This is a genomic window from Allobranchiibius sp. CTAmp26 (assembly GCF_017565405.1).
Classification (GTDB): domain Bacteria; phylum Actinomycetota; class Actinomycetes; order Actinomycetales; family Dermatophilaceae; genus Allobranchiibius.
This window is the reverse complement of record NZ_JAGEKR010000018.1, coordinates 1-92,838: the sequence shown is the minus strand read 5'-3', so window position 1 is coordinate 92,838 and position 92,838 is coordinate 1. Positions and strand designations below refer to the sequence as shown.

General features: G+C 69.3%; 86 protein-coding genes and 2 tRNA genes. 51 read left to right on the top strand and 37 right to left on the bottom strand.

The window, feature by feature from the left end:
- Positions 1 to 322: 322 nt before the first annotated feature.
- From rplI to J4030_RS14295, 5 genes are all read right to left on the bottom strand, one after another.
- Complete coding sequence (gene rplI / locus J4030_RS14315) at positions 323 to 772, bottom strand: 50S ribosomal protein L9 (RefSeq protein ID WP_208049905.1); 450 nt, start codon at positions 770 to 772, stop codon at positions 323 to 325.
- 17 nt (positions 773 to 789) lie between these two features.
- Positions 790 to 1,026 carry a 30S ribosomal protein S18 gene (gene rpsR / locus J4030_RS14310; protein WP_013494395.1) on the bottom strand — a complete coding sequence of 79 codons (237 nt, stop codon included), beginning with the start codon at positions 1,024 to 1,026 and terminating at the stop codon, positions 790 to 792.
- Between the two features lie 149 nt (positions 1,027 to 1,175).
- A complete protein-coding gene (locus J4030_RS14305) occupies positions 1,176 to 1,778 on the bottom strand; it encodes a single-stranded DNA-binding protein (protein WP_208049904.1) in 603 nt (200 codons plus the stop codon).
- Between the two features lie 50 nt (positions 1,779 to 1,828).
- Positions 1,829 to 2,116, bottom strand: a complete 288-nt coding sequence (gene rpsF, locus J4030_RS14300) for a 30S ribosomal protein S6 (RefSeq protein ID WP_179483352.1) — start codon at positions 2,114 to 2,116, stop codon at positions 1,829 to 1,831.
- 219 nt (positions 2,117 to 2,335) lie between these two features.
- A complete protein-coding gene (locus J4030_RS14295) occupies positions 2,336 to 3,679 on the bottom strand; it encodes a hypothetical protein (RefSeq protein ID WP_208049903.1) in 1,344 nt (447 codons plus the stop codon).
- A gap of 154 nt (positions 3,680 to 3,833) precedes the next feature.
- Here J4030_RS14295 and J4030_RS14290 point away from each other — a divergent pair, with 154 nt between their 5' ends.
- Genes J4030_RS14290 through J4030_RS14280 form a run of 3 tightly spaced genes read left to right on the top strand, consistent with a single transcriptional unit; the run spans position 3,834 to position 5,700 of the window.
- The gene (locus J4030_RS14290; RefSeq protein ID WP_208049902.1) at positions 3,834 to 4,250 is read left to right on the top strand and encodes a hypothetical protein; all 417 of its coding nucleotides are present in this window, start codon (positions 3,834 to 3,836) and stop codon (positions 4,248 to 4,250) included.
- A gap of 56 nt (positions 4,251 to 4,306) precedes the next feature.
- Positions 4,307 to 5,035 carry a guanitoxin biosynthesis heme-dependent pre-guanitoxin N-hydroxylase GntA gene (gntA, locus tag J4030_RS14285; RefSeq protein WP_208049901.1) on the top strand — a complete coding sequence of 243 codons (729 nt, stop codon included), beginning with the start codon at positions 4,307 to 4,309 and terminating at the stop codon, positions 5,033 to 5,035.
- The gene (locus tag J4030_RS14280) at positions 5,032 to 5,700 is read left to right on the top strand and encodes a DUF1989 domain-containing protein (RefSeq protein ID WP_208049900.1); all 669 of its coding nucleotides are present in this window, start codon (positions 5,032 to 5,034) and stop codon (positions 5,698 to 5,700) included. The genes gntA and J4030_RS14280 overlap by 4 nt, the downstream gene beginning before the upstream one ends.
- A 30-nt stretch (positions 5,701 to 5,730) precedes the next feature.
- Here the strand turns inward: J4030_RS14280 and J4030_RS14275 are convergent, their stop codons facing one another.
- Positions 5,731 to 8,070 carry a transglycosylase domain-containing protein gene (locus J4030_RS14275; RefSeq protein ID WP_208049899.1) on the bottom strand — a complete coding sequence of 780 codons (2,340 nt, stop codon included), beginning with the start codon at positions 8,068 to 8,070 and terminating at the stop codon, positions 5,731 to 5,733.
- 153 nt (positions 8,071 to 8,223) lie between these two features.
- On the opposite strand from J4030_RS14275, the gene J4030_RS14270 reads away from it, so the two are divergent.
- Genes J4030_RS14270 through J4030_RS14260 form a run of 3 tightly spaced genes read left to right on the top strand, consistent with a single transcriptional unit; the run spans position 8,224 to position 13,379 of the window.
- Positions 8,224 to 9,198, top strand: a complete 975-nt coding sequence (locus J4030_RS14270; RefSeq protein WP_208049898.1) for an ABC transporter ATP-binding protein — start codon at positions 8,224 to 8,226, stop codon at positions 9,196 to 9,198.
- Positions 9,195 to 10,565 carry an ABC transporter permease gene (locus J4030_RS14265; protein WP_208049897.1) on the top strand — a complete coding sequence of 457 codons (1,371 nt, stop codon included), beginning with the start codon at positions 9,195 to 9,197 and terminating at the stop codon, positions 10,563 to 10,565. Before J4030_RS14270 ends, J4030_RS14265 begins: the two co-directional genes overlap by 4 nt.
- Positions 10,566 to 10,568: 3 nt before the next feature.
- Positions 10,569 to 13,379, top strand: a complete 2,811-nt coding sequence (locus tag J4030_RS14260; RefSeq protein ID WP_208049896.1) for a bifunctional YncE family protein/alkaline phosphatase family protein — start codon at positions 10,569 to 10,571, stop codon at positions 13,377 to 13,379.
- An 81-nt stretch (positions 13,380 to 13,460) separates the two neighbouring features.
- Here the strand turns inward: J4030_RS14260 and J4030_RS14255 are convergent, their stop codons facing one another.
- On the bottom strand, positions 13,461 to 13,901 hold the full coding sequence (locus J4030_RS14255) for an OsmC family peroxiredoxin (protein WP_208049895.1): 441 nt from the start codon (positions 13,899 to 13,901) through the stop codon (positions 13,461 to 13,463).
- 327 nt (positions 13,902 to 14,228) lie between these two features.
- On the opposite strand from J4030_RS14255, the gene J4030_RS14250 reads away from it, so the two are divergent.
- A complete protein-coding gene (locus J4030_RS14250) occupies positions 14,229 to 14,891 on the top strand; it encodes a PadR family transcriptional regulator (RefSeq protein ID WP_208049894.1) in 663 nt (220 codons plus the stop codon).
- 2 nt (positions 14,892 to 14,893) lie between these two features.
- A complete protein-coding gene (locus tag J4030_RS14245) occupies positions 14,894 to 15,973 on the top strand; it encodes an inositol-3-phosphate synthase (protein WP_208049893.1) in 1,080 nt (359 codons plus the stop codon).
- 92 nt (positions 15,974 to 16,065) lie between these two features.
- Here J4030_RS14245 and J4030_RS14240 read toward each other — a convergent pair whose 3' ends face one another.
- Entirely contained in the window at positions 16,066 to 16,707 is a 642-nt protein-coding gene (locus J4030_RS14240) for a TetR/AcrR family transcriptional regulator (protein WP_208049892.1), read from the bottom strand.
- 59 nt (positions 16,708 to 16,766) lie between these two features.
- A complete protein-coding gene (locus J4030_RS14235) occupies positions 16,767 to 17,630 on the bottom strand; it encodes a hypothetical protein (RefSeq protein ID WP_208049891.1) in 864 nt (287 codons plus the stop codon).
- Between the two features lie 170 nt (positions 17,631 to 17,800).
- On the opposite strand from J4030_RS14235, the gene J4030_RS14230 reads away from it, so the two are divergent.
- Positions 17,801 to 18,019, top strand: coding sequence for a biotin/lipoyl-binding carrier protein (locus J4030_RS14230; RefSeq protein ID WP_179483365.1), 219 nt, complete (start codon positions 17,801 to 17,803; stop codon positions 18,017 to 18,019).
- Positions 18,020 to 18,144: 125 nt separating this feature from the next.
- Positions 18,145 to 19,038 (top strand): patatin-like phospholipase family protein, encoded by an 894-nt coding sequence (locus J4030_RS14225; protein ID WP_243763373.1) that lies wholly within the window; start codon positions 18,145 to 18,147, stop codon positions 19,036 to 19,038.
- 89 nt (positions 19,039 to 19,127) lie between these two features.
- Here the strand turns inward: J4030_RS14225 and J4030_RS14220 are convergent, their stop codons facing one another.
- Positions 19,128 to 19,652: a DUF2867 domain-containing protein gene (locus J4030_RS14220; RefSeq protein ID WP_208049889.1), complete on the bottom strand. Its 525-nt coding sequence runs from the start codon at positions 19,650 to 19,652 to the stop codon at positions 19,128 to 19,130.
- Positions 19,653 to 19,682: 30 nt separating this feature from the next.
- Here J4030_RS14220 and J4030_RS14215 point away from each other — a divergent pair, with 30 nt between their 5' ends.
- Complete coding sequence (locus tag J4030_RS14215) at positions 19,683 to 20,192, top strand: hemerythrin domain-containing protein (RefSeq protein ID WP_208049888.1); 510 nt, start codon at positions 19,683 to 19,685, stop codon at positions 20,190 to 20,192.
- A gap of 99 nt (positions 20,193 to 20,291) precedes the next feature.
- On the opposite strand, the gene J4030_RS14210 is transcribed toward J4030_RS14215, so the two are convergent.
- The 4 genes from J4030_RS14210 to J4030_RS14195 form a co-directional block, all read right to left on the bottom strand.
- Positions 20,292 to 20,843 carry a GNAT family N-acetyltransferase gene (locus J4030_RS14210; protein WP_208049887.1) on the bottom strand — a complete coding sequence of 184 codons (552 nt, stop codon included), beginning with the start codon at positions 20,841 to 20,843 and terminating at the stop codon, positions 20,292 to 20,294.
- Between the two features lie 20 nt (positions 20,844 to 20,863).
- A complete protein-coding gene (locus J4030_RS18575) occupies positions 20,864 to 22,018 on the bottom strand; it encodes a glycosyltransferase family 4 protein (protein ID WP_208049886.1) in 1,155 nt (384 codons plus the stop codon).
- The gene (locus J4030_RS14200) at positions 22,015 to 23,229 is read right to left on the bottom strand and encodes a cytochrome P450 (protein WP_208049885.1); all 1,215 of its coding nucleotides are present in this window, start codon (positions 23,227 to 23,229) and stop codon (positions 22,015 to 22,017) included. Before J4030_RS14200 ends, J4030_RS18575 begins: the two co-directional genes overlap by 4 nt.
- 268 nt (positions 23,230 to 23,497) lie before the next feature.
- On the bottom strand, positions 23,498 to 25,000 hold the full coding sequence (locus J4030_RS14195) for a CCA tRNA nucleotidyltransferase (RefSeq protein WP_307864707.1): 1,503 nt from the start codon (positions 24,998 to 25,000) through the stop codon (positions 23,498 to 23,500).
- Positions 25,001 to 25,066: 66 nt separating this feature from the next.
- Between J4030_RS14195 and J4030_RS14190 the strand changes: the two genes are divergently transcribed.
- The 8 genes from J4030_RS14190 (at position 25,067) to trxA (ending at position 34,600) form a co-directional block, all read left to right on the top strand.
- Positions 25,067 to 25,552, top strand: a complete 486-nt coding sequence (locus J4030_RS14190; protein WP_179483375.1) for an NUDIX hydrolase — start codon at positions 25,067 to 25,069, stop codon at positions 25,550 to 25,552.
- A gap of 4 nt (positions 25,553 to 25,556) precedes the next feature.
- A complete protein-coding gene (locus J4030_RS14185) occupies positions 25,557 to 27,950 on the top strand; it encodes a DUF6049 family protein (RefSeq protein WP_208049883.1) in 2,394 nt (797 codons plus the stop codon).
- On the top strand, positions 27,943 to 29,901 hold the full coding sequence (murJ, locus tag J4030_RS14180; protein ID WP_208049882.1) for a murein biosynthesis integral membrane protein MurJ: 1,959 nt from the start codon (positions 27,943 to 27,945) through the stop codon (positions 29,899 to 29,901). The genes J4030_RS14185 and murJ overlap by 8 nt, the downstream gene beginning before the upstream one ends.
- A 56-nt stretch (positions 29,902 to 29,957) precedes the next feature.
- The gene (locus tag J4030_RS14175) at positions 29,958 to 31,619 is read left to right on the top strand and encodes a protein kinase family protein (RefSeq protein WP_208049881.1); all 1,662 of its coding nucleotides are present in this window, start codon (positions 29,958 to 29,960) and stop codon (positions 31,617 to 31,619) included.
- Entirely contained in the window at positions 31,616 to 32,179 is a 564-nt protein-coding gene (gene sigM / locus J4030_RS14170) for an RNA polymerase sigma factor SigM (protein WP_208049880.1), read from the top strand. Before J4030_RS14175 ends, sigM begins: the two co-directional genes overlap by 4 nt.
- A gap of 91 nt (positions 32,180 to 32,270) precedes the next feature.
- Positions 32,271 to 33,047 (top strand): hypothetical protein, encoded by a 777-nt coding sequence (locus J4030_RS14165; RefSeq protein ID WP_208049879.1) that lies wholly within the window; start codon positions 32,271 to 32,273, stop codon positions 33,045 to 33,047.
- Positions 33,048 to 33,153: 106 nt separating this feature from the next.
- Entirely contained in the window at positions 33,154 to 34,170 is a 1,017-nt protein-coding gene (gene trxB, locus J4030_RS14160; protein WP_208049878.1) for a thioredoxin-disulfide reductase, read from the top strand.
- Positions 34,171 to 34,276: 106 nt separating this feature from the next.
- Positions 34,277 to 34,600: a thioredoxin gene (trxA, locus tag J4030_RS14155; protein WP_179483383.1), complete on the top strand. Its 324-nt coding sequence runs from the start codon at positions 34,277 to 34,279 to the stop codon at positions 34,598 to 34,600.
- 83 nt (positions 34,601 to 34,683) lie between these two features.
- Here trxA and J4030_RS14150 read toward each other — a convergent pair whose 3' ends face one another.
- From J4030_RS14150 to J4030_RS14120, 7 genes are all read right to left on the bottom strand, one after another.
- Positions 34,684 to 35,733, bottom strand: a complete 1,050-nt coding sequence (locus J4030_RS14150; RefSeq protein WP_208049877.1) for a ParB/RepB/Spo0J family partition protein — start codon at positions 35,731 to 35,733, stop codon at positions 34,684 to 34,686.
- 4 nt (positions 35,734 to 35,737) lie between these two features.
- Positions 35,738 to 36,730, bottom strand: coding sequence for an AAA family ATPase (locus J4030_RS14145; RefSeq protein WP_307864706.1), 993 nt, complete (start codon positions 36,728 to 36,730; stop codon positions 35,738 to 35,740).
- Between the two features lie 212 nt (positions 36,731 to 36,942).
- Positions 36,943 to 37,644, bottom strand: a complete 702-nt coding sequence (rsmG, locus tag J4030_RS14140) for a 16S rRNA (guanine(527)-N(7))-methyltransferase RsmG (protein WP_208049876.1) — start codon at positions 37,642 to 37,644, stop codon at positions 36,943 to 36,945.
- Positions 37,645 to 37,658: 14 nt separating this feature from the next.
- A complete protein-coding gene (locus J4030_RS14135; RefSeq protein WP_208049875.1) occupies positions 37,659 to 38,225 on the bottom strand; it encodes a R3H domain-containing nucleic acid-binding protein in 567 nt (188 codons plus the stop codon).
- 46 nt (positions 38,226 to 38,271) lie between these two features.
- Positions 38,272 to 39,402 carry a membrane protein insertase YidC gene (yidC, locus tag J4030_RS14130; protein ID WP_208049874.1) on the bottom strand — a complete coding sequence of 377 codons (1,131 nt, stop codon included), beginning with the start codon at positions 39,400 to 39,402 and terminating at the stop codon, positions 38,272 to 38,274.
- 47 nt (positions 39,403 to 39,449) lie between these two features.
- The gene (gene yidD / locus J4030_RS14125) at positions 39,450 to 39,716 is read right to left on the bottom strand and encodes a membrane protein insertion efficiency factor YidD (protein WP_208049873.1); all 267 of its coding nucleotides are present in this window, start codon (positions 39,714 to 39,716) and stop codon (positions 39,450 to 39,452) included.
- On the bottom strand, positions 39,713 to 40,027 hold the full coding sequence (locus J4030_RS14120; RefSeq protein WP_307864708.1) for a ribonuclease P protein component: 315 nt from the start codon (positions 40,025 to 40,027) through the stop codon (positions 39,713 to 39,715). The genes yidD and J4030_RS14120 overlap by 4 nt, the downstream gene beginning before the upstream one ends.
- On the opposite strand from J4030_RS14120, the gene J4030_RS18305 reads away from it, so the two are divergent.
- Positions 39,974 to 40,096: a hypothetical protein gene (locus J4030_RS18305; RefSeq protein ID WP_279538179.1), complete on the top strand. Its 123-nt coding sequence runs from the start codon at positions 39,974 to 39,976 to the stop codon at positions 40,094 to 40,096. The two genes, J4030_RS14120 and J4030_RS18305, sit on opposite strands and share 54 nt — an antisense overlap.
- A 6-nt stretch (positions 40,097 to 40,102) precedes the next feature.
- Here J4030_RS18305 and rpmH read toward each other — a convergent pair whose 3' ends face one another.
- Positions 40,103 to 40,240: a 50S ribosomal protein L34 gene (gene rpmH / locus J4030_RS14115; RefSeq protein ID WP_208049871.1), complete on the bottom strand. Its 138-nt coding sequence runs from the start codon at positions 40,238 to 40,240 to the stop codon at positions 40,103 to 40,105.
- 509 nt (positions 40,241 to 40,749) lie between these two features.
- Here rpmH and dnaA point away from each other — a divergent pair.
- The 12 genes from dnaA (at position 40,750) to J4030_RS14055 (ending at position 54,157) form a co-directional block, all read left to right on the top strand.
- Positions 40,750 to 42,195, top strand: coding sequence for a chromosomal replication initiator protein DnaA (gene dnaA, locus J4030_RS14110; RefSeq protein WP_208049870.1), 1,446 nt, complete (start codon positions 40,750 to 40,752; stop codon positions 42,193 to 42,195).
- Positions 42,196 to 42,826: 631 nt separating this feature from the next.
- On the top strand, positions 42,827 to 43,957 hold the full coding sequence (dnaN, locus tag J4030_RS14105) for a DNA polymerase III subunit beta (protein WP_208049869.1): 1,131 nt from the start codon (positions 42,827 to 42,829) through the stop codon (positions 43,955 to 43,957).
- A gap of 348 nt (positions 43,958 to 44,305) precedes the next feature.
- Positions 44,306 to 45,214 (top strand): phosphogluconate dehydrogenase (NAD(+)-dependent, decarboxylating), encoded by a 909-nt coding sequence (gnd, locus tag J4030_RS14100; RefSeq protein ID WP_208049868.1) that lies wholly within the window; start codon positions 44,306 to 44,308, stop codon positions 45,212 to 45,214.
- A gap of 136 nt (positions 45,215 to 45,350) precedes the next feature.
- Positions 45,351 to 46,586, top strand: coding sequence for a DNA replication/repair protein RecF (recF, locus tag J4030_RS14095; protein WP_208049867.1), 1,236 nt, complete (start codon positions 45,351 to 45,353; stop codon positions 46,584 to 46,586).
- Positions 46,583 to 47,143 (top strand): DciA family protein, encoded by a 561-nt coding sequence (locus J4030_RS14090; protein ID WP_307864705.1) that lies wholly within the window; start codon positions 46,583 to 46,585, stop codon positions 47,141 to 47,143. Before recF ends, J4030_RS14090 begins: the two co-directional genes overlap by 4 nt.
- Positions 47,144 to 47,210: 67 nt before the next feature.
- The gene (locus tag J4030_RS14085) at positions 47,211 to 47,963 is read left to right on the top strand and encodes a hypothetical protein (protein ID WP_208049866.1); all 753 of its coding nucleotides are present in this window, start codon (positions 47,211 to 47,213) and stop codon (positions 47,961 to 47,963) included.
- Positions 47,964 to 48,283: 320 nt separating this feature from the next.
- Positions 48,284 to 50,365, top strand: a complete 2,082-nt coding sequence (gyrB, locus tag J4030_RS14080; RefSeq protein WP_374221999.1) for a DNA topoisomerase (ATP-hydrolyzing) subunit B — start codon at positions 48,284 to 48,286, stop codon at positions 50,363 to 50,365.
- A 106-nt stretch (positions 50,366 to 50,471) separates the two neighbouring features.
- Positions 50,472 to 53,051, top strand: a complete 2,580-nt coding sequence (gyrA, locus tag J4030_RS14075) for a DNA gyrase subunit A (RefSeq protein WP_208049865.1) — start codon at positions 50,472 to 50,474, stop codon at positions 53,049 to 53,051.
- Positions 53,048 to 53,590, top strand: coding sequence for a DUF3566 domain-containing protein (locus J4030_RS18570; protein WP_208049864.1), 543 nt, complete (start codon positions 53,048 to 53,050; stop codon positions 53,588 to 53,590). The genes gyrA and J4030_RS18570 overlap by 4 nt, the downstream gene beginning before the upstream one ends.
- A gap of 149 nt (positions 53,591 to 53,739) precedes the next feature.
- A tRNA-Ile gene (locus tag J4030_RS14065) sits at positions 53,740 to 53,816 on the top strand.
- A 56-nt stretch (positions 53,817 to 53,872) separates the two neighbouring features.
- Positions 53,873 to 54,016, top strand: a complete 144-nt coding sequence (locus tag J4030_RS14060) for a DLW-39 family protein (protein ID WP_179483397.1) — start codon at positions 53,873 to 53,875, stop codon at positions 54,014 to 54,016.
- Positions 54,017 to 54,084: 68 nt separating this feature from the next.
- Positions 54,085 to 54,157 (top strand) — tRNA-Ala (locus J4030_RS14055).
- Positions 54,158 to 54,346: 189 nt separating this feature from the next.
- On the opposite strand, the gene J4030_RS14050 is transcribed toward J4030_RS14055, so the two are convergent.
- The 3 genes from J4030_RS14050 to J4030_RS14040 form a co-directional block, all read right to left on the bottom strand.
- A complete protein-coding gene (locus J4030_RS14050; RefSeq protein WP_208049863.1) occupies positions 54,347 to 55,822 on the bottom strand; it encodes an FAD-dependent oxidoreductase in 1,476 nt (491 codons plus the stop codon).
- A 258-nt stretch (positions 55,823 to 56,080) separates the two neighbouring features.
- On the bottom strand, positions 56,081 to 56,782 hold the full coding sequence (locus J4030_RS14045) for an alpha/beta hydrolase (RefSeq protein ID WP_208049862.1): 702 nt from the start codon (positions 56,780 to 56,782) through the stop codon (positions 56,081 to 56,083).
- Between the two features lie 671 nt (positions 56,783 to 57,453).
- Positions 57,454 to 57,663, bottom strand: coding sequence for a hypothetical protein (locus J4030_RS14040; protein ID WP_208049861.1), 210 nt, complete (start codon positions 57,661 to 57,663; stop codon positions 57,454 to 57,456).
- Positions 57,664 to 57,745: 82 nt separating this feature from the next.
- On the opposite strand from J4030_RS14040, the gene J4030_RS14035 reads away from it, so the two are divergent.
- From J4030_RS14035 to J4030_RS14025, 3 genes are all read left to right on the top strand, one after another.
- Positions 57,746 to 58,090 (top strand): hypothetical protein, encoded by a 345-nt coding sequence (locus J4030_RS14035; RefSeq protein ID WP_208049860.1) that lies wholly within the window; start codon positions 57,746 to 57,748, stop codon positions 58,088 to 58,090.
- 302 nt (positions 58,091 to 58,392) lie between these two features.
- Positions 58,393 to 59,622 (top strand): AAA family ATPase, encoded by a 1,230-nt coding sequence (locus tag J4030_RS14030; protein WP_208049859.1) that lies wholly within the window; start codon positions 58,393 to 58,395, stop codon positions 59,620 to 59,622.
- Positions 59,619 to 60,680, top strand: coding sequence for a tetratricopeptide repeat protein (locus J4030_RS14025; RefSeq protein WP_208049858.1), 1,062 nt, complete (start codon positions 59,619 to 59,621; stop codon positions 60,678 to 60,680). The genes J4030_RS14030 and J4030_RS14025 overlap by 4 nt, the downstream gene beginning before the upstream one ends.
- A gap of 320 nt (positions 60,681 to 61,000) precedes the next feature.
- On the opposite strand, the gene J4030_RS14020 is transcribed toward J4030_RS14025, so the two are convergent.
- The 7 genes from J4030_RS14020 to J4030_RS13990 form a co-directional block, all read right to left on the bottom strand.
- Positions 61,001 to 61,666: a response regulator transcription factor gene (locus J4030_RS14020; RefSeq protein ID WP_208049857.1), complete on the bottom strand. Its 666-nt coding sequence runs from the start codon at positions 61,664 to 61,666 to the stop codon at positions 61,001 to 61,003.
- On the bottom strand, positions 61,663 to 62,922 hold the full coding sequence (locus J4030_RS14015; protein WP_208049856.1) for a sensor histidine kinase: 1,260 nt from the start codon (positions 62,920 to 62,922) through the stop codon (positions 61,663 to 61,665). Before J4030_RS14015 ends, J4030_RS14020 begins: the two co-directional genes overlap by 4 nt.
- Entirely contained in the window at positions 62,919 to 63,758 is an 840-nt protein-coding gene (locus J4030_RS14010) for an ABC transporter permease (RefSeq protein ID WP_208049855.1), read from the bottom strand. Before J4030_RS14010 ends, J4030_RS14015 begins: the two co-directional genes overlap by 4 nt.
- Positions 63,755 to 64,672: an ABC transporter ATP-binding protein gene (locus tag J4030_RS14005; protein ID WP_208049854.1), complete on the bottom strand. Its 918-nt coding sequence runs from the start codon at positions 64,670 to 64,672 to the stop codon at positions 63,755 to 63,757. Before J4030_RS14005 ends, J4030_RS14010 begins: the two co-directional genes overlap by 4 nt.
- A 92-nt stretch (positions 64,673 to 64,764) precedes the next feature.
- Positions 64,765 to 66,036, bottom strand: a complete 1,272-nt coding sequence (locus J4030_RS14000; RefSeq protein ID WP_307864703.1) for a sigma-70 family RNA polymerase sigma factor — start codon at positions 66,034 to 66,036, stop codon at positions 64,765 to 64,767.
- 25 nt (positions 66,037 to 66,061) lie between these two features.
- A complete protein-coding gene (locus J4030_RS13995; protein WP_208049853.1) occupies positions 66,062 to 66,436 on the bottom strand; it encodes a YciI family protein in 375 nt (124 codons plus the stop codon).
- Positions 66,437 to 66,582: 146 nt separating this feature from the next.
- On the bottom strand, positions 66,583 to 69,531 hold the full coding sequence (locus tag J4030_RS13990; RefSeq protein WP_208049852.1) for an IPT/TIG domain-containing protein: 2,949 nt from the start codon (positions 69,529 to 69,531) through the stop codon (positions 66,583 to 66,585).
- A gap of 266 nt (positions 69,532 to 69,797) precedes the next feature.
- Between J4030_RS13990 and J4030_RS13985 the strand changes: the two genes are divergently transcribed.
- On the top strand, positions 69,798 to 70,793 hold the full coding sequence (locus J4030_RS13985) for a D-cysteine desulfhydrase (RefSeq protein ID WP_307864702.1): 996 nt from the start codon (positions 69,798 to 69,800) through the stop codon (positions 70,791 to 70,793).
- 104 nt (positions 70,794 to 70,897) lie between these two features.
- On the opposite strand, the gene J4030_RS13980 is transcribed toward J4030_RS13985, so the two are convergent.
- A complete protein-coding gene (locus J4030_RS13980; RefSeq protein ID WP_208049850.1) occupies positions 70,898 to 71,761 on the bottom strand; it encodes a glycosyltransferase in 864 nt (287 codons plus the stop codon).
- 167 nt (positions 71,762 to 71,928) lie between these two features.
- Here J4030_RS13980 and J4030_RS13975 point away from each other — a divergent pair, with 167 nt between their 5' ends.
- Entirely contained in the window at positions 71,929 to 73,161 is a 1,233-nt protein-coding gene (locus tag J4030_RS13975; protein WP_208049849.1) for a mechanosensitive ion channel, read from the top strand.
- Between the two features lie 201 nt (positions 73,162 to 73,362).
- Positions 73,363 to 74,472 (top strand): acyltransferase, encoded by a 1,110-nt coding sequence (locus J4030_RS13970; protein ID WP_208049848.1) that lies wholly within the window; start codon positions 73,363 to 73,365, stop codon positions 74,470 to 74,472.
- Here J4030_RS13970 and J4030_RS18565 read toward each other — a convergent pair.
- Positions 74,399 to 75,505, bottom strand: coding sequence for a glycosyltransferase family 4 protein (locus J4030_RS18565; RefSeq protein WP_208049847.1), 1,107 nt, complete (start codon positions 75,503 to 75,505; stop codon positions 74,399 to 74,401). The genes J4030_RS13970 and J4030_RS18565 overlap by 74 nt on opposite strands.
- 49 nt (positions 75,506 to 75,554) lie before the next feature.
- On the opposite strand from J4030_RS18565, the gene J4030_RS13960 reads away from it, so the two are divergent.
- Complete coding sequence (locus J4030_RS13960; protein ID WP_208049846.1) at positions 75,555 to 76,697, top strand: acyltransferase; 1,143 nt, start codon at positions 75,555 to 75,557, stop codon at positions 76,695 to 76,697.
- Here the strand turns inward: J4030_RS13960 and J4030_RS13955 are convergent.
- Positions 76,621 to 77,739, bottom strand: a complete 1,119-nt coding sequence (locus J4030_RS13955; protein ID WP_208049845.1) for a glycosyltransferase — start codon at positions 77,737 to 77,739, stop codon at positions 76,621 to 76,623. The genes J4030_RS13960 and J4030_RS13955 overlap by 77 nt on opposite strands.
- Positions 77,740 to 77,839: 100 nt before the next feature.
- Here J4030_RS13955 and J4030_RS13950 point away from each other — a divergent pair, with 100 nt between their 5' ends.
- The 7 genes from J4030_RS13950 to J4030_RS18300 are packed head-to-tail and all read left to right on the top strand — an operon-like array spanning position 77,840 to position 85,327.
- Positions 77,840 to 78,931 (top strand): acyltransferase, encoded by a 1,092-nt coding sequence (locus tag J4030_RS13950; RefSeq protein ID WP_208049844.1) that lies wholly within the window; start codon positions 77,840 to 77,842, stop codon positions 78,929 to 78,931.
- Complete coding sequence (locus J4030_RS13945) at positions 78,928 to 80,610, top strand: hypothetical protein (RefSeq protein WP_208049843.1); 1,683 nt, start codon at positions 78,928 to 78,930, stop codon at positions 80,608 to 80,610. Before J4030_RS13950 ends, J4030_RS13945 begins: the two co-directional genes overlap by 4 nt.
- Positions 80,607 to 81,653: a GDP-mannose 4,6-dehydratase gene (gmd, locus tag J4030_RS13940; RefSeq protein ID WP_208049842.1), complete on the top strand. Its 1,047-nt coding sequence runs from the start codon at positions 80,607 to 80,609 to the stop codon at positions 81,651 to 81,653. The genes J4030_RS13945 and gmd overlap by 4 nt, the downstream gene beginning before the upstream one ends.
- A gap of 13 nt (positions 81,654 to 81,666) precedes the next feature.
- Positions 81,667 to 82,629, top strand: a complete 963-nt coding sequence (locus J4030_RS13935) for an NAD-dependent epimerase/dehydratase family protein (protein WP_208049841.1) — start codon at positions 81,667 to 81,669, stop codon at positions 82,627 to 82,629.
- A 1-nt stretch (position 82,630) separates the two neighbouring features.
- Positions 82,631 to 83,506 carry an alpha-1,2-fucosyltransferase gene (locus J4030_RS13930; protein WP_208049840.1) on the top strand — a complete coding sequence of 292 codons (876 nt, stop codon included), beginning with the start codon at positions 82,631 to 82,633 and terminating at the stop codon, positions 83,504 to 83,506.
- Complete coding sequence (locus J4030_RS13925) at positions 83,503 to 84,249, top strand: hypothetical protein (protein WP_208049839.1); 747 nt, start codon at positions 83,503 to 83,505, stop codon at positions 84,247 to 84,249. Before J4030_RS13930 ends, J4030_RS13925 begins: the two co-directional genes overlap by 4 nt.
- A gap of 1 nt (position 84,250) precedes the next feature.
- Entirely contained in the window at positions 84,251 to 85,327 is a 1,077-nt protein-coding gene (locus J4030_RS18300) for a glycosyltransferase family 4 protein (protein WP_208049838.1), read from the top strand.
- Between the two features lie 94 nt (positions 85,328 to 85,421).
- On the opposite strand, the gene J4030_RS13915 is transcribed toward J4030_RS18300, so the two are convergent.
- A complete protein-coding gene (locus J4030_RS13915; protein ID WP_208049837.1) occupies positions 85,422 to 86,249 on the bottom strand; it encodes a glycosyltransferase family A protein in 828 nt (275 codons plus the stop codon).
- A 270-nt stretch (positions 86,250 to 86,519) separates the two neighbouring features.
- Here J4030_RS13915 and J4030_RS13910 point away from each other — a divergent pair, with 270 nt between their 5' ends.
- On the top strand, positions 86,520 to 87,248 hold the full coding sequence (locus tag J4030_RS13910; protein WP_208049836.1) for an alpha-1,2-fucosyltransferase: 729 nt from the start codon (positions 86,520 to 86,522) through the stop codon (positions 87,246 to 87,248).
- 1 nt (position 87,249) lies between these two features.
- Here the strand turns inward: J4030_RS13910 and J4030_RS18560 are convergent, their stop codons facing one another.
- Complete coding sequence (locus tag J4030_RS18560) at positions 87,250 to 89,070, bottom strand: ABC transporter ATP-binding protein (RefSeq protein WP_208049835.1); 1,821 nt, start codon at positions 89,068 to 89,070, stop codon at positions 87,250 to 87,252.
- 143 nt (positions 89,071 to 89,213) lie between these two features.
- On the opposite strand from J4030_RS18560, the gene J4030_RS13900 reads away from it, so the two are divergent.
- The 4 genes from J4030_RS13900 (at position 89,214) to J4030_RS13885 (ending at position 92,810) form a co-directional block, all read left to right on the top strand.
- Positions 89,214 to 90,032: a class I SAM-dependent methyltransferase gene (locus J4030_RS13900; RefSeq protein ID WP_208049834.1), complete on the top strand. Its 819-nt coding sequence runs from the start codon at positions 89,214 to 89,216 to the stop codon at positions 90,030 to 90,032.
- Between the two features lie 9 nt (positions 90,033 to 90,041).
- A complete protein-coding gene (locus J4030_RS13895; RefSeq protein WP_208049833.1) occupies positions 90,042 to 90,914 on the top strand; it encodes a hypothetical protein in 873 nt (290 codons plus the stop codon).
- A gap of 111 nt (positions 90,915 to 91,025) precedes the next feature.
- Positions 91,026 to 91,943: a glycosyltransferase family 2 protein gene (locus J4030_RS13890; RefSeq protein WP_208049832.1), complete on the top strand. Its 918-nt coding sequence runs from the start codon at positions 91,026 to 91,028 to the stop codon at positions 91,941 to 91,943.
- Positions 91,944 to 91,967: 24 nt separating this feature from the next.
- Entirely contained in the window at positions 91,968 to 92,810 is an 843-nt protein-coding gene (locus J4030_RS13885; protein WP_208049831.1) for an aldo/keto reductase, read from the top strand.
- The last annotated feature ends 28 nt before the right edge of the window (positions 92,811 to 92,838 follow it).

Here is a 92,838-nt window from a genome sequence, read left to right as displayed (position 1 = left end):
TGGGGACCGAGTGGGCCCAAACGAGCTGTCAGGACGGTGTCCAGGCGCCGTTCGGGGCCGAGCGGGCCCAAACGAGTTGTCAGGACGGTGTCCAGGCGCCGTTGGGGGCCGAGCGGGCCCAAACGAGTGGTTGGGGCAGGCGGGCGCACCGACGGCGGGACCCCGTTGAGGCACCGCGCGGGCCCTGACAAGCGTCCCCACCGGCTGCGGGAGCCGTTCGAGTACTGCGCGGGCCATTGCGAGCAGGTGAGGTGGGCACGTACACAACGGAGAAGGCCCCGGGACCGAGTCCCGGGGCCTTCCCTCCAAGCTGCGTGCGGTGTCACGCCGAGGCGACGACGTCCAACTTCAGGTCGGCCTGCACCTCGGGGTGCAGGCGGACCTGCACAGCGTGGGCACCGAGCGACCGGATCGGCGTCGTGACCTGGATGGTGCGACGGTCGACAGAGCCGGCACCGGCGGCCTTCACCGCGTCGGCGATGTCACCACTGGTGACGGCGCCGTACAGCCGACCGGAGCCGCCCGCGCGGACCGGCAGGGTGACAGTCGAGGACTCCAGGCGAACCTTGAGCGCCTGAGCGTCCTCGAGGTTCTTGACCGCGCGGCTGGCGCGGGCCCGAGTGATCGACTCGACCTGCTTCTGGCCGCCCTTGGTCCACTGGGTGGCGAAGCCACGCGGGAGGAGGTAGTTGCGGCCGTAGCCGTCCTTGACCTCCACCACGTCGCCTGCGGCGCCGAGCTGGGGTACTTCGTGGGTGAGGATGAGCTTCATGTCTGGTCCCTTTCCGCTCAGCGTGCCGAGCTGGAGTAGGGCAGCAACGCCATCTCACGGGCGTTCTTGACGGCCGTGGCGATGAGGCGCTGCTCCTGGACGGACACTCCGGTCACCCGGCGGGCGCGGATCTTGCCGCGGTCGCTGATGAACTTGCGCAGGAGCGCAGTGTCCTTGTAGTCGATGTTCTCGACCTTCGCCGCCTTGAGCGGGTTGGCCTTCTTCTTGGGCTTGCGAACTACGGGCTTAGCCACCGTGGTGCTCTCCTTCGTGAGAGCCCGAAACGCGTCTGCGCTCGGGATGGATGGTGATGAATGAACTGGTCACGACGAAGCGTCGAGACCGGAGACCTCGTGGGTGCCTCACTCGAGGCGCCAGCGAAGGTCGAAGCAGGGAAGGTGACCTAGAAAGGAGGCTCGTCGTACGACGGGCCGGTGTTCCAGCCGCCGCCCTGACCGCCCTGGCCGCCTGCCGGCGCGGAGTTGCCCGAGCCGGCGTTGCCGCCCGAGCCGCCACCGGTGGCCCACGGGTCGTTGGCCGGGGCGCCGCCACCTGAGGCACCGCCCTGTCCACCGAACCCGCCACCGGCGTTACCGCCCTGGCCGCCACCGGCGTTACCGCCGAAGCCACCACCGCCGCCACGCTGGGTCTTGTTGACCTTCGCCGTGGCGTACCGCAGCGACGGACCGACCTCTTCGACGTCCAACTCCACCACGGTGCGCTTCTCGCCCTCCTTGGTGTCGAAGGAGCGCGACTTCAGCCGCCCCGAGACCAGCACCCGCGAACCGCGGGTGAGGGACTCGGCGACGTTCTCCGCCGCGTCACGCCAGACCGAGCAGCGCATGAACAGCGTTTCGCCGTCCTTCCACTCGTTGCTCTGCCGGTCGAACTGCCGCGGCGTGGAGGCCACGGTGAAGTTCGCGACGGCAGCACCCGAGGGGGTGAAGCGCAGCTCGGGATCCTGGGTGAGGTTCCCGATGATTGTGATGACGGTGTCGCCAGCCATGGTGTGGTTCCCTGCTTCCTGTCGTCTAGCTTCTCGAGTGCGAAGAGTCGTCAGGCGTCGACGCGCAGGAGCTTGGTGCGCAGGATCGACTCGTTCAGGCCGAGCTGGCGGTCCAGCTCCTTGGCCGTCGCGGACTCGGCCGTCATGGTGACGACGGCGTAGATGCCTTCGGACTTCTTCGTGATGTCGTAGGCCAGGCGGCGACGACCCCAGATGTCGAGGTTGTCGACCTTGCCGCCGTCCTTGGTGACGACGGTGAGGAACTTCTCCAGCGAGGGCTGGACAGTGCGCTCGTCGAGTTCGGGATCGAGGATGATCATCAATTCGTACTGACGCATGAGTGAACCCACCTCCTTCGGTCTCAAGCGGTCACGGTCTCTCCGTGACAGGAGGGTTGCAGCGTCGTCGTCACCCCACCGGTCGGTCGCGCCCGACAAGAGCGAAACCGGTCGATGTCACCCACCAAGGACCTACCTGGCACGCCACTGTGCCCGAAGGCACCGACAGGCGCGTGAGTTTGTCCACAGGGGATGCGAGGTGACGAACAGCAGCCGAGTCTAGGCGGGACTGCTGCTCGCGCGGAAATCCGCGTCGCTGCGGGCCGCGGGGCGGCGTACGACGGGGCGCATCCGTTCGTCCACATCCTCGGCCGATTCCCACGCCGCGACCGCCAGACCGGCGTACGCGACCAGCCGGATCACGCAGAACACCGCGTACCCCGCGGGCGCGAGCGCCTTGCCGGGGTTGGAGGACACACCGGCGTACATCCACACCATCACGAAGTAGACGACCTCGACCATCGCCCAGACCAGGTGCTCGCGCCAGCGCAGCGCGCAGATCGCGATCAACGGCAGCACCCACAGCGACGCCTGCAGGGGGAAGGAACGGCCGGTCACCATCACGATGACCAGCATCATCAACGTCAACGGGCCGAGCCGGACGGGCGCGCGCATGCTCACCCGCAGCATTCCCGCCAGGAGCGCCGCCAGCCAGCCGAGCAGCGCGATCACCGTCAGGGCGGTCGGGGGGATCGTCACGCGCAGGATCGCCGAGACCAGCCACGGCGAGCCGTACGACGCCGTCGCGGAGCCCCACGCGCGGTACGGCGCCAGCGGGTCACCGCCGACCGCGACCGCGGCGAGCAGGAAGAAGACCACGACCCCCGCGGCGGCGACCAGCATGCGGATCGCCTCGGAGGTACGCCGTTCGCGGGTGGCGAGCAGGACGATCGCCGCGATGATGATCAGCGGATAGGTGCGCGCCATCACCGCGGCTCCGAGGAACGCTCCCGCTGCCAGGGGCATCCGACGCATCCACAGCGCCATCCCGATGGTCGCGAGCGCCACTCCGAGCACGTCCAGCGACAACAGGGACGCGGTGATCAGCACCGGGCTCAGGGCGACGTGCGCGGCCTGCCACGGCGAGTCGCGCAGCATCGACGCGGTGGCGATGGTGGTCGCGGCGACGAGCGCGGTGATGACGACGGCGCAGATCGCGTAGAAGATCTGCTGCTGATGCAGCGCGGTGCCACCGCCGGGCACCAGGTGCTGCAGTCCCCAGGTGAGGAACGCGGTGAGCACCGGCTGGGTGTGACCGGGGCCGCCGGCGCTCCAGGGGGTGGCGCCTGCCTGCCCGCCGACGCCGACCGGTAGATCGGAGTAGCACCCGCGCCAGAACGCGCCCGGCGCGCCCCAGCCGACCCGCTCGCAGTGGTTCTTCTGCAGCACTCCGACCGCTATCAGCACGCTGGCCAGCGACGAGAGCACGCCGCCGACGTACAGCCAGCTGCGGGCACCGGCCCGGGCGAACCGGCCGACCGGGCCGCCGATGACCTCGGTGGCGGCCGCTGCGACGCCGTCGCCCCGGCTCGGCGTGACGAGTCGTCGCGCATCGTCGGGCATGGCGGGAACAGTACGCGCGCCATCCGCACGAGCGTGTGAGATGTCGGTTCCGGACCGTCGATGGGTCGGTCTACCCTCCTGCGCCGACGTCCCGCGCGCATCAGCGACGGCTGATCCCTCTGCGGCCACCGACCATTCGGGCAGACTCGGGAGCGTGACCATCACCGCACCAGCGGCCTGCTTCCTCGCGGCCACCGCGCTGCACGCCGGCTTCCAGGCGACGGTCACGGCCCTGGTCTACCCGGCCCTGGCGCGGGTCCCGGCCGACCGGTGGACCGTCGAGCACGACCGCCACAGCCGGAGCATCACACCCCTGGTGGGAGTGGTCTACCTCGCCCTCGCCGGCGCCACCGTCTGGATCCTTGCCGCCGACCGGGGGCCATGGTCGTACGCCGGCGCGGTGCTCGCGCTGGGGGTGGCCCTGGTCACGGGCCTGGGCGCCGCGCCGCTGCACGGCCGGCTGGCCTCCCCCGACCCCGTCCTGACCCGGCGCCTCCTGCGCGTGGACCGGGTCCGCGCCGGCCTGGCAGTGCTGCTGCTGATCTGTGCGTGCGGGGTGGCATTCGGTTGACCCTCACCCGAGGCGGGGTGTGCGAAACCGAACATCCGTACGGCAGAGTGGAGCACATGCCATCGCGTCCGCCCGTGCGCAAGCTGGACACCTTGCTCGGCAGCGCCGCCGCGCGCGATCTCGAGAACGGCCCGGACGGCAGCGTCGTACGCGCCCTGACCGAGATGGTCACCCACCCTGAGTACCCATGTCTCGGCGCGCGATCGGTCTTCCGTCGCGACACCGCCTCGATCGTCGTGCTGGACGAGATGGACCACCCCGACGACCTCGCGGCGCTCGCCGACCACCTGCGCACCTTCGCCGCGGAGACCGAGGGCAGCGAGGACTTCGTGTCGTTGATCGCGGCGTTCCGCTCGCCGGCCACGACCACCGAGGCGCGGTTCGAGAAGCTGCTGTGGGGAGTGCTGCAGACCCTGCACGACGGCGACGACCAGCCGTGGGCGCACGGGGTGTCTCAGGACCCGGCCCAGCCGCACTTCGCGTTCAGCCACGCCGGCACCGCGTTCTTCATCGTCGGCCTGCATCCCGGCGCGTCCCGCATCGCCCGCCGGGCGCCCCTGCCGATGCTGGTCTTCAACCTGCACGCACAGTTCGAGCGCCTGCGCGCGGACGGCGGATTCGACCGGATGCGCACCGCCATCCGCACCCGTGACACCCGCCTGCAGGGGGACGTCAACCCGATGGCCGAGGACCACGGCGACAGTTCCGAGGCACGCCAGTACTCCGGGCGGGCCGTCGACGACACCTGGGAGCCTCCGTTCGAAGCCCGGAAGGACCACTCATGACCGACCCCCGCCGCCCTCGCACCCCCCGGGCGCCCACGGCGTTCCACCCGTACGACGGTGACGCGTCGGCTCCCGCACCCGGCTGGACGCGCCTGCCTCCCCAGACCGGCCTGCTGGTGCCGGTCGCGGCCGGGCAGACGCTGGAGATCGTCGACCCGTGCGGCGAACAGGTCGCCGACCTCTACCTGGTGACGGCCGCCGACCCGGAGGAGTGCCTCTCGGCCGGGCGCACCGTCGACTACAACAACACGCTGTACGTCAGCACCGGCGACCGGTTGTGGAGCAACCGCAGCACGGTGCTCGCCACGATCGTGGCCGACTCGGTCGGCATCCACGACCTCACGCTCACGCCCTGCAGCCAGCAGACCTTCGACGTGCTCTACCCGGAGTTCGGCGGCGCACCGCACCCCAGCTGCTTCCAGAATCTATGTGACGCCCTCGGGCCGGCCGGGGTGCCGCCGGACCGGATCGGCACCACGATGAACGTCTTCATGGACGTGTGGACCAGCGAGGACGGCGAGTTGCACATCGACCCGCCACCCACCAGGGCCGGCGATCGTTTCGCCATCCGCGCCGAGGTCGACCTGTTGGCCGGCGTGACCGCGTGCTCGGCGGAGAAGTCGAACAACGGCCACTGCACGCCGATCGACGTACGCGTCAGCTGAGCACGTCCCGCCGGTGCGCGCTGGTGGTGACTATCGGCTCGACGGCGTCGCGGGCGAGCTCGACGCGGGCGGTGCCACCCGAGTGGTCGGCGCCCCCTGCGTCGGCACTCCCGGGGTCGGTGGTCCCGTGGGCGCCTTCGTCGGGGTCGGGACCACGATCCGGGTGCTTGTCGGCGGTGCCGTGGTGGTGGCCGTGGTGGTCGGAGCCGTCGAGGTGGGCGTCGGCGTGGTGGTCGTCGACGTGGGCGTCGGGGTCGTCGACGTCGAGGTGCTCGTGGGCGGCTGACTCGTCGTGGTCGACGTGCTGGTCGGCGTCGTGGTGGTCGGTGTCGAGGTGGTCGACGTCGTCGGGATGTTGTTGCCCGATCCCGCGTTGGTGGCCTTCGGCAGCTGGGTGATCGGCTTCCCGCGCAGCGCGATCGTCATGTAGTCCTTCCAGATCTGCGTCGGCACCACACCGCCGTAGAACTGTTGCCCGGCCTTCGCGAGAGACGTGTTCGAGCCGCCGTCGCCGGCGTACATGCCCACCGAGGTGGTGAGCTGGCCCGGGGTGAAGCCGGTGAACCAGGCGGATCGGAACTTCCCGCCCGACCCCACGGTGCCGGTCTTGCCCGCTGCGGGCCGGCCGAAGTCGCGCAGCGTCGCGTGCGCGCTGCCGGTCGGGTAGGTGATCGGTCCGGCCATCGCGCTCGCGACGTTGTTCGCGATGTCCTTGGAGACGACCTGGTTGCGGTCCGGGTGCGCCGTGTAGCTGTAGCCGCCCTGCTCGCTCGTGACCTTCTGCACGAAGTACGGCGAGGTGCGCTCGCCGCCCGCGTTGATGGTGTTGTAGGCGTTCGCCAGATCTATCACGTGCACGTCCGCCACGCCCAACGTGTCGTTCGGGGTCGGAGTGTTCATGCCCGAGTCGGTTGCCGGGATGCCGAGCAGCTTCGCCGCGGCCAGGGTCTTGCCGCTGCCCAGCCGGACGTTGAGCCGCACGAACGCCGTGTTGACGGAGTCGGCGAGGGCGGTGCGCAGGTTGATCAGGCCGAAGGTCTCACCGCGGTCGTTGGTGATCGGCTTCGCCACACCCGGCAGGCGCAGGTAGTTCGCCCCGCTGACCTGGGTGTTGAGCCCGATCCCCTGCTGCTGCGCCGCGGTGAGCGCGAAGACCTTGAAGCTCGAGCCGCCGGGCACCGCTGCCTGGGTCGCCGAGCTGAACTGGGTCTTCTGGTAGTCCGCCCCGCCGTACATCGCGACGACGGCGCCGTCGGTCTTCTGCGAGAGCAGTCCGGCGTGCACCTGGTCGGTGCTGGCCGTCTGCGCGCTGACGCTGTTCTTGACCGCCTGCACCGCCGCGGCCTGGTCGGTCTTGTCGATGGTGCTGGTGATCCGCAGCCCGCTGCGGCCGATGTCCTGGCCGGTCAGTTTCAGCTTCGTGGACAGCTCGTTCTCGATGGCCGCAAGCAGGTAGCCGGTCGAGCCGGTGCGGGTGTTGGCGGGCTTCGGTGTCTTGAATACCGGGAAGGTCTGCGCCGAAGCCTCGGCCTGGGACAGCCAGCCCTTCTTGACCATGCCGTCGAAGACGTACGCCATCCGCGCGCTCGCGCGGGCCTTGGAGTCGGCGCCGTTCGCCGGGTCGAAGTACGCCGGCGCGTTGATGACCGAGGCCAGGAAGGCGCCCTGCGACACCGTCAGTTTGCTGGAGTCGACGCCGAAATAGGCCTGCGAGGCCGCTTGGATGCCGTACGCGTTGCGACCGAAGTAGATGGTGTTGAGGTAGTCGACCAGGATCTGCTGCTTGGTGTACTTCTGGTCGATCTTGATGGAGATCATGATCTCCTTGACCTTGCGCGTGACCGTGCGGTCCTGGGTCAGGAAGTAGTTCTTCACGTACTGCTGGGTGATCGTGGAGCCACCCTGCTGCGAGCCGCCGCGCGCGTCGGCCCAGGCCGCGCGCAGGATGCCGGTCGGCGAGATGCCCTTGTTGTCGTAGAAGTTGCGGTCCTCGGCCGACAGGAACGCGTACTGCACCTTCTGCGGCACCTGACTGAGCTGCACGTTCTGCCGGTTGACCGGTCCGATCCGGCCCAGTTCGGTCTTGCCGTCGCTGTAGTAGACGACGGCCACCTGCCGCCCCGCGTCCTGGCCCGGCTGCGGGATCGCGGTGCGCTCGTAGATCACCACGAGCGCGACGACGCCGATGAGGAAGAGGGCGAACAGCCCGACGATCGTGCGGGTGACGACCTTGAAGAAGAGGCCGTGCTGGCCGCGGCGCCGGCGACCGCGCCCCCGTGGTGGGCGGGCCGACCCCCCACCTGCCTGCCGCCCGTCCTGACCCCGCACGGAGTCACCGTCCACCGGGCCGACCGGTCCCTCATCGCTCACCGGTGCAGGGTAGCCCGCAGTTCTAGGTGATAGGTGCATGCCGAGACCCGGCCGGTGGCCGGCAGAGTTCACCGGTTGTTCGCATGCATGCCGCGCTGTGATTGCCCTGTGTGCCTAGGTTCTCCATGCATCGACGACACGGAGAGCCAGGCCATGGAGACGACCGCAGTACGGGCGCGTGGGATCACGCAGACCTTCGGGGACGTCGTCGCACTCGACGGCGTCGACCTGGACATCCCCTACGGCCAGGTGCACGGCCTGGTCGGCCCGAACGGCGCCGGCAAGACCACTCTGCTCGGACTCCTGCTCGGACTATCGGTGCCCGACGCGGGCTCGCTGCAGATCCTGGGTACGCCGGTGGGGCGCGTCCTCGGCGTACCGGACGGCGTGGCCGGGTTCGTCGACGGACCGGGTCTCTACCCGGCGCTCACCGCTCGGCAGAACCTCGCCGCCCTCGCCGGCCTGCGCGGGTACGGCGCTGCCGCGGCGAGCCGCGTCGAGGACGCCCTCGAGCAGGTCGGCCTGCTCGACGTCGCCGATGACCGACTGCGCGGGTTCTCCCTCGGCATGCGCCAGCGGCTCGGACTGGCCGCGGCTCTCCTCACGCAGCCGCGGCTGCTGGTCCTCGACGAGCCGGCCAACGGCCTGGACCCCGCCGGCAAGCGCCATGTCCACCGGGTCCTGCGCAACCTCGCCGGCCAGGGCACTGCGGTGGTCGTCTCCAGCCACCGGATGGACGACCTGGCCGCACTCTGCGCCGAAGTCACCATCCTGAGCGCCGGCCGCGTGGTCTTCACCGGGCCGGTCGGCAAGCTCGCGGCCGAGAGCGGAGAGCTGGACTACCGCGTGGTGACCTCCGATCCGGTGGCCGGCCGACGGATCGCCGCGCAGCTGTCGGGGCTGCAGATCGTGCCGCCCGAGAGCGGATCCGGGCATGTCGAGGACGGCTCGTTCGTCGTGCACGCACCGGTGCCCCAGCTCGATGAGCTGGTCGCCCGGCTCGTCGGGGCCGGCATCGCGGTGCGCGAGTTGGGACCGGTCGTGCCGCCGCTCGAGGCGGCGTTCCTTGCCCTCACCGACCCCAACGACATGGACGATCCCACCGCGAGCAGGACGGACGCTCGATGACCACGGCCACCACCTCGCAGGTGCGCCCGGGCGCGGCCCAGCGGTCGCGACCCGCCCGATTCGTCTCCGTCTACCGGTTCGAGCTGGTCAAGCTGCTCGCCCAGTGGCGCACCCGCATCGTGCTCGTCGCCTGCTGGGTCCTGCCGGGCGTCTTCGTCGCGGCGGTGACCCAGGCGAGCTCGCTGCCCACCGACACCGTCTTCGGCCGCTGGATGCTCGCGACCGGTTGGGCCGGCGCGCTGGTGGTCCTCAGCTTCTGCTGTACGTGGGCGCTGCCGCTGCTCACCGCGCTGGTCGCCGGCGACGTCTTCGCGACCGAGGACCGTCTCGGCACCTGGCGCTACCTCCTCATCGCCGTGCGATCACCGCACCGCATCTTCGTGGCCAAGGCCCTGTCCAGCATCACGGTGATCGCCGTGATGGTGGCCGGGCTCGCGGCCTCCAGCATCGCCGGCGGCCTGGTGGCGGTCGGCAACCGCCCGCTCGTCGGCCTGGACGGCCTGTCCCTGCAGCCCGGGCACGCCGCACGACTGGTGCTGCTCGCCTGGGCCTGCGCGAGCGTGGCCACCCTGGCGTTCGCGGCCATCGGGCTGCTCGGCTCGGTGGCGCTGGGGCGCTCGCCGATGGGTCTGCTGATGCCGGCCCTGCTCGCTCTGCTGCTGCAACTGGTCCAGCTCCTCCCGCTGCCGGTCGCCGTACGTCTGGCCCTGCCGAGCGAGACGTTCCTCGCCTGGCGCGGCCTGTTCACCAGCCCCGCACAGACCGGGCCGCTGGTGGTCGGGCTGATCGTCAGCCTCGTCTGGACCGTCGCGGCGACCGCGCTGGCGTACCTCCTGTTCATCCGGCGCGACTTCACCGACCTGGCGTACGACGGCGCCGGACGTCGTGCCCTGCTCACCGGCGCGCTGCCGCTGGTGATGGTCACCGCGCTGACCGTCGCGGTGGTCGCCACGACGACGTCCGCGACCGGTTCCGGCATCGAGCAGGCGAAGCTGGAACATTCGCTCGCCACGTCGTACGCGCATCTCTACCGGCTGCAGGCCCGCGAGCTGCACCGCCCGGACGTCACCGAGGCGCAGTTGCGGACCGCCGCCAGCTGCGACAAGGGCGGCTCCCTGGTGGAGGACAGCGGCCCGGGCAACGACTGGCGCTGCGTGGTCACCTGGCACATCCCGGGTGCGGTCGTCGTCGGTTCGGCGACCTACCAGCTCGACGTCGCCGCAGACGGGCGCTACGTCGCCGACGGCGACGGACCCAAAGAGGTCAACGGCTACTTCCCGGTGCGCACCGCCACCGGCGATTCCCCCAACCCCCTCTGGCAGGTCGACGGTCTCGTCGATCTGCTCTCCTCCTCCCCGAAGGGCTGATCCATGCACGTCATTCGCAACCGTCGCACTGACGCACGCTCACGCTTCCCCTCCCTGGGCCTCTCCGGCCGACAGCTTCGACTCGCCGGCGCCACCGCGACCGTCCTCACGGTCGCGGGCGGCGGATTCGCCTACGCCAACACCAACGTCTTCGGCGACCACCAGGTCGGCTCGCAGTCCTCCAAGGGCATCCAGATCTCCGACGATCAGGTGATCAAGCCCATCGGCGACCGTCTCCTCACCACCGACGGCAAGTACATGGGGTCCACGGTGAGCCCCGACAAGCGGTTCGTGGCCGCCACCAGCACCGACAAGAACGTGGTGCTGCAGATCGTGGACCTGTCCACCTACAAGGTGATCTGGCGCGTCGGCAAGGCCGCGGGCGTCAACCAGACACTCGCCGACGGCACCGTCGGGCAGGAGGGCCCGACGTACTCCCCCGACGGCAAGTTCCTCTGGCTGCCCCAGAAGGACGGTCTGACCCGGTTCCCCGTGAACGCCGACGGCACCCTCGGCGCCCCGACGTCGGTCCCCCTGGCGAAGGTGGGCACCAAGTCCGCGCTGCCGGGCAAGGCGACGTACTCCGCGGACGGCTCGACCCTCTACGTCCCCGTCAACGGACAGAACACCGTCGTCGCGCTCGACCCGATCACCGGCGCCGTCCAGAAGACCTGGGCCGTGGGCATCGCGCCGCGCGAGATCGCCCTGGCAGGGGGCAAGCTCTACGTCAGCAACGAGGGCGGCCGCACCGCACGCCCGGGCGACACGACCATCAACTCCTACGGCACCGACGTCCCCGCCAACGGGACGCTCGGTACGTCGACGACCGGCACCGTCAGCGTCATCGACCCCACCACGCCGTCGGCCGCCGTCGGCTCGATCCCCGTCGGGCTGCACCCCACCGCCCTCCTGGCGCGGGGCAATGTGCTCTTCGTGGCCAACACCAACAGCGACACCGTCTCGGTCATCGACACCTCCAAGGACAAGGTGGTGCAGACGATCAACACCCAGCCCGGGCCGTCCTCGAAGGTGGGGTACGAGCCGACCAGCATCGCCCTCACCGCAGACGGCCACCTGCTGGTGACCCTGGGACGCGCCAACGCGGTGGCGGTCTACCGCTACGGCGGCACCCCGCAGGAGCCGGTGAGCTCGATCGGGCTGCTGCCGACCGACTACTTCCCCGCCACCATCGCGACCGTCGGCTCGCAGATCCTGGTCACCAACACCCGCGGCATCGACGCGCGGGGTCCCGCAGTCACGGTCAGCAAGGGGTTCGGCACGACGCCGGCGACCGGCCACGGGACGCACAGCACCACCGGGTCCTTCACCCGTTTCACGCTGCCGAAGGACAAGGCGATCGCCAGGTACACCCGCGTGGTCTTCGCCCAGAACGGGTGGAACAAGAACGACGTCCAGGAGGCCCAGGGCAGCACCCGCAAGCCGGTCGCGGTGCCCGCCCGGATCGGAGATCCGTCGACGATCAAGCACGTCTTCCTGCTGGTCAAGGAGAACCGCACCTACGACCAGGTGTACGGCGACGACCCCCGCGGCAACGGCGAGCCGTCGTACGCCCAGTTCGGCAAGACCGTGACCCCCAACCAGCACGCGCTGGCCAAGCAGTTCGGTCTCTACGACAACCTCTACGACATCGGCACCAACTCCGCCGAGGGCCACAACTGGCTCATGCAGGGCGACAACCCGGAGTACACCGAGTCCAGCGCAGGCGAGTACGAGCGCAGCTACGACACCGAGGACGACGTCCTCGGCCACCAGCGCTCCGGATTCCTGTGGACCTCGGCGCAGGCCGCCGGCAAGACCGTGCGCAACTACGGCGAGTTCACCCAGTTCGAGACCAAGCCCGCCGGCGCGACCTGGCAGAAGTACTACTGCGCCAGCAAGACCGTCGACAACGGCGGCAGCCCGAGCGTGCTGACCGACCCGTCGATCAAGCAGGACACCGAGTCGCCGATCCCGTCGTTGAACAAGATCACCGACCACGACTACCCGAAGTTCGACACCGACATCCCCGACCAGTACCGCTACCAGATCTGGAAGCAGGAGTTCGAGAAGCGGGGTCCGGCCAACCTCAACACGTTCTGGCTCTCCAGCGACCACACCGGCGGTGCGCCGGACCCGCGGGCCCAGGTCGCGGACGGCGACCTCGCGGTCGGTCGGATCGTCGATGAGATCTCGCACAGCAAGTACTGGAAGGACTCGGCGATCTTCGTGGTCGAGGACGACAGCCAGGACGGTGTCGACCACGTCGACGGGCACCGTGCCCCGGTCCAGGTCATCAGCCCCTGGTCTCTGCACGGGAAGGTCGACGACACCTACTACTCACAGCTGTCCGTGGGCCGCACGATCCAGCAGATCCTGGGCGCCCAGCCGCTGAACCAGAAGCTCGCGGCGGCCACCCCGATGTACGGCGCGTTCACGAACAAGCCCAACTACAAGCCGTTCACGGCGGTGCCGAACCAGGTGCCGTTGACGGAGGGTGTCACCACGGCGCCCGCCTGCGGCAACGACACACTGGGCCGCAAGGGTGCCGCCGCGATGCGGCTCACCCAGCAGGAGGCGGCCGTGACCGCCATACCGGCCGCGCTGCGCGGCGTCGCGGCGCAGTGGCAGTCGTGGCGGGCCAAGCAGCACTTCACCGGTGACTCCGCCGTCCCGGACTACGCCGACCCGGAGCAGATGAACCGCTACACCTGGTACCAGACGCACGACTGGAAGACCCCCTACCCGGGCGACTCGAAGATCTACGCCCCGTCGCAGGTGCCCGGCGCGTACATCCCGAGCTCCGAGCAGGACTGACGCAGCGCGGCTCTACCGCTGAACGCACGACCACGGCCCACCGGATCGCATCCGGTGGGCCGTGGTCGTGCTCGGGGGTGCTCAGCTCTCGAGCGATGCATCCAGGGTGATGTCGACGCCGGTGAGCGCCTTGCTGACCGGGCAGGTCTCCTTGGCGTTCTTCGCCGCGTCCTGGAACTGGGCGTCGGTGAAGCCTTCGACCTCGCCGACCACCTTCAGCGCGATGCCGGTGAGCTTGAAACCACCGGCCGAATCCGGGCCGAGGGAGACGTCGGCCGTCACGTCCAGGGCCTGCGGGGTGCCGCCCTGTTCGGCGATCACCGCGGACAACTGCATCGCGTAACAGGCCGAGTGGGCAGCTGCGATGAGTTCCTCGGGGCTGGTGGTGCCACCCGCGGACTCCGCCGCCCGCTTCGGGAACGACATGTCGTAGGTCCCGATCCCGGAGCTGGTCAACTCGACCTTGCCCGACCCCTCCTCGAGGGTCCCGGTCCAACCTGTGCGTGCGCTACGTGTCGGCATCTGCTCTTCTCCTGTGGGGGGATCGTGGGGGCGATCTGATCTGCGGGCGCTCGATGGCGGCGTGTGGCGAGGCTGTCGACCGCTCGCCTCGAACGTTACGACAGCGTCACGCTCGCCGCGCGTGATCGGTTGAAGCGCACCGTGGGCCGGGCGACGACCGCGGCTCGCCGATGTTTGCGGCGATGTATCGACTCGATACATCGACGGTGTACTCTTCCGTGGTACGACCCCCTGACGACATCCCGACGTCACCCGCCGTTCATCTCGCAGCTCGCGTAGACCCCGAACGGCGATGACCGGGGCATCCGAGCACGAGAGGAGCAACCCATGTCACGACGTGGCGCGATCCTCGAGCTGGCCGTCCTGGGGTTGTTGCACGAGGGCCCGCTGCACGGGTACGAGCTGCGCAAGCAGCTGTCCGGTGTGCTCGGTGCCTTCCGTGCGGTGTCGTTCGGTTCGCTCTACCCGTGTCTGCGCTCGCTGGTCGAGCGCGGCTGGATCAACGAACGACACGAGGAGAACGGGCCGAGCCAGCAGAGCCAGCTCGGTCAGCTCGGTGCGGGCAAGAAGCGCACCAGGATCACCTACGAGCTGACCGCCGAGGGCAAGGAACAGTTCCAGACGCTGATGTCCCAGACGGGCCCGGCGTCCTGGGAGGACGAGAACTTCGATGTGCACTTCGCCTTCTTCGGGCGCGCCAGCCGCGACGTGCGGTTGCGCATCCTGGAGGGCCGGCGCAGTCGATTGGAGGAACGGCTGGACGACGCGCGCACCGCGAGCGCGACGCGACGCCAGCGAGTGGACAGTTACACGGCCGAGCTGCAACGGCACGGCCTGGACTCCACCGAGCGTGAGGTGCGGTGGTTGTCGGAGCTGATCGAGACAGAGCGATCGGCGTACGGCACGCCCGCCCGCACAACACCGCAGGCCATTTCGGCCGAGGACCACACAGACCTGCTGGCCGGACCGGCGCAGGACAAGAAGGAGTGATCATGGGATCCATCCGCGTCGCCATCGTTGGCGTCGGTAACTGCGCGAGCTCGCTCGTGCAGGGTGTCGAGTACTACAAGGACGCAAACCCCGAGCACGTCGTGCCCGGTCTGATGCACGTGATGTTCGGTGAGTACCACGTCAACGACGTGGAGTTCGTCGCCGCGTTCGACGTCGACGCCAAGAAGGTGGGCTTCGACCTGTCCGACGCCATCGGCGCCTCGGAGAACAACACCATCAAGATCGCCGACGTGCCGCCGACCGGCGTCACCGTGCAGCGTGGCCACACCCTCGACGGCATCGGCAAGTACTACGCGCTGACCATCGACGAGTCCGACGCCGAGCCGGTCGACGTCGTGCAGGCCCTCAAGGACTCCAAGGCCGACGTCCTGGTGTCCTACCTGCCCGTGGGCTCCGAGACCGCCGACAAGTTCTACGCGCAGTGCGCGATCGACGCGAACGTCGCGTTCGTCAACGCCCTCCCGGTGTTCATCGCCTCCGACCCCGAGTGGGCCAAGAAGTTCGAGGACGCGGGCGTGCCGATCATCGGCGACGACATCAAGTCCCAGGTCGGCGCGACCATCACCCACCGCGTGATGGCGAAGCTGTTCGAGGACCGCGGCGTGGTGCTGGACCGCACCTACCAGCTGAACGTCGGCGGCAACATGGACTTCAAGAACATGTTGGAGCGCGACCGCCTCGAGTCCAAGAAGATCTCCAAGACGCAGGCCGTCACCTCCAACCTGGAGCACGACCTGGGCGCGCGCAACGTGCACATCGGCCCGAGCGACTACGTGCAGTGGCTGGACGACCGCAAGTGGGCGTACGTGCGCCTCGAGGGCCGCGCCTTCGGTGACGTCCCGCTGAACCTGGAGTACAAGCTCGAGGTGTGGGACTCCCCCAACTCCGCCGGCATCATCATCGACGCGATCCGCGCAGCGAAGATCGCCAAGGACCGCGGCATCGGCGGCGCCCTGCTGTCCGCCTCGTCGTACCTGATGAAGTCCCCGCCGGAGCAGCGTCGCGACGAGATCGGCCGCGCGAAGCTCGAGGCCTTCATCGAGGGCACCGAGGCTCGCTGAGCGACTCACCTGCTCGACCGGTCGGCCGCGTCCCCCACACAGGGGGGCGCGGCCTTCCGCGTGCCGTTGCCGGATCGGGCCGGTACGCCGCGTCAGCCGGCAGCGACGTCGTCCGCCGCGGGTGCGGTCTCGCTCACGACCGTGACCACGTCGGAGGCGATGATCCCGAGCACCCGCGCGAACAGGTCGTCGCGGACCCCATCGGGCTCGATCTCGCTCTCCAGCGCCAGCCCGTTGCCGAGGGCCAGCACGACGATCGCCAGGTCGGCGGACGGCATGGGCAGGGTGACCGGGAAGGTCTCGACGAGCCGGTCGAGCACCCCCGCAACGGCGTCACGGATCTCGCGGCGGCTGCGGCGCAGACCCTCGGCACCGTCCGGGTCGCGGCGGGCCAGGGCGGCGTACTCCGCCAGCAACCGGTGCCAGCCGGCGTCCGCGCGCATCTCCTGTGCGAGGACGACCCCGACCTGCTGGGCGACCTGCGTCGGGGTGAGGTCGTCCTGCAGGGCCTGCAGGCTCCTGGTGATCCGATCGGCCGCGTGCTCCTCCATCAGGGTCAGCACCAGCTCGTCCTTGGACCGGAAGTTGGAGTAGACCGCACCCTTGGTCAGTCCCGCCGCGGCGGCCACCTGCTCCAAGGACGTGCCGGCGATGCCCCGCTCACCGAAGACCGTGTAGGCCGCGTCGAGCACCTTGCGCCGGGTCTGTTCCCGGTACGGGCGGGTGCGCGCCATGCTCGGCCTTTCGCTCGGGCCGTCCGGCCTGCGGTCGTCGCCGACAGGTACGACGGCGGTCAGATCCGCAGGTCGTCCTCACCGTGCTCCGGGAAGCGGTCCTTCAGGAACCGCCCGTGGGTCAGCAACTCCGTGCCGCCGGTGAGTGCCACCGACTCCTGGATCGCCCGCAACCGCTGCTCCAGCAGATCGAGCTGGTCGATCAGCAACTCGGCCCCGGTCTTGCCGTCGGACAACACGGTGCCCTGCGCGGACCAGGGCGGCAGCGCCAGGTATCCGCGGACCGCCCCCGGTGCGTAGTCGTCACGGATGCGTTCCACCTCGATCGCGTCCAGTGCGGCACCGCGACCCTGCTGGTGCAGGTACTGACTGGCGGCCCGCGCGCGCTCGTTGATCGACCGGATCCGGTCGCGGGCCTGCGCGGGCACCCGCTCGTCGAACAGGTACATCGCCAGACTCGGAACCGGGGCCGGGGCGACGGGTTCCTTGCGCAGGTCGACAGGACGGCGCGTCTGCTCGTGGCGGTCAGCGCTCCGGCTCGCACCGCTGCAGCCGCGACCGCCGTGGCCGAGCAGCCTCACCGCCGCGATGGTGATGAACACCGCGAACGGATTCAACACCCAGTGAGCACCGACCAACGCGAAAGCAACCATCGCGAGAGCGCTCACCACCAGCCGTCGGCCCACCTTCGGCAGGGCGCCCCACATCGCCGTGGCGAACGCGGCGAGCGAGATTCCGGCGCCCGCGTCCGCCGCCCACCCGGCACCGAGCATCGCCAGGGCGCACAGCACCAGGATCACCACGACCGAACGGCGCACCGTCTCCGGGCGACGACCGAACGCCGTCCCGGCGTACATCGCGGTCCCCACCCCCGCCGCGACCTCGACCGCCACCAGACCCGCACCCGTGACCGCGTCCACCATGACCGCCACCTTTCCCGCGAAGAGCACCATCGAATTCCTGTTTCGACGGTACGCCGACCCGCGGCCCTGTGCGGTGCCGTTTGTCATGTGCCCGGGGGGACGTGCGAACGGGAGACAGCGGGCACCCGCCCTACGCGCGGGTAGTCCTGTGCGAGTGACATCATCGGCGAATGGCCATCCAGGAAGTCGTGTCCGACCTCGTCGCCAACGTCGCGCAGGTGCAGGTCGAGGTCGGCGAGCACGTCGAGATCGGCCACGAGCTGGTGCTGCTGGAGTCCATGAAGATGGAGATCCCGGTACTCAGTGAGGTCGCGGGCACCGTTGCGGCAGTGCGGGTCTCACCCGGCGACGTGGTCCAGGAGGGCGAGATCCTCGTCGTCCTCAGCTGAGGTGCGAGCTGCATTCGGACATCGCACCGCGATGGCGCAGCGTGGCCCGAACGGCGGCGCGACGCCCCGGTGATGCGATCGAAACTCGGTTGTCGCCGATGCAGCGCGTGCATAGCGTCCCTGGGATGTGCGAGCGAGCGTTGGTGCTGGGTGGCGGCGGATCGGTCGGCAACGCGTGGGAGATCGGGATCGTCGCCGGCCTCGCCGAAGCCGGTGTGGACGTCACCGGGGCAGACCTGACGGTGGGGACGTCGGCGGGTGCGACCGCCGCGGCGCAAGTCACCAGCGGGGTACCCCCGATCATGCTGCTGGCCGACATACTCGCCCCCGCGGGCCGCCCACCGAGGACCTCGCTCGGAGCCGGTGGTGGACCTGCTCGGCCCGGGCCGTCCCCGGATCACATGGACAGAACGAGCGCCGTCATCGACGCCGCCACGGATGCAGCGGACATGCGCCGCCGAATGGGCGCGGCTGCTCTCGAGGCGGCCGGATCCTCAGGCGGTGCCGAACCGGCACAGTGGAGGACGGTCGTCGCCGCGCGGCTGCCGAATCAGCTGTGGCCAGAACGTCTGTTGCGCATCCCGGCGGTCGATGCCCGCACCGGCGAACCCGTCGTGTTCGACAAGGACAGCGGGATCGACCTGGTCGACGCCGTCGCCGCCAGCACATCCAACGGCTTCGGCGTCCCGCCCTACCGCATCGGTGGCGCCTCGTACATCAACGGCGGCTATCGACGCAACGAGAACGCCGATCTGGCCGCCGGGCATGCGCGTGTCCTCGTGTTGTCGCCGTTCGGCGGAAGATCGCGCCATCCACTGGAGTGGGGCATGCACCTCGCGTCGCAGGTCGAGGAACTGCGTGCGCACGGCTGCCGGGTCGAGACGATCTTCCCGGACCCGGACTCCGCGCACATGTTCGGCGCCAACGCGATGGATCTCTCGCTGCGCCCGGCCGCGGCCAGGGCGGGCCAGGCACAGGGCAACTTCCTCGCGGACCGGCTCGGCGAATTCTGGCGCTGACGCCCGGCGCAGCTACGAGACCTGCGAGCGCAGCTCGCGCGCACGCTCGCTGCCGGCGTTGCGCCGATTGCCCTTGCGACCCGGCCCGATCAGTGGTGCGGCTCGCCTCGGGCCCCGCGCTCCGACCCAGGAGATTGCACGACTCGGGCCAGCAGCCGGGGCTCGATGAGCAGGTGGAACGGGAGAACGACTGCCCAGACGCCGCGGCCCCAGATGGACTCGTAGCGCACTGAGGTGGTCGCGACCAGGTCCGGACCGACCCTGCGGACGACCTTGACCGCGCAGATCAGACGTGATTGCGCCGCAAGGACGACCTGGTCGTGCGAGCTGCTGGTGACGGCCCACCCGAGGAGCGAGTGAGGCGACGTGCCGGGCAGCAGCTGCAGGCCCAATCCCAGCCGCCAACCGGCCACCAGGAGTTGACGCACAGGGGCGGGTGCACCCTCGAACATCACCCGGGCCAGTTGCTCACTTGATCGAACGTCGTTCTGCGGCAACGGGACCGTGAACCCCTGGACCCACCCGTCGCGCGTCTGGACGCGGTCGGTGACCGCCCCTTCGACGCCCCTCAGGCGACGCACTGATCCGTGACCGGCCATGAGCATGCCTAGCATGATCAACCCGATCCCGAATGAGGAGCACGCGTGGACATCTGCGACTTGATTCTTTCCGACCACCACGAGCAACGGCGCATGTTCGCGATGCTCGACGACGTGGACCCGGCCGACACGACCACGCTCGGTGCCCTCTGGACCCGGCTGGAGGCGATGCTCGAGGTCCACGCGCAGGCCGAGGAGATCTACTTCTACCCCGAGCTGCTCGCACTGGGCGAGCGCCTTCGCGACACCAGCGAGGTGGCCGAGACCAAGGACGCGATCGGCGACCACAACGACATCCGTGACGGCATCCTCGCCGCGCGGGACGCGGCCGTCGGCTCGAAGGAATGGTGGAAGGGCGTCAACGACGCCCGCGAGGCCAACGACGAGCACATGGGCGAGGAGGAGCACGAGGGCCTCAAGGACTTCCGGCAGCACGTGGACCTGCAGACCCGCCACGACATCGCCGTGAAGTTCGCGGTGTACGAGGCCGAGAACGTCACCGGCGTACCGGTCGTCGACAAGGACCCGCAGGACTACGTGGACGAGAACAGCTGACCCGCGGACGTCCCCATCGAGCGGAGGGGTTCGTCGCCGAGCGGAGCGGTAATGTCCCCTCCACTCGGGAGTGGACCCCTCCGCTCGACGACGAGCGGCTCAGCCACGCGTCCGGTGATCTCGGACCGTGAGCAGGCTGTCACCGTGGACGGCGTCCGACTCGACCCGACCGGTCTCCATGAACCCCAGCTTCTGCAGCACACGGCGCGAGGCTGCGTTCCATGCGCGCACCGTCGCCCACACCCGGTCATAGCCCGCCGTCCTCGCCCAGTCCAGGACGGCGGCACCAGCCTCGGTCGCGTAACCGCACCCGTGGGTGTGACGCAACAGCTCGTAGGCCAGCTCGGGCTCCTCGGGGGCGCCGTTCCCGTGGAAGACCAGGCCGCAGTACCCGATCACGTCGCCCGCACTCCTGCGCTCGACCGCCAGCAGGCCGGGTCGCTCGTCGTCCTGCTCCCTGCGGATTCCGCGGGCGATGTCCTCGATCGTCGGGTGTCCCTGGGCATCGATACGGCGGTGCGCAGGGACCCGCTCGTCGCGTTCGGTCCACAGCCGCCGGTAGACCGCAGCCTCCTGCACGTCGCGGGGACGCAGGATCAGCCGTTCGGTCTGCAGAAGGATCGACGCAGGCCGCCCGGACGTACCGGACATTCCGGAGGGGTCGTCGTCGGTCAGCGCGACACGGACCGCAGGGCCGGCCTCGGGCGCTCGGGGTGCATCGCCTGAGCCCGTTCGTAGAGGGCCGCCTCTGCCCGCACCGCGTCCACCGGGCGGACCCGGGGGGGCAGGGTCGCCGCGTTGACGCGCAGCCGGCGCAGCTCGTCCGGTTGTCCGACGAGGATGGCGAGCGCGTCGGCCAGCGCGGCGCCGTCGGCGACCAGGACGCCGTCCACCCCGTCGGTGATGAAGTCCGACAGCCCGTTGGGGTGATATCCGATCACGGGCAGCCCCGCCGACCGGGCCTCGAGTGCGGCGATGCCGAAGGCCTCCTGCCGCGACGAGGCGACGAAGAGGTCGCTCTCGTGGAAGAGGGCCCTGATGTCCTCGGACGGGTGGTAGCCGAGGAACTCGACCCAGTCGGTCAGGCCGAGTCGTTGCACCTGGTTCACGAGGTCCGTACGTCGGGGACCGTCACCGAGGATCTTCACGTTCACCCGGGTGTCGGGCGGGACCTGCTTGCGAGCCTCCGCGAGCGCATCGAGGAATTCGTCCACGTGCTTGCGTTTCTTCAACCGGCCGACCAGGACCATGCGAACCTCGCGCTGTCCGGCCTCCTCGGCCGGCACGGGTCGCGGGTTCACCCACCACGGGGTGTCGACCAGGTTGGGAAGCACCGACACCTCGTCCACCGACAGCAGCGTGCGTCGTACGTGCTCGGCCGCGACCGAACTCACGGCCGACCATGCCGCGCGCATCCGTCCCCACCCGAACGGCAGGGTCGACACGCGCGTCGCGATGGCGACCTTCCACCACAGGGAGTGCACGGTGATCGCCACCGGGATCCCCCGACGCGACGCTTCACGGGTGACGAAGATCGCGAGGGGCGAGACGACGGTGAAGTGGGCGTGCACGATGTCGACCGGTGCGCTGTCCAGGATCTGCGCGACCATCGCGTGGTTGCGCCACGGGAAGGCCACGGTCAGCCAGCGGCCCTCGGCGGCGCGCGCCACCGACACCTCCCGGTCGACGGTCCCCTTCTCGGCGACCGCGGTAATCACGGTGACGTCGTGACCCTCCGCCGTCTGCCGGCGTGCCAGGGTCTCCACCTGTCGTTCGATCCCGCCGACATCGGGCGGGAAGGAGTCGGCGACATGGACGATTCTCACTGTGCGACCTCAGACCTTGCGTGCGATGAGACGGTGGCGCCCAGCCGCACGGGCAGCGACCGTACGCCGTACACGATCGACAGGTCGTGGAAGTCCAGGCTGCCGGCCTCGGCCGCGAGTACGGCGTCGGGGAACCGGCGGACGAATGCGCGGAATGCCACGCGCATCTCCATCCGTGCGAGTTCGGCGCCCACGCACCGGTGGATGCCTCGCCCGAAGGCGAGGTGCGACTGGCGCTCGCGGTCGGTGCTGAACATCTCCGAGTCCGCCCCGAACGAGGCGTCCCGGTTGGCCCCGCTGAGCGAGCAGATCACCACATCGCCCTTCGCGACGTCGTGCCCGAACAGGTCCATGTCGTCCAACGCGAAGCGGGGGAAGGCGATCTGCACCACGCTCAGGTAGCGCAGCAGTTCCTCGATCAGCCTGTCCAGGCCGGCGTCGTCGCGGGCCAGGGCCGCCGCGTCGGGGCGCTGCAGGATCACGAGCGCGCCGAGGGCCAGCATGCTGGCGGACGTCTCGTATCCGCCGGTGAAGACACCGTCGCAGAGTCCGGCCAGCGCGACGTCGTCGATCTGGTCGCCGTGCGTTCGGATCATGTTGCCGATGAGCCCGGGCCCCGGCTGCACCCGTTGCCTACGCACCTCCTCCAGCAGGAAGTCCTGGGTGTCGGACATCGCACCGAACGTCCCCTGGCCGCCGCCGTTGACGTCGAAGCGCGTGCGGCCCAGCTCGCGGAAACGCTCACGCTCCTCGACCGGCAGACCCAGCAGTTCGCAGATGATCGCGAAGGGGACCGGGAAGGCGAAATCGGACACGAGGTCGACCACACCGTCCTGCGCCTCGAGCCGGTCGAGCTGCTCCTGCACGATCCGCTCGACGTCGGGAAGGAACGCGGCGATCCGGCGACCGGTGAACTCCGGGGTGAGCATCTTGCGCAGGCGGGTGTGCTCGGGCGCATCGGTGAACCCGAGGCCGCCGATGTCGGTGGACGAGCCGGCACCCATGAACGGACGGATGTCGGTGCTGTAGCTGTCTCGGTCGTCCAGCACCCGCCGGGTCTCTTCGTACCCGGTCACGAGCCACAGCGTGATGCCGAAGACGCGCCCGAACCTGGTGACCGGCTCCGCAGCCCGCTGCTGGGCGAGCCGCGGCATCGGGTCGAGCCCCTCTCGCCGCAGCGGCATGAGGAACTTCTTCGGGAGCACGGTCACCGCAGAGAGCCCGAACCGCCGGGACGCAGACGTCCTCAGCACTCTGCGAGCGACCGTCCGTCGCAGCCACCCGGGCACCAAGAACCTGTTCTCCCATCGGCGTCTCAAGCGCTCGCCACTACCGCGTTGTCGGTCGCACTCGCGTCGACCAGGGCCCCGGACGTCCGGGGTTCGTGTGCTCTGCTCAGATGTCCTGAGGCGCAGCCACCTTACGCGCCCCACCGACGTGCGGCGCTCAGGTTGCCCGCGAACCGGGCTCGCGTCGTCCTCAGCCGGAGGATTCGGGCTGCTCGGACCACCAGCGGCGCAGCTCCGCTGCCACCGCCTCCTCGCCGACCATGCCCTGGTCGAGCCGGAACGCCAGCAGGTGCTTGTACGCGCGGCCGAGCACCGGCCCCGGCGCGATCCCCAGCACCTGTGCGATCTGGTTCCCGTCGAGCTCGGGGCGTACGGCGTCCAGCTTCTCCCGCTCCAGCAGGGAGGCGATCCGGACCTCCAGGTCGTCGTAGCTGCGCGCGAGCGCCGCCGCCTTACGGCGGTTGCGAGTGGTGCAGTCCGCGCGGGTGAGCAGGTGCAGTCGCGACAGCAGCGGCCCGGCGTCGGTCACGTAACGGCGCACCGCCGAATCGGTCCATTCGCCCCCGCCGTACCCGTGGAAACGCAGATGCAACTCCACCAGCCGGGTGACGTCCTTGATCTCCTCCTTGGCGAACCGCAGCGCCTTCATCCGCTTGCGGGCCAGGCCGGCGCCGACCATCTCGTGGTGGTGGAAGGAGACGCCACCGCCGGACTCGAAGCGCCGGGTGGCCGGTTTGCCGATGTCGTGCAGCAGCGCGGCGAGCCGCAGCGTCAAGTCCGGACGAGCGACGGGTGTGACCGGTCCGATGCCGTCGATGCTGCGCGGCCCCTCCAGAGCGATCGCCTGCTGCAGCACGGTCAGGGAGTGTTCGTAGACATCCTTGTGGTGGTGGTGTTCGTCGACCTCCAGCTGCAACGCCGGCAACTCGGGCAGGACGACCTGCGCCAGGCCGGTCTCGGTGAGCACCCGCAGGCCCACGACCGGGTCGGGCGCGAGCAGCAGCTTGACCAGCTCGTCGCGCACCCGCTCCGCCGACACCATCGACAGGTGCTGCGCCGCCTCGGTCATCGCCTCCCGCACCCGCGGGGCCAGCTCGAAGTCCAGCTGGGCGGTGAACCGGGCCGCGCGCATCATCCGCAGCGGGTCGTCGGCGAAGGACTCCTGCGGGGTGGCCGGGGTGTCCAGCACCTTCGCGGCCAGGGCCGCGAGGCCGTCGTACGGGTCGACGAACTCCAGTTGCGGCAGCCGCAGCGCCATCGCGTTCACGGTGAAGTCGCGCCGCCGCAGGTCCTCCTCCAGGGAGTCGCCGAAGGACACCTGAGGTTTGCGGGTCTGCCGGTCGTAGGCGTCGGCGCGGTAGGTCGTGATCTCGACCTGTACGCCGTGTCGCCGGCCGCCGATGGTGCCGAACGCGCGGCCGATGTCCCAGGTGGTGGCGCCCCACGCCGTCAGCAGCGTCTCGGTCTGCTCCGGGCGGGCCGACGTCGTCAGGTCCACGTCGGTCAGATCACGGCCGAGGAACGCGTCGCGGACCGGCCCACCGACCAGGGCGAGCTGGTGTCCCTCGCGCTGGAAGAGCTCCCCCAGTTCGCGCAGCGTCGCGAGGACCGGCGCCAGCCGACGTACCGCGTGCTCCTGCAGCCGCGAGATCTCGGCCGGGCCGGGACGTTCCAGTGATGCCGGTGGTGCCACGCCCGCCAGGGTAGGCGACGTGGCGACATGCTCGAATTCGTGCCACCCCGTGGTTACAGTGCTGAGATGACGCTGTATCCCCTTCCCGCGAGTCGGCATCAGCGCCGGCTCCCCGCGGTGGAGGAGATCTCGGCCGGTGGTGTCGTCATCGACGTGGCCCAGGGCCGTGCCTACATCGCCCTGATCGCGCGGCACAACCGCGCCGGGCGCCTGGAGTGGTGCCTGCCGAAGGGTCACGTCGAGCCCGGCGAAACGCTGACCGAGACCGCCGTTCGCGAGGTGGAGGAGGAAACCGGCATCATGGGTCGCGCCCTGCTGACCCTGGGCACGATCGATTATTGGTTCAGCACGCCGCAGTTCCGGATCCACAAGCGGGTGCATCACTACCTGTTGGAGGCGCTCGGTGGAGAGATCTCCATCGAGAACGACCCCGACCACGAGGCGATCGACGCGCAATGGTTCCTGCTGGAGGACGTGGCGGCGCGCCTCACCTTCCCCAACGAACGTCGCATCGCCCACACCGCTTGGGAGCACCTCGCAGGAACAGCCTGAGCAGGTGACCGTGCTGACCCGGGGAGTCGCAATGCTCGCGGCGTTACTCGCGCTCGGCTGCCTGCTCATCGGCGTCCCGACCGCGGCGGCCGTGCCGCACGCGGCGACCAGCCTCGACCCGTCCCTCGCGATCACCGCGGTCACCCCCACGGTGGCGGCGCCGAAGAAGCCCGTCACCATCACCGGCTCGCTGACCGCCGGCAGCAGCGCACTCACCGCCCCGGTGCTCACCGCCTCGCTCGGCACCAGCGACCTGGACACGGTCAGCGCGGTGCGTTCCTGGAACGCCGGCACCCTGCCGGCATCGACGCGGAACCGGGCAACGGCCCGGCCCGGTTCGCTGAACCCCGGCGGTTTCGAACAGTTCACGATCACCATTCCGGCCGCCGCGCTGGCCCTCAGCTACAGCAACGCGAACCTGCCGCTGTCGATCTCACTGTCGAACGGCGCCGGGAGCGCTCCGCTGCGCGTCTGGCACACGACGCTGTCGTTCGTGCGCTCGGCCCCGGCGGTGCCCCTGCGCGTGACCTGGCTCGTGCCGCTCATGCTCCCCGCCGATTCGGCGCTCTTCGGCCCCACCGGCGCCGACCGCACTGCCGCCTGGCAGAACGCGATCGGCCCCGGATCACGCATCGACACCCTGCTGCGGTCGCTGGCCGGACAACCCGTCACCTGGGTGATCGACCCGGCGGTGATCGCGCCGACCGCGCCCGCCGACCGCAACGTGCCCGCCGCGTCGTCCACCACGGGTTCGAGCGGCCCGTCGAGCTCCACCACGGGCACGGGCGGGGCGTCGAGCACCCCGAGCACGTCGTCCTCCGGTGACCCGACATCCCCCGGGGGCACCTCGCAGACCCCGTCATCGGGCACCAGCAGTTCGAGCTCACCCAACGGTCGCGCGAGCACCGATCCGGCCGACACGCTCGCCGCGCAGCTGCGTACCCGCCTGAGCAACCTGCCCGCGGGCCAGTCGGTGCTCTGGACGCCTTTCGACGACCCCGACCTGTCCGCGCTCGCCACGTCCGGCGCCCGCGGACAGCAACTGATCCGCGAGGACGTCGGCCGGAGCCTGCCCACCGACATGGCCGCGGTGAGCTCCACCTCGATCGCATGGCCCGCGGCCGGGGTGGATGCCGGAGTCGTGGGCACCATCACCGACGCCTGGACGAAGGCTCGCCGTCCCGCACCCGTCGTACTCCTGCCGAAGGAGGCCACGACGGACGCCGGGGACGCCACCGGCACCGCCGAACGGTCCGCCACCGGCACCGGCGGCCTGCTCCTCTACGACCAGCAGCTGAGCGCGCTGGCCGGTGCGGCCGATGGCGACATCGGCCTGCGTACGCAGCAGTTCCTCGCCCAGAGCCTCGCCGTCTACGGGGAGCGGCCCGCCACCGCTCGGTCTCTCGCGATCGTCGTCCCGCGCTCCGCCGGCGCGTCCGCTGCCCAACTCGCCACGATCATCGCCGCCGCGCGTACGGCGCCCTGGCTGGCGGACCGCACGGGCAACCAGGCCGTCCGGGTCGCCCGGTCGGGTGTGCCCGACACGGTGCGGTCCGAGCGCACGGCCGTCACCTTCCCCGAGCCCCGCACCACCGCCGTCAACCCGGCGTCGCTGAACGGGATCGGTGTCCAGCGCCGCCAGTTGTCGGGCCTGAACTCCCTGCTGGTGAGCTCGGGCGATGTGATCTCCGATCGGCTCCGCCTGATCGACAACCTCGGGTCGGCGCGGTGGCGTGGGTACACGCTCGGCGCGACCCACTCCGCTCAGTACAGCGCGGGCGCTCTCACCAGCCTGCTGTCACTCGTGTCGGTCAGCACGTCGCCGGTCAACTTCTTCACCGACCGCGGAGCCCTCGCCATCAATGTGGTCAACAAGCTCAACCGTCCGGTGCGAGGAGTGCGGGTGGTGCTGCAGCCACGGGCCATCCAGCTGAAGGTGCGTCAGCAGGCCCCGCCGATCTCGCTGGGCGCCGGGGGGCTCGGCATCGTGCGCCCGGAGGTGGCGGCGGCCGGGTCCGGGTCGGTGCCGGTGGATGCCCTCATCGAGACCGCCAACGGTGTGCCTCTGGGCGCGCCACGAGGCACGACGGCCAACCTGCAGGTCAACGTGCGCCCCACCGCGACGTGGATCTACTGGGTCCTCGGAGGGGTCGCGGGGCTCATCCTCATCGGCGGGGTGATCCGCAGCATCCGGCGCGGCCCCCGCACCGAGCAGGACGTCACACCGCAGCCCGGGAGCCCGCCCCCTCGCGACGCCACCCCGGGGGATGCGATCGTAGCCAGCACACCGAGCCCGTCCGCGACATCGACGCGCACGGGCGAGGGCACCGCAAGCACAGCAAGCACCGCAACTACTGCAACCACCGACGAACGCGCCGCGGAGGATCCGGATGAGTGAGCCCTCCGGGCCCAGTCTCGGCACTCGGTACGACGCTGCCGCGCATACCCCCCGCCCAGCCGGCGGTCCGTCCCCGCGGTCCAGTCTCGGCGCGCAGTACTCCGACGCCCGCGGCGACGAGTCGTCGCTCGACCTCTTCTCCGGCACCGTCATCCTCGAGCCCCGCCTGGTCGATACGCGCTCCGCGCGGGCGGTGCGTCAGGCCGTGGGTCCTCCGCGAGGTGCGACCCGCGTGTCCGCCGACGCGGCACCGCGCGGCCGGGACGGGGCGGCCGTCGTACCGGACGGCGCCCTCGCCACCACCCGTGCGCCGGACACCGATTCCGGCGACGCCGGAGTGGCCCGGTCGAGCGCGATCATGGCAGCCGGAACGCTGGTGTCGCGTCTGCTCGGCTTCCTGCGCGCCTACCTCCTGCTTGCCGCTCTCGGGGCCGTCGCCAAGGGCAAGGGGGCCAACGCCGCGAACATCTGGGACACGGCCAACACGCTCCCCAACATGGTCTTCCTGCTGCTCGCCGGCGGCGTCTTCAACGCGGTGCTGATCCCGCAGCTGACCAAGGCGCTGAAGGACCCGGACGGCGGCAAGGGCTACACCGACCGCCTCGTCACCCTCGCTCTGCTGATGCTGGGCGGCATCACCGCGATCTGCCTGATCTTCGCCTACCCGCTCTACTGGCTCTACGACCTGCACGGCAGTTCGGACGCCTTGCACCTGGGCTGGCTCTTCGGTCTGCTCTGCCTGCCGCAGATCCTGTTCTACGGCGTCTACACGATCTTCGGTGAGGTGCTGAACTCCCGCAGCCGGTTCGGTGCCTTCATGTGGTCGCCGGCATTGGCGAACATCGCCTCGATCCTCGGCCTGCTCTACTTCATGGGCCGCTTCAGCCCGAACGTCGCACCGGGCAACTGGACCGGCGAGATGATCCTGGTCCTCGGCGGCAGTACGACGATCGGCATCGTCGCGCAAGCACTCGTCCTGATCATCCCGATGCGTCGCGCCGGCTACCGGTTCACGCCCAACATGCAGTTCCGGGGTGTGGGGCTGCGCTCGACCGGGAAGATCGCCGGGCTGGCGTTCTCGGCCATCCTGGTGCAGCAGGCCAGCCTGTTGGTGACCACGAACGTGTTGAACAACGTGCCGGGCAGGTACCCCGGCCGCATCGTCCAGTCGACCGCGTTCCTCCTCTTCATGCTCCCGCACTCGCTGGTGACGGTCAGCCTCATCACCGCGCTCTACACCCGCATCTCCACGGCGGCGCGCGACCGCGACACCACTCGCGTCACCGACGACGTCGCGACCGCCGTCCGGCTGTGCGGGGTCGCGGTCATCCCCGTCACGATCGGCGCATTCGCGCTGGTCCCGCCGCTGGCGCTGCTCTACAGCGGCCGGGGCGGCAACTCCGTGGCGGCCGACGGTCTGTCGAGCGCCACGATCGCGATGCTGCTGGGGTCCTTCCCGCTGGCGTTGAACGTCATCGTGCAGCGCACGCTCTACGCCTACGAGGACGCCGTCAAACCCTTGATGATGCAGTTCCTCGGGACCGCCGTCGCCGTACCGCTGACCCTGCTGTGTCTGCTGTTGCCTCCCGAGCGGGTCGGCACCGGAGTCGCGCTCGTGCAGTCGATCAGCTACGTGGCGCAGGCGGCGTCGGGTTACTACTGGCTGCGCAAACGCCTCGGTGGGCTGCCCATGCCGGGGGTCGCGCGGACCTACGGCCGGCTCGCGGTCGCGGCGTTCGCCGGCACCATCGTCGCCCTGCTCGTGCGGTGGGGTCTCGGCCATCTGATCCAGGCGCAGATCACCGGTGCGCTGGCGGGTCTCGTGGTCGGGGGTGTGTTCTTCCTGTTCGTGTACGTCGCGGTGGCGCGGGTGTTGAAGGTGCGCGAGATCGACGCATTGTTGGCGCCGGTTACCAGCCGCCTCAGCCGCGGTAAAGGCCGCCCCGCCTAGACTTCCGCAAGAACTCGCGGCTCGCCCGCGGTCGCCCGACTGAGCAGGAGCACGCGTTGCAGCACTTGAGCGAGGGGGATGCGCTCGCCGGACGTTACGAACTGACCTCCAGCGTGGCCGATGCCGGCGCCTACCGCCAGTGGCACGCCGTGGACCGCACACTGGCGCGCGACGTCACGGCCATCACCTTCCCTGCCGACGACCCGCACGCCGAGGCCGCCCTGGACAGCGCCCGCCGCGCGGCCGGTGTGGACGATCTGCACCTGCTGCGCATCCTCGACGTCGGCACGGAGGACGGCACGTCGTACGTCGTGACCGAGCGGGTGCACGACGCCGATTCGGTGGCCGACCTGCTGCGGTTCCAGACCCTGCCCGCCGAGGAGGCCCGCCGCATCGTCGGCGAGGCCGCCACCGGGTTGCACACCGCCGCGGCCCGCGGTCTGCACCACCTGACCCTCACACCGCACGACATCGTGCGGTCGCGTGACGGCGCGGTCACCGTGCTCGGCGTCGCGACCGACGGGGCGCTCTCGGGCCTGGACGACGTGCCGCCCGCCGAAGCCTCGCGCACGGACACCAAGGACCTGGTGCGGATCCTCTACACCGCTCTCACCGGCCGGTGGCCGGGCGCGGAGGCGGTGCCGGGGCTTCCGGGCCTGGCCGGCGAGATCGGGAAGTCCGGTGCGTCCTCCGACGACCGCGCGCCCGTACCGCTGCCGTCCACGCTGGTCACCCGGGTGCCCTCCGATCTGGACTCGGTGTGCTCCGAGGTCCTGGTCAACGACGCGGGCCCCCGGACGCCGGGCGAGCTCGCGCGTCTGCTCTCGCCCTGGTCGGCCGAACGGGTGCACGGGGTGGGCGGTCGCGATGTCGCGTTCGCCGACGACGAGGAGCTGGCCGCACCCGCCGCGCGTGATCGCACGGTGGCGACGCGCTACTTCGACGACACCGACCGAGCGGGCCGCCGCAGCGACCCGGACGAGACCCGGCAGCACACGATGGGCGTGCTACCGGCGGGCACGCCGGTCGGCGAGCCCAGCCTGGTCGACCTGGAGCCGCCGGCACCGGGCCTGCCCGCCGGCTACGACGAGCCGGACCGACGATCCAGCGGACTGGCGCTCGCCATCGTCGCGGTCCTGCTGATCCTCACCCTCGTGGTCGCGGTCTACGGACTGCGGGGCATCGGCACGAGCGGGGCGACCACCGCGACGACGACACCCTCCTCGACGACCAGCAGCAAAGCGTCCCCGAGTTCCAGCTCGACGTCCTCCACGGTGCCGTCCGGCGTGGCGATCAAGCCCGTCTCGATCACCAGCTTCGACCCGGACGGCAACGGCAACGAGCACAACGAGTTGGCGCAGCGCGCGATCGACGGCGATGCCAGCACGATGTGGGTCACGCACCTGTACCGCACCGACACCTTCGGCAGCACCAAGAACGGCGTGGGTCTGGTGCTCGACCTCGGCAAGAGCAAACAGGTGGGCAGCGTCTCCATCAACGTGATCGGGAACCCCACCACCATCGAGGTCTTCGTGACCGGCGCCAAGACCATCGTCGGTGGGACGCCGCTCGGCACGCTGACCAACGGCTCGGGCGAGCAGACCGTCCGTGGCACGGCACGGTCCGGGCGGTACGTCATCATCTGGATCACCCACCTCAGCCAGTACTCGAGCGGGCTCTACCGCGACCAGATCGCGGAGGTCAAGGTCTTCTCGTGAGCCACCTCGAGCCGGTGCCGCCCACGGACGCCCAGCTGCTGCGGGCCCACGTGCAGGGCGACCCCGACGCGTTCGGTGAGCTGTTCCGGCGGCACAAGGATCGGATGTGGGCGGTCGCGGTCCGGACGACGCGGGACCCGGAGATCGCGGCCGACGCGGTGCAGGACGGGTTCATCTCCGCGTTCCGGCGTGCCGAGTCCTTCCGCGGCGACTCCCAGGTCACCACCTGGCTGCACCGGATCGTGGTGAACGCGTGCCTGGACCGGATGCGGCGTGTCAGACCCACCAGCGAACTGCCCGACTATGACCTCGCCGACCGCCACGATCGGCACGCGAGTGCCGAGGTGCGGATCGACGTCCAAGAGGCCCTCACCGCCATCCCCGAGGCGCAACGGCTCGCGTTGACCCTGGTGGACATGCAGGGGTTGTCCGTCGCGGAGACCGCGCAGGTGCTGGACGTGGCCGAGGGCACGGTCAAGTCGCGCTGCGCACGCGGGCGGGCCGCCCTGGCCGACCTGCTGCGCGACCGGCAGGGCGACGGTTACGGGGCCGCCCGATGATCGACCAGCGTCGCGGGAGAAACTTCACCGTCTTTCGGAACCATTCGGAACCGGACGCCGTCGTACCCGTGACCAGGAGTGGAGGATCCGCATGACACACCCACCTTCCTCCGGCGACGGATCGTCCGACGGAGGCGAGGACCAGCGGATTCGTGACCTGTTGGCAGCAGTGCCGGGGCCAGGACGGATGCCGGATTCCGTTGCGTCCCGGATCGAGGCTGCCCTCGCGCGGGAACAGCGGGAGCGGGCCTCCTCCGACGCGCCGACCGCACGGCTCACCAGCCCGGTCGCGGCCACGCCCGCTGAACCACCCGCGCCGACCGGGGCTCCCCCGATGCGCAGCCAGGGCGAGGTCGTCGACCTGGACGCCCGGCGCCGTCGAGGTCGCGGCTGGCGTGCCCTCGGGGTCGCCGCCGCGGCGGCGGTGGTGATCGTGGGCGGTGGAGCCGTCGGATACGCCGGGCTGCACCACCAGAGCGCACCGGTCGCCAACGCACCCTCACCGAGCGGCTCGCTCGCGAACCGCGTGTCTCTGGGCCGGACGGGTCAGAACTACACCAGCGCTGCGCTGCCGACCCAGGCCGCGACCCTGCTGTCGAGCCCCAGCACCACGTCGGTGCCGCCGCAGGTGGCACAGGAGTACGGCGCCATGGCCACGTCCCGGGGCGTCGTCGCCTGCCTCGGGTCGCTGGGGTCGGCGCTGGCCGCCGATCCGGACCACATCACGGTCGACCTGGCGCGCTACGACGGAGCGCCGGCGGTGGTCGTCGTCCTCACCAAGTCCGGCAGGAGCACCGCATGGGTGGTGAGCCGTGGTTGCACCAGCGGATCTAAGCCGTTGGCCGGGCCTGCCACGGTCGCCACCTGAGCCAGAGGCACGCTCCGGGCGCGGGAACAAGGCTCATCTAGGATCTGTTCCACTCCATGACGCCCGTACCCGGGCGCCTCCGCATGCGTTAGGAGCAGGTCCTCCCGTGACTGCTGACACCGTCCGCAACCTCATCATCGTCGGCTCCGGACCCGCGGGATACACCGCGGCGATCTACGCCGCCCGCGCCAACCTCGCACCGCTGGTGTTCGAAGGTTCGGTCACCGCCGGCGGCGCCCTGATGAACACCACCGAGGTCGAGAACTTCCCGGGCTTCCCCGAGGGCGTGATGGGCCCGGATCTGATGGAGCACATGCGCGCCCAGGCAGAACGCTTCGGCGCGGAACTGATCCGCGACGACGTGCTGTCGATGGACCTGCGCGGACCGGTCAAGACGGTCACCGACGGTGAGGGCAACACGCACCGGGCGCACGCGGTCATCCTGGCCATGGGGTCGGCGTACCGCGAACTCGGCCTGCCCGACGAGCAGCGACTCTCCGGGCGGGGCGTGTCCTGGTGCGCGACCTGTGACGGTGCCTTCTTCCGCGAGCAGGACATCGTGGTCGTCGGCGGCGGCGATTCCGCCATCGAGGAGGCGACGTTCCTCACCCGCTTCGCTCGCACGGTCACCCTGGTGCACCGTCGCGACGCGCTACGAGCCTCGCGGATCATGGCCGACCGCGCGCACGCGAACCCCAAGATCCGGTTCGCGTGGAACAGCGAGGTCGCCGCGATCCACGGCGAGAGCAAGGTCTCCTCGGTCACGCTGCGGGACACCGTCGACGGGACCGAGCGCGAACTGGAGGCGACCGGGGTGTTCGTCGCCATCGGGCACCTGCCGCGCAACGAGCTCATCCTCGGGACCGTCGCGACCGACGGCGAGGGGTACGTCACCGTGGCGCAGGGCTCGACCAGCACGAATATCGAGGGCGTCTTCGCCTGCGGCGACCTGGTCGACCACACCTACCGTCAGGCCATCACCGCCGCCGGCTCGGGCTGTGCGGCGAGCCTGGACGCCGAGCGCTTCCTGGCAGACCTCGAGCAGCCCTCTCCCGAGGAACTCCCGGCTCGCGACGACACGGACGCGGACACCACGGCCACCGAGCTCGTCACTGCAGACTGACCGATCACGTTGTCCGACAACGTGATTCACCCGCGCGTGCTCGCCGGGGCGTCGTTCACGGAGAGCACACCGACCATCTGTCACACCCATCTGAAAGGCTGACCGCATGAGCACCAAGGAAACCAACGACGCCTCGTTCGAGGCCGATGTCCTGCAGAACTCCAAGCCTGTCCTCGTCGACTTCTGGGCTCCCTGGTGCGGACCGTGCAAGGCCGTCGCACCGATCCTCGAAGAGGTGGCTGCCGCCAACGCCGACAAGATCGACGTGGTCAAGCTCAACACCGACGAGAACCCGCAGATCGCCGCCAAGTACGGCATCACCGGCATTCCGACGTTGAACGTGTACGTCAACGGTGAGGTCGTGAAGTCCCTGGTCGGGGCCCTGCCCAAGCCCAAGCTGCTGCGTGAGCTCGAGCCCTACCTCGGCTGATCGATCCCTCGTTTCACGTGAAACGGCCTCCCCACCAGTGGTGGGGAGGCCGTTTTCATTCGCTCGCGATCGGTCGAGCGGACTCAGTCGTTGGCGAGCTGGATCCCGAGGGTGTCGACGATGCGCTGCAGATCCTGCACGCTTGCGAACTCCACCGTCATCCTGCCCTTGCGCTTGCCCAGGCTGATCCCCACGCGGGTGTCGAGCCGGTCGGACAAGGTGGCGGCGATCTGATCCAGGGCGGGGTGGTGAGCGCCCATCGTCGGCGAGGTGCGGGTGGCCTTCTCCGGTTCCTGGCCGACCGCGATGATCTCCTCGGTGGACCGCACCGACAGCCCCTCGGCCACGATGCGCTGCGCCAGACGCTCCATGGCGGCCGCGTCGGGCAACGCGAGAAGCGCGCGTGCATGTCCCGCGCTCAGCACGCCGGCAGCCACCCGTCGCGCGACGAGCGGTGGCAGGCGCAGCAATCGGATGGTGTTGGAGATCTGCGGGCGCGACCGGCCGATCCGCGTCGCCAGCTCCTCGTGGGTGCAGGAGAAGTCGTCCAGCAGCTGTTGGTACGCCGCGGCCTCTTCCAGGGGGTTGAGCTGCGCGCGGTGCAGGTTCTCCAGGAGCGCGTCACGCAGCATGTCGTCGTCGGCCGTGCTGCGCACGATCGCCGGGATCGTGGTCCGACCGGCGGCCTTACTGGCGCGCAGTCGGCGTTCACCCATGATCAACTCGTAGGCGGGCGAGCGATTCTCAGCCGCTGCGTCGGCATCCTCCGGAGTAGGCACCTCGCGGACCACGATCGGCTGCAGGACGCCGATCTCGGCAATGCTGTGCGTCAACTCCGCCAGATCGTCGTCGTCGAACACCTGACGCGGCTGCCGGGCGTTCGGCACGATGTCGGCGATGTCCAGCTGAGCGAACTGCGCGCCGGGCACCGGCCGCAATGTCGTCTCCGCAGAGGAGGAGTCGTTCTCCGCGCCGATGTTTCCCGTGAAACGTTCGGCTGCCGCGCGGCGCGCCGCCCCCTCTTGCGCGGACGGGAAGAACACATCGGAGGGGCGCTGCTGGGGCTCGCCGGCGGGAGCCGGGGGGATCAGTGCGCCGAGTCCGCGGCCGAGCCCGCGTCGCTTGTCGGTCATGGGGTCAACGGTACCCGGCGGCCCGCCCGGCCAATTCCTTGGCGGCTTCCAGGTAGGACAACGCCCCCGTCGACGAGGGCTCGTACGTCATCACGGTCTGCCCATGGCTGGGCGCCTCGGAGATACGGACCGATCGGGGTATGCAGGCCTTGAGCACCTGGTCCGGGAAGTGCTCGCGCACCTCCTCGGCGACCTGGGCCGACAGGCGGGTACGGGCGTCGTACATCGTCAGCAGGATCGTGCTGACCTGCAGATTCGGGTTGAGGTGGGCCCGGATGAGCTCGATGTTGTGCAGGAGCTGCGACAGACCCTCGAGCGCGTAGTACTCGGACTGGATGGGGATGAACACCTCGCCGGCGGCGACGAACGCATTGACGGTGAGCAGTCCCAGGCTCGGCGGGCAGTCGATGAAGACGTAGTCGAACGCCTCGTCGGGGTCGGTCTCGTCGAAGTAGGCCTGCAGCGCCCGCTTCAACCTGGTTTCACGTGAAACCATGGCGACCAGTTCGATCTCCGCACCGGCCAGGTCGATGGTCGCGGGCACGCACCAGAGGTTGGCGATGTCGGGGCAGGCATGGATCACCTCGCGTAGAGGCAGATCGTCGACTACCGCGTCGTAGATGCTGGGGACCTCCGCATGGTGATCCACGCCGAGCGCGGTCGAGGCGTTTCCCTGCGGGTCGATATCGATCACCAGCACGCGCAGCCCGGACTGCGCCAGGGCCGCCGCGACATTCACGGTGGTCGTCGTCTTACCGACCCCGCCCTTCTGATTCGCCACGGTCAGGACTCGTGGTGCGGCGGGTCGCCGAACCTCGACGGTCTTCAACACCGCACGACGACGGGTGGCGTCCGCGATGGCCGCAGCAATCGGGGTGTCGGCCAGCCCTGCGGGCAATACGGGCAGCGCGGGTTCCGGCTGCGGCTCCGCGACAGCCGTTTCACGTGAATCAGCCACATCGTTGACGGCCTCGTCCTCATCGGCGGGGACGCTCACCTCGGACCCTTCGGCGCTCCTACCGATCCAACCGGTCGGGCCGGGGCGACGAGCAGACGTCTCCACGGGTCCGGACTCCGGATCGCGATCCGGCCCGGGCCAACCGGTCGGCGTCATCGCGGTGTGCGAGGTTCCTGTGGCGGCGGGATGTCCGTGGCCTCGGGATGTCACCGGGTAGCTCCTCATGATGCTGTTGGGGGGCGGGGACGACGTCATCCCTTGGACTTGGCGCCCCGCGACTTTCTCGCATTCGACGTGGACGGGGCCTGGCGACGGCCTGCCACGACACGGACCACCGTCGTCGGCGGGTCGACCACGCCGACCCCGCACTGTACGACGTCGGTCGAGACCACCCCGGCCCGTCTCAGCACCTGCTCGGCGTCTCGTAGTTCCTCTGCCGCCGACGCGCCCTTGAGGGCGAGCATGGTGCCCCCGTCGCGTAGCAACGGCAGGCTCCACTCTGTGAGCTGCGACAACCGCGACACGGCGCGGGAGCACACCACGTCCACCGCGAGATCCGTGGCGTTCTGTGCACGCGCTCGACGCACGTCGACATTGATGAGGCCCAGTTCTTCGACCGCCGCGTCCAGCCACGTCACTCGCCGTTGCAGCGGCTCGATCAGGGTGACGTGCAGGTCCGGCCGCAGGATCGCCAGAACCAGACCGGGCAGTCCGGCGCCGGAACCGACATCAGCCACCCGGGCATCGGGCGCTATGAGATCGCCGACCACGGCACAGTTGAGCAGGTGACGCTCCCACAGCCGAGGCACCTCGCGAGGGCCGATCAAGCCATGGTCGACCCCCGTGCTGGCGAGCAGTTCGGCGTAGGCGACAGCGCCCCCGAGCCGCTCACCGAAGACGGTGTGCGCGGCGGCGGGGGCCTCGGGCAGCGTCGTGGAGTCCTGTTGTTCCACGTGAAACCGAGGAACTACTGCTGGGGCAGGACGACGACGTAGCGTCGCGGCTCGACGCCCTCGGACTCCGAGCCCAGGCCCGCGGCAAGGACGGCGTCGTGCACGACCTTGCGCTCGAATGCGCTCATCGGCTCCAGCGACTGCCGCTCTCCGGTGTCCTTCGCGGCCGCCGCGGCATCCGCGGCGATCCGGGTCAACTCCTCGCGGCGCGCGGCCCGGTGGCCCGCGACGTCCAGCATCAGGCGACTGCGCTCGCCGGTCTCGGCCTGCACGGCCAACCGGGTCAGTTCCTGCAGCGCCTCGAGGACCTTGCCGTCCTGACCGACGAGACGGCGCGGCACCCGCCCCTCCTCGGAGTCCACGATCGCCACGGCCGCGCGGTCCCCGTCGACATCGACGTCGATGTCGCCGTCCAGGTCCGCGATGTCCAGCAGGGTCTCCAGGAAGTCGGCCGCGATCTCGCCCTCACGGTCCAGCCCCGTCGAGCTGTCCGAGGACTGCTGAGAATCTGCGGCCGCCGGCTCGGCGGACCCGTTCTCGCCGTGTTCGACCTGCTCGGTCTGATCGGTGTCCTGTGTCATGAGAGCTCCAGATTCTGTGTCTGCCAGTGGGTGCGAACGGTCGGCATCACCGTTTGCGTTTGGTCTTGGCGCGTGGGGGCGCGATGTTCTTCGCGGTCGTGGTGGTGACCTTGGTGTCACCGGTGGTCGAGACCGCTGTCGTGGAACCGCTGGACGCGCCGTTCGGAGAGGTGTCCTGGGACTGTGGGCCGGTCGGGGCGGGGCGACGTTTGCCCTTCTTGGGCTGCACCCGCTGGCCGCTCACCTTGGCCTTCCCCGCGGTGTCCTCGCCCTCGGCGGGCGCCTCGGCAGCGGCGATGGCCGCGGCCTTGTCCAGGCTCACGGCGGCCCCGGGCATCGGCTTGCCCTTGGCGCGGCGCCGCTCCTCCAGGGCCTTCTCTGCGGCAGAGCCGGGTGAGGGCATCCGACGGATCACGTAGAACTGCTGCCCCATGGTCCACAGGTTGGTGGTCAACCAGTAGATCAGCACACCGATGGGGAAGTTCGGGCCGGTGACGAAGAAGAACAGCGGCATCACGTACATGATGATTTTCTGCTGCTTGGCCATCGGGTTGTCCAACGCCGCGGCCGGCATGTTCTTCTGCATCAGCTGGCGCTGGGTGATGAACATCGTGGCCGACATCAGGACGATGAGGCCCATCGTGAGGACCTTCGCGGCCAATGAGTGGCTGCCCAGGAAGGTGTCCGACAGCTTCGCGCCGAAGAGGGTGGACTGCTCCGCCTGTCGCGCCGCCGCCCGGGTCATCAGCCCGATCGGGTTGTGACGCCCATCGCCGATCTTGCCCAGGTTGTTGAGCACCCGGAAGAGGGCGAAGAAGAACGGCGCCTGGAGCAGGATCGGCATACAGGAGCTGAACGGGTTGGTGCCCGTCCGCTTGTAGAGCTCCATCGTCTCTTCCGTCATCTTCTGACGGGATTCGGCGTCCTTCTTGCCCTTGTACTTCTTCTGGATCGCCTGGATCTCCGGCTGGATGAGCTGCATCCGCCGGGAGGTCTTGATCTGCTTGACGAACAGCGGGATCAGCAGGACCCGCAGGACGATCACCAGGCCGACGACCGAGAACGCCCACGTCCACCCCGACGTGGGGTTCATGCCGATCTTGCTCAGACCGTCGTGGAAGCCCACCATCACGAGTGCGACGAACCACTCGAGCGGGAAGAGCAGGGTGTCAATCATGGTGTCCTCGGTGCTTCTCGGGAGGGCTGATCAGGATGAGGGGGCGGTCAGGCCGCGTGGTGCACGTCGCCGGACACCTTCGCCGGTGGAACGTGGTCGACACCACCGGGGTTCCACGGGTGGCACCGCAGTAGCCGGCGCGCGGTGAGCCAACTGCCCTTGAAGGGTCCGAACCGGGTGAGCGCGGTGACCGCGTACGCCGAACAGGACGGGGTGAACCGGCACGACGGCGGGAAGAGCGGAGAGATCCACCGCTGGTAGATCCGCACCAGCAGGACGAGCGGTGCGGCCAGCCAGCGGTTCACGGTGCTCATCGCAGCCGCGACAACGCCTGGTGCAGCTGGCGCTGCAGGTCCGCGCGGACACGCGGGGTGGGGGCGCCGGCCAGTGACGGGTTGGCGCGTACGACGACGTCGACATCGACGGGGACGGAGCCGAGTTCCGCAGCGACGACGTGCCGCAGGACCCGCTTGGCGCGGGTGCGGACCACGGCATTGCCGACCGCCTTGGAAACGACGAAACCCACCCTGGGGACGGCGGGGCCGTCCGCGGGGCGGGAGACGTGCGCTGCATGGACCACCAGGAGGTCACCCCCACTTCGCCCCGCGCCACGACCGCGCAGCACAGCCCGGAACTGCGCCGGGCGGCGCAGACGGTGCGCTGCCGGCAGCACGGGATGCGGGGATCGATGTGATCGGACTCAGGCGGAGAGTCGCTCGCGGCCCTTGCGGCGGCGTGCGGCGATGATCGAACGGCCGGCGCGCGTCCGCATCCGCAGGCGGAAGCCGTGGGTCTTGGCCCGTCGACGGGTGTTCGGCTGGAAGGTGCGCTTGCTCACGTGTCACTCCGGTCGGATGCCTGGGTCGGTGACCCAGATGGTTCGAGATGGTGCCTGGTCAGAAGGTCTCCAGTGTCGCCTGCGGCCACCACGGCGGACCGGCTCCGACGACGTACGCCGTGGCGCACGTGCAAGAGTTCGACCTACCGTCCATGCTCACAGGGCACGAGACGACCAAAACTCTACGGGCGCCGCGGGACAGCGGTCAAACTCAGCGTGCTCTGCCGCGCTCCGATCACGACGTCGGCTCGCAAACGACCAAGCAAATCGGTTTCCGGCCCGCCGTTCCAGTCGACACGCCGCAGCCGTCTGAACAGAAACCGTCCGCGAGGTTGCCGTAGGGAATCCTGGTTGTTACGGTCGGGTTCGCTTCGAATGGGGGAAATTATTCACAGCCTGTGGAGAACCCTGTGGATGACGATCGGTACGCTCCTCGCACACATTCGACAGCGATCTTCCGGGCACCCGTTCGACGGTGACCATCATGAGCTGACCAGGCAGCGAGGAGTATGACCACCGTGAGCGAATCGGACCACGATCTCGCCTTCGTCTGGCACTCCACGCTGATGACGCTGGAAGACGCGGGCATCGCCCAGCGCGACCGGGGGTATCTGCGCCTGGCGCGGCTGATCGGTGTCGTCGGTGAGACGGCCGTCCTCGCGGTGCCCTTCGAACACACCAAGCGCATCGTCGAGTCGGACCTCATCGAATCGGTGTCCGCTGCGCTCAGCGAACAGCTCTCCCAGACCGTGACGCTCGCCGTCACCGTCGATGAGTCGTTGCAGCCGCCCGACCAGAGCGCCGAGGCGGGTGAGCTCTTCCCCATCGACGTCGTGGAGAAGCCGGCGCCGGTCGAGAAGGCACCACCCCCACCGGCCCGCGGCCCCGTGTCGACCAACGCCCGCGGGGGCGCTGCGACCAACGATCCCCGGCTCAACCCGAAGTACACCTTCGACACCTTCGTCATCGGCGCCGGCAACAGGTTCGCCTGCGCCGCGGCCCAGGCCGTCGCCGAGACTCCCGCCCGCTCGTACAACCCGCTGTTCATCTACGGCGACTCCGGGCTGGGCAAGACCCACTTGCTGCACGCGGTGGGTCACTACGTGCGCAGCTACTACCCGCAGATGCGGGTGCTCTACGTGAACTCCGAGGAGTTCACCAACGACTTCATCAACTCCATCCGCGACGACAACGCCAGCCGCTTCCAGAAGCGCTACCGCGACGACGTCGACGTGCTGCTGATCGACGACGTGCAGTTCCTGCAGGGCAAGGAGAGCACCCAGGAGGAGTTCTTCCACACCTTCAACTCGCTGCACAACGGCGAGAAGCAGATCGTGCTGACCAGCGACCAGCCGCCGAAGCTGCTGAGTGGCCTGGAGGACCGGATGCGGTCCCGGTTCGAATGGGGTCTGACGACCGACGTCAAACCGCCGGACCTGGAGACGCGCATCGCGATCCTGCGCAAGAAGGCCATCGCCGACAAGATGGGGATCCCGGACGAGGTGCTGAGCCTCATCGCCAGCCGCGTGCCGAGCAACATCCGCGAGCTCGAGGGCGCTTTGATCCGGGTCACGGCGTACGCGTCCGTGTCGGCCCAGGAGATCACCATGGAGCTGGCGACCCATGTCCTGAAGGACCTGATGCCGAGCGCCAACCCCGGTCAGATCGGCGTCTCGACGATCATGGCCAAGACCGCCGCGTACTTCGACCTGACCATCGACGATCTGTGCGGCTCCTCCCGCAGCCGCACCCTCGTCAACGCCCGGCAGATCGCGATGTACCTGTGCCGTGAACTGACCGATCTGTCGCTGCCGAAAATTGGTCAACAATTCGGTGGGCGCGATCACACCACGGTGATGCACGCGGACCGTAAGATCCGTCAGCAGATGGGTGACCGGCGTCACCTGTACGACCAGATCAGCGAGCTCACCTTGCAGATCCGTCGCGCAACCTGACGCTTCATCCACACAGTTGTCCACCGTTTTCTGGGGATAACTATATTTTTCGACCCGACGGATGTGACCTACGTCACTCAGATCCCGGGTTTGAGCTTCTCCCTCCCCTTCGTTGTCCCCACCCTGTGGATAAGTCTGTGGGTAGCGCCGTTCCGGGCAACACGCCGAGCACCGAACACCACGCCGTCGTTCATCCACACTTTCCTGGGGACAACCGCGCGAATCGGTGGATTCAACCCCCGTCACACCCCACGACCGGTGTATGACGTGTGAACAGTCGGCGCTCGTCCACCGGGCCCCAGGTTCGTCCACATCCCCCACCCCCAGCCGGTCCACAGCCGTGAACGGGCTCGTGAGCGGTCGTTCCGGCGATTTCGTGTGGTTCTCCACAGCATCCACAACCGCTACTACGACGACGAACGATTTCTAGAGATCCTGTTCCGCCCCGACAGCTGGGGAGAACGACAAGAGCTGCGAGCGGCGATGCCGAACAACATCGATCGACCGGTTCGGTTGGCGGGCGGGTCCCCGCCGACTAGGGTCGGTCTGCGCCAGACGACCGCTGCCTTCAGCCAGTGCCGTCGGGCGCATCCCGCACCCGAACGAGCAGCTACTGAGGACGGTCCGTGTCGTGAAGCTCCAGGTCGAACGCGATGTGCTGGCCGAAGCGGTCACCTGGGCCGTACGCGGCCTCTCCACCCGCCCGCCCGTGCCCGTCCTCGCCGGCGTTCTGCTCGAGGCCTCCGAGGACTCGCTCACGCTGAGCGCGTTCGACTACGAGGTCTCGGCCAAGGTCACCGTCCCGGCGCAGGTCGACGAGCCGGGCGAGACCCTGGTGATGGGTCGCCTGCTCTCCGAGATCTCCCGGTCGCTGCCCGCCAAACCCGTCTCGCTGGCCGTCGACGGGGCCAAGCTGACGGTGTCCTGCGGTTCGAGCCGCTTCGCGCTGCAGCAGATGCCCACCGCGGACTACCCGACGCTGCCGATCTCGCCGGAGCCCAGCGGATCCGTGCAGGGCGACGTGTTCACCCAGGCGGTCGCGCAGGTCGCCATCGCGGCCGACCGCGGCGACACCCTGCCGATCCTGACCGGTGTCCGGATGGAGATCGAGGGCGACAAGCTCAGCCTGCTGGCCACCGACCGATACCGCCTGGCGTTGCGCGAACTGACCTGGAACCCCTCCACCGCGGACGCCTCGCACGTCGCGCTGATCCCCGCACGCACCCTGTCGGACACCGCCCGCGCCCTCGGCGCCTCGGGCACGGTCGGCATCGCGCTCGGACACGCGGCCGGCGGTGAGGGCCTCGTGGGATTCGAGGCCGGTCGCCGCCGCAGCACCAGCCGACTGCTGGACGGGGAGTACCCCAAGGTCACCGCGATCTTCCCGACGAGCGTCGACACCGTGGCCGTCCTCAACACCGCGACGCTGACCGAGGCGGTCAAGCGCGTCGCGCTGGTGGCGGAGCGCAACGCCGCTGTGCGGCTGCGGTTCAGCGAGGGCCAGGTCGGCATCGAGGCCGGTCAGGGCGACGACGCGCAGGCCAGCGAGGCCGTGGAGTGCAACCTGCAGGGTCCGGAGTTGGAGATCGCCTTCAACCCGCAGTTCCTCCTCGACGGGCTGGGAGCCATCGGCACGGCGTACGCGCGGATGTCGTTCACCCAGCCCAGCCGCCCCGCGGTGCTGTCCGGGCAGGCGGAGGCGGACGGCGACGCGGACGAAAGCTACCGGTACGTGCTCATGCCGGTGCGCTTCGCGAGCTAGACCGGGCGTAGCGAAGGTTGCGGGCGAGCGCAGCGAGTACGCGGCCGCAGCGCAGTCCGGGCGACGCTCGCGAACGAAGGGACAGCGAGCTAGACCGGGCGAAGCGAAGGTTGCGGGCGACGCTCACGAAGCAAGGGACAGCGAGCTAGACCGATCGCGATCGTCAGCAGGTTCGTGGTGTCGGCGCCAGGAAAGCGCTGACAACCGAGCGGGTCCTGCGTGATTGTCAGCGGATTCGTGGTGTCGGCGCCCTGAGGACGCTGACAACCGAGCGGGAGTAGCGTCGAGCCCGATGTCGGCTCGCGGATGTCGCGAGCACCTGACCCACCGGCGAACAAGGAGTTGGACATGCAGATCGGCTTGATCGGGCTGGGCAAGATGGGCGGCAACATGCGCGACCGCATCCGTGCCGCGGGTCACGAGGTCGTCGGCTACGACACCGACCAGAAGATCAGCGACGCCACGGACCTGAAGGACCTGGTGACCAAGCTGGACGCGCCCCGCGTGGTCTGGGTGATGGTGCCGGCCGGCAAGGTGACCGATTCCGTCATCGAGAGTCTGTCCAACCTGCTCGAACCGGGCGACCTGCTCGTGGACGGCGGCAACAGCAAGTTCACCGACGACGAGCGGCACGCCCAGGCGTTGGACAAGAAGGGCATCGCATTCGTCGACTGCGGCGTCTCGGGCGGGGTCTGGGGCAAGGAGGCCGGCTACGGCCTGATGTGCGGTGGCAGTGTCAAGGACGTCGACCGGGTGATGCCCGTCTTCGACGCTCTGCGTCCCGAGGGACCGCGCGACGAGGGCTTCGTGCACGCTGGCGACGTCGGCTCCGGGCACTACGTGAAGATGGTTCACAACGGCATCGAATACGGGATGATGCAGGCGTACGCCGAGGGCTACGAACTGCTCGCCGCCAAGGAGATCGTCACCGACGTACCGGCCGCCTTCAAGGCGTGGACCCGCGGCACCGTCGTGCGGTCCTGGCTGCAGGAGTTGATGGCCACCGCCCTGGCGAAGGACCCGCACTTCGACCAGATCTCCGGATTCGTCAACGACTCCGGCGAGGGGCGCTGGACCGTGCAGGAGGCCGTGGAGTACGGCGTCCCGATGCCGGTCATCTCCGCCTCGCTCTTCGCCCGGTTCGTCTCGCGTCAGGACGACTCCCCTGCGATGCAGGCCGTCTCCGCCATGCGCAATGAGTTCGGCGGGCACGCCGTGACCAAGAAGGGCCAGAAGGGCATCGTCACCGACCACTGAGCCTCACCCCACGAAGGTCGACGCTGAGTGGCATACATATGTGTCGAGTGCACCCCGTAGGAGTGCGCCACTGGAAACATAGGTATGCCACTCGGCGGGTCGGGCAAGAATCGGTTGTGCTCCTAGACTTCGCACGATGTACCTGCGACGGCTGACTCTGACCGGGTTCCGGTCCTATGAGCAGCTCGAGCTCGACTTCGAACCCGGGGTCACGACGTTGGTCGGGCGCAACGGGCAGGGCAAGACCAACCTCGTGGAGGCGGTCGGCTACCTCGCCACCCTCGGCTCGCACCGCGTCGCCACCGACCACCCGCTGATCCGGGCCGGTGACGAGCAGGCCGTCGTCCGCGCGGTCGTGGTGCGCGACGGGCGCGACCAGAGCATCGAGATCGAGATCAACCCCGGACGGGCCAATCGCGCCCGCCTCGGCAGGGGTGCCGCCGTGCGGCCCCGGGACATCCTCGGCAGCCTGCGGACCGTGCTCTTCGCCCCCGAGGACCTGGCGCTGGTGAAGGGGGACCCGGCCGGGCGGCGCCGCTTCCTGGACGACCTGCTGGTCGCGCGCCAACCACGGTGGGCCGCAGCGCGCTCGGACTACGACAAGATCCTCAAGCAGCGCAACGCGTTGCTGAAGAACGCCCGCACCAGCAGGAACGACGCGGCGCTGGCCGACTCGCTGCCCGTCTGGGACACCCACCTCGCCGCGACCGGGGCCAACCTGACGTACGCGCGGCTGCGGCTGCTGCGCGACCTCGCGCCGTACGTCGGGCAGGCCTACGACCAGGTCAGCGACAGCGTGTCCGGTGCCCGGATCGACTACCAGACGTCGCTGCCGGGGCTGGCGCCGGTGCCGTCCGGTGACGGCGCGGTGCCGACCGTGGAGGAGATCACCGCGGCGATGCACGCGGGCTTCGCCGAGCAGCGCAGCCGCGAGGTCGAGCGCGGCATCACCCTGGTCGGGCCGCACCGCGACGACCTGGAGCTGACCCTGGGCGAGCTGCCCGCCAAGGGGTACGCGAGCCACGGCGAGTCGTGGTCGTTCGCCCTCGCGCTGCGCCTGGCGGGCTACCAGTTGTTGCGCGCCGATGTGGCGACCGATCCGGTGCTCGTGCTGGACGACGTCTTCGCCGAGCTGGACGTCGGCCGGCGGACCCGCCTGGCTGCCCTGATCTCCGACTGCGAACAGGTACTCATCACAGCCGCGGTCCGCGACGATGTGCCGCCGGACCTGGCCGGCCGGCTCTACGACGTACGCCGGGGTGCGGTCACGGTGCCGCCGCCCGACCCGAGCGCATCGGCCGCCACAGCCCCGACCACTGACGAGGTCGAGAGCGACCCCTCCGACGCGACTCCGACGCGGGCCATCTCGTGAACGACGACGAGTCGCAGGAGCCGTCGGGCGCGGGCGAGGGCGCCGACGAGGAGCTGGTCGCCGACCGTTTCGCCGCGGCACGCGAAGCCGTCGCCCGGGCGCGAATGAGCGCCTCGGAGAAGGGATTCCGCCCCGGTGCCCGCATCCCGAAGCGCCGCCCGCGGGCCGGTGACATCGGGCAGGGCCGGGCCCAGGACGACGGGCGTGACCCGTCGCTGCTGGGCAACCAGTTCGACAAGCTGCTCTCCGAACGCGGCTGGCAGCTCGACGTCGCGGCCGGCGCCGTGATGGGCCGCTGGCGGGAGATCGTCGGCGAGGACGTCGCGGCGCACAGCGAACCCGTCGCGTACGCCGACGGGGTGCTCACCGTGAAGGCGGACTCCACGGCCTGGGCCACCCAGTTGAGACTGCTGGCCTCGACCCTGCTCGGCCGGATGGAGCAGGTCGTCGGGGCCGACGTGGTGACCGAGCTGCGGGTGACCGGACCGGGGTCTCCGTCGTGGTCGCACGGGCTGCGCAGCGCCCCCGGACGAGGGCCGCGCGACACCTACGGTTGAGCGAAACACCGGGTTCGCCCTTACCGTGGTGGGGCAATCTGTACGCAACGGCAGGATTTCCTTTACCGTGTCAGACCACCACGACCCACGTACGCCGGCGAGCGACGACACCTTCGACGACCTTTTCCCGGCCGATCGGGGATCCCGCGCACGAGCCGCGGACCACCCCACCGACCCCGCAGGATTCGCACCGATGGCCCCGGGCGGGCCCGGGTACGACGAGCCCCCTCCGGTCGCGCCCGGACGCGCCAGGTCGGCGCCGCCGGCGTACGACGGGGGGCCTGTCGGCTCTCCCCCGCCCCCGCGCGGCGCCAGCATGGTGCTGCCCTGGGTGGTGATCGGCGCCTCGGTGCTGGCGATCGCGGTCGTCGGGTTCATGATCCTGCGCGGCCAGCGCACCCACCCCAACACCGCGGCGAGCACCACCCCCGTGGTGACCCGGACCGTGACGAGCACCCCGCCACCGTCCGCGCCGTCCACCTCGTCATCCGCGCCGAGCAGCAACTCGCCGTCGAGCAAGGCGTCGACCCCGGCGCCCGCCACCGCTCCGCCGCCCGGTTTCGAGAAGTGCCAGGGCACGGACACCGGATACAAGGTGAGCGGCTCGGGGACGACATGCGCCTTCGTGGCCGACGTCGCGAACCAGGCGACCGCGCGAGCGGCGTCCACGAGCGGCGGCAGTTTCAGCTTCGACGCCACGAGCGCGGCGACCAAGCAGACCTACCAGCTCAACTGCGTGATCGGGCCCTACATCCAGTGCACGATCCCGCCGAGCGGGTCCCGGACGTCGCCGACGTTCATCGACGTGATGCGCAAGTGACCCGACGCCGCTGATGCGCGCTGCACGGGCTCTTCGGGGCCTGGGACGTACCGGTGGTCGTGAAGGGCATCGTTCTGGCCGGGAATGCGGCTCATATGGCGATCCTGAGGATGTCCTGTCGCCGCGGGAGGGTAGACTGGACGCTGACCCCAAGGTCCCGTCGGCAGTCAACGCGCATCCGTGCGCGAGGGTCGGCGCACCGATCGACACGGGGTCACTCTTGCGTCATCACCCGAAGGAGCAGCGTGCCGCAGCCTGCCTCGTCCGCGAACGGCCCCGACGACTCGACATCGAACGAGACACCCGATCTCGACGGTGCGATCGGCGGTCCCGAGACCACCGGTGACCCGGTCCCCGCCGCTCCCGCAACCCCCAAGCCCCCCGTCGCCGACGAACCGGCGTACGACGCCGACTCGATCCAGGTGCTCGAGGGCCTGGAGGCGGTGCGCAAGCGACCCGGCATGTACATCGGCTCGACGGGTGAGCGCGGTCTGCACCACCTGGTCACCGAGATCGTCGACAACGCGGTCGACGAGGCGCTGGCCGGGCACAACGACCGGGTCGACGTCACCCTCCTGGCCGACGGCGGCGTGCGGGTCATCGACCAGGGTCGTGGCATCCCCGTCGGCATCCACCCGACCGAGGGCGTCTCCACCGTGCAGGTCGTGCTGACCCAGCTGCACGCGGGCGGCAAGTTCGGCGGCGGCGGGTACAAGGTCTCCGGCGGGTTGCACGGCGTCGGCTCCTCGGTCGTCAACGCCCTGTCCACCCGGCTCATCGCCGAGGTGCGCCAGGCCGGCCGCCGCTGGGTGATGGAGTTCGAGAACGGCGTACCGCTGGCTCCGCTGGAGGACGTCGGTCCCACCGACACCCCGGACGACCACGGCACGACGATCACCTTCTGGGCCAACGCGGACATCTTCGAGACGGTCCGCTACACCTTCGACACCCTGCGGGCGCGCTTCCAGCAGATGGCCTTCCTGAACAAGGGCCTGACGCTGACGCTGACCGACGAGCGGCCCGGGCACAGCGACGCCGATGACGAGGCCGCGCTCGACGAGGCCGCCGCCGAGGGCAACGAGGCGCCGACGGGTGCGCCCGAGCGCGTCGAGTACCGCTACGACAACGGGTTGCTGGACTACGTGGCCTACCTCAACTCGTCCAAGAAGAACGAGCCGGTGCACGACGAGATCATCTGGTTCGAGCACGAGGATCCCGATCGTCTGCTGTCGGTCGAGGTCGCGATGCAGTGGACCGCGGCGTACGCCGAGTCGGTGCACACCTATGCGAACGCGATCAACACGCACGAGGGCGGCACTCACGAAGAGGGCTTCCGCGCGGCGATGACCACGCTCATCAACAACTTCGCGCGCGAGCAGAAGCTGTTGAAGGAGAAGGACGACAACCTCACGGGCGACGACATCCGCGAGGGTCTGACCGCCGTGGTGTCGGTCAAGCTCGGTGAGCCGCAGTTCGAGGGGCAGACCAAGACCAAGCTCGGCAACTCCGAGGTCAAGGGCTTCGTGCAGGGCGCGGTCCGCGAGGAGCTGCAGCACTGGCTGGCCCAGCACCCCAACGAGGGCAAGATGATCGTGCGCAAGTCGGTGCAGGCTGCCGCGGCGCGGCTGGCGGCCCGCAAGGCGCGCGAGGCCACGCGGCGCAAGGGCCTGCTGGAGTCCGGTGGCCTGCCCGGCAAGCTGCGGGACTGCCAGTCCAAGGACCCCACGATCAGCGAGGTCTTCATCGTCGAGGGCGACTCGGCGGGCGGCTCGGCGACCCAGGGCCGCAACCCGCACAACCAGGCCATCCTGCCGATTCGCGGCAAGATCCTGAACGTCGAGAAGGCCCGTATCGACAAGGTGCTGGCCAACAACGAGGTCCAGGCGCTCATCTCGGCGTTCGGAACGGGCATCGCCGAGGACTTCGACATCACCAAGGCGCGCTATCACAAGATCGTGCTGATGGCCGATGCCGATGTCGACGGCATGCACATCCGGACGTTGCTGCTGACGCTGCTCTTCCGCTTCATGCGTCCGCTGGTCGAGGCCGGTTTCGTCTACCTGGCGCAGCCGCCGCTCTACCGGATCAAGTGGAGCAACCACGAGCACGAGTTCGCCTACTCCGACCGGGAGCGCGACGGACTGATCGCGCAGGGTCAGAGCCAGGGCTGGCGACTGCCGAAGGACGCGCCGACGCAGCGCTACAAGGGTCTGGGCGAGATGAACGACCACGAGCTGTGGGACACCACCATGGACCCGGACCACCGCACCCTGCTGCAGATCACCCTGGACGACGCAGCGGCGGCTGACGAGATCTTCGCGGTGCTGATGGGCGAAGACGTGGAGTCGCGGCGCGGGTTCATCCAGCGCAATGCCCGGGATGTTCGTTTCCTAGACATCTAGCACTCGCGAGTGTCCGCAGAATCGCGCAGACGGGTGCACGAATTCGCGGACACTCGCAGGTGCAGCCCATCGCTTGAGAAGAAACAACTGAGGATCAAGGGAATTCATGTCTGACGTGACAGGCCCACCGGACGGCGAAGGCCCCGGGCGCACCGGCATCGAGGCCACCGACCTCAACGCGGAGATGCAGCGCAGCTACATCGAGTACGCGATGAGCGTGATCGTGAGCCGCGCGCTGCCCGACGTACGCGACGGGTTGAAGCCGGTGCACCGCCGCATCGTCTACGCGATGTACGACGGTGGCTACCGTCCCGACCGCGGGTACAACAAGTGCAGCCGCGTCGTCGGTGACGTGATGGGTCACTACCACCCGCACGGTGACGCGCCGATCTACGACGCCATGGTGCGGCTGGTGCAGCCGTGGTCGATGCGCTACCCGCTGGTCGACGGGCAGGGCAACTTCGGCTCGCCGGGCAACGACGGGGCTGCGGCGCCGCGGTACACCGAGTGCCGGATGACGCAGCTGTCGATGGAGCTCGTACGCGACATCCACGAGGAGACCGTCGACTTCGAGCCCAATTACGACGGCAAGACGATGCAGCCGGTCGTGCTGCCGGCGCGCTACCCCAACCTGTTGGTCAACGGCTCGGCCGGCATCGCGGTCGGGATGGCGACCCAGATCCCGCCGCACAACCTGCGCGAGGTCGCCTCGGGCGCCCTGTGGCTGCTGGAGAACCCGGAGGTGACTCGGGAGGAGCTGCTGGAGAAGCTGCTCACCCTGATCCCGGGCCCGGACTTCCCGACCGGCGCCCTGGTGCTCGGTCGCCGTGGCATCGAGGACGCGTACCGCACCGGTCGTGGCTCGATCACGATGCGCGCGGTGGTGGAGGTCGAGGAGATCCAGGGCCGTCAGTGCCTCGTGGTCACCGAGCTGCCGTACCAGGTCAACCGGGACGCATTGGCGGAGAAGATCGCCCAGCAGGTCAAGGACGGGCGGATCGCCGGCATCGCCGACCTGCGCGACGAGAGCTCCGGTCGTACGGGGCAGCGCCTGGTCATCGTGCTGAAGCGCGACGCCGTGGCCAAGGTGGTGCTGAACAACCTCTACAAGCACACCCAGCTGCAGCAGAACTTCGGCGCCAACATGCTGGCCCTGGTCGACGGCGTGCCGCGCACGCTGCCGATCAGCTCGTTCATCAAGCACTGGGTCGACCACCAGATCGAGGTCATCCGCCGGCGTACCGAGTACCGGCTGCGCAAGGCCGAGGAGCAGATCCACCTGCTGCGCGGCTACCTCAAGGCGCTGGAGATGCTCGACGAGGTCATCGCCCTGATCCGGCGCAGCCCGTCCGCGGACGAGGCACGCACCGGGCTGATGGAGCTGCTGGACGTCGACGAGCTGCAGGCGCGGGCGATCCTCGACCTGCAGCTGCGCCGGCTGGCCGCGATGGAGCGTCAGCGGATCACCGACGACCACGACGAGCTGCAGCGGATGATCGAGGACTACCAGGACATCCTGGCTAAGCCCGAGCGGCAGCGCGGCATCGTCAGCACCGAGCTGGGCGAGATCGTCGACAAGTACGGCGACGAGCGGCGTACCCAGATCGTGCCCTTCGACGGTGACATGTCGATGGAGGACCTGATCCCCGAGGAGGACGTGGTCGTCACGATCACCCGCGGGGGCTACGCCAAGCGCGTCAAGATGGCCGAGTACCGCTCCCAGCGGCGCGGCGGCAAGGGCGTGCGCGGTGCGCAACTGCGCGGCGACGACGTGGTGTCGACCTTCTTCACCACCTCCACCCACCACTGGCTGCTCTTCTTCACCAACGCCGGGCGGGTCTACCGGATCAAGGCGTACGAGCTGCCGGAGAGTTCGCGGGACGCCAAGGGCCAGCACGTCGCCAACCTGCTGGCGTTCCAGCCGGACGAGCAGATCGCCCAGGTGATGGCGCTGCGCGACTACACGACCGACCCGTACCTGCTGCTCGCGACCCGTCGCGGGCTGGTCAAGAAGACCCGGCTGACCGAGTACGACTCGCCGCGCTCCGGCGGGCTGATCGCGGTCAACCTGCGTGACGGTGACGAGTTGGTCGCGGCGGCGCTGGCCGCACCCCTGGACGACGTACTGCTGGTCTCCCGCAAGGGCCAGTCGGTGCGCTTCCACGCCACCGACGACAGCCTGCGGCCGATGGGTCGTGGCACCTCGGGTGTGACGGGCATGAAGTTCCGTGACGGCGACGAGCTGCTGGCGATGAACGTCGTACCCGAAGGCGAGGACCCCGACGTCTTCGTGGTCTTCGAGAACGGCCTGGCCAAGCGGACCGCCAGCTCGGACTACCCGACCAAGGGCCGGGCCACGCTCGGGGTGAAGGTCGCCAACATCTCCGAACGCGGCGGTGACCTCGTCGGTGCCCTGATCACCCACGACGGCGACGAGGTGCTGGTCGTGATGGAGAAGGGCAAGATCGTGCGGTCCCGGGTGGATGAGGTGCGGCGTACCGGCCGATCCACCCAGGGAGTGCAGTTCGCGACCCCCGACAAGGGCGACGCGATCGTGGCCGTGGCGCGCAATGCGGAGGCAGAGGTCGAAGAGCTGGCCGATGATGCCGTAGCGTCAGTCGAGGAAAACCCTGTACCCGGCGAGACTGGGACTACAGATCCGCAGGAGTCTGGAGATCCTGAGTGAGCACTGACACGCCGAATGACACCGCACGGGCCGGGAACGACAGCCCCGCGGCGCGCCTACCGGGCAAAGCCGGGACCTCTGGGGCCCGCAAGGCCCCTGCACCCGCACCCGCGGCGAACCGTGGGGGCAGGCCCGCGCCCCGACCGGCCGCCCGTACGTCGCGGCCCGGTCGCGCGACCCCGCGCCGGGTCCGGCTCTCGCTGTCCCGGGTCGACCCCTGGTCGGTCTTCAAGATCGCCTTCCTGCTCTCGGTCGCCGTGGCAATCGCGGGCGTGGTGATGACCGGGGTGCTGTGGACCGTGCTGTCCGGGATGGGCGTCTTCGGCAACCTCAACGACCTGTTGCGGTCGATGGACCGCAAGGGCAGCTCGTTCAACTTGATGGACTACATCGGCTTCGGGCGGGTGATGTCGCTGTCGGTGGTCATCGGCGTGATCGACATCTTCCTGATGACGGCGATCGCGACCCTGGGCGCGTTCCTCTACAACATCTGCTCCTCGCTGGTCGGCGGCCTGCACCTCACGCTGACCGACGAGTGACATCGGGTGTACGGGTGCGCTCGATCGGGCGCCCGCGTACACCCAACTCTCGCTTGGACCGCCGGCGTTTTGGCTGGTCCCGGGGGGTTGAGGTAACCTCGTTCGGCGCCTGACCCGCGGTTTCGTGGGTGGGCGCACTGCGGTGATACGGGCCTATAGCTCAGTCGGTTAGAGCGCTTCCCTGATAAGGAAGAGGCCACAGGTTCAAGTCCTGTTAGGCCCACCACCAGCCGTTCGGTACGCGCTCCCCGCGCGTGCCCGTCGTACCGTCCAGGAGGATCGATGCTCAAGAAGATCGTCGTGCTGGCAGGTGCTGCCGCAGCGGCTGCTGCCTTCAAGAAGAAGCGGGACCAGGACAAGGCCGGCAAGGACCTGTGGGCCCAGGCCGCCGACAAGCCCCCCACAGGCGGCTCGTCGGGCGTCTGATCCGGCTCCGCGCCGTACGGCGCGACTCCTAGCTGCACCTCGATGTGCAGGTAGGAACACCAGAGCCTGGGGTGTTAGCTCAGTTGGTAGAGCATCGCCTTTGCAAGGCGAGGGTCAGGGGTTCGAATCCCCTACACTCCACAATTCGCAGGTCAGAGGCCCTCTCCGCTCAGGCGGGAGGGCCTTCGCCATGTCCGTAGCCCAGGGAAGTACGGCGGCGGCCGCGACCTCTGGTGAGCCCTGATGAGACGTCGGTCTGCAGGACGGCCCGAAAACGCGGGGCCTTCCGAGAGGGTCTCAGCCGACCGATGTCTCGTCGGCGCAGGGCGGTCACTGCTCGATGGGGCGCGGTTGCGGTGGGCGAACCCTGGGGAGCAGGTCGGGAAAGCCGACATCGGGCAAGGCCGCGATGTCGTCGGGTTCGACCGCGGCGCGTGGGGACGTGGCTAGCTGGTCCCGGAAGGTCGTCGCTGCATCGCGATGAGCCCCTGGCCCATCCAGGCGATAGCGAGGCGGCAGCATCGGCCCGAACAGCAACGGCTCGGCCAGGTCAGGGCGGGCGCGGATGTCGGGCGCCACTCCAGCGGCATCGGCCAGGGTGAGAGCAAGGACGTTGTGCGAGTCGATCGGCGGCGGAGCGGTAGCAACACTTGCGCGTGCGGCTCGCGCGTCCGGCTCTGGTCCGACACCGGCCCATGAGTTGACGATCCAGCGGGCTTGCAGTTCGAGCAACGGGAAGTAGGGCCCCTGCAGAGCGAACTGACCGATGACGCCGAAGCCCGGAAGGTCTGGATGCATGGTCCGGTGGTGCAGTCGCAGATCGGGTCGCAGTACCGCCCACAGATCCTGGGACAGGTAAGGAAGGTCGAGGCGGTATCCGGTCGCGCAGATGATCGCATCGACTCGTTCGCAGCTGCCGTCGGCGAAGGTCACCCGATCCCCGAGCGCCGTCATGATGGCCGGCCGGCATGCGATTGATCCGGCCTGTATCTGCGTGAGGTAGTCCTGGGAGAGCGAGTGGCCGGCGAGGAAGAAGTCGGCGCTGGGTTCAGGCGCTCCGAAGTCGGCTGGATTCCCGGCGACCCGCAGCACGCGCTCGCGCAGGAGGGCGCCATAGCTCTGCGGCGCCATCACTGCCCGCCGGAGCGCTCCGATGTGGGTGTACCACTGCCAATCCGAGGAGACTCCGGCCACGTTCTTCTGCAGGACGTAGCGCGGTTTGCGATAGGCGGAGATGACGCTGGTCGTTGCCGCGAGATCGGATGCGATCTCGTGCCCGCTCACGCCGTTGCCGTACACCAGCACACGCCGCCCGCGGAAGTGGTCGGCACCGGGGTAGTCGAAGGCGTGCAGCATCTCACCGGTGAAGCCGTCCAAACCGGCCGGTAGCACCGGAGCACGGAACCGTCCGGACGCCAGAACGACCGCGTCGAACGGCTCGTCGTTCACCCTCCACGCCGGACGCAGATCGGTGACACGCGTCCCGAACCGGATGCGCTCGGTCACTCCGAACGCGTCGGAGTACGAGCGGAGGTAGTCCTGGATCTGCTCGGCGAACGGATGCAACTCGTGCGTCAAAGGCACCCGGTGATCGGAGAACGCGGTCATCGCCCGGCTGGTGTTCGTCCGCATGCCCGGCCAGATCCCGCTGTGCGCGGCCGTGGTGTTCCACTGCCCGCCGAGGTCGTCGCTCGCCTCGAACACGGTCACATCGAACCCGGCCTCGATCGCATGCTTCGCTGCCAGGAGACCACCGGGGCCAGCCCCGATCACCGCGACGCGCGCCCCCACCACAAGACGCTGCACGAGGCCCACCTCCAGCCGATCGATCCAATTCGTCGTTCCCCGCCTCGCGGGCCGAGCGTCCTCGCCATCACTACCTGTGTTCGGCAGTACGGACAGGATGTCAGCCTCGCGCTCCGAGCGGCATCGATCACGGTAAGGATCACCACGACCTGCCCGTCAGTGTTGGCGCCGCGCGCGCGGTGTACTGGCAGACACCACTCGCGGACCCCCCTCCGAACAGCGGCGACCGTACGACCCATCAGTGGTGGGTCAGTTCAATCAGGTGAGCAACTCCTCGATGTGGCTGGCGACGAGGTCGGGTCGAGAGATGAAGGGGTGGTGCCCGGTGTCCATCTCGACGGCCCTGGTGGCTCGGCTCGCATGGAATCGCTGCAGCTCGACCGAGGTGCTGCGGTCATCACGGCAGACGATGTAGGTGGAGTCGACGCTCTGCCACCCGGCAGCGCTCGTGACCGTGGTGAAGGCACCCACCGCCTGAGGGGTCACACGGCTCCAGGCTTGTTTCTGGGTGCCCCGGTCGGTGTCTTGGAGAAACCTGGCGCCGAACGAATCCGCGTCATATCCGGTGACGCCGAGCAGGCCGCCTCCGATGTCGCCGATTCTCACCGGGTTCGCTTCCCGGCTCACGATGTCACTCTGTGCCTGTCCGACGTCGGGCAGGTAGGACGACACGTACACCAGGTGTGCCACCGACGGATGGTGGCCTGCTTCGGCGATGACGGTTCCGCCGTAGGAATGGCCGACAACGATCGCGGAGTCCACCAGGTCCAGCTCGCGACGCAGCGATGCCGCGTCTGCAACAAGGCCTCCGGCCGCTTCCTCCGGTGTGGTCTCGCCACACGATGGCAAGGCCAGCGCACGACTGGTCATCCCGGTGCGCTCTCGTAATACGTCAGCAGTCGGCTGCCACCACCATGCACCGTCGCGCACCAGTGCTCCGTGAACGAAGATCACTTCCATTGGCTGCCCCTTGCGTCATCGTTCCCGTACGCCCGACGCTATCCGCAACGCCTAGTACGAGCGAAAGGCGCATAACCGCAGCGCCGTCGGGCCATTGAATTACGTCAGACGAGCGTTTCGCGAAGGGGAGCGACCTGGCTGGGTCGACGATCTGGAGAACCTCAGGTCCGCTGTAAGTGTGCTTCTTTGATGCGCTCTCTCGGTGGAGTCCATGGTGCGAGGTGGGTGTCGGGTGTAGTTCAGCAAGGTCGGGATGTGCCGTTCACCGGACGGCTGGGGTTCGGGGCTGAAACTGACGGGTAGCGGTCCGCGGCGGAGCAGCAAGCCGGCCAGGATGGCGACCCGCGAACAGGGCGGCGGCGACGGTGGGCACGGGTGTCGAGCACGCGCGCTCGGCACGTCGAAAAGAGATCGTTGCTTCGAAGCCGCGCAGGTCGTCAAACGCCTGACAAACGGAGGCGAAACGCCGATAGGCGACCTCGACGAGCTGTTGATGTCGTCCAGGGCTCCGCATCCTTGAGTCCCCACGGCTCATCGATGACCCGGGGGTGCCGCGTAGCGCAGCGGCTCTATATGCAACTGCGCTGGCGCGCCCATACTCTTAAATCCAGAGCATGGGTATTACGCAGCCCGAGGGGGCTGCGTGTCAAACAGGGGGCAAGCGCCATCGACTATTCCGCCAAGAGTTCAGCAGCGTTCGCAGCGGCCGTTTCGGTCATCTCACTCGCTGCGTGTGGGAGCAGTGGCAGCAACGCTGCGGCAACCACCACGATCACCAAGACTGCCATCGCCAGCGAGATGCCGTCATCGAGCCAGGCCCCGACGGTCAGCAGCCAGGCCCCGACGGCCAGTAGCCAGGCCTCGACCACACCGTCGACCAACTCTCAGATACTCGCGTTCGGCGCCACGTCCCCGCGATCCGGTGGCATAACAACCAGCATTAGCAAACCGCATCGATACAGCGTGAGTACATCTGAATCGGACAACGAGCCCGATATTTTTGGCTCGAAGTGGTACGAAGTTGCGATTACGGTGACCAACGCGGCCGACGCTAAGGCGCCGTTCGATACGAGTCAGATCTCGCTGAGCGTGACGAGCGGCACGTCAACTGTCACCGCGATTACTGACTGTGGCACACCCACCCAGCCAGGTTGTAACGAGCCGAGCGGCTATTTGCTGCAGGGCCGTTCCATCACTTGGTACGAGGTCTATCCAGTCGTACCGGGGACTCGGCTCACCGTCGAGGTGGACAATCTAGGCGACTTCTCGCAAGCCACCCCACCCATCTTTGACGGCATTGTCCTGTAGTCAGAGACGCGCGCCGCACCAAAGAGTTGGACTATGAGGACTTGGGACTGAGTGTTGTCCTCGGGTCACGCGCAGCCATCGGCCATCGAGGAACTTAAATGTGCCCATTCCCAGGGTCTCGTTTGAACCGAATAGACCGCTCACGCACCGGCACCTGTTGGAGTGTGTCCTCACGCACTGGTTGCTCCCCGCCAACGTGGTGGCCAGTCCCGACGATGGGACGCATCCTTGCCGCCGCAAGCGCTCGTAGGGGGCAGCTTCTAAGTGGGTCAATCCCTGCTTCGGTCCGCTAACCTTCGCGCGTGTCGTCACCGTTCATTGAGTCGCTTCGTCGCGCGGTGTCCGCTGCACCCGATGATGTCCCATTGCGACTCCACCTTGCCCAGGAGCTGGTCGGGGCAGGTGACGTGTCCGGGGGTGTAGAACATGCCGCCGCCGTTTTGCAGCGCGACCCGACGAATGCCGACGCACTCGAGTTGATCGCCCGTGCTGCTCGCTCGATGATGACGCCAGCAGAGGGCGAACCTGCAGAAACGAACAGTCCGGATGCCGTTGGCGGCAAGGCCACCTTTGATTGGCGTGCGGCCGAAGCTCAGGTCGACGACCTCGCGGACCCGATGTTCGTGCGGGATGATGAAGAGCCCGAGGTGTCCGCAGTCAGTGTCGAACCCTCAGCCCTGACCTTGTCCGATGTCGGTGGCATGGAACGGGTGAAGGAACGGATCGATGCCGCCTTTCTTGCCCCACTGCGCAATCCGAAGCTTCGACAGCTTTATTCGAAGAGCCTGCGAGGCGGTTTATTGCTCTACGGGCCACCGGGTTGTGGAAAGACTTTCATTGCCCGGGCCGTGGCGGGTGAGCTCGGAGCGAAGTTCATCTCCGTTGGTTTGGCAGACGTACTCGACCCATACATTGGCAATAGCGAGCGAAATGTACGGGGAGTCTTCGAACTCGCCCGTCGTGAAGCGCCGTGTGTGCTCTTCCTGGACGAAATCGATGCCATTGGCCAACGTCGAAGCATGACCCGTAACAACGCGATGCGGGGAACGGTTAATCAACTGCTTACCGAACTCGATGGGGTCGCCGCCGCCAATGACGGCGTCTTTGTTCTTGCTGCATCGAACCAACCCTGGGACGTCGACCCCGCGATGCGACGTCCCGGCAGGCTGGACCGCACCGTTCTGGTACTGCCTCCTGATGAACCAGCGCGGGACGCCATCTTCCGATACCACCTCAGGGATCGGCCGGTCGAGGGCATCAACCTGCGCAGACTCGCCCGTGCCACAGACGGCTACTCCGGCGCCGATATCGCCTATGTATGCGAGGTTGCCGCCGAGCAAGCCTTACTTGCAGGTGCGCGCAGCAACGACCCGCGACTCATCAACATGAACGACATGGAACAGGCACTCCGCGATACACGCCCGTCGACAGGTGCTTGGCTCGAAAGCGCACGCAACGTCGTACTCTTCGCCGACCAGGACGGTAGCTACGCCGAGCTGCGTGACTTCCTGAAGAAGACCCGTCGGCTGTGAGCGCGTCCGCCCCGCTCGCCCAGGCCCAGGTCTTCGTGGAGGCGCGCCGGTGGGCAGACGCCCTCCGCGTACTCACATCTACACCCCTCGACGCCTCGAGCGCCGACGCGTTCTGCCTGGTGGGCCAATGCCACCTGGGGCTCAACCAGATTGACGCCGTGATCGAGGCCGCGCACCACGCATTGGCGCTTCAACCGGACTGCGAGTGGGCGTACCGGCTCCTGTCACTGGCGTACACGAAGCGCAATCAGCTGGCGATGGCCCGGGATACGGCCGATAAGGCGATCCGGCTTCGGCCGAACCTCTGGCTCACCCACACACAACGGGCCAAGGTGGATGCCGACAGCAGGGACATCACCGACGCAGGCCGTGCCGCCGCGCAAACTGCCGTGCGCCTAGCCCCGGACCGGGCCGGCGCACACATCCTCCTCGGCCGGATCACACTGCAAGACAGGCACGTCAAATTGGCTGCGACGCACTTCCTCGAGGCTCTTCGGCTTGAGCCGGATAACGCGGTCGCGCGCAACAACCTCGCTGTCGCCCAACTGCGCCACCGGCGTGTCGTTGCGGCGACCCGCAACTTTGTTGCAGCCCTGAGCATGGACCCAACGGCGACGGTGTTCGCCGACAACCTTCGTGCCGTGCTCTACGCCTGGGCATGGATCATGGTGGCACTCGAAGCTGCCGGCGTGGGAGTTGTGCGTGTCATCGTCCCCGCAGACTCGACGGGTCGGCCCGCTGCGCTGATCGCAGTCTCCTTCGTCCTCGGGGCGGTCGCAATCGCTGTCATCACATTTATGCGCGCCAGCCTTGGTTCTGGCGCGCTACGCTTCACAGTCGCGGCCGTCCGATCCCAAAGATGGCTCGCGCTCCTCATCAGTGTCAGCTTGAGTGTCGTCGGCCTGCTCATCGTGGCAGTGATCGTGGGCTACCCCGACGCGCGGCGATGTCTTCAACTTGCCCAGTTCGTCGAACTCATCGGAGCAGCTGGCCTAATCGTCCGCATCCGGCGCGTCGTGGGAGGACAGCGGGCTCTGTCGCGTCGACCGACTACGTAACGGAGCTGTACCGCGGCTACTTTTCGCTCCGATGGCTGGGGTGTCGATGCTTCCCACGCGCTGCGGCCACCTCGAGTTCTTGTCCGCACAAGAAGTCCGTGCTCACGTTTCGCGCCGTACCAGGTGCCCGAGATCAGCCTTCACTCTACGACCACTGAGCCGCGCCCATCCAGCCGCCGAGGAGAAGGCAGCGGGTCTCTCGAGTCCGCGGCGACCCCTCCACCAAAGAGGCCCCGAGTGCCTCACTTCCGCCGCGAATGGGGCGGCCCACGACAGCGAACTATTGCCCGCTGGGCGCCGCGGTGATCGCAAGACCACCCTCAGAAGGGCTCAACCAGCCGGGATTCGTAAGCGAAGATCACGGCCTGCACTCGGTCCCTCAGGCCGAGTTTGGCGAGGATCCGGCTGACGTGCGTTTTCACTGTCGCCTCCGACAGGTAGAGCGACTGGGCGATCTCCTGGTTCGTCGCGCCGGTCGCAACGAGCACCAGCACCTCGCTCTCGCGTTCGGTCAGTTCCTGCACGCGGGTGATCGGGGCGAGTCCGGGGTCCGCGGGCAGCTTGGCGGCGAACGTGTCGAGCAGCCGACGGGTCACGCGGGGGGCGACGACCGCGTCGCCGGCCGCGACAGTCCGGATGGCCGCGACCATCTCCTGGGGCGGGACGTCCTTGAGCAGGAAGCCGCTGGCACCCGCGCGCAGACCGGCGAACGCGTACTCGTCGAGGTCGAACGTGGTGAGGATGAGCACCTTCGCGTCCGGGTCGCGCTCGGTGATCTGCGCGGTGGCCTGGATGCCGTCGAGCACGGGCATCCGCACGTCCATCACGATGACGTCGGGTGCCAGGTCGGCCGCCGCCGCGACCGCCTCGAGCCCGTCGGCGGCCTCACCGACCACCCGGAGCCCGGGATGGGCGTCCAGCGCCAGCCGGAATCCCATCCTCAGCAGCGGCTGATCGTCGGCCAGCAGCACGCGGATGGCGCTCATCTGGTGCCCCGTCGCGCGAGTACGGCCGGTCGTACGGCGTCGGCGGCGGCCGGCAGAGACCGAGGCAGCGTCGCGCGGACTGTCCACCCCGTCGGCGTGACCCCGGCGGACAGGGTGCCGTCGTGCAGGGCGGCACGCTCGCGCATCCCAGCCAGCCCGTGGCCCGGGCGCACGACCGTCTCGGACGGGGCGGGCTCGCCGTCGTCCGCGACGGTCACCCGGACGGCGTCCGCCGCCACCTCGACCTCCACCCGCACCCGCGTGGACGCGCGGGCGTGCTTGATGGCGTTGGTGAGCGACTCCTGCACGATCCGGTAGACGCTCAGCTGCAGCGGGCCGGGCAGCGCGCCTACATCGCCACGGAACGCGATCTCGACCCGCAGGCCGGTGTCCCGCGCGGCCCGCACGAGATCGTCGACATCAGCCAGGGTCGGCGCGGGGGCGAGTTCCGGGTCGTCGCCGTGCCCGCGCAGCACGCCGAGCACCTGCCGCAGGTCGACCATCGCCCGGCGGCCGGACGTGGCCGCCTCCGTCAGGGCTCGGCGCGCCTCGACCGGGTTGCTGTCCAGGCTGAGAGCCGCTCCGTCCGAGAGCGCGATCATCACCGACAGGTTGTGCGCGACGATGTCGTGCAGCTCGCGCGCGATCCGGGTGCGTTCGGCGGCGGTCGCCAGCTGGGCCTGCTGGTCGCGCTCGACCTCCAGGCGCCGGGCACGCTCCTCGATCTCGCGCAGGTACGCCGCCCGCATCCGCACGTTGAGACCCAGCACGACCGCCGCGATCACCAGGCCCGACATCATGATCAGGGCCACCAAAAGGTTCGCGGACGGCCGGATGTTGCCCAGCAGCGCGAGCAGCACCCCCAGCTCCAGGACGCCGGCCGCGGTGAGCACTCGGGCGCGGCTCTCCCGCGCCGTGACGGTGTAGAGCCCGACGAGCAGGGCGAAGTCGGCGAAGACCGGGTGCAGCACGAACCACTGCACCAGGGCGACGGTCGCAAGCACCGCGAAGACGGGGAACGGTGCCCGCCTCCGCCAGAGCAGCGGAACCGCCAACAACAGGGAGAACACCACCACGAGCACCGCGTCAGCCTGGCTGTGACGAATCCACCACGGCAACGACAGGAGCAGGATGCCCGCGACGATCGCTGCGTCGAGCCAGCCGGCGTACCGCTCGCTTAGCACGGACGGGCGCGCGCCGAGCCGGGGCGACGACGTCCAGTCATCACCCCGGCTCGGCGCCACCGGTCGGATCATGCGTCTCGCTGACGCAGCACCAGGAGGCCGGCGATCAGGGCCGCGACGACCCACAGTGCGAACACGCCGATGCCGGTCCACGGTCCCAGCGAGTTCGGGTCGTGGGTGGTGCCCAGGATCTGGGTGCCGGCGTTCATCGGCAGGTACTGGTTCACGTGCGCCGCCCACGAACTCGGCAGCGCCTCACCGAGCAGGGGCAGCACCAGCAGCAGGCCGAACACCGTGGCGATGGCACCGCCGGTGCTGCGGATCGCGAACCCGCAGCCGATACCCAGCAGAGCGACCAGCGTCAGGTAGATGCCGCCGCCGATGACCGCTTGCAACGCGCCGGTCGCGCCGAGGCTCACGCCGTACCCGTGGCTGTTCAGCCCGGCCTGGCCGGCCAGGAACGCGGCGAGGCAGCCGAGGGTGCACAGCACCAGCGAGACGATGGCGACGACGATGACCTTGGCGGTCAGCACCGGCCAGCGGCGTGGCACCGCGGAGAGCGACGCCCGGATCATGCCGGTGGCGTACTCGCCCGTGACGAAGAGGACGCCGAGGACGCCGATCGGCAGCTGGGCGAGCATGATGCCGCGCAGGCTGACCCGGATGGGGTCGTCGATGCCCACCGGACCGTGCGGCCCGCCATCCACGTGGGTGGCCCGCAGGTAGGAGAAGAGCGCGCCCAGGCCGATGGCGATGACGAGGGCTCCGAGCAGAGCGAACCAGGTGGAGCGCAGCGAGCGGAATTTCACCCATTCGCCGGCGACCACGCGCGGGAGGCTGACCTTCGCGCCGCTGAACTGGCTGACGTGGGTGGGTGCGTCCGCGATCGGCCCGGTCGTCGTACTCATGATGCTGCTCCTACGTGGTGGCCGTACTCGACCGAGTCCTGGGTGATCTGCATGAAGACCTCCTCGAGCGTCGGCTGACGCGGCGTGAGCTCGATGAGGGCGATGCCTTCGTTGGCGGCGGTACGCCCGATGAGGTCGCTGGACAGACCCCGGACTACGAGACAACCGGGCTCGCTGCTGGTGACCTCGACATCCGGGCCGACCAGTCGTTCCCGTAGCTCGGTGGCGCGCTCGGTGCGCACCAGTACGTCGGAGCCGGACCCGCGCCCGGTGAGCTCGGCGACGCTGGTGTCGGCGAGGAGCCGACCCTTGCCGACGACGATCAGATGCGTTGCCATCAGGGCCATCTCGCTCATCAGGTGCGAGGAGACGAAGACGGTGCGGCCCTCCGCCGCCAGCGACTTGAGCAGGTTGCGGATCCACAGGATGCCCTCGGGGTCGAGGCCGTTCACCGGCTCGTCGAGGATCAGGGTGCCGGGGTCGCCGAGCAGCGCCGAGGCGATGCCCAGTCGCTGACCCATGCCGAGGGAGAACCCGCCGGCGCGGCGCCGTCCGACCGACTCCAGACCCACCAGCTCGAGCACCTCGTCGACCCGGCGGGCCGGGATGCCGTTGGTGGCGGCCAACGCCCGCAGGTGACTGCGCGCGGACCGGCCGGTGTGCACCGCCCGCGCCTCGAGCAGGGCGCCGACCTCGCACAGCGGCGCCGGGTGGTCCACGTAGCGCCGGCCGTTGATCGACGCCGATCCCGAGGTCGGTCGGTCCAGCCCGAGCAGCATCCGCATCGTGGTCGACTTGCCGGCGCCGTTGGGGCCGAGGAAGCCGGTCACCACACCCGGCTGCACGGTGAAACTCAGAGCGTTGACGGCGAGAGTGTCGCCGTACGCCTTGGAGAGACTGCTGGCCTCGATCATGGGAGAGCCCTCGGGATTCGTGTCATGCGACGACGGTAGGTCGGCGGGGGGTCGACACGCGTCAGTCTGGAGAGCGAACCTGAGGGTCCGTCTCAGGGATGACGAGCGGCCCGGCGGCGCAGGATGGCGCGCTCGCCGTCGTTCTTGGTGCGCGCGGCGGCCTCGGTGAAGGCTTCACGCGCCTGGGCATGCAGCCCGGCCTGCTCATACAGGTCTCCGCGCACGCTCGGGATGAGTGGTGAGTCGCTCAATACGCCCTCGGGCAACGCGTTCAGTACGGCGAGTCCGGCGTCCGGTCCGAACGCTCGCCCGTGCGCGACGGCCCGATTCACCTCGACGACGGGGCCCGGTGCCGCGGTGGCCAGCACGTCGTACAGCGCGGCGATCCGGCGCCAGTTCGTGTCCTCAGCACGCTCGGCGTGGGCGTGCTGCGCGGCGATCGATGCCTGCACGAAGTACCGACCGACCGGTTGCCCGCGTCCGGCGAGCTCCTCGGCCCGGCGTAGGCCTTCCAGGCCGCTGCGGATCAGCGACCGGTCCCAGAGCGTCCGATCCTGCGCCTCCAGCAGCACAGGTACGCCGTCCGGGTCGAGCCGCGCGGACATCCGCGACGCCTGGAGCTCCAGCAGTGCCTGCAGCCCGAGCACCTCGAGCTCGCTCGGAGCGAGCGCGGCCAGGATGCGCGCGAGCCGGATCGCCTCGTGCGCCAGGTCGGGGCGCATCCAGTCGGCACCCGCGGTCGCGGCGTACCCCTCGTTGAAGATCAGGTAGATCACGGCCATCGCGTCGTCGAGGCGCCTGGTCCGCTCCGGACCCGTCGGCAGCTCGAACGCGGCGTGCGCCTGCGCCAGGGTCTTCTTGGCGCGCGAGATGCGTTGGCCCATCGTGGTTTCGCTGACCAGGAAGCCGCGGGCGATCTCGGCCGTGGTGAGCCCTCCGACCAGCCGCAGCGTCAGCGCGGCGCGCGAGTCGGCGCTCAGGGATGGGTGGCAGGACAGGAAGATCAGCCGCAGGACGTCGTCCTCGATGTAGTCGATCTGCGCGTCGAGGTCGGGCATCCGCCCCTCCTCTCCGCCGCTGGCATGCTCGAGCTCCGCGACCTTGCGCCGCAGGACGTCCGCACGACGGAAATGGTCGATGCCGCGCCGCTTGGCGGTGGTCATCAGCCACCCGCCCGGGTTCTGCGGTACGCCGGTGGCGGGCCACTGTTCGAGCGCGGCCACGAGCGCGTCCTGCGCGAGGTCCTCGGCCATGTCCACGTCGCGGGTCATCCGGGTGAGCGCGCCGACGAGGCGGGCCGATTCGGCCCGCCACGCGGCGACGATCACCCCATGGGGGTCATCCGTGGTGGTCTGCGCCGGCACGCGGCCAGCGTAGTGATCGCCCGGCTCAGTCGCCGGGCTCTTCCGGGCCGGTGGAGATCTGGCGCAGCGTGGAGATCACGGTGACCTCGGGCCAGTGCTTGGCATGCAGCTCGGCGAACTCCTGCTGGTCGGCGACGGCGTCCTCGACGCTGTCGTACTGCATGATCGCCCACCCGCCGACGACCTCCTTCGCCTCCGCGTAGGGACCGTCGACCCGGCTGACCTCACCCTTGCGGACGACGAAGTTCACGGCGTCCTCGGTGCCGTAGAGCCCACCGCCGTCGAGGAAGACGCCCTTGGCGGCCTGCTTGCCGATGTACTCGTCCATCGCCTCGAACAGCGCCTTCGGCGGCGTACCGACGCCTTCTTCCATCCGCACGAATCCCATGAAACGCGGCATCGCGATCACTCCTCCTGGTTGCTCGGACCTGCTTGTCACACGTACGTCGAATGGTCACCCGAGTCTTCGACATCGCGTCCACGACTTTTGCAGTGTTTCTAGGGCAGGTGAGCGGTGGCCGCGTCCGAGGTGGCTCGGACGTCGGACTACTCGTACGTCAGAACACTCGTCGGGTCGACCGCGACACAGAACCTGCTGCTCGAGCACGAGATCGACCTCAGAGATGGGTCAGCGTCCAGGGGCTCGATGCGGACCGGTGCCGACCAGGCGGCTCCGTTGAAGGTGACGACGGAGCTGTAGGTGGTCAGCGCGCAGAACGTGCTGGAGGTGCACGAGATGGAGGTCGGGCCTTCGTCCCCGAGCGGGAGGACCAAGGGTTTCGACCAGACGGTCCCGTTGAACGTGGACGCTTTCCCCGCGTGGTCGACGACTGCGCAGAACGTGCTGGACGAACACGAGATCGAGCCGATGATGACTCCAGGGTCGATCACGGCGGCCTTGGACCAGCCTGAGCCGTCGAACGGCACGACGTACCCGTCCCAGGTGGTCGCGGCGCAGAAGGTCGTGCCAGCGGCGCACGACACATCGACGAGACCGCCGTAGGTATTCACGACGGTCGTGGGGGTGGACCACGTTCGTCCGTCGAACACCGAGGCGACGCCGTACCAACCCACGGCGACGCACAGAGTGCGGGACGCGCAGGACAGCGACTTCATGTACCCCACCCTGACGGGCGCGGACCAGGACCTGCCGTCGAAGGTCAGGGCACTGCCGTTGATGTCGAGTGCGGCGCAGAAGGTGGTCGTTGGGCATGAGACCGAGGTCAACGCGACGCCGGCATCGACCAGGTTCAACGGGGACCAGGTGCTCCCGTCGAACCGCAGGGCGTTGCCCGCGGAGTCCACGGCCACACAGAACGTGCGAGAGGGACAGGAGACGGATTGCAGCGGCCCCTGAACCTCGATGTTCGAGGGGGCGTTCCACGTGGAACCGTCGAAGGTCAGCGCGTAGCCCGAATCGTCGATCGCCGCGCAGAAGGTGCTCGATGCGCACGACACCGCCTGCGTCGTGCCCGGCGTGCCGGTGTCAGTGGGTTCGGACCAGCTCGATCCGTCGAATCGCACGTCGTGTCCGATGGCGTCGACCGCGAGGCAGAAGGTGGTGGAGGGACACGTCAGCGACACGATCTGGTTGGCGACGTGCAGGAAGACCGGGTCCGACCAGGTCGTGCCGTCGAACGTCGCAGCCTTTCCGGATTTCGATACGGCGACGCAGTAGTTCGTGGAGGGGCAGGCCACCCCGGCCATGTCGTCGTAGAGAACTACGGGCACACGCTTGGACCATGCTGAACCGTCGAAGGTCACGGCGGTGCCGAGGTAGTCGACCGCGACACAGAACGAGCGAGAGGCGCACGAGATGGACTTGATCGGTTCGGAGCTGACGGTCACGGGCGTGGACCAGTTCATCCCGTCGAAGGTGACGACTTCTCCGCTCTTGTCGACTCCGGCGCACATGCTGCTGGACTGGCACCACAGTTTCGTGACTCCGCCACCGGGATAGGGATTCGTCGGCTTCGACCACGAACTTCCGTCGAACGTGACGACGTTCCCTGCGTCGTCCACAGCGGCACAGTAAGCAACGGTCGGGCACGACACGGACGTCAACGACTGGCCCGGGTCGATGGATCGGGGCGCGGACCAGGCGCTCCCGTTGTAGGTGAGTGCATTCCCATGTGCGTCGACGATCACGCAGAACGTGTTCGACGGACATGCGATGGACCGCGGACCACCGGCGAAGGCGTCGACGACCCGACTGGACCCCCACGAGGCAGCAGGCGTGTACGCGTAACGATCACCGGTTATCACCGCGGACGTGCCACCCGGCGTCGTCACGCGCACATCGACCGTCCCGACCGATCCGGCCGGTGTCGCCACTGTGAGGGAGGTGGGGGACAGCACCCGCAACCCCGTGCCGCTCGAGCTCCCGAATCTCACCGACGTCGTACCGAGCAGGTTGGTGCCGGTGATGGTCACCGTGGTCCCTCCCAACGCCGAGCCGGTGGCCGGGGTCATCGCGGTGACCGAGGGCGCGGCGACGCCGGTGATGCTCCGTGACGCGGACGTGTAACCGGCGGCTGTGGTGGTCGCAGGCACCATGACTCGGTAGGCCCAGGTGCCCGTACCGGGCACCCAGAGGGAGACGGTGACCTGGCCGGTGGCATTCGTCGTCAGTGCAGCCACGTTCGCCCATGTGGAGGACCCCGAAGGCGCCCGCTGCAGCCGGACCGACCTGGGCAGGTAGCCGGCCCCGGACTTCACGGTGACCAGCACCTGCACCGTGGTCGGCAGCGGTACCGACAGACCGGTCGTGGACCAGCCGGCCGCCGTGGTCGCAAGCCCGGTGATGCCGGTGATCGTCCGGACGGAGGACGCGTCCTCCGCTGCGGTGGTCGTCGCCGCAACGTAGATTCGGTAGAGCCACTTGCCCACGCCCGCGACCGGCAGGGACGCCGTCACGGTGCCGGACGTGCTCGTGGAGAGAGTCGAGGTCGTCGTCCACAAGGACGTCCCGTAGGGCGCGCGCTGCACCCGTACCGTGCGTGCCTGGTAGCCGCTGCCGGTCTTCACCTTCACCGGCACGGCGAAGGAGTAACCGACCGCGCCGGACGCACTCGCGGTCGACCAGCCGGAGATCGCGGTGGGAACGCCCATGATCCCGCTGATCACCCGAGTCGGTGAGGTGTAGGCGCTCGCGGTGGATGATGCCGGCACCGTCAGGCGGAACACCCAGCGTGACGCGATCGGAACGGTCAGGACGGCCGTGTACGCGCCGGCCGGGGAGGTCGTCCCGGACGCGACCGTCGACCAGGACGATGACCCGTACTCCGCACGCTGGACCTTGATCGCCCGAGCGGCGTAGCCGTTTCCCGTTCTCACCTTGACGGGGACACTGAATGAATAGCCGAGCGCGGCGGACGAACTGGTCGTCGACCAGCCTGTGACCGTGGTCCCCGACGCAGCAGATGCCGCTGGCGTCGTCAGTCCCAGGCTGGCCAGCACGCCGATGGTCAAAGCAGCAAGAACGCGACGCAACATCGCCTACCCCCTCGAGCGCGGTGCCACCAGGCATCCGATCCAGTGCCGACCACAGGCGGAGCCTGTGTGCACATCACGCGATGCGGGCAGCTGAGTATGACCTATGGGGCGGCCCTCAGTGACAGAAAGCTGCGCGTCACCTGTGCATCGTCCGGTCATCGGCTGTGCACGAACCTCCGCGGCATCCCCCGATCGGGGAGTCGCCGTGCGGCCAGCGCGGGATGGCCGTTGGACAGGGCCGACATTCATCGACTACCCATGAGTGTGTGGTTCAACTGACGCGATTCGCTCGCAGACAACTCGGACACTTCCCCACTCCGCTCGAACCGCTGCCGCGGCTGACCGGCCTGCTGCGCGAGCAGCACGCGCAGGTCCCGGAGCTGTGGATCAAACGGGACGACTGCACGGGCCTCGCCACCGGCGGCAACAAGACCCGCAAGCTGGAGTTCCTGGTCGGCGACGCGCTGGCGCAGGGTGCGGACACGTTGATCACCCAGGGCGCGACCCAGTCCAACCATGCCCGTCAGACCGCAGCCGCGGCTGCGGTGACAGGACTGGACTGCAAGATCCTGCTGGAGCAGCGCCAGGTCCGCGACGAGGAGTACGAGCAGTCCGGGAACGTGCTCCTCGACGAGTTGCTGGGCGCCGAGATCGTGCAGCGGCTGCCCGCCGGCAGCGACATGCAGGGTGCAATGGAGGCGCTGGCCGACGAGCTGCGGGCCGCCGGGAAGCGGCCGTACGTCATCCCCGGTGGCGGCTCGAACCCGATCGGCGCGCTCGGGTATGTCGACTGCGCACTCGAGCTCGACGCGGCGCCGGTCGCGGTGGACTGGGTGGTGCACGGCACCGGGAGCACCGGCACGCAGGCGGGGCTTGTCGCCGGGTTCGCCGCGATCAACAGCGCGGCGCGGGTGCTGGGCGTCAGCGTGCGCCAGCCGGAGCAGCGCCAGGTGGACGCGGTGTTCGGGCTGGCCGAGCGCACGGCCGAGCTGATCGGCACCACCGTGGACCGGGAGAACGTGCTGGTCGACGACCGCTGGGTCGGCGGCGGGTACGGCGTGCCGACCGACGAGATGGTCGCGGCGACCCGGCTGCTCGCGTCGACCGAGGGCATCCTGCTGGACCCGGTCTACTCCGGGAAGGGCTTCGCGGGGCTGCTCGGCGGGATCGCGGAGGGCCGGTTCGACGAGACCGACACGGTCGTCTTCCTGCACACCGGGGGCAGCACCGGGCTCTTCGGCTACCGCTCCACGTTCCAGTGAGCGGTCCGAGCGGCGGCTGACGTCGACCGTGACGCAGGTATGACCGAGGGACGCAGGTAGACCTGTGTCCCTCGGCTTTTAGTGCGTCACGGTCACGGTCAGGGTCAGCGGCGGAGGCGGCGGGCCGTGGCGGCCAGGCGACGGGCGGCGCCGTACGCGCGGGGGTGGCCCTCGATGAGCGCGTCGACCTTGCCGTAGCGCAGTGACCAGTGCGCCAGTTGCGCGCGCTCGGCGTACCGCTCGGTGAAGTACTCCTCGAGGTGGTCCAGGTAGAAGTCGGCGTTGTTGCGGAAGATCTCGGCGTAGATCCGCGCCAGCTTGTCGTGGGTCATCGTGTGGTTCATCGACGTGGCACGGATGCGGTAGATGCTGTAGAGCTCGTCCAGCTTCACTACGGTGCGGCCGGTACTGACGATCCGGATCCAGAACTCGTGGTCCTCGCGCCCGTCGCGCAGCTTCTCGTCGTACCCGCCGAGCGTCTCCCAATCGACCCGACGGAACCACGACAACTGATGGATCATGTTGTGGTTCAACAGCTTCCCGATGGAGAAGTCGTCGTACCCGACCTCCCCCTCCGCGTCGCCGAACCGCTGCACCCGGGCGTGCACGATGCCGACCTGCGGATCGGCCTCGAAGACCTCGACGGCCGCGCGCGCGTAGTCCGGGTGGATCTTGTCGTCGGCGTCCAGGGGGAAGACGTACGTGCCCCGCGCGGCGGCGATCGCGGCGTTGCGGGCGGCGGGCAGGCCGGCATTCTCCTGGCGGACCACCCGTACGTCGTCGCCGAGGTCGGCGAGCACCCGCAGCGTCAGCGGGTCGGTCGAGCCGTCGTCGCACACGATGATCTCGACGGACGGGTAGTCCACCGAACGCGCCGACTCCAGCGTCTCCCGCAGCGTGTCACCGGCGTTGAAGCACGGGACGATGATGCTCACCAGGGGAAGCGCGCGTTCGGGGGTCGTGACCATGGGGATGAGGGTCGCACGCGACGACGGTCGGCAAGGTGCAGCGAGGGTCGGCGTCGGCACCCCAACCAAGGGCCTGTGACCGAGGTCACAACGGTGCTACGTTGCGAACACGCGCAACACCCTCATCGTGTCCCGGGTCGCCGCGGACGGGTAGGCAAGGGGAAGCCATGAATCAGAGCAGTGCGCTCCAGCTCAGCGATTTCGGCTGGTCCGGGATCATCACCAAGGTCGTCTCGGCGATCATCATCCTGGTGGTGACGTGGTTCGTCGCAAAGCTGGTGAAGAGCCTCCTCACCAAATTCCTCGGCAAACTGGAGTTCCTGCACCGGCAGGCGGGCAGCGGCGACAACCTGGCGGAGTCACTGGCCTCCATCGCGTCGCTGATCATCTGGCTCTTCGGCCTGATGGCGGTGCTGAACCTCTTCGCACTGACCCAGGTCCTCGGACCGATGCAGAACCTGTTGAGCGGAGTGCTGGGCGCGATCCCCAAGATCGTCGCCGCGGGCCTGATCCTCTTCATCGGTTTCGTCCTCGCCAAGATCGTGCGCGAACTCGTCGTCACCGCACTGCAGGCCGCGAACGTCGACGAGCGTCTCGCGCGGGTGGGCGGCAACAAGGCGGACACCTCGGCTCCGACCTCCCGGGCGGACGGCTCGGGCGCGACCTCCGCGGCGCCCGCGAGCACGGACGACGCCCCGAAGATCTCGACCATCGTCGGCCAGGTGCTCTACGCCGTGATCCTGCTCGTCGTCGTCATCGCGGCGCTCGGTGCCCTCGACATCCGGTCCATCTCCGACCCGGCGACCCAGCTGCTCAGCTCGCTGCTGAACGCCCTGCCGGCGATCCTCGGCGCCGGCATCCTCCTCGCCATCGGCGTCGTCATCGCCCGCTTCGTCGGGGACCTGTTGGCGCCCATCCTGCGCGGGCTCGGCCTGAATCGTCTCCTGGACAGCGTGGGCGTCGACGCCGGGGACCGCGACGTACCGGCCATCGTCGCGCGCGTGGTGCAGATCGCGATCGTGCTGTTCTTCGCCATCGCCGCCGCCAACCTGCTGCACTTCCCGCAGGTCACCGCCATCCTCAACACCGTCCTGGCGCTCGGAGGTCGGGTGGTCTTCGGCGCGATCGTCATCGCGGCGGGGGTGTTCATCGCCAACCTGTTGGCGAGGGCGATGGGCGGCGGTCAGACGGCGCAGATCGTCCGCTACGCCACGGTGGTGCTCTTCGTGGCGATGGGCCTGAAATACATGGGCCTCGCCGACTCGATCGTGAACCTCGCCTTCGGCGCGGTGGTCGTCGGCGGTGCCGCGGCCGCTGCCCTGGCCTTCGGTCTCGGTGGGCGCGACGCGGCTGGACGGCAGTTGGACAAGCTGCAGCGGGAGCAGCAGCCCCGGGACTGAACCCCGACCCGATCCGAACGAGACGGGAGCCCGGACCGCGCGGTCCAAGCGCCGATCGTTCGGGCATTCCCAGGGGTGAGCAGCCCGGCCCGACCGTCGCACGTTGCTCGCAGAACGACAACGACGCGGAGCACCACCGGGCTGGCGCGTGCGGCAGGCTGAGGCCGCTCTCTGCTGTCGATCATCCGAGGACCGGACTCCGTGTCACCATCGCAAGGCCCTGACGGCAGCCTGTCGGCGCGATTGGCCGGGCGGGACAACGCCCTCAACTTCGTCCGTCTGCTGCTCGCCGTCAGCGTGATGGTCAGCCACCTCTGGCCGACCGCGGGGTTGCACGGCCAGTGGGTCTTCGATGGCGACGGCATCGGCGGGTGGGCGGTCGACGGGTTCTTCGTCCTGTCCGGCTACCTGATCATGGGCAGCCGGATGCGGCTCTCCCTGCGCGCGTACTTCGCCCGCCGGGCCCTGCGGATCCTGCCCGGCTTCTGGGTGTGCCTCATCGTGGTGGCCTTCGTCTTCGCGCCGCTGGCCGCGTGGCGCGAGGGTGTCGCGTGGTCACCGACGAGCGCCACGACGTACGTCGGGCGCAACCTCGCGCTGTGGATCGACCAGTGGGGGGTCGACCACACCCTCACCCACACGCCGTACCAGGTGACGTGGGACTCCCCGCTGTGGACGCTGGCGTACGAGTTCCTGGCGTACATCGGCGCCGGCCTCGTGTTGAGCGTAGCGCTGGCGCGGCGTCGACCGGTCTGGACGACGGGTGCGCTGCTGGTGCTGGCGTCGCTCTCGGTGCCCGCGGCGTTCGGGCCGTTGCACATCACCACGTCGTTCTGGATCCACCTGCTGCGGCTCGGGACCTTCTTCGTCGCGGGCATGTTCCTGCGCTCGATCGCGCACCGGGTGCCGGCGAACGCCGTCCTCGGAATCGGTTCTCTGGCAGCGGTTTTCGTGATCGGCAGTCTCGGTTTCGCCAGTCACTGGACGGCGCTCCCGCTGGCGTACTTCCTGCTCTGGGTCGGTGCCGTGCTGCCCGTGCGGATCGGCGCGCGCAACGACGTCAGCTACGGGATGTACGTCTACGGCTTCCCGGTGCAGCAGCTGGGCGCTGTGCTCGGACTGGCCACGTGGCCGCCGGTGCTGAACCTCGTCACCTGCGTCGCGGTGACGGTGCCGATCGCGTGGGCCTCGTGGCGGGTGGTGGAGCGACCGGCTCTGCGGCTGGTGAGGACCAGGCCTACGCCGTCCGAGCCGGCAGGGTTGCGTCGTCAGCCAGTTCCAGCAGGCGGGTCGCCCACGCGTCCCAGTTGAGCAACGCCTCATGGTGGGCCCGGGCGCCGACACTCAGGGCGCGCCATCGGTCGCCGCCGGTCAGCTTCGTGATGGCCGCGACCGCGTCGGCCACGCACGGTTCGCCCGGCCGCACCAGCAGCCCGGTCTCGCCGTCGCGCACGATCGTCGCCACACCGCCGACGTCGGTGGCGATGACCGGCAGCCCGTACGCCGCGGCGTCCGTGAGCGTCATCCCGGCGGTGTTGGCGGTCGCGAGCTCGAGCAGCACGTCGTGCTGCAGGTACAGCTCGGGCAGCGTGTGCCGCGGGACCCGGCCGCGGGCGTCGACCCAGTCCGGAAGCGACGGGAGGTTGCCGACCGCGGTCAGCGAGACGCGGTGACCGGCTGCCCGGGCCTGCTCGACCGCTGCGAGCGCCGCCGGGCCGCCCTTGCGAGCCCAGTCACTGGCGACCAGCAGCAGCGCGAGCTCGTCGTGCGGCTCTCGGGGCGCCAGCACCTGCGGCTGCACCGACGGGCCGAACGGCACGGTGTGCGCCCGGTCGGCGGGCGCCCCCTCACGGACCAGCGCCCGCACGGCCCAGTCGGTCATCATCGCGAAGCTGTGCGTCGCGCGCCGGGCGTCGCGATCGACACGCAGCGCCTGGCGCACCGCGAGCGGGTGCAGCTGGTCCACGATCGGGTAGAAGCCGAGCAGCGCGGCGAACGTCGTGTCGCCCACCTGGATCACCGGCTGCGGCAGTCGCGCGTACACGATGTCGGTGGACGCGGCGACCGCGACGACCAAATCTGCGCCGCTCGCGGCCACCCGCTCGGCCACCACCCGGCCGCGACGCCGGCTGCTCAGCACCGCGTGGTGCGGAGAGTAGGTGCGGTCGGTCAGTCGGCCGATGCCGCGCTCTAGGAACCGGTCGGCGGGTGCCGGGGGGATGTCGCCGGTCCACACCGGGGTGACGGCCGCGTGCCGGGACAGCGCGGCGTACATCGGTGCGATCGTGCCCGACCAGGCGTCGGTGTCGGTGACGTCCCACGGGGTGACGAACTCGATTCTCACCAGGTCATCGTGGCACGTTCGCGAGCCCGGAAACCGTAGGCTGCGCCCCGTGACGACGGCCCTGGCGGACCCCATCCGGGGGCGGGACAACGCGCTCAACTTCCTGCGGCTGCTGCTCGCGACCGCGGTGATCGTCGACCACAGCTTCCCGATCTCCGGCCTCTTCGGGCCGCGGCACGGACCGCTCAGCGACGTCGCGGTCAACGGGTTCTTCGTGCTGTCGGGCTACCTGATCGCCGGCAGCCGGGTGCGGATGTCCGGCCCGCGCTACGCGTGGCACCGCGCGCTGCGGATCCTGCCGGGCTTCTGGGTCTGCCTCCTCGTCACCGGGCTGATCATCGCGCCGCTGTCGACGCTGCACTCCCACCAGCCCTGGGACCTGCGGCTCGGGCTCGGCTACTTCATCCACAACTTCAGCCTGGTATCGATGCACGACACGATCGGCTCGACCCTCGCGCACGTCAACGAACAAGCGTGGAACGGCTCGCTGTGGACGCTCTTCCACGAGTCCCTGGCGTACGTCGCGGCCGGCCTGCTGCTCTGGCCCCGCTTCGTGCGCCGGCACGCCGTACCGATCCTCATCGCCGTGGCGGTGCTGGCGGCCGTCGCGGTCTACCTGGCCAACGGGCCGGCGTTCCTGTCGACCAACCGCTACCGGGACTCCCTGCGGCTCGGGTGCTTCTTCGCCGCTGGGATGGCGATGTGGGCGGTCCGCGACAAGGTCCCGTCCTCACGGTGGCTGGCGCTGGGATCGGCGGCGGTCTTCGTGCCGTTCTACCTGGCTGCCGCGCTCGACGACACCCCGCAACTGCACGCCGCCACCCTGACCCCGGTCGCGATCATCTGGACGTACGTCGTCACCCCCTTCCCGCTGGCCTACCTGCTGCTGTGGCTCGGCGGGGTGCTCCCGGTGCGTCTCGGGGTGCGCAACGACATCTCCTACGGGATGTACATCTACGCCTTCCCGATGCAGCAGCTGCTCGCCATCCTCGGCGCGCAGCGGCTGGGGCTGGCGGCGTTCATCGTGCTGTCGATCCTGGTGACGATCCCGATGGCGTGGCTGTCCTGGCACCTGGTCGAGAAGCGCGCGCTGCGGCTGAAGGACGTCGGGCGTTTCAGGCCCTCTCGGCCACCCGCACCAGATGCTGCACCCGCCGGTCGAACTCCGTCTCGAACGGATGCCCCCGCATGAAGTCGATCCCTTTCGCGGCGGCCGCAGCCACGTCGCCCGGATGCTCCGCGAGGTACGCCGCCCGCTCGGCGAGTGCGGCGCCGTCGCCCGTCGGCACGGTCCAGCCGGCCCCGGTCTCGCGGACCAGCGCGGCGAGCGCGTCATTGTCGAAGCCCAGCACCGGCACGCCGAGGCCTACCGACTCCAGGTAGGTGCCCGACGGGTCGCCGAGCAGGTGGGGCAGCACCATCAGGTCGACGTCGTCCCGCACCTGCGGCACCCAGGTGTCGTCGAAGTCCACGTCGCCCGCGAACTGCACGCCCGGTACATCTCGCGCGCGCAACTCCTCGGTCAGCGGACCGCGTCCGTAGAGGGTCGTGATCGCCGCCACCCCACGGCGATTCAGCGCGGCCTGGAGGTCGAGGACGAACTGCGGGCCCTTCTCCGGCGAGTGTCGGGCGGAGTAGGAGAGCCGGAGCGGGCCCGGCTCTCGCGCTCGCTGGGCCGCCGGGATCTGCTCGGCGCGCAGGCGGGTGTCGAAGAAGAGCAACGCGTCTTTCGAGTCGCCGGCGTAGGCGTCGAAGGCCGCCCAGCCGTTGCACTGCACCCCGGCCGACCGGCGTACGAGCGCCCGCTCGGCCCGCGCCACCCGCACCGCACCCAGCCGGATGCGGGCCGCAGCCGTGCGCGACCCGGCTTCGTGCACGAGGTAGTCGGTGCGGGCCGAGACCGGCACCTCGCTCACGAGGACAACCGGGGCGGGCAGCTCCAGAAGCCACTCCCGACCCGGCTCCAGACTCGCGAGCACCACGTCCGGAGCGAGCCGAACCAGGTCGGTCGGTAGGTCGTCGCTCAGGAGCACGTCGCAGGGCAGCTGCGAGGGTGCGAGCCAGACCGACCCGAGATTGTGCGGCCCCGAGCCGTCGTCGGGCTCACCCCGCGTCAGGAGGGTGATGGGTCCCGGCCAGTGGGCGGCATACGCCTGCAGGCCCGAGATCAGCTTGACCGGCAGCTGCAGGTCACCGTCCGGCCGCACCGGCCATCCGCCGTTCGGCACGATCACCAGGTGCATCTCGTCCTCGGGGTCGGGTGGGCCGGGCGCCCCATTGTCACCTGCTGCTCAACACCTCCGGGGCTGCGCCGCGCCCGTATAGTCCGAGCACGTGGCACGCCTCGCGGACCCGCTGCGCGGTCGGGACAACGCGCTGAACTTCCTGCGCCTGGTGCTCGCGATCGCGGTGATCGTCGACCACAGTGTGCCCCTCTCGGGGCTGTCCAGCCCGCGTCGCGGTCCGCTCAGCGACGTCGCCGTCGACGGGTTCTTCGTGCTCTCGGGCTACCTGGTCAGCGGCAGTCGGGTGCGGATGTCGGGTCCGCGCTACGCCTGGCACCGCGCGCTGCGGATCCTGCCCGGCCTGTGGGTCTGTCTCCTGGTGACCGGGCTGGTGATCGCGCCTCTGGCGACCCTGCGGACGCACGAGCCGTGGAGCATCCAGCTTGCGCTGCGCTACGTCGCCCAGAACGCCACCCTCTACTCGATGCCCGACACGATGGGTCACACGCTCGCGCACGTGCCGCTGCCCGGCGCATGGAACGGCTCGCTGTGGACGCTCTGGTTCGAGTCCCTCGGCTATCTCGCGGCGGGGCTCCTGCTGTGGCCCTCCTTCGTACGCCGGCACGCCGCTCCCATCCTCGTGTCCGTCGCGGTCGCGGCCGCGCTGGTGGTCTACCTCGCGCACGGCCCGCTCTTCGTCACCACCAACCACTACCGCGAGGCGCCGACCCGGCTCGCGTGCTTCTTCGCGGCCGGGATGGCGCTGTGGGCGCTGCGCGACCGGCTCCCGTCCTCGGGACGGCTGGCGCTGGTGGCGCTCGCGATCGGCGTACCCCTCTATGTGGCCGGCGCCCTCGACACCGGCCCGCACCCGCACGTGGCGACCTGGGTGCCCGGCGGCCTGACCTGGATGTACGTGCTGCTGCCGCTCCCGCTCGGTTACCTGCTCCTGTGGCTCGGCGGCGTGCTCCCGGTGCGTCTCGGGGTGCGTAACGACATCTCGTACGGCGTGTACATCTACGCCTGGCCGATGCAGCAGCTGCTCGCGGTCCTCGGGGGGCAGCGGCTGGGGCTGACCGCGTTCACCCTGCTCGCGGTTGCGATCACCGTGCCGATGGCCTGGTTGTCGTGGACGTTGGTGGAGAAGCGCGTGCTGCGGCTGAAGGACCTCGGCCGCACGCCGGCGCCGGTGGCGGGATGAGCACCGCGGACCCGCTCGCGGCTCGGCGCACGGGCAAGCCGTTCTCGCGTCGCACCGACCGGCCGGAGTGGGCGGCGACCTGGCTGCAGCGAGCCATCGGCGCCGGCCTGTGCCTGCTGGTGCTCGGCATCCTGGTGCACCCGCAGACGCCCAACAACGGCTACGACCGGTGGGTGGTGACCCTCGCGACCCTGCTGATCGCCGCTGCGGCGTGGTTCGTGCCCCGCCGACTGCGACCGGTCGGGACGCCCTGGGACCCCCGCCGTTGGACGCGGATCGGAGCGGCGACGTGGTGCGCGGGTGGCGTGCTCGCTCTCTACGAGGCGTACTTCAGCGGCTACCACGTGTCGTGGGACGCCGGCGTGGTCAAGCAGGCCGCGCAGCTGCCGCGCGCGCAGTTCACCCCCTTCCTCGTGCAGTACTTCTCGCGGTTCCCCAACAATGCCGCCCTGATGGCGGTCGACCGCCTCGTGTGGCACGTGCAGCACGCCACCGGGGTGGGTTTCGACGCGTCGTACGCCCTGCTCAACTCCGTGCTCTTCCTGATCGCCTCGGGGCTGCTCTATCTGACGGTGCGTGTCGTCCGGGGTGCGGCGTGGGCCGTGGTCGCGTTGCTGCTGATGGACTTCCTGGTCGGCGCATCGGCGTGGATGAGCGTGCCGTACACCGATCTGCTGGCGCTCTGGACGCCGATCGGTGCGGTGCTGCTGCTCATCGCCACGCTCCGGTCGAGCGGCTGGCGCGGCCCGGTCCTCGCGGCACTCGCCGGCGTTGCGCTGGGCATCGGCTACCAGGTCAAGGTCACGCCGGTCGTCGGTCTGGTCGCGTTCGCGATCACCGCGCTGTTCGCGGCGATGCGCCGCGGGCGCGCGGGCCGGCTCGTGCTGCTCGGCGCGGTGGCGGCCGCCGTCCTCGCCTTCCTCGCGGCCTCATCGCTCACCTCGACCGCGTCGGAACGGTTGAGCGGTGCCGAGCCGCTGACCTCGAGTCACGCCGCGTCGCCGATCGTCTACATGGCGCAGGGGCTGCGCGTGCAGTACATCCCCGACGACCGGATCAAGATGATCGGCGGGTACGACGGCGCCATCGACCGCGGCACGTACGACATGACCGGCGAGCAGCAGGCGAGGGTCGCGCGGGCGGCCATCTCGCGGCGGTTGCGGGAGCTGGGTCCGGGCGGCCTGGTGCGTTTCGAGGCGAACAAGATGGCGTTCAACTGGGGCGACGGCATGTTCTGGGCGCACGGGGAGGGCCTGGACATGAGTCGGCCCCCGACGCGCACCGGAGCTGCCGCCCGCCCGGCGGTGGCCTGGAGCTTTCCAGGGCACGGGCTCTACCGCCTACACGTGGACCTGGCGAACACGGTGTGGTTCGGACTCCTGCTGCTGACCGGGCTCGGCCTGCTTCGCAGCCGGTACTCCCCGGAGGTGCTGCTCCTCGCCCTGACCGTGGTGGGGATCGCGGTGTTCGTGCTGCTCTTCCAAGGCCGTTCGCGGTATCTGCTCGGGCACGTCCCGGTCCTGATCGCCCTGGCGTGCGCGCTCGTACCGCACCGAGCGGCGCACCGAACGGCGGTAGACGGGCGACGCGGCAGCCCCGTTCGCTCGCGACCCGCCGTTAGCATGGCGACGCCGATCCGCTGGTCGGCGGGACGGGCGACGACAAGGGACACAACGTGACGAAGCGGGCCCTGATCCTCGGGATCACGGGGCAGGACGGGTCCTACCTCGCGGAGTTCCTGCTCGGCAAGGGGTACGAGGTGCACGGCATCATCCGCCGGGCCTCGACCTTCAACACCCACCGGATCGATCACCTCTACCAGGACCCGCACGAGGACGCGCCGCGGATGATCCTGCACTACGGGGAGCTTTCCGACGGGGTGCGTCTGCTGCGGCTGCTCTACGACATCCAGCCCGACGAGGTCTACAACCTGGCGGCCCAGTCGCACGTGCGGGTCAGCTTCGACGAGCCGGTCTTCACCGGCGACGTCACCGGCCTGGGCGCCTCCCGCCTGCTCGAGGCGGTCCGGATGAGCGGCGTGCACTGCCGCTACTACCAGGCGTCCACCTCCGAGCTGTACGGCGCGACGCCGCCCCCGCAGGACGAGGACACCCCCTTCCACCCGCGATCGCCGTACGGCGCGGCGAAGCTCTACGCGTACTGGATGACGCGCAACTACCGCGAGGCCTACGACATGTACGCCGTCAACGGGATCCTCTTCAACCACGAGTCCCCGCGCCGGGGCGAGACGTTCGTGACGCGCAAGATCACCCGTGCGGTCGCGCGCATCAAGGCGGGCACCGAGCACGAGGTCTTCCTCGGCAACCTGGACGCGGTCCGCGACTGGGGGTACGCGCCGGAGTTCGTCGAGGGGATGTGGCGGATGCTGCAGGCCGACACCCCGGAGGACTACGTGCTCGCGACCGGGCAGCCCTGCAGTGTGCAGGAATTCGTGGAGACGGCGTTCTCGCACGCAGGGCTGGAATGGCAGGACCACGTGCGGTTCGACGAGCGCTATCTGCGCCCCTCCGAGGTCGACGCGCTCGTCGGGGATCCCGGCAAGGCCGAGCGTGAGCTGGGCTGGAAGGCGCGCGTGCACTCCGACGAGCTTGCTCGGATCATGGTCGATGCGGACATCGCGGCGCTGGCGCACGAGGGCGGCGCGTGGATCGACCAGGCGGTCGTGCCGCAGTGGCCGACGCTGCGGTCGGTGACTCCGTGAGCATGGTGACGTTGTGACGTCTGTTGTCCCAGCGGTTGAATTGCATGGTTCGCGCATTGTCGTCACCGGTGGGCGCGGATTCCTCGGCGGGCACGTCGCCGATGCGCTGCGCGAGCGTGGCGCGGACGTGGTGCCCCTCGGCTCGGCCGACTACGACTTGCGCGAACAGGCCGCGGTACGAGCCTTGTACGCCGACCACGTGCCGGATCAGGTGGTGCACGTGGCCGCTGCGGTCGGCGGGATCGGCGCCAACGTCGCCAACCCCGGTCGGTTCCTCTACGAGAACGCGCTCATGGGGCTGATGCTGCTGGAGGAGGGCCGACGCGCTGGTTTGGGCAAGTTCGTGCTGGCCTCCACCACCTGCACGTACGCGACGGATGCCCCGCTGCCGTTGCGGGAGGACGACATCTGGTCGGGGCCGCCCGCCCCGGCCACGGGCGCGTACGGGATGGCCAAACGCCTGCTGCACGAGGCGTGCGAGACCTACCACCGCCAGTACGACGTCGACTCCGCGGTGCTCGTGCTGTCCAACCTCTACGGACCGCGCGACCACTTCGACGGGCAGGGCACCCACGTGATGCCAGCGTTGATCCGGCGGTACGCCGACGCGGTCCGCGACGACGCGGCGTACGTGACCAACTGGGGCAGCGGGCGCGCGACCCGGGAGTTCCTGCACGTGCGGGACGGGGCCCGGGCGGTGGCGCTGGCGTGCGAGACACCGGTCGGCCCGGCGCCGATCAACGTCGGCACGGGGATCGAGACCTCCATCGCCGAGCTCGCCGCGCTGGTGCAGAACTCTGTCGGGTACACCGGTGAAGTGCAGTGGGACACAACAAAACCCGAGGGTCAGCCGACGCGCTACAGCGACGTGACGCGCGCCCGGGAGCTGCTCGGGTTCACGGCGCGGGTGCCGTTGGCGGAGGGCGTACGGGAGACCGTCGAATGGTTCCTCGCACATCAGCCCGCGGAGGTCTGAGATGGCGATCGCGCGCCCGGGCGACGGCATGCAGGGCGCGATCCTGGGCCCGCTGAAGAGCAGGGCTCTCGGTCTGCTGCGCCGCGGCGACCGCGACATCATGTGGACGATCCCGGGACTCGGGCTCGGCAACTTCCTCTACCAGTGGCTGTGGGCGCACGCCGGTCAGCAGCAGGGCCTGGACCGCCGGGTGCTGGAGCAGCCCGAGATGCGGGAGTGGTACGACGTCTTCCCCGGGGTGCGGGAGCGCCTGATCATCCCGCGCTCCCAGTTGCGGCTGACCGATCGGCGGACCGCCGGCAGTTACAGCGTCTTCGCCGACAACAGCCCGGGCGAGATCGACGCCTTCGCGCGGGACCTGCTGCTGACCGCGCCCGTCTTCACCGACACCCTGCCGGCGCCCGCGACGAGCGCCGACCTGGTGCTGCACATCCGGCGCGGCAGCTACTACAACGACCCGTCGCTGAGGCGCTACTACGGGATGGATGTGCCCGGCTACCTCCGCGTGGCACTCGACGGCAGCACCCGGCAGGATGGCCCGATCAGCCGGATCACCGTGCTGTCCAACGACCAAGCCTGGTGCCGTGACCAGCTCGGCTGGCTGGATGAATACGCGGGCACCGTGCGGCACGGCGACCCGTCGGCGTCGGCCGCGGAGGACTTCCGCGATCTTGCGCTGGCCCGGCGCAGCGTGCTCGGCAACTCCACGTTCGCCTACTGGGCGGGATACCTGTCCAACGTGATCCACGGCGACAACCACGCGCAGGTGTGGGCGCCGCTCTTCCACATCCGCGAACCGAAATGGCAAGCCGTGCAATTGGATCCGCGGTGGAGCATCGTCGGCGACATCCCCGGCGGGTGGGAGGAGAAGGCGTGAGCACGCTGATCCTGCTCACCGCGGCGGTGACGCCCGATCCGGCGTTTCTGGCGAACGACGCGTCGTTCCGGATGACGCTCGCCGACCCGCAGGAGCGGGCCGGGCAGTACCGCGCCGCCGTCGAACACTGGCACCGCGTGGCGCAGGCTGTCGGAGGTCAGGTCGCCGTGGTCGAGACCTCCGGTGCCGAGCCGGCTGATGTGACGCGGCGTACTGATGTGGGGTTCGTGTCGTACGACGTGCCCGCCGGACTCGCCGCGGGCGGCAAGGGCGCGATCGAGGCCGCGGCGATCGACCACGCGCTGGTGACGCTCGACCCGTCGCCCGACACCGTGTTGGTCAAGGTCACCGGACGCTTGTTGGTGCAGAACGCTGCGCAGCTGATCGGCCCGGTCGGCGGCGCGACGGTGCAGGTGCGGCGCAGCGTCGACCGCGTCTTCGCCGACACCCGCTTCGTGGTCACGACGGTCGGCACCTGGCGGGAACACCTGTCAGGCATGGGCGTGGAGGTCGACGACGACCACGGCCGATGGCTGGAGCGGGTCGCTGCCCAGCGCCTGATCCTCGGTGAGTACGCCGGCGGCCTCACGGTGCAGCGCTTCCCCGACCCTCCACGGTTTGCCGGGTCGTCAGGCACGACGGGGGCGCCGTACGACGGCTGGCGCGCACGCGTCGTACCCCCTGTGGTGCAGCGCAAGGCCGAGGGCGCGGTGCGCCGGCTGCTCGGCGGACGGCTGGTCTGAGGTGGCGCGCAACGCCCTGCTGCTGAGCGGAGCGGACCTGGCCCGCTGGCGCCGTGAGCATGCTGCGGGTGATCGCCCAGCGGCTCTGCCCTACGGTGCAGAGGCGTTGGAGCAGAACGGTTTCCGGGTCGACGGCGTGCGGTTGAGTGAACGGCCAGCGGCGACGAAGGTCCGCGACGTGGTCGAGCACCGACTCGGTGTACCTGTGGCACGCACCGTGAAGGGCGCAGCGAAGGTGGCTCGCGCCAATCTGGTGATCGCCTCTCTGGAGCGCGAGGCGATCGTGATGTCCGCGCTGCGACGCGCGCACGTGCCGCCCTACCGACGTGCCCCGCTCGTGGCGCTGACCTGCTGGCTCGCCGACGATGCCCGCGGCGCCGACGAAGCGACCCGCGCACAGCTGCGGTCCCGCTTCGCGCACGTCGACGCGTTCGTCTACTGGAGCCGCAACCAGACACCGATCCTGCGCGAGCTCGGGATCCCCGACCGCAAGCTGGTGCCGGTGGGCTTCTGCGCGGACGCCGACTACTTCACCCCGGATCCCGCCGTGCCCCAGGACATCGACCTGCTGGCGGTCGGTCAGGACGGCGGACGCGACTACGCGACGCTCTTCGACGCGGTGCGGGGCACGGACCTCGTCGTCGACATCGTCTGCCCCGTGAGCTACCTGCCCCCGAACATCCCGCAGGACAACGTGCGACTGCACGGCGTCGTCGACAGCAGGGCGTACGCCGCCATGCTGCGCCGCGCAAAGGTGGTGGTCGTGCCGACGCACGAGCGCGCGTACCCGACGGGGCAGAGCGTGGCGCTCGAGGCGAGCGCGACCGGCGCGTGCGTCGTCGTCACCGGCTCGACGCCGTTGCGCGAGTACTTCACGGATGGGCAGGACGCACTCCTGGTCGATGTGCACGATCCCGCCGACCTGCGAGCGCGACTGCGGCAGGCCCTCGCCGACGAGGCGTTGCGTCGACGGGTGGGCACGGGCGCGCGGGCGAACGTGACCGGCCGCTTCACCGCCGACATCATGTGGCGCGACATCCTCGCCGCCCTGCGCGATCGCGCCCTGCTGCCCGCCTGAACCCGTGCTGCGTATGTACGGGGAGGAGATGCGGTGCGACACGTCCCTGCGACGCCAGCATCAGCGCGGATCTCCTTCTGTGTACCCGCCGCCCTCACGTACGGCGCAGGAGCCGTTTGGCCAGTGGGGCGGCCTGGTGGAGCCGGTCCTCGATGAAGCCGTAACGCTGCTTCCAGTGCTGCAGCGTGTTCCACTGCGCGCGACGGATCCGGATCAGCTGCTCGATGTTGTCCAGGTAGTACTGCGGGTGCGCGCGGATGACCTCGGCCAGCGCGCGCACCGTGTCCTCCTCGGCCATCGCTCCGGTGATCGAGTCCGACCGCTGCCGGTAGTGGTAGAGCACCCGGTCCAGCCGGTACGCCGTGCGGCCCAGTTCGAGGATGGACAGCCACAGGTCGTGATCCTCCAGGCGCACCTGGTGGTATCCCCCGACCGCAGCCCAGTCCTCCTTGCGGAACATCGAGCAGGCGGGAATCTGGTTGCCGGTCAACATGATTCCGACGTCGAACTGCCCCAGCTCCCAGGGCCCGGTGATCGCGCCGAACAGGTCGGCGCGCGGGTAGACGATGCCCAGCTCGGGACGCGCGTCCAGCTCGGCCGCGGCGAGGGCGGCGTACTCGGGCTCCACGATGTCGTCGGCGTCGACGGGCAGGATGTACGCGCCGCGTGCGGCGGCGATGCCGGTGTTGCGAGCGCCGGGCAGGCCCTGGTTCTCCTGGTGGATGACCCTGACGCCGAGTGCCTCCACCTCGTCGAGCACCCCCAGCGTGGCGTGATCGGTGGAGCCGTCGTCGACGACGATCACTTCGAGGTCCGGGTGGGTCTGGGCGAGCGTGGATCTGACCGACTCGCGCAGGTAGGCACCGTCGTTGAAGCAGGCGGTCACGATCGTGACCGCGTTCGAGGGCGCCGAGTCGCTCATGGACACATGATGGCAGTGGGTGGCGGCGCAGCAGAATTTCGTATTCCAGTCCCCGGTCAATCATCAAGATGCGACCATGCACTCCGACGTTGAACCGTCAACTACCGGGGTGGGGAATCCAATCATGATGCTGGAATGCGCTTGCCGAGCGCGCGTCGGGGACGCCTTCCCTGCGGTGGCGCAGTGAACGTAAGACATCTTGCGCACTCTTCGCTGGAGAAGGTACGACGGGGAGAGCGCACCGTTCTGTGGACGCCGGCGAACCTGGGAATGGGTAACCACTTCTATCTGTGGCAGAAGGCCATTCTCGAACAGGCGGCCGGACGTGATTGGCGTGTCCTCGTCAGACCCGAGATGGCGCACTGGCGCTCGGAATGGCCGGAATCGGATCCGGCGCTCATCGACCGGGTCGATGTCGGCTTCTTCGACCGCCGAGTCATGGGGTTCCATCAGGCGTACGGCGACGACTTCACTTCCGACCAGAACGACCGGTTCTGCACGGACATCTTGCTGAAGAGACTCGATCCGAGGCCGGTGCCCGACGACACGGTTGTCGTCAATGTCCGGCGTGGGGACTATTACTCCGACGGCACCTTCCGGGGGAACTACTCCTTCGATGTGAGGGAGTACCTGGCGGAGGCGATGAAGGTCGCGCGGGAACTCGCACCCGTGAGACACGCGATCCTGGTATCAGATGATCCGCAGTGGTGTGAGATCAAAGTGACGCCGCAACTTCTGGCGGTGGAAAGAGTGAGCGTCCTCACCGCGAGCGGACCCATTCAAGCGCTGGAGCAGCTTGCGGGCGCCGAAAGACTGATCCTCACGAATTCGACCTTCTCGTACTGGGGAGCGTATTTGTCCACTGCCGTGCACCGTTCCAATCACTCTGCCGTGATCGCACCCCGCTTCCACAGTCGGGCGGTTCGGGGCGGACGTGCCTGGCAACTGGACCCGCGGTGGACCGTGATCGAGGACATCCCCGGAGGGTGGGACGGCTGAGCTACGGAACGATGACGCCGGTGTCCTCGACCTTTGCCTCCAGGTTGGCCAGCTCGACCAGACGTGCGAAGTGGGCGTTGTCGGCGCGCACCTGCTCGAACGTGCCGCGCGAGGCGACCTGGCCGTCCTCGAGGAAGACGATCTGGTCGCAGCCGCGCACCGTGCTCAACCGGTGCGCCACGATCAGGATGGTGATCTGCCCGTGCAGTGCCTGCATCGTCTGGGTGATCTTGTGCTCCGTGATGTTGTCCAGCGCCGAGGTGGCCTCGTCGAGCACCAGCAGTTTCGGCGCGTTGTAGAGCGCGCGGGCGATCCCGAGCCGCTGCCGCTGACCGCCGGACAGCTTGCCGCCCCACTCGCCGACCGGCGCCTGCAGGCCACCGGGCAGCTCCGCGAGCAGGTCCGTGAGCTGCGCCTGCTGCACCGCGCGGCGTACCCGCTCCAGGTTCTCCGGCGTGGGGTCGTCGCCGAAGAGCACGTTCTCCTCGACGGTGCCGTCCAGCGGGACGACCTCCTGCGGTACGACGGCCAGGTTGCGTTGCCAGCCCCGTACGTCGCCCGCAATGTCCTGTCCGTCGGCGAGGATCGCGCCGCCGGTCGGGGTGTGCAGCCCGAGGATGAGGTCGACGAGGGTGGACTTGCCGGCGCCGCTGCCGCCGACGAGCGCGACCGACGTACCGGCGGTCACGTCGAGGTCGACGCCGCGCAGCACCTCCTTGTCGGTGCCGCCGTACGTGAAGCGCAGGTCGTCCAGCCGCAGTGTGTGTTCGAACGGCATCGCCGTGGCAGGGGTTTGGTGGCGCGTGGTGATGCGCTGCGCGTCGTGCGTCTCGGTGATCACCGACTGCAGTCCGATGCTGCCGACCCGGATCGAGGAGAGGGACGCCAGCGCGGCGGTCATGCTGGGCAGGATCCGGAAACCGGCGACTGCGAAGAGCGCGAGCATGCTGACCGCGCGCGAGGACTCCGAGCGGCTGAAGAGGACGACGGTCATCAGCGCGATGCCGACGATGAAGACGATCTCCAGGACGTAGCGCGGCAGTTCGCCGAGGAACGTCGAGGTGCGACTAGCGCCGGCGGCGTCGCGCTGCACCCGGTGATATCGGCCGAGGAAGTACTCGGAGTTGTCCTTGAGCTTGATGTCCTTGATCGAGGCGAGCGGCTCCACCGACACCCGGAACATCGCCTCGGACGCGTTGAGCGCGCGGGCGCCCGCCTCTGAGGCGTAGCGGCGGGTGAGCAGGTAGAGCGTCGTGCCGGCCACCGCGAAGTAGGCCAGCATGATCAGCGCCGGCACCGGCATGATCACCACCAGCGAGATCAGGATCGCCACGATGGTGACGGCCGAGGTGATCACGTTGATCACGCCGAGGACGACGCCGTTGTAGACCGCGCCGACCGCGCCGCCGCTCATCCGCAGGAACTCCGCGGTCGTGCGCTGCAGGTGCAGGGAGTACGGGGCGTGCAGGAAGTAGCGGAAGAGCGACTCCGACGTCTCGGCCTCCTGCAGGTTGACGAAGCCGAGCACCCACCACCGGAAGGCGATCACCGCGACGCCCTTGCAGACGTAGGTCACCAGCAGCACCACCGCCAACCAGATCGCCACGGTGTTCTTGTCGTCGGTGCCGAAGACGTCCGCGGCGGACCCGAGCGGGCCGAACGACGGCGTCGTACCGGTCAGCACCTCCATCAGCGGAAGCACCGTGGCGACCGCCAGGATCTCCGCGAACGCCTGCACGATGGACCCGGCCAGGGCGGCCGCGAGCTTCAGCCTGGTGCGCGGCGAGAACAGCACCATGACGTCCCTGGGGATTCCGAGCACGGCGACCTTCGCTGGGGCGGGACGGGGCAGGGCGCGCGGGTGCGCACCGGCGACATCGTACGCAGTGCACGGTCCCGGCAGCGGGTTACGACGGGGTGCCTGCAAGCGCCGGCACACCGCCGCGGACACCTACGATGTGCCGCATGGTTTCGGTCACGAACGCTCAGGTCGATGACCTGCCGGGGTGGTTCTTCCCCATGGACATGGAGCTCTTCCGTGTGCATCTGGCCCGCAGTGCACAGGACGGGCCGGGCGACCTGGCCGAGCTGGGCGTCTACCTCGGCAAGAGCGCGACATTGATCGGCGGCGACCTGGCTCCGGGCGAGACCTTCACCGTCATCGACCTCTTCGGCGACGCCGCGGGTGACGAGCGCAACCTGGAGGAGAACACCGACCAGTACCCGGAGCTGACCCGGGCGCAGTTCGAGTCCAACTACCGCGCGCTGCACGGCGAGCTACCGGTGATCGTGCAGGACTACAGCGAGAAGATCGTCGACCACGCGGCGCACGGCACCCACCGCTTCGTGCACATCGACGCCTCGCACCTCTACGAGCACGTCGTGAAGGACATCGCGGCCGCGCGCACCCTGCTGCGGCCCGACGGCGTCGTGGTCTTCGACGACTACCGCTCGGCGCACACGCCGGGCGTCTCCGCGGCCGTCTGGGAGGCGCGGGAGTCCGGCCTGCGGCCGATCGCCGTGTCCGAGGTGAAGATGTACGCCACCTGGGGTGACCCGGCGCCGTACACCGAGGCGGTGCTGTCCTGGGTGCGCGACTCGGAGTTCGCGCACGAGATGCACCGGATCGGCGACGACGACGTGGTGCGCGTCTTCGGCGGGCACGGCTCCGCTGAGCCGGTGTGGTTGCCCTGGGTGCCGCCCAGGTTCGCCCCGCAGTTCTCGGCCGCCGTGACCGCCGTACGCGGCTTCACCCGGCGCGGCCGCACGGGCGCCGTGGCCTGAGGCACGCCCATGAGAACCCTGCGTCGGGGAGCGCAGCAGGTGAAGCACCGGGCGTTCGTGGTGTGGAGACGTCTGCCGTTGTCGCAGCGGGTCATCCGCGCCAACGACGCGCGGTGGAGGCGGCACTTCGCGAACCGGCCGTACGTCTACGACCCCGCCCAGCACGCACACACGTTCCTGGCCGAGCCGCCCCCGGCGGAGGGCGGGCCCAGCGAGCTGCCGCGGGTGATCTGGTGCGTGTGGACCGGTGACAACCCGCTGACCGAGAACCGGGAACGCGGGCTGGCGAGCCTGCGCGACCGGCACGTCGGCACCGACGTGCGGGTGCGGCTGGTCACCCCGACCGACCTGGACCAGTGGCTGGTCGAGGGGCATCCGCTGCACCCGGCGTACGGGTTCCTCTCCCTCAACCACCGCTCGGACTACCTGCGCGCGTACCTGATGCACCACCACGGCGGCGGCTACTCCGACATCAAACCCACCCCGCGCAGCTGGGCCGACAGCTTCGACCTGCTGGCAGCGCACCCGGAGCGCTGGGCGCTGGGCTATCCCGAGCTGTCGTCGTCGCTGTGCGCGCAGCTGCCCGGCGCGTACGGGCGCCTTGTCAAGCACCACTTCCCGCTCTTCATCGGCAACAGCGCGTTTATCTACCGCTCGCACACGCCGGTGACCGCCTCCTGGCTCGCCGCGCTCGAGCGCGATCTGGACGCGGCCGCCGAGCAGCTGCGGGCCCACCCCGGTGGCACGTGGGGTCGGACGCCGGGCTACCCGCTGCGATGGGGGCAGCTGATGGCCGACATCGGGCAGCCACTGCAACTGAAGTACCACGGCCGATTCCTGCAGGACGCACGGATGCAGCCGGCCTTCGTGGACTACCGCTGACCCGCCTCCGCCGAGTGGCATACCTATCTTTCGAGTGGCGCACTTGTAGGTATGCCACTCGAGGAGTTCCTACGCCACTCGGGGCGACGGCGGGTGGGTAGCCTGCAGGCCATGTCGCTCGACGCCACCGTCATCGTCCCCACCCTGGGCGGTGCCGAGCGTCTGCCGCGGCTGTTCGCGGCGCTGGAGGAGCAGGTCGGCACGGCGTACGAATGCGTCGTCGTGCTGGACGGCGAGGTCGACGACTCTGCCACCGTCGTGCAGGCCTGGTCGACCCGAATCCCGGTGCGAACCGTGGTCTTCCAGGAGAACCAAGGCCGATCGGCAGCCCTGAACGCCGGTCGCGCGGCAGCGCAGGGCAGGGTGCTGATCCGGTGCGACGACGACCTCGCGCCCGCCCCGGAGTTCGTGGCGAGGCACGTCGCGCACCACGCCGGACCGGAGCCGGTGGGCATCGTCGGCATGTGCCCCGAGGTCTTCCCCGACAACGCCTACGTACGCGCGTACGGGAACGCCAACGACCACCTCGTGCGCGAGAGCAGCTACGCGCTGTCAGCGGAGGAGGGCTGGCGGCGCTGGTCGGCCAACGTCTCGGTCACCGACGAGACCTGGGACCGGGTCGGGCCGTACGACGACGCGTTCCGGGTCTACGGGTGGGAGGACATCGACTGGGGATACCGACTGCACCTGCTCGGCATCCCCGTGCTCGTGCCCCGTGATCTCAAGGCGCCGCACCACAATCCGGCCACCAGCGCGACCGAGCGAGCGGAGCGGGCGTACCACTCCGGCGCCTCCCGCCGGGTGTTCGAGGCCAAGCACGGACGGGATGCGCTGGGCGCCGATCGGCTGGCGATGAACTCACCGTGGAACGTCGCGGTGCGGGCGACAGGGGGTGTCCTGCGATCGGACCGGGCGGTGCGGGCGGTCGGACGCGGCGTCGACGGGCTGCTCCCGCGAGTGCCACCGTCCGTGGGGCACAAGCTGGTAGCACTACTCGTAGAGGGATCCGGTGCTGCCGCGAGGCGCTGAAACGTCACGAGTAGCGTGCGGTGCATGGTCAGTGACATCCCGGCATACACCCTGAACGACGAGAACATGGTCCCCGCAATCGGTTTCGGCTCCTACCCGCTGAAGGGCGAAGACGGCACCACCGCCATGGTCAGCGCGATCGAGGCGGGCTACCGGCTGCTCGACACCGCAGTCAACTACGAGAACGAGGCCGAGGTCGGCGAGGCGATGCGGCGCAGCGGGCTCCCGCGCGAGCAGCTGCAGGTCACCACCAAGATCCCCGGCCGCCACCACGGGTACGACGATGCGCGCACCTCGATCCGCACGTCACTGCAGACGCTCGGCGTCGACTACATCGATCTGCACCTGATCCACTGGCCGAACCCGAGCGTCGGGAAGTTCCGCGAGGCGTGGCGCGCGCTGGTCGACGCGCGCGAGGAGGGGTTGGTGAAATCGATCGGCGTCTCCAACTTCACGCCGGAATTCCTGCGCGCAATCATCGACGACTCCGGTGTCACCCCCGCCGTCAACCAGATCGAGCTGCACCCGTACTTCCCGCAGGAGCAGATGCGCGCGGTGCACGCCGAGCTCGGCATCCGCACCGAGGCCTGGAGCCCGATGGGCAAGCGGCAGGCGCCGTTCACCGAGGACGCGGTCGCCGCGCCCGCGCGGGCGTACGACGTGTCACCCGGCCAGGTGATCATGCGCTGGCACTACCAGCTCGGCAGCCTGCCGATCCCCAAGTCGGCGACGCCGAAGCGTCAGCGGGCCAACCTGGACGTCTTCGGCTTCGAGTTGAGCGACGCCGAGATGGCCGCGATCACCGCCCTCGGCCGGCCGGACGGGCGTCTCTTCGGCGGCGACCCGGAGACGCACGAGGAGATGTAGGAAGGCGCGCGCTCTATAGAGCGCGCGC

Coding starts and splice junctions, on each gene's coding strand:
- rplI (WP_208049905.1), bottom strand. CDS start 772: ATGAAGCTCATCCTCACCCACGAAGTACCCCAGCTCGGCGCCGCAGGC.
- J4030_RS14305 (WP_208049904.1), bottom strand. CDS start 1,778: ATGGCTGGCGACACCGTCATCACAATCATCGGGAACCTCACCCAGGAT.
- rpsF (WP_179483352.1), bottom strand. CDS start 2,116: ATGCGTCAGTACGAATTGATGATCATCCTCGATCCCGAACTCGACGAG.
- J4030_RS14295 (WP_208049903.1), bottom strand. CDS start 3,679: ATGCCCGACGATGCGCGACGACTCGTCACGCCGAGCCGGGGCGACGGC.
- gntA (WP_208049901.1), top strand. CDS start 4,307: ATGCCATCGCGTCCGCCCGTGCGCAAGCTGGACACCTTGCTCGGCAGC.
- J4030_RS14280 (WP_208049900.1), top strand. CDS start 5,032: ATGACCGACCCCCGCCGCCCTCGCACCCCCCGGGCGCCCACGGCGTTC.
- J4030_RS14270 (WP_208049898.1), top strand. CDS start 8,224: ATGGAGACGACCGCAGTACGGGCGCGTGGGATCACGCAGACCTTCGGG.
- J4030_RS14265 (WP_208049897.1), top strand. CDS start 9,195: ATGACCACGGCCACCACCTCGCAGGTGCGCCCGGGCGCGGCCCAGCGG.
- J4030_RS14260 (WP_208049896.1), top strand. CDS start 10,569: ATGCACGTCATTCGCAACCGTCGCACTGACGCACGCTCACGCTTCCCC.
- J4030_RS14255 (WP_208049895.1), bottom strand. CDS start 13,901: ATGCCGACACGTAGCGCACGCACAGGTTGGACCGGGACCCTCGAGGAG.
- J4030_RS14250 (WP_208049894.1), top strand. CDS start 14,229: ATGTCACGACGTGGCGCGATCCTCGAGCTGGCCGTCCTGGGGTTGTTG.
- J4030_RS14245 (WP_208049893.1), top strand. CDS start 14,894: ATGGGATCCATCCGCGTCGCCATCGTTGGCGTCGGTAACTGCGCGAGC.
- J4030_RS14240 (WP_208049892.1), bottom strand. CDS start 16,707: ATGGCGCGCACCCGCCCGTACCGGGAACAGACCCGGCGCAAGGTGCTC.
- J4030_RS14235 (WP_208049891.1), bottom strand. CDS start 17,630: ATGGTGGACGCGGTCACGGGTGCGGGTCTGGTGGCGGTCGAGGTCGCG.
- J4030_RS14230 (WP_179483365.1), top strand. CDS start 17,801: ATGGCCATCCAGGAAGTCGTGTCCGACCTCGTCGCCAACGTCGCGCAG.
- J4030_RS14225 (WP_243763373.1), top strand. CDS start 18,145: ATGTGCGAGCGAGCGTTGGTGCTGGGTGGCGGCGGATCGGTCGGCAAC.
- J4030_RS14220 (WP_208049889.1), bottom strand. CDS start 19,652: ATGCTAGGCATGCTCATGGCCGGTCACGGATCAGTGCGTCGCCTGAGG.
- J4030_RS14210 (WP_208049887.1), bottom strand. CDS start 20,843: ATGTCCGGTACGTCCGGGCGGCCTGCGTCGATCCTTCTGCAGACCGAA.
- J4030_RS14190 (WP_179483375.1), top strand. CDS start 25,067: ATGACGCTGTATCCCCTTCCCGCGAGTCGGCATCAGCGCCGGCTCCCC.
- murJ (WP_208049882.1), top strand. CDS start 27,943: ATGAGTGAGCCCTCCGGGCCCAGTCTCGGCACTCGGTACGACGCTGCC.
- J4030_RS14165 (WP_208049879.1), top strand. CDS start 32,271: ATGACACACCCACCTTCCTCCGGCGACGGATCGTCCGACGGAGGCGAG.
- trxA (WP_179483383.1), top strand. CDS start 34,277: ATGAGCACCAAGGAAACCAACGACGCCTCGTTCGAGGCCGATGTCCTG.
- J4030_RS14150 (WP_208049877.1), bottom strand. CDS start 35,733: ATGACCGACAAGCGACGCGGGCTCGGCCGCGGACTCGGCGCACTGATC.
- J4030_RS14135 (WP_208049875.1), bottom strand. CDS start 38,225: ATGACACAGGACACCGATCAGACCGAGCAGGTCGAACACGGCGAGAAC.
- yidC (WP_208049874.1), bottom strand. CDS start 39,402: ATGATTGACACCCTGCTCTTCCCGCTCGAGTGGTTCGTCGCACTCGTG.
- yidD (WP_208049873.1), bottom strand. CDS start 39,716: ATGAGCACCGTGAACCGCTGGCTGGCCGCACCGCTCGTCCTGCTGGTG.
- J4030_RS18305 (WP_279538179.1), top strand. CDS start 39,974: ATGGACCACCAGGAGGTCACCCCCACTTCGCCCCGCGCCACGACCGCG.
- dnaA (WP_208049870.1), top strand. CDS start 40,750: ATGACCACCGTGAGCGAATCGGACCACGATCTCGCCTTCGTCTGGCAC.
- gnd (WP_208049868.1), top strand. CDS start 44,306: ATGCAGATCGGCTTGATCGGGCTGGGCAAGATGGGCGGCAACATGCGC.
- recF (WP_208049867.1), top strand. CDS start 45,351: ATGTACCTGCGACGGCTGACTCTGACCGGGTTCCGGTCCTATGAGCAG.
- gyrA (WP_208049865.1), top strand. CDS start 50,472: ATGTCTGACGTGACAGGCCCACCGGACGGCGAAGGCCCCGGGCGCACC.
- J4030_RS14060 (WP_179483397.1), top strand. CDS start 53,873: ATGCTCAAGAAGATCGTCGTGCTGGCAGGTGCTGCCGCAGCGGCTGCT.
- J4030_RS14045 (WP_208049862.1), bottom strand. CDS start 56,782: ATGGAAGTGATCTTCGTTCACGGAGCACTGGTGCGCGACGGTGCATGG.
- J4030_RS14020 (WP_208049857.1), bottom strand. CDS start 61,666: ATGAGCGCCATCCGCGTGCTGCTGGCCGACGATCAGCCGCTGCTGAGG.
- J4030_RS14015 (WP_208049856.1), bottom strand. CDS start 62,922: ATGATCCGACCGGTGGCGCCGAGCCGGGGTGATGACTGGACGTCGTCG.
- J4030_RS14010 (WP_208049855.1), bottom strand. CDS start 63,758: ATGAGTACGACGACCGGGCCGATCGCGGACGCACCCACCCACGTCAGC.
- J4030_RS14005 (WP_208049854.1), bottom strand. CDS start 64,672: ATGATCGAGGCCAGCAGTCTCTCCAAGGCGTACGGCGACACTCTCGCC.
- J4030_RS13995 (WP_208049853.1), bottom strand. CDS start 66,436: ATGCCGCGTTTCATGGGATTCGTGCGGATGGAAGAAGGCGTCGGTACG.
- J4030_RS13990 (WP_208049852.1), bottom strand. CDS start 69,531: ATGTTGCGTCGCGTTCTTGCTGCTTTGACCATCGGCGTGCTGGCCAGC.
- J4030_RS13980 (WP_208049850.1), bottom strand. CDS start 71,761: ATGGTCACGACCCCCGAACGCGCGCTTCCCCTGGTGAGCATCATCGTC.
- J4030_RS13975 (WP_208049849.1), top strand. CDS start 71,929: ATGAATCAGAGCAGTGCGCTCCAGCTCAGCGATTTCGGCTGGTCCGGG.
- J4030_RS13945 (WP_208049843.1), top strand. CDS start 78,928: ATGAGCACCGCGGACCCGCTCGCGGCTCGGCGCACGGGCAAGCCGTTC.
- J4030_RS13930 (WP_208049840.1), top strand. CDS start 82,631: ATGGCGATCGCGCGCCCGGGCGACGGCATGCAGGGCGCGATCCTGGGC.
- J4030_RS13915 (WP_208049837.1), bottom strand. CDS start 86,249: ATGAGCGACTCGGCGCCCTCGAACGCGGTCACGATCGTGACCGCCTGC.
- J4030_RS13910 (WP_208049836.1), top strand. CDS start 86,520: ATGGGTAACCACTTCTATCTGTGGCAGAAGGCCATTCTCGAACAGGCG.
- J4030_RS13900 (WP_208049834.1), top strand. CDS start 89,214: ATGGTTTCGGTCACGAACGCTCAGGTCGATGACCTGCCGGGGTGGTTC.
- J4030_RS13895 (WP_208049833.1), top strand. CDS start 90,042: ATGAGAACCCTGCGTCGGGGAGCGCAGCAGGTGAAGCACCGGGCGTTC.
- J4030_RS13890 (WP_208049832.1), top strand. CDS start 91,026: ATGTCGCTCGACGCCACCGTCATCGTCCCCACCCTGGGCGGTGCCGAG.
- J4030_RS13885 (WP_208049831.1), top strand. CDS start 91,968: ATGGTCAGTGACATCCCGGCATACACCCTGAACGACGAGAACATGGTC.